A 115,343-nucleotide genomic window follows, 5' to 3' on the forward strand; every position below is an offset into this window, starting at 1 on the left:
GGCAGTTCTGCGGCGATCCGCTCGCTGTCGTGCCGGGAGGCGACGACCGTGTTCGCGCCGGCGAGGGCGAACGCCTCGACGAGGGCGCGACCGATGCCGCCGGAGGCGCCGGTCACCAGGACGGTCTTGTCCGTGAATTCAGGCATTTCTGTTCCTTTCGGGGGTTCAGCGGGCGGCAACGGCGTCGTCCGCGTCGGTGGACAGAGCGAGGTCTCTGCCGGCGATGAGGGCATCCAGCCGGCCGCGAAGCGCCGTGGTGCCGAGCTCGTACGCGTCCGAACCGAGGACGAGTCGCAGCGGCGGCGTGGGGTTATCGACGGAGGCGATGATCGCCGCGGCGATCTTCGCGGGGTCGCCCGGCGCGGGAAGCGGCGGGAGTTCGCCGGAGAGCGTCCGCCGCATCTGCCCCGGGGCCGCGTCCGCGTATTCGGGCAGAGCGTCAGTCAGATCCGCGCTCGGTCCAGCGAATCCGGTGCGGGTGACTCCCGGTTCGACCAGGGTCACGCCGATCCCGAACGACGAGATTTCGGATGCGGCGGACTCCCAGAAACCCTCGATGCCCCACTTGGTGGCGTGGTAGAGGCTCATCGCCGGGAAGGCGACCTGCCCGCCGATGCTGGAGATCTGGATGATGCGACCTCCGCCTTGGCGGCGGAGCGGAGGGATGACGGCGCGGGCGAACTGGATCGAGGCCGTGAGGTTGGTGGCGATCTGGCGATCGATCTGCGCGTCGGAGGCCTCCTCGGCGGCCCCGAACAGGGCGTATCCCGCGTTGGAGACGACGACGTCGATCGTGCCGAGCTCAGCGAACGCCTGCGCCACGACCTCTCGGAGGTGGGGGGTGTCGGTGACGTCCAGCGCGGCGCGCCACAGGCGCTCGCCGTATCGGTCGGCGAGATCGTCCAGCGATTCCGGGCGGCGAGCCGTGGCAGCGACGCGGTCGCCGCGGGCGAGGAGCTGCTCGGTGAGCTCCCGGCCGAAGCCCGAGGAGGTGCCGGTGATGAGCCATGTGCGAGGCATGATGTACCTTTCGTAACCAACTAGATGGATACCTACTGTGCCACGAATTTGCGCCGATGCGAGAACGATACGAAACACGACGCGTATGGCGCCGCCAAGCTCTTGCGGGCATTCCGTCGGATTGCTGCTCGCCTGCGTGGACGTCCCGCCGTTTCGTATGCAACCGGTTAGTTACGTAGGATGAAACCATGCCGCCCGACGCCACCGACACCAAGAGACGCATCCTCCACGCAGCCCGTGGCGAGTTCGCCCGCTTCGGGCTGGCCGGCGCACGCATGGATCGCATCGCCGAGGAAGCGACCGCGAACAAACGGTCGATCTACGTGCACTTCGGCGCGAAGGAGGAGCTCTTCGATCTGGTGGTCGGGCAGAGCCTCCTCGAACTGGCCGATGCCGTTCCGTTCGACGCGTCGCGGCTGCCGAGCTACGCCGGCGACCTCTTCGACGTCCTGCAGGAGCGTCCCGATATCGCGCGGCTCACGACGTGGGCAGCGCTGGAGCGCCCGGTTCCGATCGACGCCGAGGTGGATTCGTACCGCGCCAAGGTCGCGGAGGTCGCCGAGGCGCAGCGTCGCGGTGTGCTTCCGAGCGACCGCGACCCCGTGGTGCTCATCGCGATGGTCGTGGCGCTTGTCACGTCATGGAGTTCCGCGTCCTGGTCACTGCGTTCGCTGGAGGGGGCCGACAGTGCCGCACCCCCCGCCGGCTTCCGGCGTGAACTCACGGATGCGGTCGCCGCGCTCGTCCGGATCGACTGACGCGGACGAGAAACCGAGGGTGCGGCGGACGAGGCGGCGCCTGAAGGTTTCAGCGCCTGCGGGTGGCTCGCTGCGTTCGAGGATCGCAGCGAAGTGATCGCGAGGCGCCTTGCCGCCCCCGAGCCGAGTCATCACCGCGGGCCGAGTGCCCGTGGGGTGATCGGCGGTCTCGAACTGAAGCCCTTCGATCACCCCTGCTCGGGGGTAGCGGTCCAGCACGTGGATGAGGGTGAGCGCTACCAGCGCGACATGGTCGAGGCGGTCAGCGCCTCGGCTGAGCAACCGCGCGCACTCGGTGACGCGATGGTGGCCTTCTTCGATGCCGCGATCGGCTTCTATTGCGCGGGTTCTTCACCCGGCTGCCTGGTGTTGTGCACTGCACCCGCCGAGGCTGCCGCGGACGAGGACATCCGCGCGGCTCTGGCCGGAGTCCTGGCGGAGATCGAAAGCCATATCACCGCTCGTGTCGAGCGCGCCGCGGCGGAGGGAACCGAGGTCCCAGGTGCCCGTGCCGTCGTGACGCTGCTATCCGCGCTGCTGGTGGCCATCGCCATCCAGGCTCGCGCAGGCGTCCCAGCGCCCGAGCTGCGAGCACTCGCGCGGACCTCCGTCGGCGCGGCCCTCCGTCGCGCGTAGGGGCGTTCTCCCGGGGCGCGGGCGCGGTTCGCTCAGCGCCCCGCGCGCCAGTCCCGCGGGGTCATCCCGAACCGTTTGCGGAACGTCCGGGCGAAGGTGGTGACGTCGGAGAATCCGCAGCCCAGGGCGATCGCAGCGATGGACTCCTGCGTTGCCGGGTCGGACAGCATCCGAGCGGCTGCCTGCAGGCGTTGCTCGCGGAGGTAGGCAGACGGCGTCGTCGCGACCTGCGAGAACAGGTCGTAGAGCTTCCGCCGTGACATGTAGTGCGTGCGGGCGATGTCGTCGACGGTGAGATCGGCAGACCGTGCCTGGGCGCGCACGAAGGACTGGACGGTGTAGAGCAGTGACTCGGATGAGCCCGGGAGAACCTGGCGACCGGCGGCCGAAGACCGCAGCATGGTCGCGGCGAGGTCGGCCGTGACGCGGGCGAAGTCCGACCGGGTCTGGGAGTCGAGCCGGTCATGGGTGCCCACGACGGAGCGGAGGTAAGAGCTGAAGACGCGGCGTGCAGGAGTGTCGGCGACGGCGATCGATTCGACCGCGGAGTCGATCGTGCGGGCGGGCAGGCCGAGCTCGGCTCGGGACACCTGCACCACGATGAGGCGCTGGCCCGGCGCGGAGTAGTCGAGCTGGTAGGGATGATGCGTGGCGTAGACGGCGACAGCACCCGGGTCCACCGTGACGTTCCGGCTCCCTTGATGGATGCGCCCGGACGAGCGCACGTGGACGGAGATGTGGAGATCGTCGCTTACGGCTCGCGCGGCCAGTAGCGGGGTGCGGGTGATCACCGCGGAGTCGGACCGCACACGGCACACGGTCATCCCGGGGGTGAGTGGGATGTCTTCCAGCGACGCGCGGAACAGAGGCGAGGGCGTCTCGCACTCGAGCGGCACGAAGCTGTGACTGGCGAGTTCCTGCCACTCCTCGGCGGTGGCCGCGGTCTTCACTCCCATGTGCACCTCCGGGCGATGCGACTGGATCCGATCAGAGTAGAGCCGATCGGGCGCGGTGTCACCGGCGGCGTCCGACTCGCTCACCCGGCGCGCGGAATGCTGCACGAAATGCCGATTTCCTTGCACGCGACGCCGTTCGCTCGGCCGGCCACACGAATACTGTCGGACGCACTCGACCCGAACGACCCTGGAGGACCCATGCCGACCATCCGTGTTGCCGCAGTGCAGGCCGAACCCGTCTGGTTGGACATCGACGGCACGGTGGCCAAGACGATCTCACTGATCGAGGAGGCGGCCGACCGCGGCGCCGACCTGGTCGCCTTCCCGGAGACGTGGATCCCCGGGTATCCGGTGTTCCTGTGGACTCTCCCCGCCCCGGAGCAGATGCCCTTCGTGGCGCGGTATCACGAGAACTCGATGACGGTCACGAGCGACCACATGCGCCGGATCCGCGAGGCCGCGCGGAGATTCCGCATCACGGTCGCGATCGGCTACAGCGAGAAGGCCTACGGCACGCTGTACATGGCGCAGACGGTGATCGGCCCCGAGGGGGAGATCCTGATCCACCGCCGCAAGCTCAAGCCGACCCACGTCGAGCGAACCCTCTTCGGCGAGGGCGACGGTTCGGATCTGCAGGTCGCCGACACCCCCCTCGGTCGCATCGGCGCGCTGAACTGCTGGGAGCACCTGCAACCGCTCACGAAGTATGCGATGTATGCCCAGAACGAGCAGATCCACATCGCCGGGTGGCCCTGCTTCGGCGTGCTCGGCGCGATCCCCGCCCTCAGCCCGCTGGCCAACCTGAACGCCTCCTCCACCTATGCGCTCGAGGGCAGCTGCTTCGTGATCACCGCCACGCAGATGATGACGGACGAAGGCATCCAGACCTTCCTGCTCGCCGACGGGAGCGCCCCGCCGATCTACAACGGCGGCGGCGGTTTCGCCCGCGTGTACGGGCCCGACTCCTCGCTGCTCTCCGAGGTGCTCGACGAGTACGTCGAGGGGATCATCACCGCCGACATCGACCTGGCGATGATCGCGTACGCCAAGAACGCCGCCGACCCGGCCGGTCACTACAGCCGCCCCGACGTCACGCAGCTCCTCTTCGACAACGGCCGCAAGCGCACCGTGGTCGGCGCCGGGCGCTTCGGTACGGAGATGGAGTTCCCCGAGCTGGATGCCGTCGGACAGCGCGTCGGCGCGGACGCCTAGGCCGCTCGCCGCGCCCCGCAGGACGGGGAGCGGTCAGGCGCTGACGAGGGTCGCGAGCGTCTCCGGGGACAGCACGTGCTCGATGGCGAGCATGCTCGCACCCAGCACGGCGGCATTCTCGGCGGCGACGGACTGGACGATGGCGAGGTGCTCTGTGGCCAGCGGCGCCGAGCGGGTGTAGACGACTTCGCGGACGCCCGCGATGAGATGCTCGCCGACGCGCGCCATGGAGCCGCCCATCGCGATCACGGACGGGTTCATGAGGCTCACGCACGTGGTGAGCACCTCGCCGATGTCTCGACCGGCCTGGCGTACCGCCTGGATCGCATCGATGTTGCCGCGCTTGACGAGGTCGACGACGTCGTTGCCGTTGCCGGCCGGAACCCCCTGCGCCGTCAGCGCGCGGGCGATCGCCGGGCCCGACGCGAGGGCTTCGAGGCATCCCCGGTTGCCGCAGTGGCACGGCACGTCGGCCCCGCGCGCCACCTGCACGTGCCCGATGTCACCGGCGATCCCCTGAGCGCCGCGCTGAAGGGTGCCGCCGGAGATGACACCCGCGCCGATGCCGGTGGCGACCTTCACGAAGAGGAGGTGTTCGACGCCCGGCCACGCGGCGGCGCATTCGCCGAGCGCCGAGATGTTGACGTCGTTGTCGACCAGCACCGGGACGTCGAGGTGCTGGCGCACCCACCCCGGCACATCGAATCGGTCCCACCCGGGCATGATCGGCGGGTTCACCGGCTGACCGGTGGAGTGCTCGACCGGCCCGGGGATGCCGACACCGATCGCCGCGAGATCCTTCGTCGATCGGCCCAACTGCTCCAAGAGCGCGCCGGCGTTGTCGACCAGCCATGTGAGAACGGGAACCGGGCCGAGCGTGACGTCCAGGGGTTCGCTGTGCTCGGCGAGGGTCGAGCCGGTGAGGTCGGTCACGGCGACGGTCGCGTGCGAGGCGCCGATGTCGGCGGCCAGCACCAGGCGTGCGCGCGGATTGAGCGCGAACTGCGACGGCGGCCGGCCGCCCGTGGACACGGTCTCGGCGACGGGGGCGACCAGCCCCATGCGCATGAGCTCGTCCACACGCGCGGCGATCGTCGAGCGCGCAAGTCCGGTGGATTTCGCCAGCTCGGCGCGGGTGCGGGGGACACCGTCCCGCAGGAGTTGGAACAGTTGCGTGACGCCGGAGACCCCGCTGGAGGAATCGATGCTCATGCCCACCCTGTTCTCGTTCCCTGTCGGCGCCTGCCGGACGACGTCACCGGTGTTTCGAAGGGATGCCATGGCCCCGATGTCACCGATCGATCATAAGTCGGCGGGGCCGGGCGATCGGATCATCCCCTGCCTGTCGGCCTCGAGAAGCGCTGCTGCAGGAGCACCGCGACGACGATGATGACGCCCTTCACGACGTTCTGGACCGACGAGGACAGGTTGTTCTGCACGAACACGTTGGTGAGCGTCCCGAAGATGAGGACGCCGAAGACCGTACCGGTGATGGTGCCGCGCCCGCCGGCGAGCAGCGTGCCGCCGACGACGACCGCCGCGATGACGTCCAGTTCGAGGAGCATGCCGTGCGTGGAAGTCCCCGCGGTGGTGCGGCCGAGGATCATGACTCCTCCGATACCGGCGCACAGCCCCAGAATCGCGTACAGCCACATCGTGTGGCGCTTGACGGGGATGCCCGCCAGGCGAGCAGCCTCACGGTTGCCGCCGATCGCCACCGTGCGGCGGCCGAAAGTGGTGCGGTTCAGCAGCACCCACCCGAGGGCGGCGACGATCGCGAAGATCCAGATCAGCATGTCGACGCCCACGATGTCGAGGTTCATGAAGGTGATGAACTCGCGGTTCCCGACCTGCAGCGTCCGGCGCTCGGCGAGGATCTCCGCGAGACCGCGTGCCGCCACGAGCATCGCGAGGGTCGCCATGAAGGCCACGACCTTCCCGTAGGCGATGACGACTCCGTTGATCAGCCCCGCGCCCAGGCCCACCGCGAGGGCGATGAGCACCATGACGATCCAGTGGAGATTGTCGGCCAGGTCCTGGATGGCCGCGAGGGATGCGACGACCGAAGCCAGTCCCAGGACGGAGCCGACGGAAAGATCGATGCCCCCGGCGATGATCACGAGCGTCATGCCGATGGCGACGACGCCGATGATCGACGCCGCGCGAAGGATCGTGAGGATGTTGCTGACGCTGAGGAACGTGTCGGGTGCCGTGACCGCGCCGACGATCACGAGGAGAAGGAGCGCCACCACGAGCCCGAGGTTGCGTCCGACCGAGCCGGAAAGCACGCGACGCCAGGCGGGAACCGGCTGGGTCGCGGTCGTGCTCGTGGTGGGGGGCGGTTCGGTCGCCGTCTGCCCGGCTCCGGTCCCCGAGGGGGTCTGCTCGCTCACGCGGCGGTTCCTTTCATGACGAGGTCGAGCACGCCGTGCTCGTCGATCTCTGAGGCGGGGAGGGAGGTGAGGACGTGCCCGTCGCCGATGACCAGGACGGTGTCGGCCAGGCCCAGCACTTCCTCGATCTCGCTGGAGACGATGACCAGCGCGTTCCCGGCGGCCGCGAGGCGGCGGATGAGCTGATAGATCTCGGCGCGGGCGCCGACGTCGACGCCGCGGGTCGGTTCGTCCAGCAGCAGCACCCGGGTTCCGTGCACGAGCCACCGAGCGAGGAGGATCTTCTGCTGATTGCCGCCCGACAGCGTGGCGGCAGGGCGGTCGGGGTCGGCGGGCCGCAGCTCCAGTGCCTCGATCTGCTCGCGCGTGACCCTGCGCTCCGCCCGCTCGTCGAGGAATCCGGCCTTGGCGAACCGTGCGACCGACGACAGTGTCACGTTGACGAAGATCGGCTCGTCGAGCACGAGTCCCTGGCTCTTGCGCTCTTCGGGCGACAGCCCCACGCCGGCGCGCACCGCGGAGACGACCGAGCCGCGGCGGAGGGCTTCCCCACCGACGCGGACGGACCCCGCGGTGGATCTGCGGGCGCCGTACACCGTCTCGAGAATCTCGGAGCGGCCCGAGCCCACCAGCCCTGCGAGGCCCACGATCTCGCCGGCGCGCACGGTGAAGGTCACGTCGTCGAAGACGCCGGCAAGGCCGAGGTTCTCGACTTCGAGGATCACCGGCGCATCCGGTGGAACAGGGGTCGCGGGCGGGAAGACGTTCGCGACCTCGCGACCGGTCATGAGCCGGATGAGCTCTCGTGTCGGGGTATCGGCCACGGGAAGCCCGGTGGCCGTGGTCCTGCCGTCCTTGAGCACGGTGATCCGGTCGCCGATCTGGCGGATCTCCTCGAGCCGGTGGGTGATGTAGACCACCGCGATCCCCGCCGCGGTCAGTTCCCGCACGACGGCGAACAGGTTCTTGACCTCCTCCGAGTCCAAGACCGCGGAGGGCTCGTCCATGATCATGAGCTTGATGTCGTGCGACAGTGCGCGCGCCATGCTCACGATCTGCTTGTTGGCGGCGCTGAGGGTTCCCACCTCGGTGTGCGGCGAGAGGCTGCTGTGGCCGAGGCGCCCCAGCAGAGCGCGCGTCTGCTTCGCCGCTTCGGACCGCCTCGTGAACCCTCCCTTGGCCAGTTCGTGCCCGAGGAAGATGTTCTCGGCGACCGTCAGGCCGTCGACGACGTCGAGCTCCTGGTACATCGTGGCGATGCCCATCTCGATCGCGGCTTCCGGCGTGGGGATCCGGACCGGCTCGCCCAGCCAGCGGGTCTCCCCGTCATCAGGGCGGTGCACCCCGGCGAGCGTCTTGATCAGGGTCGATTTGCCCGCGCCGTTCTGTCCGAGCACGCAGTGCACCTCACCCGGGGCGACCTCCAGATCGACGCCGCGAAGAGCGCGAACACCGGCGAAGGTCTTCGTGACGCCTTTGACCGCGAGTAACGCCGAAGAATGGTCATCTTTAATCACCCACCGAACATAACACGACAGAACGCGGATGCCGAGGGCGCCTTCCCGGGCGAATGCGCAGCGTGCGAGGAGCCATGGCCCCGTTAGCCAGTCGAAAAACAGCCTTTGACAAGGCCAATCACTTATGACGAGCAGAAAACAAAAGATGACACGTCGAAGCGCACTTCTGTTACGGTGAGACGCGTCAGCGTGGACTCCAGAGTGCGGGCAGCTTCCCCCTCGGGTTTCGTCCTCGCGACGCAAGAGGCTGCATCACATTCAAGGAGGAAGAACATGCGCTCACACCTGAAAGCGCGGTCGCGCCTGGTGCTCACCGGTACGTCGGTCATCGCCGCTGTCGCACTACTGGCCGGCTGCACCGGCGGCGGTGCGGACGAACAGAACGTCGTCGACCAGGGCACCACGACCGAAGAGAACGCGGAATCCGGTGACACGGTTGTCATCGGCTTCTCCGGTCCCGCGGCCGACCACGGCTGGCTCGGCGCCATCAACTCCGGAGCGACCGCCGCCGCCGACAGCTTCGACGACGTCGAACTGCGCGTGGCGGAGGGCACCAACGACCCGATCGCCCAGATCGCGGCCGTCGAGACCTTCATCAATGAGGGCGTCGACGCCATCGTGCTTCTGCCGACCGACGGCGCCGCGCTCACCGAGATCGCCATCGAGGCGATGGAGGCCGGCATCCCGGTCGTCAACGTCGACCGCGAATTCTCGAGCCCGTTCGCCGCACGCACGACCGTCCTCGGCGACAACTACGGCATGGGCGTCAGCGCCGGCACCTACATCTGCGAGCAGCTCGGCGACAACCCCGACGCGGTGGTGGCGGAAATCGCCGGCATCGACGCTCTGCCCCTCACGCAGGATCGGTCGCAGGGCTTCACGGACTCGCTGGAGGACTGCGGTCTCCAGGTCTCGGCGCGCGTTGCCGCCGACTTCACCGTCGCGGGCGGCGAAACCGCCGCATCCCAGCTGCTCTCGGCCAACCCGCAGATCGACGCCATCTGGAACCACGACGATGACCAGGGGATCGGCGTGCTCGCAGCGATCGATGCGTCCGGTCGCGACGAGTTCTTCATGATGGGCGGCGCGGGGAGCCGCAGCGCGATGGAGGCCATCGACGCCGACGACACGGTGCTGAAGGCGACCGTCATCTACCCCTCGACGCAGGCCGCCGACGGCGTGGCGCTCGCCCGCCTCATCGCGCAGAGTAAGACGATGGGTGACATCGTGACGCCCAGCGTCCCGAACCGCATCGTGCTCGACGCCCCCGTCGTCACGAGGGAGAACGTCGCCGATTTCATCGACCTGTCGTTCGAGTAGACCGCACTCTCGGGGTGGGGCGTCCGTCGATCACCGACGCCGCCCCACCCTACGACCCCCGGAAGGACCTGCGTTGACGAACAAGCTCCGCATCGCCATGATCGGCCACGGCTTCATGGGTGCCGCTCATTCGCAGGGCTGGCGGGTCGCGCCGCGATTCTTCCCCTTTCCGCACGAGGTCGAGCTGGCCGTCGTCGTCGGGCGCACCGACCCCGCTGCATCCGCCGCCAAGTGGGGGTGGTCCGAAGGCGCGACCGACTGGCGGGACGTGATCGCCCGCGACGACATCGACATCGTCGACATCGTCACTCCCGGCGACACCCACGCCGAGATCGCGCTGGCCGCGCTCGAGGCGGGCAAGCACGTGCTGTGCGAGAAGCCGCTGGCCAACACCGTCGCGGAGGCGGAGGCGATGGCCGCCGCGGCAGAGCGGGCGGCCGAGCGGGGTGTCCGCTCGATGGTCGGGTTCACCTATCGCCGCGTGCCGGCGACCACCTTCGCTCGCGACCTGGTGGCGGCAGGGCGCATCGGGGAGATCCGCCAGGTGCGCGCGGAGTACCTGCAGGACTGGCTGAGCGACGCCGAGGCCCCGCTGACCTGGCGACTGAACAAGGAACTGGCCGGTTCGGGCGCGCTCGGCGACATCGGTGCCCACGCGATCGATCTCACCGAGTTCATCACGGGTCAGACGGTGACGACCGTCTCGGGCATCCTCGAGACCATCGTCGGCGAGCGTCCGCTCCTGGAGCACGGCGTCGGACTATCCGGAACGGCGTCCGCAGAACGCGGGCCCGTGACCGTGGACGACCTCGCGCTGTTCACCGGACGGCTCGACTCCGGTGCCCTGGCCTCGTTCGAGGCGACGCGCTTTCGCACCGGGCGCAAGAACGCGCTGCGGCTGGAGATCTCCGGCTCGCTCGGGGCGATCGCGTTCGACCTGGAGCGCCTCAACGAGCTGGAGTTCTACGACGCGACCCTGCCGGCGACCGAGCAGGGTTTCCGCCGCATCCTCGTCACCGAGGCCGACCACCCCTACCTGGGCGCCTGGTGGCCGACCGGTCATATGCTCGGCTACGAGCACGGATTCTCCCACCAGGCGTATGACTTCGTCGTCGCGATTTCCGACGGCCGTCAGCCGCGGCCCTCGTTCGCCGACGGACTGCACGTGCAGCGGGTGCTGGACGCGGTCGAGCGCAGCTCGGACGCCGGGAGCGCGTGGACACCCGTCGGCGGCTGACGACAGCATCCAACTCACCGGAAGGACACCCGCGATGACGCGACCGATCACCCTGTTCACCGGCCAGTGGGCCGACCTCCCCTTCGAAGAGGTGGCACGCCTGGCATCGGAGTGGGGCTACGACGGGCTGGAGATCGCCTGCTGGGGCGACCACCTCGACCCCTGGCGCTGGGACGACGACGCGTACGTCGCGGGAAAGCTCGAGGTCCTCGAGCGGTACGGGCTGAAGGTGTGGGCCATCTCCAACCACCTCAAGGGCCAGGCCGTCTGCGACGACCCGATCGACCAGCGCCACCGCGACATCCTCAGCGACCGCGTATGGGGAGACGGCGACCCGGAGGGCGTGCGTCAGCGCGCCGCCGAGGAGATGAAGCACACCGCCCGCCTTGCGGCGAAGCTCGGGGTGAAGACGGTCGTCGGCTTCACCGGCTCGTCCATCTGGAAGTACGTCGCGATGTTCCCGCCCGTCTCCCAGGACGCCGTCGACGCCGGCTACCAGGATTTCGCCGACCGGTGGAATCCGATCCTGGACGTGTTCGACGAGGTGGGCGTGCGCTTCGCCCACGAGGTGCACCCGAGCGAGATCGCCTACGACTACTGGACGACGGTCCGCACGCTCGAGGCGATCGGACACCGTGAGGCGTTCGGTCTCAACTGGGATCCGTCGCATTTCGTGTGGCAGCAGCTGAATCCGGTGGACTTCATCCTGGAGTTCCGCGACCGGATCTACCACGTGGACTGCAAGGACGTGAAGCTCAACGTCGGCAACGGACGCAACGGACGGCTCGGATCGCACCTCGCGTGGGCCGACCTCCGCCGCGGGTGGGACTTCGTCTCCACCGGCCGGGGGGACGTGCCGTGGGAGGCGTCGTTCCGCGCGCTCAACAGCATCGGGTACGACGGCCCCATCTCCGTGGAGTGGGAGGATGCCGGGATGGACCGCCTGACCGGCGCGCCCGAGGCCCTCGCCTTCGTGAAGGCGAACCTGTTTGACGCACCCACGGCCGCCTTCGACGCCGCCTTCAGCACGCGCTGACCGCAGCAGCGCCGGGTCGCCCGATCCCGCCCGCTGTACGGCTTGGGCGCGTCTGTGAGGCCGCGCGGTCGGTGGCGGGCAGGCCGGCCCGCCCGGAGTGTCCGGGTGCGGAACCAATCCGCCTAGCGAGCGGGCCCATGGCCGTGCATTCCGCTCGGCGGGCACCTCATGGGAGCGCTCCTATGCGAAACCTGTGGGCGTCTTGCGCTGGCGTTGAGGTTGTCTCGTGCTCGCTGGAATGGCCTTCAGGCAACGCTGTGCAGCCCCTGTCGCTTAGCGGGGCGGAACGTTGCGGTCACCGTCGCAGACTGATGAATGTCGGAAGGCAGCGGTCCACCGGATCGGAACACGGCCTCGACACTCACTCTCAGACCAGCGGCGGACGCCGCGGAAGGACACTCCCATGAAGAACTTCGTCAAGGCCTCGATCGCCGCCGCCGCCGGTGTCACCCTCCTCCTCGGTGGAGCCGGCACCTTCGCCAGCTGGAACGCCTCGGCCACGACGTCGGGCGCCACCGTCGCCTCCGGCAACATGGTCGTCGAAGACTCCGGGACCGCGGGAGAGTGGACCGCCAACGGCTCGCCGATCGCGCTCGCCGGCTACTCCATCGCTCCGGGCGACACGCTGACCTACACCAAGACCATGTCGGTCAGCGCAGAAGGCGACAGCATCCAGGCCACTCTGGGCCTCACCGGCGGATCGATCGTCGCGGCCGATGTCACCGACGCCGCCGACCAGGCGCTCGCCGGCTACCTCGTCTCCACCGCCACGCTGACCGCGAGCGGCGAGGGCATCACCGGCACCGGCCCGACCTACACCGTCGCACCCGCCGCGGGCGTCGTGGACGAGGACGTCACCGTCACGGTCACCATCACCTTCCCCTACGGCGACACTGTCGGCGGCAACAACAACGCCATGAACGGCGCCGTCAGCCTCAGCGACCTCACCGTCACGCTGACCCAGGCCACCGCGTAACCCACCAGCCACCCCGACGGGTGGGCCGCTGACGCCCACCTCCGATGAGGACCCACGATGAACACGCACCCCACCCGCGCCGCACGCCGCGCAGAGCAGAAGCACCGCGCATCAGCGCCGGTGCGGATGCTTCTGGCCGCGCTGGGCACGGCGGGTGCGATCGTCCTCGGAGTCATCGCCGGCGGCGGAACCTTCGCGGTGTGGGCCAGCAGCGCATCTGCTGCGGCCCCCGCAACGGTCCAGGCCGGCTCGGCCGCCCTCTCGCTCACCCCGCTCTCGCTCACGGCCGCCGACCTCTACCCCGGCAAGACCGTGTACGGCACGAGCACGGTGCGCAACGAGGGCACGACGCCTCTCGCCCTCTCGCTGCAGGCGACCACCGCATCCGGCACCCCGACGGCGTTCACCTCCGCGCTCACCGTTTCGGCGGCGTCCACCCCCTCCGCGGCGAACTGCACGGCGGGTAAAGTGACGCCCACGGCGACCACTCCTCTCGGAACCGCCGCCGCCCTCGGCACCACGCTGGCCCCGGGAGCGACGGTCACCCTCTGCATCGGTGTGGGACTGCCCGCTGCCGCCCCGGCCGCAGCGGCCGGAGCCGCGGCCACCGCCCTGTCCCTCACTGTCACCGGAACCCAGGTTCGCCCATGACCCGTCGCCGCCTTCTGGCCCCGATCATCGCCATCGCGACGTTCATCGCGTTGGCCAGCGGTGGGGCCGCTGCCGCGGTGTGGATCACGAGTGCGACGGTGTCGGCCGGCGCCTCCTCGGTCACGGTCGGCACGACGGTGGCCCAGGGCGGCAAGCTCAACACGTTCTACCGCTACGCCGGCACGACCTCCACCGCGGTGGACGGCACGCTCACCATCGTCAACACCGGACGCGCTCCGCTCACCTACGGCCTGGCCACCACGGTGACCGGCAGCGCCGCGCTCGCGCAGAAGACGGCGCTGATGCTGTGGACGGGCACCTGCAGCGCCACGCCGCCGAGCTCGGGCGTCATCACGACCACTCTTGCCGACCCCGCCCCTGCTCTGCCGCAGGCGGCCCGCACCATCCAGCCGGGTGCCACGGCGATCGTCTGCCTGGCGACCAAGGTCACCGGCGACGCGACGGCGTCGAACGCCGCCCTTCAGGGCCAGAGCGCGACGGCCACCTTCACCGTGACCGGTGCCGTCGGCACCAACTGGAAGGCGACTGCTTCGGCGCCCCCCATCACCCAGAGCGTCTGGCGCATCGCCTCATCGGGCGCCATCAGCTGCACGAAAAACTGGTTGAACAGCGGGGTCACGCTGAAATGGAGCGCGCCGTCGAACCGCTTCGCCGGATCGCCCGTGGCCTACCGCGTCATCGATACGGCCACCGGCGCAGACGTCGCCGCCGTGACCGTCGACGCGGCCTCCGCCTCCGTGAGTCTCGATGTGGGTGCGTTCGAGCGTGGCACCACACGCTCCCTCGCCGTCGAGGCGAAGGACACGTTCTCGGGCAGCACCGCCGTTCAGAGCCCGCCTGTCACTGTCAGCCGCAACAGTTCGTGGCTGCTGCCGTCGCTCAATTGCTGATGAACGTCACGCCAACGGCGAGCCCTGCCCCCTCGCGCCGCGCCCTGCGCACGGCCGAGCGCACGTCAGCACGCCAGCACAGCCTCAGGCACTACCTCGCAGTCTCGCTGAGCGCGTCGGTACTCGTGCTGCTGCTCGCGGTGGCCGCGGCCGTCATCGGGATCCCCGCGCTGGTCGGCGGCACTGCCATGACCGTGCTCACCCAGTCGATGGAGCCCCGCCTTCCCCCGGGCACCCTCGTGGTGATCCGCCCCACGCCGGCGGACGAGATCCGGGTCGGCGACGTCATCACGTACCAGATCGAATCGGGACAGGCCGCCGTCGTCAGCCACCGCGTGGTGTCGAAGACCTACGAGAACGGTGAGCTGACGTTCATCACGAAGGGCGACAACAACGACGCCCCCGACCCCAACCCCGTGCAGGCCGTGCAGATCCGCGGCACCCTCTGGTACAGCATCCCCCTGCTCGGCTGGGTCAACAACGTCTTCAACGGCCCGAACCGTACCCTGGTGATCGCGATCGTGGCGGGCGGGCTGTTCGTCTACGCCGTCGGCACGTCGATCGCGGCCGCCCGTGAGAAGCGCCGCGCCCGCGCGGAGGAGGACCGGACTTCGGCCGAGCCTGCGTGACGGATGCTGCGCCCAGCGCCGTGGGGGAGGCCCGGGCTAGCATCGGCACGGTGACCAGCAGAATCACGCGATGGGCGATCCTCGGGCCCGGGGCCATCAGCCGCGACTTCCTGGCCGGCCTCCGCGCCTCCCGGCACGGGATGCTGGCCGCGGTGGGCAGCTCCGACCCCGCGCGCGCCGCGCGCTTCGCCGCCGACGCGGGAGCGGCGTTCGCGGGAAGCTACGACGACGTGCTCGCGAGGCCGGACATCGACGCGGTGTACATCGGCACCGTGCACACGACGCACGCCGAGCTGGCGATCCGCTCCCTCGAGGCGGGCAAGGCGGTGCTGTGCGAAAAGCCCGCGAGTCCCACCGACACCGAGGTTGCGCGCATCCTCGCCGCTGCGGAGGCGGCCGATCGTCCGTTCGTGGAGGCCTTCAAGAATCGCTTCGGGCCCTGGGCGGACGCGCTGCGCGCCGTGCTGGCCGACGGCGCGGTGGGTCGGCCCCTTCAGGTCGAGGCCGCCTTCGGATTCGAGGCGGGCGACCGCACGGGCCGCCTGTTCGACCCCGCTCTCGGCGGCGGCGCGATCCTGGACGTCGGGTGCTACCCGGTGTCGCTGGCGGTGGAGGCGGCCTTCGCCACCGGCGCTGTCTCGGAGGATCGCATCGCCGTGACCCGGGCGTGGGGCGAGATCGCGCACGGGGTGGACACGAGCGCGACCGCCACGATCAGCTTCGGCGGCTGCGAAGGGCTGGTGGCGACCTCGATCGTCCGCGATCTGCCCGGGTCGGCGGTCATCCGGTGTTCCGGCGGCGCGATCGAACTCCCCGACGCGTGGGGAGGGCGGGCCCAGAGCCCCACCACGATCATCGTCCGGCCCGCGGAGGGCGAGGCGACGGTCCACGAGGTGCGGCCGGTCCAGCCGATGGCCGCCGAAGCGGACGCGGTCAGCCGGGCGCTCGCGGAGGGCCGCCGGGAGGTCCCGGAGATGCCGTGGGCGCACACCCGGGCGGTCGCGACCGCGGTCACGGCGTGGCGCGCGCAGGTGATGGCGGGCTGACCCGCCCCGGTGCGCCGCTCGGCCTTCGCCCTGCCGTTCTGTTCAAAACTCAGGAGACACGCCGTGCCGGTGTCGCTGCCGGCCGCTTCCGGGCGCGGATCTCCTGAGTTTTGAACAGGATGCGGCGGTGATGCCGGCTCTGGGCGCGAGGGGACCCGGCGGGAGTGCGGGGCTCCGGGCGCGGGGGATGCGGCGGGGTGCGCCGCTCGGCCTTCGCCCTGCCGTTCTGTTCAAAACTCAGGAGACACGCCGTGCCGGTGTCGCTGCAGGCCGCTTCCGGGCGCGGATCTCCTGAGTTTTGAACGGACGCGGCGGTGATGCCGGCTCTGGGCGCGAGGGGTGCGGCGGGAGTGCGGGGCTCCGGGCGCGACGGATGCGGCGGGGTGCGCCGCTCGGCCTTCGGCCTTCCGTTCGGTTCAAAACTCAGGAGACACGCCGTGCCGGTGTCGCTGCAGGCCCCTTCCGGGCGCGGATCTCCTGAGTTTTGAACAGGATGCGGCGGCAGTGCCGGGCTGGGGGCGGGGACGTACGCTGAAAGCGGTACCCCGGCGCATCACAGCCGATCCGATCGAAGGAGACCGCGCATGCCCGACCTCCGTTTCCGCACGAGCGAGGCGCGGCTCCGCCTCACCGATCCCGACGGCGCCCCGCTGGCCGGAGTCCCCGTGACGATCGAGCAGACCGGGCACGCCTTCGGATTCGGCAACATCGGCTTCGACCTCATCGAGTGGATCGCCGGTCCGCCCCCCACGGATGCGGTCGGTGACTCGCAGGTCTTCGGCGGAGCGCCCTCCACCGACCCGGAGGTGCTCGCCGAGGCGTACCTGGAGCTCTTCAACGCTGTGACCCTGCCGTTCTACTGGCGCGGGTTCGAGCCGGTCCGCGGGCACACCGACGCCGATCGGCTGCGGCGCACGGCGCAGTGGTTCCGCGACCGCGGCGTGAGCGTCAAGGGCCACCCGCTCGTGTGGCACACGCTCGCCCCGGCGTGGCTGCTCGAGCTCGACGACCGGGAGGTCGAGGGGGCGATCCGAGAGCGCATCCATACGGTCGTGACCGGGTTCGCCGGCACGGTCGATCTGTGGGATACCATCAACGAAGCCGTGATCCTGCCGATCTTCACCGCCGAACAGAACGCCGTGACGCGCCTCGCGCAGACCAAGGGGCGCCTCGGCATGGTGCGGATGGCCTTCGAGGAGGCACGCGCGGCGAACCCGGACGCGCGGCTCGTGCTCAACGACTTCGACTGGTCGGCGGATTACGAGCAGCTCATCGCCGAGAGCCTTGATGCGGGGGTGAGCATCGACGCGATCGGCGTGCAGACGCACATGCACCAGGGGTACCGCGGCGAGGAGAAGATCAGCGAAGTGCTCCAGCGGTTCTCGCGCTTCGGGCTTCCCATCCAGGTGACGGAGACGACGCTGCTCTCGGGGGCGCTGATGCCCCAGGACATCGACGACCTCAACGACTACGTGGTGGCGGAGTGGCCGTCCACCCCCGAGGGGGAGGCGCGGCAGGCCGAGGAGGTGGTGCGTCACTACCGGAACGTGCTCGCGCATCCGGCCGTCGAATCCCTCACGTACTGGGGAATCACCGACGCCGGCGCCTGGCTGGGGGCACCGGCGGGGCTCCTGCGGGCCGACGGCTCCCGCAAACCCTCGTACGACGCCCTGCACGACCTCATCCGGGGCGAATGGTGGACGCCACCTACGCGTGCGGTGGCGGAGGACAACGGAATCGTCGCCGTGTCGGGCTTCGCGGGCACCTACCGCGTGAGCACGGATGCTGCCGCGGCCGAGGTCGACCTTCCGGCCGGCGCATTCGCGGCCGAAGTGACGGTCGGGGAAGGGCGGAGGTGAGCGCCGTGCGCACGAACTGGGCGGGCAACCTCGTCTATTCCGCGGCCGAGACGATCGCCCCCGCGTCCCTCGCCGACATCGCCGCCGCAGTACGCGGCGCCGAGCGGGTCAAGGCGCTCGGCAGCCGCCACAGCTTCAACACCGTCGCCGACACCCAGGGCGTGGCGATCTCGGTGACCGAACTCCCCCGAGAGGTCTCGATCGACAGCGACCGCGGGATCGTCCGCGCCTCGGCCGGCCTGCGGTACGGCGACCTCGCCGCCGAACTCGAGCGCGCCGGCTGGGCGCTCACCAACCTCGCCTCGCTCCCGCACATCTCGCTCGCGGGCGCCGTGGCCACCGGCACGCACGGGTCGGGAGACGCGGTCGGCTCGCTGGCCTCGGCCGTGGCCGCCGTGGACCTGGTGCTCGCCGACGGCGAGGCGCGCACGTTCCGCCGCGGGGATGACGGGTTTCCTGGGATGGTGGTCTCCCTCGGCGCGCTGGGGATCGTGACCGCCGTCGAGCTCGACATCGTGCCGAGTTTCGAGATCGCGCAGACCGTTTACGAGCGGCTGCCGCTGGACGCGGCGCTGGAGGACTACGACGCGGTGACGGCGCTCGGGTACAGCGTGTCGATGTTCACGACATGGCGCGACCCGGACGTGGTCGACCAGTTGTGGGTCAAGCGCCGTGCAGACGGGGCGAGCCCCGCCCCGGACAGCGTCCTGGGTGCGCGGGCCGCCACGGGCAAGCGGCACCCGCTGCCCGGTGTGGACCCCGAGCACTGCACCGACCAGCTGGGGGTGCCCGGGCCCTGGCTCGCGCGCCTTCCGCACTTCAAGCTGGAGTTCACCCCGTCCAACGGCGACGAACTGCAGTCGGAGTACCTCGTCCCCCGCGAACACGCGGCCGGCGCCCTCCGCGCCATCCGGTCGCTCGCGAGTGCGATCGCACCGCTCCTGCTGGTGTCCGAGGTGCGCACGGTCGCCGCCGACGACCTGTGGCTCTCGCCCGCGGCGGGGCGTGATGTCGTGGGCATCCACTTCACATGGGAGCCGCGCCAACCGGAGGTCGAGAAGCTGCTGCCGCGGATCGAAGACGCGCTCGAGCCGTTCTCCGCGCGACCGCACTGGGGGAAGGTGTTCGACCTGGATGCTGCCGCCGGGCGCCTCCCGCAGTTGTATCCGCAGTGGGAGAGCTTCCGCTCGCTCCGCCGCTCGCTGGATCCGCACGGCACGTTCTCGAACGGCTTCCTCGAGCGCATCGGTCTGTGACGAGCACGGCTCGCACGGGTGCCTGCCCCAGTCAAGGCCCGTCGCCGTGTCGGGGGGAGCACCTACCATCGAACGCATGTCTGATGGAAACGACGAACGAGAGATGCTCGGCGCGACCGAGAACAGCAACAACCCCGTCGAGAAGGACCCCTCGACGTGGGTCACCGGTGACGAGCCGATGACCGCGCCGCAGCGCAGCTACCTCGACACCCTCGCGCGCGAGGCGGGGGAGGAGATCCCGGCCGACATCACCAAGGCCGAGGCCTCCGAGCAGATCGACCGCCTCCAGGACAAGACCGGCCGCTCGGCCGGCTGACGCCCCCGGGGCCGGCCCCTCGCGGGCCGACTCCGCCGGCGGGGCCACTCCGCTGGGGCGAAGGATGGGTGCACGGCGATGTCGCCGCAGCCAATCTGCTCATCCGCGAGGGCCGGTTGGCCGCGGTGCTGGACTTCGGCTGCGCGCGGGCGTGGGGGGATCCGGCGTGCGACACGGTGCCCCTGTGGACGTTCCTCCCCGCGTCAGCACGAGGCGTCTTCCGGCGGGAGATGGCACTGGATGACGCGACCTGGGCCCGCGGCCGGTGGTGGGCGTTGTGGACATCCGGTAACGCCCGCCTGGTCTCAAGGCGCGTGATTGTTGCATCGTATGACGAGGCGAATCGGGGGATGCGCGCGGCCGTTCTACGGTGGCGGGGCGGCAGTGACGCGGACCCGACGCGTCGCGGAGGCGGCCGCATCCCTTGCACAGCGAAAGAGGACTCCCATGCGCATTCCCCGCACTCTGCTGGCCGGAACCGCGGCCCTTGCTCTTCTGCTGACCGGATGCGCCGGTGCCTCGACGTCGCCGGGTGACGGCGCCGGCGACGCCGACAAGACCGACATCACCGTCGGATTCAACCCCGGGCCGTACCTGGAGATGTTCCAGGACGGGATCGTGCCGATCCTCGAGGACGACGGCTACACCGTCGAGACGGTGGACTTCACCGACGGCATCGTCGTGAACGTGGCCGTGGACTCGGGTGAGATCGACGCGAACATCATGCAGCACCCCGTCTATCTCGACTTCGTCAACGCCCAGGAGGGCCTCGACAACGTGGCGCTCGTCCAGATCCCCACCCCCCGGATGGGCCTGTTCGGAGGGAAGAAGACCTCCATCGACGACGTCGCCGACGGATCGACCATCAGCGTGCCCAACGCTCCCTCGAACCTCTACCGGGGGCTGCTGATCCTCCGCGACCTCGGATGGATCGACTTCGACGACGTGGAAGATCCGAACACCGCCGACCTGTCGATCATCACCGACAACCCGCACAATCTGAACATCACCGCGATCGAGAACGCGCAGCAGGTCCCCGCGCTGCAGGACGTGGACTACGCCACCATCCAGGGCAACTTCATCATCGCGGGCGGCCTCGACTACGACGACGCGCTCGCGGTGGAAGATCAGCCGGTCGAGTTCTCCAACGTCGTCACCGTGCGCGGCGCCGACGTCGAATCCGACTGGGCCCAGGCGATCAAGGCCGCCTACGAGTCGCCTGAGTTCGTCGAGTACATCACCTCGAACGCGCAGTACGACGGTTACAACCTGCCCGCATGGTTCGAGTGAGCTCCGCTGGATCGGGGACGATCGTCTTCGACGACGTATCCAAGACGTTTCCGGGAAGGGCCGCCGACACCGCGGCCCTTCGCGGCGTCTCCCTCGAGGTCGCCGAGGGGGCGATCTTCGGGGTGATCGGCTACAGCGGGGCGGGGAAATCCACCCTCATCCGGATGGTGAACGGGCTGGAGCGGCCCACCACCGGTCGCGTCGTCGTGGACGGCGTCGACATGGGGGCGCTGCGCGGCCGCGGATTGCGTGACGCGCAGAAGCACACCGGGATGATCTTCCAGCAGTTCAACCTGCTCGAGACCGTCCGCGTGCGCGACAACGTCGCGCTGCCCCTGCGGTTGGACGGTGTCGGCAAGCCCGCCGCCCGCGCCCGCGCGGAGGAGGTGCTCGACTTCGTCGGGCTCGGGGGGAAAGCCGACAGCTTCGCCGGGGAGCTCTCCGGAGGACAGAAGCAGCGCGTCGGCATCGCCCGCGCGCTGGTGCGCAATCCCCGCATCCTGCTCTCGGACGAAGCCACCAGCGCGCTGGACCCGACCACCACGGTGCAGATCATCGACCTGCTGCGCGACATCAACCGCGAGTACGGCACCACCATCCTCGTCGTCACGCACGAGATGGACGTCATCAAAGACCTCGCCCATTCGGTCGCGGTGATGGCCGAGGGGCGCGTGGTCGAACAGGGCGCGGTGCTCGACACGTTCCTGCATCCCCGCGAGGCCATCACGCGCGACTTCGTGTCCACCGTGGTCCCGCAGGACCTGCCCCGCCGGGTGGTGGACCACCTCGGCGCCGGCGGCCTGTGGCGCCTCCTGCTCCTGGACGCGGAGGTCACGCAGCCGCTGGTGTCCGATCTCATCCGCGACCTGGACGTATCGGTCAACATGCTGCACGCCGACATGACCGAGATCCAGGACCACACCGTGGGGCAGATGATCGTTCAGGTCACCGGCGACCCCGACCGCGTGCGACGAGCGCGCACCTACCTCGCCGAGCGCGTCATCCACCTCGAGGACGTGAACGCATGACCGGCGACCGCTGGACCCTCATCACGCCCGACATCTATCTGAAGGCGCTCGGCGAGACGCTGCAGATGCTCGGGGTGGCCCTCGTCCTGGGCTCGATCCTCGGGATCGTCATCGGCACGGTGTTGGCCTTGACCCGCCCCGGCGGGGTGCTGCCCCACCGGGCCGTGCACCTCGTGCTGGGAATCCTCGTCAACCTCGTCCGGTCGCTGCCCTTCATCATCCTGCTGGTGGCGATCCTCCCCTTCACGAGATTCCTCGTGGGCACCAGCATCGGCGTGTGGGCGGCCATCGTGCCGCTCACCGTGATGATCGCCCCCTACATCGGCCGGCTGGTGGAGAACTCGCTGCTCGAGGTGCCCCGCGGCGTGATCGAGGCGGCGCGCGCCATGGGTGCCTCGCCCCTGCAGATCTTCTGGCGGTTCCTCCTGCCCGAGGCTCGCGGTTCGCTCATCCTGGCGGTGACCATCGCGACGGTCGGCCTGATCGACGCGACGGCCATGGCCGGCACCGTCGGGGCGGGCGGCATCGGCGATCTGGCATTGTCGTACGGCTACCAGCGCTACGACGGCTTCGCGATGGTGGCCACCGTGATCACCCTGGTCGTGCTGGTCCAGGGCATCCAGATGGTCGGCTCCGCCGTCGCTCGGCGCGTCGGGCGGAGGTGAGCGTGGTCGACTATCGCCCCGCCGGGCGGGTGAGTGGCCTTCCGCAGAATTTCTGGGGCGGGATGGACCGGGAGATCGCGCGGCTCTCCGCCCAGCCCGGGCCGGCGATGATCGACGTGTCCAAGGGCAACCCGGATGTCCCCACCCCCGAGCACATCGTCGCGGCGATGCAGCGCGACGTGGCGGATCCGGTCAATCACCGTTATCCGTCCTACGCCGGCCGGCCGTCGTTCCGGCGCGCGATCGCCCGTCGGTACCGCCAGGACCACGGCGTCGAGGTCGACCCGGATGCGGAGATCGTGGTCTCCCACGGCTCCCACGAGGCCCTTCTGGGCGCCGTCATGGCGCTCGCCGATCCGGGGAGCACCGTCGTCCTCCCCGATCCGGGCTATCCGCTCTACACGTCGGCGACGGGCCTGGCCGGTGCGCAGCTGGTGCCGCTTCCTCTTCCCGCGCCGGCCTACCAACCGGACTTCGCCGCCTTGGCGGGGCTGAGCGACGCGTCGGTGCTGCTGCTGAACTATCCGAACAACCCCACCGGCGCGCTGGCGGTGCCGCAGACCTTCGAAGAGGCGGCCGCCTTCGCCCACCGCACGGGCGCGGCCTTCGTGCACGACTTCGCGTACTCCTCTCTCGGGTTCGACGGGCGACGGCCGCTGTCGGCCCTGGCCGTCGACCGCGCGCACGAGGTCACCGTCGAGGTGCAGACGCTCTCGAAGAGCTACAGCATGGCGGGATGGCGCGTGGGATACGCCGCGGGTAACGCGTCGATCATCGCCGCCATGTCGCGGTACCAGGCGCACGCGTTCAGCACCCTGTTCGGCGCCACTCAGGAAGCCGCCGCCGCGGCGCTGGAGGGCGACCAGTCGGCGGTCGCGGACCTCGTGGCGATGTACCAGCGTCGCCGGAACGTCGTCGTCGCGGGCCTTCGCCGGATCGGGTGGGAGGTCGCAGCTCCTGACGGGAGCTTCTTCGTGTGGGTGCGCGTCCCCGGCGGCGGGGATGCGGTGGCCTTCGCCGGGCGCCTTCGCGAGGAGCAGCGGGTCGCCGTCGCCCCCGGCGACGGTTTCGGCCCGGGCGGACGCGGCTACATCCGCATCGGTCTGGTGCGGGACGAAGAAGCGCTTGCCGAACTGATCGAGCGTCTCCATGCCTTCACCGCGAACGCCGGGACGTGAGGCCGTGACAACGCCGCGCGCTCAGGCCAGCGCGTCGCGCAGCGCGCGGGCATCGCGGACGGCGTTACCGCCCAGGTCGTTGTTGAAGTAGGCGTACACGTCGAGCCCCTCACCCAGCCACTCACGAATGCGGTCGGTCCACCACGCGATCGCGTCGGGACTGTACGACCCGTTGTAGAGGGTGTCATCCGGACCGTGCAGGCGCACGTAGACGAAGGATGCGGTGGCCCTCAGCACGCACGGGAGACCCGCGCCGCTCATCACGCAGTACGCCGCCCCGTGCCGCTCGAGCAGCTGGAACACCTCCTCATCCACCCATGACGGGTGCCGCAACTCCACGACGGGGCGGGAGTCCGGGGGAAGCCCCTCCAGAAAGGCCGCGAGGCGCGCGTCGTCGCGCTCGGCCTTGGGGGGGAGCTGGGCCAGGAACGGACCGCGCCGATCGCCCACGGCCGCCAGGCCGAGCGCGATCCGCTCCTGCCACTCCGGTGTGAGCGTGAGGCTGCGCGCGTGCGTGACCCCGCGCGGCGCTTTGACGGCCAGCTGGAACCCGGGCGGGAGCCGGTCGCGCCAGGCCGCCAGTCGCTCCGGCCGCGGCCACCGGTAGAAGCTCGTGTTCAGTTCGACGGTGTCGAACTCCCGCACGTACCGGGCGAGTTGGTCACGGGTGCCGGGCTCGTAGAGCACACCTCGCCAGTGCGGGTAGCTCCACCCCGATGTCCCGATCCATGCGCGCGGTGTGTGCATGCAGCTCCTCCCGCATCGACGATCGCCGATCGGGGCCGCGGGGCGCAGCGGGTTGACCCCGCGCCGCACGGCGCGCTATCGCCGCGAGCTATTGTGCGCGCGGTGCCTCCGACCCGACGGTTCCGCTCACCTCGTCGAGGTAATGCTCCTCGGCACGGTGCAGCTCGTCGAGGAACTCGACAACCGTGCGTCGCTCCTGAGCCCCCAGCCGGGCGGCAGCGACCGATACCGCCACTCGCCGCACGGCGAGCAGCCGGCGCGCAGGGGAACCGGCCGGCACCGTGGATCTGACGATGATGCTTCGCCGATCCTGCGGGTGCGGTTCCCGTTCGGCCCATCCGGCCTGGACCAGACGGTCTATCAGCGCCGTGGTGGCAGCGGACGATATGCCCAGCAGTGCCGAGAGGCTCCGCGGGGTGGCCTCCCCGCCGCCGGCCTCCAGCTCGATCAGGTGGCGGAGCACGCGCGCGTCATTGGGTCCGATACCCAGCGCGTGCAGAGTGACGCGATCCACCGACTTCTCCACGCCGGACAATCCGTCCAGCGCCTTCACGACGTCATCCGCCGACGCGGTCTGCCTCACGACACCCCCTTCGCGGCTATCACCTAGCGGAGCGAGATACTCCCGAACGGAGCAAATAGCCGAGCGATGCAGCACATCGTACCCCCCGGTGCCCGTGCGACGGCAAACTCCGATCGGGGTGGACGGGCGGTACATGCCCTGGCATAGGATGCCCGACGTGGAAGAAACGCGGGGCGAGTCGTCGCGCTACTGGTACGGCGGGACGGAAGAGGACCGCCGTGAGCGCGCGGTAGAGGTACTGCAGGCGTTCCGCGTGTACCGTGCGGCCGAGATCGCGATGCGCCGCCGGACGCGCGAGTCGATGTCGATGGGTGAGAACGAACTGCTCGTCCTCCGCTACCTTCTCCGCGCCTCCGGCGAGGGCCGCTCGGTGTCACCGAGCGAGCTGACGCGGTATCTCGGCGTCTCCACCGCCTCCACCACCGCGATCATCGACCGCCTCGAGAAGTCGGGTCACGTCACCCGGATTCCGCACCCCTCCGATCGCCGCAGCATCCTCGTCGTGGCGACCAAGGAGTCCGACGCGGAGGTGCGAGCCACGCTCGGCAAGATGCACGAACGGATGATGGCGGCCGTCGTCGACATGTCGCCGGAGGAGAGCGCGATCGTCGTGGAGACCCTCACTCGGCTCCAGGAGGCCGTCGACCAGGTCGACGCGCACGTCGCGGGAGACGCCCCGGAGGCGCCCATCGAACTCGCCATCGGACGAGCGCCGGGCGATCGCTAGGCAGGTGCGCTCCCCGAGCGCAGAGTATTCGCATTTGCCGGACCGCCGTGAAACGATGAGCGCATGGACGACGAGCCGGTAGACGCGACCCCGGGCGGGGGTCCGTCCGAGGGCGCCGTGCTGGAGATCGAAGGCGTCGAAGTCGCGTCGTTCACCGCCGTCGTCGAGCGTCTCTGCGTCGATTACCCCGGCGTGGCGTCGGCACGCATCGAGACCATCCTGCTGCGCGAATGGGATGCCTTCACGGCCGGGCGCCCCCTCGTGGTACCCACGGCGGTGGAAGCCGGCGTGCGCGAGATCCTCGACCTGCTCTGACCTCAGGAGGGACGCTGCTCGGGCGGTTCGCCGACGAGCATGAGTCCCCCGGACGAGTTCGCCGAGTTCGCCAGTTCCTCGATCCACGCGCGGCTGAGCATCGCCGGCTCCGGGTCGTCGAAGACGAAGCGCAGCGGGATCGAGGGATGCAGCCACACCGTGCTCCGCCCGGGTTCCTGGCCCTCGGGGTGCGTCCACGACAGCGTGAAGCTCTCGCCTCTGCGCAGCTTGGTCGCGATCACCACCTTCAGGTGAGCCAGTGCCCGGTCCTCGATCTCGATCGGTGTCGCCGAGTCGCCATAGAAGATCGTTCCCACGCCTCCACGTTACGGTGCCGCGCCGGCAGGCCGGGAGGGCTTGCGTTCCGGGGCGGGTGCCCATACCGGTCGGCAGGCGCGCGCACGTCGGGACGCTAGGCTCGGCGCATGGGCAGATTCATCTACGACACGATGCCGAACTCCGTCGACATCGATGACCGCACCCTCGCACATCTCCGCATCGTCGTGATGAATAAGCTCCGCCGCTCGGAGTCGTTCATGTTCGACGTCGAGGTCGGTGACGGCAGCGGCCGGCGCAGCTACTGGATGCACCCTGCTGTGCCCATCCAGTTCCACTTCTTCGGCAGCCGAGCCCCGCGCATCAACCGCGCGTGGGTGGAAGAGCTGATGCTCGTCGCGAGCGGCCCGAGCGGCCTCACGATCGTTCCGGAGCCCTCCGAGGACTCCTTCGTCGAAGAGGGCTGACGCCGCTCAGGACTTCTCGCTGCGCTCGGGCGCCGCGAGGTCGAAGTGCTCCGAGACGAGCATGATGCCGCCCGTCGAGTTCGCGGAGGCGGCGAGCTCCTCGATCCACTCGCGACTGAGTGTGGGGGCCACCGGGTCATCGAACACGAAACGCAGCGGGATCGAGGGGTGCAGCCACAGCGTGCTGCGTCCCGGCGGCTGATCCTGGGGGTGGCGCCAGGAGACGGTGAAGCTCTCGCCGCGGCGCAGCTTCGTCGCGATGACGACCTTCAGATGCGCCAGGGCGCGATCCTCGATCTGAATAGGTGCGCCGGATCCGCCGTAGTAGATGGTGCCCATGGCGACCACCCTAGCGTTCTCGCCCGCCTCGCACGGGATACGCCCGCCCGCGCGGGACTGTCAAGGGGATGCGCTACGCACCGGCCCTTGCGAGCCTGGAGGAGTCTGAAGGAGGAGAACCGTGAGTGCACGCCCAGGCCCTGGAGCCCCCGGCGGAGACGACGCCACAGAGGGGACCTCGAGCGCAGATGACGCATTCGCCGGGCTGACCCCCATCGACGTCGTCGACGGGGAACTCGTCCCGCGCCGCCCGCGTCGGCGCTGATCCGCTCCGCCCGCCCCTGCGAGCGGAGCGGGCAGAGCGGATGACGCCGTCATGCGTGCCGCGGGTCAGGCGAGGGTGCGGCCCGGGCCGTCCGGTAGCGGCAGGGTCGGCTCATCGGGGGTGGGGGCGAGCGGCTCGTCCGGGTACGGGGCCGGCGGTTCTGCGGGGGGACCGCCCGGGGTCGGGCTCGGCATGCCGGGGGCGGGCCCGGGCATACCGGGCGCGGAGGGGGAGCCGGGAGGGAGAGTCGGATCGCTCATCCCCCTACTCTTGCGCGGGGCGGGTGTGCGGCGAAGGGCTTGCCGGGTTCAGCCGGCGGGTGTAGCGACCGCTCTCCGCGGTGCTGCGGCGGCCGGATCGTCCAGGAGCGGTTCGAAGGCGGCTTCGGCGGCGCCGATGAGGAGGCGGTCGGCGGCCAGCGACGCCACGCGGATGTCGAGGCCTTCGGAGTTGGCAGGCATGGCTTGTGCGGCCACTGCTCCGGTCAGGGCGGGCAGGTCGAGGCCTGCGATCGTCGCGAGGAAGCCCCCCAGGACGATGACGGACGGATTGAGGACGTTGACGGCGTTGGCGAGGGCGGTGGCGAGGATGCGCCGCTGCCGGGCGATCTCGGCGGCCACGGCCGAGGATGTCGAGGCGGCGAGCACCGCACCGAGGGTCGGTTCGTCCGCCGAGGCGAGGCCGACGGCCTCGAGCAGCCGCGAACGGCTGACCTCGTCCTCCAGGACGCCACCGGGAGCGCGGCGGTCGCTGTCGGAGACGATGCCCGGGCGGTTCTGCCCGAATTCACCGGAGTACCCGCCCGCGCCGGACACGGCCATGCCCTGCACGATGAGACCGCCGCCGATGCCGCTGGCCCCGCCGTTGAGATACACGACGTCGTCGATCCCGTGTGCCGCCCCGAAGCGGTGCTCGGCCAGCACGCCGAGGCTCGCGTCGTTGCCCACGACGGCCGGCACGCCCGTGGCCTCGGCGATCATGGTGCGCAGGGGAGCGTCGGTCCACCCGAGGTGGGGGGCGGTGCGAACGACCCCGTCCGCCTCCCGGACGAGACCCGGGACGGCGACGCCCACGGCGGTCACGGCCGCGCCGGCGAGGGGGCCGGAGAGCCACGTGTCGATGTGCGCGCGCACGAGATCGGTCGTCTCCTCGGGCGAGAGGAGGTGGTCCATCTCGACGCGTTCGCGGATCGGGATCGAGCGGTCCAGGCGCACCGCGGCGATCTCGAGCGCATCCACCTCCGGGTTGACGGCGATGGCGATCACATCCGGGTGCGTCTGCACCATGGGGGAGGGCCGCCCGACGCGGCGCTCGGGGCTCGGGGCGCCCTCGCGGATGAGACCGAGGGCGACCAGCTCCGCGACGAGGTCTGCGATCGTCGAGCGGTTCAGAGCGAGTTCGGCCGTCAGGGTGGCCCGGGAGGCGGGGCCGCTGACGTGCACGCGGCGGAGGAGTCGACCGAGGTTTCCGGCACGGACCTGTTCGATTCCCGTGCGCGGCGTCGTCATCGCACCAGAGTAGCGAGCAGACGGGCCTCGCGATGACGTTTGTTGCTAGCGACCACGAAATAGCGAACCGCCTCAGTTCCTCCGGAGCCGTCGCGCGAAGGCCAGGACCAGGCCGAGCGCCAGCATCCCGGCACCGAGGGCGAGGGCGCCGAGCGGGACTGTGCCCCCGGTTCCGGCGAGGGGATCTGCGTCGCCCCGTCGCGCGGTCGCGGGGAGCGTGATCCCCCCGCTGTTGCCGTCGGTCAGCGAGCTTCCCGGCAGCGGCATCACGCTCGGCGTGTTCGGGTCCGGAGCGGGATCGGCGGGATCGGTCGGATCGGTCGGGTCTGTCGGAGCGGGACCTGCTGCGACCAGCTCGGCGACGCCCCACCGGGCGGTGTTCTGGTAGCCCGTGCCCGTCGGCTCCGCCCACGTGTGCACGGCGACTCGCACGCCGGCGCGGCCGTCGTTGACCTGGAAGTCGATGCCGTGGAACGTCCCGGCGCCGCCCAGCGGCACGTCGTTCTGCCCGCCGGACTGGCCGATCATCGCGACGGCCACCTCGACCCGGTATCCGGTGTCGGTGGTCGTCGTCGCGCTGTTCAGCACACGCGCCTGCTGCGCCGCAGCGTTGCCGGTGCCGAAGGACAGCTGGTTGTCCGCGGTGATCCGGATCTGTGTGTCGTTGGGACCGTACGCCCCGGACTTGCTGTTGCCGAGGTCGAGGAAGAGCTCCACCGAGTCACGGTTCCAGGGATCGCTGCTGGTGAGGTCCAGAGCGGGGTCGGTGACGTCGAACAGCGCGTACAGGGTGTTGCCGCGCCACGTCGCCCGCACATCGGCGGTGGCACCGGCGGCATCTCCCTCGACCGTCGTCGCGGTGGTCACCGCCGGGGCATCGGCCCATACCGGGTCCACTTCCCCGTCGACCTCCGGCGCGGTCAGCTCCGGGATGCGCAGGAACGACAGCGGCTCGAGGAAGGTCAGGCGGCCCGTGGCGCCGGGGGAGTTCCAGGCGCCTCGCACCTCCTCGTTCACGATCACGCGCACGTCGAAGTCGGCGGTGTCGCCCACGGAGATGCCGGAGTGCGGCAGATGCACGGCCACCACGTGGCGGTCGCCGACCGTCGCGGCGATGCCGGCGACCGAGTCGGGGGCGCCCTCGTCGAACGTGTACTCCGCCCCGCGGTAGGTGAACTCCAGTCGCTCGGGCACCTCCGCGGTGCGCACGAGCACCGTGAGGTGATCGGCGTTCCAGCGTGTCTGGAAGCCGCTGACGCCGCCGGTCAGGGGATTCTCCGGAAGGTTGCGCCACTCCGGAGCCTCGGCGAAGCCGTCGGCGAGGGCGACGTCTCCGCCGAACACATCCGCGGTGGTGACGAGCGGCGGGAGGTTCTCCGCGTCATCCACCGCGCCGAAGTACGCCGGCTTGGCCTGCAGCGCGCCGTCGAACAGCAGGGGCTGCTGCTCCGCGCGCCACGAGCGCGTGTCGGTGAGCCCCCAGACGGTCGCGGCGAACAGCTTCTCGTCTTCCGGTGCCGCCACATGGTAGCCACGCAGCATCGCGAACGCGTCGCGATAGAAGTGCCCCTGCCGGATGCGGTTGGCCTCGGTCGCCGGGTTGATGGTGACATCCAGCTCGGTCACCTCCTGCATCAGACCCATTCCCGCAAAGCGCGCGAGCGCATTCTCCATCGCCGCCACCGGCGTGTTCACCGACACGTGGAACTGGTGGCCGACCCCGTCGACGGGCACATCGGCGGCGACGAGCCGCTCGACGAGGGCCTCGTACTGGGCGCCCTTGACGTCCTGCTCGGTGTTGTAGTCGTTGATGAAGAGACCCACCGGACGGTCGGCGCCGGGGGCGGCGTACGTGTCGTTGAACGCCTCATCCGCGTACCGGAAAGCGAGATGGATGTACTCCTCGCCCAGGACGTCGTGCCAACGGCTCGTGCGCAGTCCGTCGGGGGTGCTCTGGTCGGAGATCACCTCGTTGACGACGTCCCACGCCACGACCGGGTTGGTGGCCGAGCCGTACGGGCCGTAGTCCTCGGCGATGGAGGCGGCTACCGCATGAATGTGGGTGCGCAGGCGCTCGCGCAGGAGCTGCTGATCCGCCGGGGAGTTCGTCAGCTCCCGTCCGGTGTCGTCCTGGAAGAACCACGCGGGCGTCTGGGAGTGCCACACCAGCACGTGTCCGTACAGGCGCAGATCGTTCGTCCGGGCGTAATCGAGCAGCGCGGTGGCCTCGGCGTGGCGGACGAAGTTCTGCGCGCCGTCGTACCAGGCTTCGACCTTCATATGGTTCTCAGGCGTGATCTGGTCGAAGTGGTGCAGCAGCAGTTCCGACGCTCCGCCGGTCGTCTCGCGGGAGTCGATGGCGACTCCGACGGGAAAGTCGAGCGTGTCCTTCAGCGGCACGAGCGATGTGTCGACCGCTGACGGCTCCGGCACCCACACCCGCAGCGAGTCGACGAGGAAGGTCGACGTGTTGCCGCTGTTGTAGCGGGCCTCGATGTAGAGCTCGGCGTTGGTGTCGTAGGTCGGGACCGTGAACTCGCCCTCGATGGTCGTCCAGACATCCGCCGAGGCGTTGTCGATCTGCAGCATGTTCGCGTAGCTTTCCGATCCGCCGGTGACCGTGCGCATCGAGACCGAGAGACCCAGGCCGACCGCGGCGCCCGGCGCGAAGCGCACCGCCGCCGACATCCGGTAGGTCTGCCCGGGGATCAGGACGTCCGCGACGTCGTGCTGGATGCCGTCGCCCTCGTGCGTGCGACCGGAGACCTGCGCCGCGAAGGCCGTGTCCGACGCGCCGCCCTCGACCACGGCGACGACCGGCGTGGACGAACCCGAGCCAGCGCGCGGCGCCCATCCGTCCAGCAGACCGTCGTCGAAGGTGGTGTCCAGCAGCACGGTGCCGGGCGGCTGTCCGCCCGGCTCCTCGCCGCCGTCGGGCGTGCCGGCGGGCAGCGTGAACGACCAGCCCGCGGCCAGGCGTTCGGTCACGACGGTGCGGGTGGCCGCCAGCGATCCGGAGCGCTCGCCGCCGCCATCGTGGACGAGCACGACCTCGCCGGGCTTCATCGCCGCGCGCAGGTTCGCCGTGAGGGTGGCTTCCTCCTGCGTCTGCCAGTCGTTGATGGTGTTCACGACCGCGAGGGGCTGCATGCCGAGCGAGACGGCCGCGGCGGGAGTGTTGCCCCACGACCCGTTGGGTGCACGGAAGAACGGCACCGGGTGGTCGGGGTCGTCGAGTGCGGTGCGGATGATCGTGAGGTTCTCGGCCATGCGCTGGGCCGCCTCGGCCTCGGACAGACCGCCCATGTCGTCATACGTGGTGGAGTGGTTGCAGAGGACGTGGCCCTCTGTGACGATCCGCCGCAGGATGTCGGTCCCACCGGGCGCGGTGATGTTCTGGCCGATCACGCAGAACACCGCGCGGATATCGCGCTCGGCCAGGAAGTCCAGCAGCGCCGGTGTGGTGCCCGGGTTCGGGCCGTCGTCGAAGGTGAGGGCCGCGACGTTCCCGCTGCCCTCGGCCGCGGACACCGGTGTGGCGGTGGGATTCACGGCCCCGCCGGGCGGAACGTCGGGCGTGCCGCCGCCGTCGTCGGCAGGATCGGCGGTCACGACGATGTCGTCGACGTAGTAGGTATAGGGGAGACCGCCCGCGATGTCCGTCGTGCCGATGTAGGCCTGCAGCTGTGAGGTGTCCCCGGCGGGGGCGGTGTACGTGCCGCTCACCGTGGTCCATGCCGAGGACGTCACGGCCGTGTTGCCGATCCAGTCGTACGCGGGCTTCATGACGAAGCGCGCTGAGCTGTCGGGTGTTCCTTCGGCCAGGCGCACGCGCATGGAGAAGCTGTACGTGGTGCCGGCTTCGTAGATCCCGGCCGGGCTCTGCAGTCCGACGAAGTCCGCAGAGCGATCCGCGACCTGCAGCACCGTGCTCCCGTCGAGGTCGACCACACTCAGCGTGTCGGTCGCCCCGCCGCTCTGGGCCCACGTGCCGATCGTGCCGTCTTCGAAATCGACGGCGCTGACGACCACAGGCGCTGCGGTAGCCGGAGGGGCGCCCGTGAGCACAAGGGCCCCCACAGCGGCCAGGGAGACGAGGGGGAGGAATCGTCGAGACACGGGCGCTCCTTTGCGCGGTCATGTTGTGCGCGCCAACATATCTCCGCACTCGCGCCGTTTCGGGCGTTCGTTACGCAAACGTGACGAAACTCCACCGAAAGTTCCGTTGGGTGCGCTCCCACGGGGTCCTGGCCTTCCCCCGGCGCGAGCGCGCCCTCCTTGTCGTCCGATCCCGGTGCCGGCGTCGCGCCGCTGAAGGGACAGCATCTGCCGGCTCTCCGGGGCGGGACCCGACAGATCCTGTCCCTCGAACCTGAGGCGAGAACCGGGCGCGTGGGTCGCCGCTTCGGGATGCGGTGCTCAGCGGGGAGGGGCGGTGCTTCCGCGCACGACGAGATGTGTCGCCAGGTCGATCCGGGGAGCGGCGGCATCCCGGTCGGCCGCGGATGCTCGCAGCACGATACGCGCCGCTTCTGCTCCCATGCGGCGAAGCGGCTGGTGCACCGTCGTCAGGGGCGGGCTGACCCACTGCGCCGGGGCGATGTCATCGAAGCCCACGACGGACAGGTCGTCGGGGACTCGCAGCCCCCGCGCGCGCGCCGCTTCGTACACGCCGAGCGCTTGCAGATCGTTCCCGGCGAAGATCGCGCTCGGAGCGTCGGCGAGCGTCAGCAGGGCGAGCGCGGCCTCGCGACCGCCCTCGACGTGGAAGGAGCCGAACCGCACCCATCCCGGGTCGACGGCGAGACCCGCGCTCGCCATCGCCGAGCGGTAACCATCAAGGCGCGCGAGGGAGCACATCATGTCGTCCGGCCCCGTGATCGCGGCGATCCGCGTGTGGCCCTGCTCGATGAGGTGGCGCGTCGCCGCGAGCCCTCCGGCCCAGTTGGCCGAGCCGACCGATGCGACATCGGCCGGGGGATCGCCGGCGGAGTCGACGATGGCGAAGGGGATGTTCTGGGATGCCAGCTGCCGGCGTTGTTCGAGGGGGATGTCCGACACCACGAGCACGATCCCCGCCGGGCGCCGGCGCAGGACGGCCTCCATCCATTCCGGCTCGAGCGAATGGCGGCTGCCACTCTCGGTCACCACGACGGACAGTCCGTGCTCCTTGGCCACTTCCTCCACACCGGCGATGATCTCCATCGACCAGCTGGCTTCGAACTCGTGGAAGACAAGGTCGATCAACTCCCCGCGGTCTCGCCCCGAGGACGCACGCCGGGTATAGCCGCGCGAGGCGAGCAGTTCCTGGATACGCGCGCGTGTGAGGGGGGAGATGTCGCTACGTCCGTTGAGCACCTTCGAGATGGTGGACAGCGATACTCCGGCCTCGGCCGCGATGTCGACGAGGCGGACACGGGACGTCTCGGTATCGGATGTCATGACCGGATTCTACGGCGAAAGCGAAACTTTCGACGCCGCGCCGTCCCGGCCATCGGCATCCCCGAAACCGGGCCGCACAGGGCCGCGCGGCCATCCCGGAGGGTGTTGACCTCGGCCGTGAGCGCCGATAGGTTGTTTAAGGCAACATTTTTCGACGAGGAAAGAAGAATCATGGCCACCCCCACCCCCAAGGACAAGTTCTCGTTCGGTCTCTGGACCGTCGGCTACAACGGCTCCGACCCCTTCGGCGGCCCGACCCGCCCCGCTCTGGACGTCGTCCACGCCGTGGAGAAGTTGGCCGAGCTCGGCGCGTACGGACTGACCTTCCACGACGACGACCTCTTCGCCTTCGGCTCCACCGATGCGGAGCGTCAGACCGAGATCGACCGCTTGAAGGGCGCGCTGAGCGACACCGGCCTGATCGTGCCGATGGTCACCACCAACCTGTTCAGCGCTCCGGTGTTCAAGGACGGCGGCTTCACCGCCAACGACCGGCAGGTGCGCCGATTCGCCCTGCGGAAGGTCTTCCGCCAGCTCGACCTGGGCGCCGAACTCGGCGCGAAGACCTTCGTCATGTGGGGTGGACGCGAGGGCGCTGAGTACGACTCGTCCAAGGACATCCGTCAGGCCCTCGAGCGCTACCGCGAGGCGGTCAACCTCCTCGGCGACTACGTCACCGACAAGGGCTACGACATCCGCTTCGCCATCGAGCCGAAGCCGAACGAGCCGCGCGGCGACATCCTGCTGCCGACGCTGGGCCACGCGATCGCCTTCATCGACTCGCTCGAGCGCCCCGAGCTGGTGGGCGTGAACCCCGAGGTCGGTCACGAGCAGATGGCGGGCCTGAACTTCGCCGCCGGCATCGCCCAGGCGCTGTACCACGGCAAGCTCTTCCACATCGACCTGAACGGGCAGCGCGGCATCAAGTACGACCAGGACCTCGTGTTCGGCCACGGCGACCTGCACAATGCCTTCGCGCTCGTCGACCTGCTGGAGAACGGCGGCCCGGGCGGCGTGCCGGCCTACGACGGCCCCCGTCACTTCGACTACAAGCCCTCGCGCACCGAGGACGAGAAGGGTGTCTGGGAGTCGGCCGCGGCGAACATGCGCACCTACCTCCTCCTCAAGGAGCGCGCCGCAGCGTTCCGCGCCGACCCCGAGGTGCAGGAGGCGCTCGCCGCCGCCAAGGTCGACGAGCTGTCCACGCCGACCCTCAACGAGGGCGAGAGCTACGACGACTTCCTCGCCGACAGCTCCGCCTACGAGGACTTCGACGCGTCGGTGTACTTCGGTGGCAAGGGCGCCGGTTTCGTCCGCCTGCAGCAGCTGGCGACCGAGCACCTCCTCGGCGCGCGCGGCTGAGCACGTCCGTTTCCTGAGTCTCCGCGACACCCGGATGCGGCACGAACGCACCCGGGTGTCGTGGACACTCCACGCCGCAGAGAGAGCGAGCATGTGATGGCGTTGGTGGCAGGAGTCGACTCGTCGACGCAGTCGTGCAAGATCGTCATCGTCGACGCCGGCACGGGCGCGATCGTCCGTGAGGGGCGCGCAGCGCACCCCGATGGCACGGAGGTCGACCCGGAGGCCTGGTGGGTCGCGCTCCAGGCCGCGATCGCGAGCGCCGGTGGCCTCGACGATGTCGCGGCCATTTCGATCGGCGGGCAGCAGCACGGGATGGTGGCGCTCGATGCCGCAGGGCGCGTCATCCGGCCCGCCCTGCTGTGGAACGACACACGCTCCGCACAGGCGGCCGCCGACCTCGTCGCCGAGGTGGGGGCCGACGCCTATGCGGCCCGCACCGGCGTCGTGCCCGTCGCATCCTTCACGGCGACCAAGCTCCGATGGCTGCGGGATGCGGAGCCGGAGAACGCCGCCCGAGTGGCCGCCGTCGCACTGCCCCATGACTGGCTCACCTGGCGGCTCCGCGGATTCGGCCCGGAGAACCCCGAGCTCGACGCCCTGACGACCGACCGCTCGGATGCCTCCGGCACCGCGTACTGGGGTCCGGACGGGTACGACCGCGAACTGCTCACGGTGGCGCTGGGGCACGACGCCGTCCTCCCGACGGTGCTGGGTCCGGGCGAGAACGCCGGGACAACGCCGGGTGGGGTCCTCGTCGGCCCGGGAGCCGGCGACAACGCGGGGGCGGCCCTCGGGCTGGATGCTGCACCCGGCGACGTCGGCGTCTCCATCGGCACCTCCGGCACCGTCTTCGCCGTGACCGATCACCCGGTGGCCGACCCGACCGGTACGGTCGCCGGATTCGCCGACGCCGCCGGCGGCTACCTCCCCCTGGTCGCCACGCTGAACGCGGCGCGGGTACTCGACGTCACAGCCCGCCTCCTCGGCGTCACCCACGACGAACTGGCAGCACTCGCGCTCGACGCCGTGCCGGGCGCCGGGGGAGTCGTGCTCGTTCCCTGGTTCGAGGGCGAGCGAACCCCCAACCTGCCGAACGCGCGCGCCTCGCTGTCGGGGCTGTCGCTGGGCAACACCACCCGCGAGAACCTCGCCCGGGCCGCCGTGGAAGGGATGCTCGCCGGACTTGCGACCGGTCTCGACGCCATCCGCAGCCTCGGGGTCACCGCCGAGCGCGTGCTCCTGGTGGGCGGCGCGGCACGCAGCGAGGCGGTCGCCCGCATCGCGGCGCAGGTCTTCGACGTTCCCGTGGCCGTACCCGCCCCGGCGGAGTATGTCGCCCTGGGCGCGGCGCGTCAGGCGGCGTGGACGCTGACGGGCGCGCGCCCCTCCTGGCCGGTCGTCCTGGAGCGCGACGCGGTATCGGATGCTCGACCCGAAGTCCGTGCGGCCTACGATGCGATAGCCACCGCCCGCGCGGCCGACGCGCGCTGAAGCCGGCGGCAGCGGGGACGGCCCTCGCGGAGGAGATCACATGAGACACGCACTCGTCGTCCGAGGTGGGTGGGACGGGCACCATCCCCGCGAGTCCACCGAGCTCTTCCTCCCCTTCCTCGAGGAGTCGGGATTCCAGGTGCGGGTGGAGGAGACGAACGACGTCTACGCCGATGCCGAGGCGATGGCCCGCACTGACCTCGTCGTGCAGTCCGTCACGATGTCCACCATTTCCGATGAGGCCCTCCGCGGCCTGCGCGCCGCGGTCGAGAACGGCACCGGACTGGCCGGCTGGCACGGCGGGATCGCGGACTCGTACCGGGCCGCATCCGACTACCTGCACCTCATCGGCGGCCAGTTCGCCACCCACCCCGGCCGACGGCCCGACGAGCGGCCGGGGGACGAGCGCGACAATTTCCTGCCGCACCGGGTGGAGATCACCGCCGCGGGCCGAGCCCACGAGATCACCGCCGGGCTCGACGACTTCGCTCTCGACACGGAGCAGTACTGGGTGCTGCACGACGACCTGATCGATGTGCTGGCGACCACGACGCATCCGGTGCGTCCCTACCACCCCTGGCATCGTCCCGTGGTGAGCCCGGCGGTGTGGACGCGGGAGTGGGGCGCCGGCCGGATCTTCGTCGCCACCCCCGGTCACAGCCCCGATGTGCTCCGCGACCCGAACGTGCGCACCATCATCGAACGGGGGATGCTGTGGGCAGCCCGCACCGCATAGGCATCGTCGGACTCGGGGTGATCTCGCGGCAGTACCTCGAGACCCTCGTCGGGAGTTCCGCGGTACAGATCACCGCGGTGGCCGACCTCGATCCGGCGCGCGCCGACCGCATCGCCGCGACCATTCCGGGCGCTCGGGCCCTCTCGGTGGCGCAGCTCATGGCCGACCCGTCGGTGCAGACCGTGCTCAATCTCACGATCCCCGCCGCGCACGCCGACATCGCGCTCCAGGCGATCGCGGCAGGCAAGGACGTGTACGGCGAAAAACCCCTCGCGGTGGATGTCGCGGAGGCCCGCGCCGTGGTGGACGCCGCCGCACGCGCGGGCCGCCGGCTCGGTGGCGCCCCCGACACGGTTCTCGGCACGGGCGTGCAGACGGCGAGGGATGCGGTCGACTCCGGGACGATCGGACGGGCCGTGGCCGCATCGGCGACCTGGGTGGCCCCCGGCCATGAGCACTGGCATCCGGCGCCCGACTTCTACTACGCCCCCGGCGGCGGCCCGCTTCTGGACATGGGGCCGTACTACCTCACGAGCCTGGTGCACCTGCTCGGGCCGGTGACCACGGTCACGGGCGCCGCGAGCCGCACGCGGTCCGAACGGACGATTCTCACCGGCCCTCGCGCCGGTGAGACCATCCCCGTGGCGGTGGACACGCACGTGACCGGCATCCTCCAGCACTCCGGCGGCGCGGTCTCCACCGTGGTGATGAGCTTCGACGGCGGCGGTACCGCCGCCCCGCCGATCGAGGTGCACGGCGAGCAGGGGTCGATCCAGGTCCCCGACCCGAACCTCTTCGACGGTGTCGCCCGGATCCGTCGTGTCGGCGACACCGACTGGAGCGACCTGGAGCCCTCCGCGGGGTACGCCGAGGCCGGGCGCGGAGTGGGCCTCATCGACTTCGTGACGACGGAGACCCCTCGCGCGGACGGCGCCATGGCCATGCACGTCCTGGAGGTGATGGAGGGCCTCCTCCGTTCGGCTGCCTCCGGCGAACGGCTCGGGATCACCTCCACCGTGCGGCCGCCCGCGCTCGTTCCGCTCACTCCGCGGGACCGATGGCGGGACGCGTCGTCCCACCCGGGGTAGGCGGACTCGGCGTTACTCGTCGGTGGCGAAACCGGTCGATTCGCGAGCGACGACGGTGAACTCCGGCTGCACGGTGCGCGGGGGTTGCCGCGGGCCCTTCTCCGCGATGCGCTCGAGGAGCAGGTCCACCGCGATCTCCGCGATGCGCTCCTTGCCCGCATCCACGCTCGACAGCGAGGGCACGGAGAAGCGCGCCTCATCGATGTTGTCGAACCCGAGGACGGCCACGTCGTCGGGGACCGCCAGGCCCTCGCCCGCGAGCGCACGGAGCGCACCGAGGCCCAGGGTGTCGTTGAGAGCGAAGACGGCGTCGACCGACACGCCGTCCGCGATCATCGCGTGGACGGCTTCGGCGCCGGCCGCACGCGTCCAGTGCAGGACGGGCCGGATCAGCGCGGGATCCTCGGCGATTCCGGCGGCGGCGAGTGCCTCGCGGTATCCGCGCAGGCGCAGGCTCGCCGAGCTCGATTCCCCGGCGGCGTCTTCGCTGCCCCCCAGAAGGGCGATCCGACGGCGCCCGATCGACAACAGGTGCTCCACGCCTGCGCGCGCGGCCTCGGTGTTGTGGATGGCGACGTGGTCGGTGGGCCCGCCGAAGATGCGGTCGCCCAGCAGGACGAGCGGGTAATCCACGTCGAGCACGGCGGCGTCGCGCTGGCCGAGGCGCACCGGACTGAGGAGCAGGCCGTCGGTGAACCGCCGTCGTCCTCCGGACACCGCCAGAAGCTCCGCCGCCCGGTCGCCGTTCGTCTGTTCGACGACGACCCCGAGTCCGCGGGCTTCTGCGGCACGGATGATGAAGTCCGACAGCTCTGCGAAGTAGTTCTCGCGCAGCGCGGGAACGGCCAGTCCGATGATTCCGGTGCGGCCGGAGCGGAGGCCCTGCGCGGAGGCGTTCGGCCGGTACGCCAGCTGCTCGATGGCCGCCTCCACGCGGCTGCGGGTGCCTGGCCGGACATGGGGGTAGTCGTTGATGACGTTCGACACCGTCTTGATGGACACCCCCGCGACACGGGCGACGTCATGCATCGTCGGCCCCATCGGTCCCCCTCCCGCCGCCGTAGATCCCCACTCTAGGGGCTGGGCCGAGCGCCCCGGATCACCGCCCTCCCGCGGATCGTCCTCCGGCGAGCACCGGATCTTGACACTCGTGAGCGGGGCGTCATAGTGTTTCTACAACGTTGCTCTACAACGTTGTAGAAACGCTCGGCTTCCCGAACGCCGGTCCTGCACGAGCGTGATCCTGCGTGACAAAGAGGTCTCAGCATCCGAAAGGAAATCCCGTGAAGACAAAGCCGGTCTTTGCTGCCAGCGCCACCGTCGTGCTCGCGGCCGCCCTCGTCTCCTGCACCGGTGGCGGAGGGGGAGGCGGCGACGCCGCCGGCGGCAACGACGCCACCAACTGCACCAACACGATCCCGAAAGAGGACCTGCCCGTCGTCACGATGTGGGCCTGGTACCCGAACATGGAGCTCGTCGTCGACAACTTCAACGAGCAGAACGACGACGTGCAGGTCTGCTGGACCAACGTCGGTCAGGGCGGCGACGAGTACGACAAGTTCCAGACCGCGATCACGGCGGAGACGGGGGCTCCGGACGTCATCATGATCGAGGCCGACCGCATCCCGACCTTCCAGATCCAGGAAGCGATCATCGACATCAGCGACTACGGCTACGAAGACGTCCAGGACGACTACAGCGAGGGTGCGTGGAAGGACGTCTCCGTCGGTGACGGCATCTACGGCGTTCCCGTCGACGGCGGTCCGATGGGCATGATCTACCGCGCCGACATCTTCGATCAGTACGGGATCACCCCGCCCACCACGTGGGCCGAGTACGAAGCGGCCGCGCAGACCGTGAAGGATGCCGGCGGACCCCTGTTCGGCGACCTGGGTGCCAACGTCCCGGCCTCCTTCATGGCGCTGCAATACCAGGCCGGCGCGCAGCCCTTCACCTATGACTCGGCTTCCCCCGAGACCATCGGCATCGACCTCAACGACGACGCGTCGAAGAAGGTGCTCGACTACTGGGCCGGGCTCGTGGAGAAGGGCCTCGTCGGCACGCAGGACCAGTTCACCCCCGAGTACATCTCCGGTGTCATCGGCGGCGACTACGCCACGTACATCTCGGCGGCCTGGGCGCCGGGATACCTCACCGGCGCGGGGGTCGGCGAGGGGCAGGACGCGGGGGTGTGGAAGACCGCCCCGCTGCCGCAGTGGGACACCAGCAATCCCGTGTCGGTCAACTGGGGTGGATCGGCGTTCTCGGTCACCAGCCAGGCCCGCAACCCCGAGCTGGCGGCGATGGCCGCGTTCGGCCTGTACGCCGACGAGGCATCCCTCGCCGACGGATGGCAGAACCAGGTCATCTTCCCGCTGAACCTCAACGCGCTCAACTCTCCCGAGTTCGTCGACTACGAGGTGCCGTTCTTCGGGGGCCAGCAGGCGAACTCGGAGGTGTACGTGCCGGCGGCCAACGCCTACGAGGGCATGACCTACACGCCGTTCGGCCAGTACTACTTCGACGCCTTCACCGAGCAGCTCGCGGCCATCAACGAGGGCTCGGTGTCGGGTTCCGAGGCCGCCGACCGGCTGCAGGAGGACGTCGTCGCCTACGCCGAGGAACAGGGCTTCACCGTCGAGTGAGCCGCTCCGCGTGGGCCGGTCCGCCTACCGGGCCGGCCTACGCGGCGTCGCGTCCATCCGCTTCCCCGGAGGAATCCCATGACCGTTGATCTGGCGCAGAGCGCCACCATCGCCGACGCCGCACCCGCCCGGCGTCCCCGGCGCCGAGGCCGGCAGTCGCTCGTCGGCTGGAGCTTCGTCGCACCGTTCGCGATCGTCTTCCTCGCGTTCCTGGTCGCGCCCCTCCTTTTCGCGCTCTACCTGAGCCTGTTCCAGAACCAGCTCATCGGGGGCACCCGGTTCGTGCTGTTCGGCAACTACGTCAAGGCGTTCACGGACGCCAGCTTCCTGGGCGGGATCTGGTTCGTCCTGCGCTTCTCGCTCGTGCTGATCCCCCTGCAGATGGCCATCTCGCTGGCCGTCGCTCTCATCCTCGACATCGTGACGGGACGATTCGCCCGGTTCTCCCGGCTCATGGTGTTCCTGCCCTACGCGATCCCCGCCGTGATCGGTGCGCTGATGTGGGGCTTCCTCTATAGCAAGAGCTTCGGTCCGCTGGCGGAGCTGTTCGGGATGTTCGGACTCGCAGGTCCTGATTTCCTCAGCCGCGATCTGATCTTCTTCGGGCTGCTGAACATCGTCATCTGGCAGTGGGCCGGTTACTACATGATCATCCTCTACGCCGCGCTCCAGGGGATCGACCCCACTCTGTACGAGGCGGCGCGCATCGACGGGGCCAGCCAGTGGCAGATCGTGCTGCGGATCAAGATCCCCCTCATCGCGCCGGCGCTGGTGCTCATCCTCGTGTTCGCGCTCATCGGCACACTGCAGTTCTTCAATGAACCGCAGATCCTCCGCTACCTGGCGGCGGGAGCCATCTCCGCCGACTTCACCCCCAACATGTACGCGTACCAGCAGGCCTTCGCCCTGGCGAACTACAACTACGGTTCCGCGATCTCGTTCGCGCTGGGCGCCGTGGTGTTCGTCTGCGTGTACCTGTTCATGTTCATCACGCGTAAGCGGGGGAGCTTCCTCTCATGACCACGGCAGTCGACCGATCACGCCGCTCGGCCACGCGGCGGCAATTCCTTCCGCTGCAACTCCTGCTCGGCTTCCTCGTGGTCTACTTCCTCATCCCGTTCTGGTGGGTGATCGTCAACAGCTCCAAGACGGCGGCCGGCCTGTTCGGCGGGGGAAGCGCGCTGTGGTTCGACGACGTCATCGACTATGCCGGGAACATCTCCCAGCTGTTCACGTTCCAGGACGGCATCTACCTGCGGTGGCTCGCGAACTCGGCTCTCTACGCCTTCGCCGGCGGTCTGGGGGCCACCGTGCTGGCCGTGGCCGCGGGATACGGGTTCGCGAAATACCGCTTCGCCGGCCGGCGGGTGAGCTTCGCCATCCTCCTCGGGTCGGTGATGGTACCCACCACCGCGCTCGTCATCCCGACCTTCATCATGTTCTCCGAGCTCGGGCTCACCAATACCATCTGGGCCGTCATCCTGCCCACCCTGCTGAACCCGTTCGGGGTGTACCTCATGCACGTGTACGCCCGCGACGCCGTGCCCGATGAGCTGCTGGACGCCGGTCGGGTGGACGGAGCGAGCGAGTTCCGCATCTTCGTCCAGGTCGCCCTGCCGATGCTGCGCCCCGCAGTGGTCACGGTGCTGCTGCTGTCGATCGTGGCGTCGTGGAACAACTACTTCCTGCCCCTGGCGATGCTGTCGGACAACCGTCTCTTCCCCGTCACCGTCGGGATCGGTCTGTGGCAGGGCATCGCATCGGCCAACAACTCCGGCGGGACCTCGCTGTGGAGCATCATCATCCTCGGCTCCCTTGTCTCCGTCATCCCGCTCGTCATCGCCTTCCTGACCCTGCAGCGCTACTGGCAGGGCGGGTTGTCGATCGGCAGCCTCAAGTGACCGTCTCCGCCCCGTCCGTTCCACCCTCTTCCGGAAAGAAAAGCATGACTTCTGCACGCGTGACCATCGACCCGCACTTCGTCGTCGGAGGCATCGACCGGCGCCTCTTCGGGTCGTTCGTGGAACATCTCGGTCGCTGCGTCTACGACGGGATCTTCGAGCCCTCGCATCCCTCGGCGGACTCGGACGGCTTCCGCTCGGACGTCCTGGAACTCGTCCGCGAACTCGGAGTCTCCACCGTCCGCTACCCGGGCGGGAACTTCGTGTCGGGATACCGCTGGGAGGACGGGGTCGGCCCTCGCGAGGACCGCCCCCGTCGCATCGACCTCGCGTGGCACTCGACCGAGACCAACGAGATCGGGCTGGACGAGTTCGCTCGCTGGTCGGCGAAGGCGGGCAGCGACGTCATGTACGCGGTCAACCTCGGCACCCGGGGCGTGCTCGAGGCGCTCGACGTGCTGGAGTACGCGAACCTGCGCTCGGGGACGTTCTGGTCGGACAAGCGGGTGCACAACGGCAGCCCCGAGCCGCACAACATCCGCATGTGGTGCCTCGGCAACGAAATGGACGGCCCGTGGCAACTCGGCCACAGCACCGCCGAAGAGTACGGGAGCCTCGCAGCGAAGACGGCCAGCGCGATGCGCCAGGTCGACCCCGACCTGCAGCTGGTGGTCTGCGGGAGCTCCGGCGCGGGGATGCCCACCTTCGGTGAGTGGGAGCGCGTCGTGCTCGAGCGGACCTACGACGACGTGGACTTCATCTCGTGCCACGCCTACTACGAGCCGAAGAACGGCGACTACGCGAGCTTCCTGGCGTCGGCCACCGACATGGATCGCTTCATCGACGCCGTCGTCGCGACCGCGGATCACGTCAAGGCGGCACGTCGGAGCGACAAGACGATCGACATCTCCTTCGACGAGTGGAACGTCTGGTACCAGTCGCGCTACAACGACGTGGAGAAGATCACCGACATCGAACAGTGGCCGGTCGCCCCGCGCCTGCTCGAGGACGCCTACTCCGTCGCGGACGCCGTCGTCGTCGGCAACCTCCTCATTTCGCTCCTCCGCCACGCCGACCGCGTGAAGTCCGCAAGCCTGGCTCAGCTGGTGAACGTCATCGCCCCGATCATGACCGAACCGGGCGGTCCGGCGTGGCGCCAGACGACGTTCTTCCCGTTCGCCGAGACGGCCCGGCTCGCGCGCGGGAACGCGCTCGAGGTGCGTCTGGAGGCACCCGAGTACGACACCGCGCTGTACGGAAAAGTCCCCGTCGTCGACGCTGTCGCCACCCACGATCCCGAGAGCGGCGAGACGACGCTGTTCGTCGTCAACCGCAGCCTCGAGGAGGAGATCACGCTCGACATCGACGCGACCATGCTGGGTGCCGTCGGGGTCGTGTCCGCGGTCGGGCTGCACGACGCCGACATCCACGCCGCCAACACCCTCGACGACCGTGAGCGGGTGGGCCTGCAGGACATCGCCACCCGGCAGGTCGACCAGCACACGGTGGCGCTCACGCTGCCGCCCGTGTCGTGGGCGGCCGTGACCCTCCGGTGAGCTCGGGTGCCACGATGACGGATACGCCCATCACCGACCGACCGACGGCGCCGCCGGTGTGGCGGAACCCCGAAGCGGACCCGGAAGCGCGCGTGGAGGCCCTCCTGGCGGAGATGTCCCGCGAGGAGAAGCTCGGTCAACTGGGGAGCCACTGGGAGGACACGCGGGACGCGTCGCAGATCATCGCCCCCATGCAGGACGTCCTGGCGCGCGGCAGGCGCCCGTTCGAGGAGGCGGCCGCCTCCGGGATCGGGCACCTCACGCGCGTCTTCGGAACCACGCCCGTCGACCCGCGCGACGGGATGGAGAAGGTGCGGGCAGCTCAGCAGTTCCTCCGCACCCGCACCCGGCTCGGCGTCCCGGCGATCGTGCACGAGGAGTGCCTGACCGGCTTCACCACCCTCGGGGCGACCGTGTATCCCACCCCGCTGGCGTGGGCCGCCACGTTCGACCGCGACCTCGTGCGTGAGATGGCCTCCGCGATCGGCGACGACATGCGCGCGGTCGGGGTGCACCAGGGGCTGTCTCCCGTGCTCGACGTCGTGACGGACTATCGGTGGGGCCGTGTGGAGGAGACACTGGGCGAAGACCCCTTCGTGGTGGCGACGCTCGCGACCGAGTACGTGCGGGGGATGCAGGGAAGCGGGGTGATCGCGACGCTCAAGCACTTCGCCGGTCACGCGTCCTCTCGCGGCGGGCGCAACCACGCGCCGGTCTCCATGGGCGAGCGCGAACTGCGCGACCTCGTGCTCCCGCCCTTCGAGATGGCGGTACGGACCGGCGCCGTCGGCAGCGTCATGAACTCCTACACCGAGACCGACCGGGTGCCCGCAGCCGCCGACCGCTGGCTGCTCACGGAGGTCCTCCGGGACGAGTGGGGTTTCCGGGGAACCGTCGTCTCGGACTACTGGGCGATCGCCTTCCTCAAGTCCCAGCATGGGGTGGCCGCGTCGATGGCCGATGCCGGTCGGCTCGCCCTCCACGCCGGCATGGATGTCGAACTGCCCGACACGTCGGCGTACACGCAGCTGGGGGTCGACGATCCGGATCCCGATCGCACGGCGGCGGAGATTGATACGGCCGTGCGGAGGGTGCTTCGGCAGAAGCTGGATCTCGGGCTCCTCGACGACGGATGGGCGCCGGCGGAACCGCAGCCGCACGACCTCGACAGCGCCCGGAACCGGAGCGTGGCGCGACGCCTCGCGGAGGAATCGGTCATCCTTCTCGACAATGCCGAACGCGTCCTGCCGCTGTCCCCGTCCACCGGCCGCGTGGCGGTCGTCGGACCCGGCGCGCGCGATCCCCGCGTCCTCCTGGGCGCGTACTCGTATCCGATCCACGTGCTGCCGCGCCATCCCGAGTTCGGGCTCGGCATCGCCGCGCGGACCATCGCGGAAGCGGTGGCCGACGCCCTCCCCGACGCCGAGGTGGTCGCCGAAGACGGCACGCCGCTCGTCGATGCGCCGGCCGCCGGAGATGTCGAGCGCGCGGTCACGGCGGCCCGCACCGCCGATGTCGCCGTCGTGGTGGTGGGGGACCGCGCCGGAATGTTCGGCCGGGGCACGTCGGGCGAGGGATCGGACGCGCCGGATCTGGATCTTCCCGGTCACCAGACGCGCCTGGTCGAGGAGGTGCTCGCCACCGGTACGCCGGTCGTTCTCGTCGTGGTGTCCGGCCGGCCCTACGCCCTCGGGCGGTTCGTCGGACGCGCCGCGGCGATCGTGCAGGCGTTCTTCCCCGGGGTGGAGGGGGCGGGGGCCATCGCGCGCGTGCTCACGGGGCAGGTCAACCCGTCGGGGCACCTCCCGGTTCAGGTTCCGCACACCGGCGGGGCCGTCCCGCACACCTACCTCGCCCCGCCGCTGGGACAGGACGGCGACCGCATCAGCAATCTGTCGATCGCCCCGTCCTTCCCGTTCGGTCATGGCCTCTCCTATACCCGGTTCAGCCTGGGCGACCTCGCGGTCGACGCCGAGGAGGTGGATGTGGCAGGGACCGTGCACGCGATCGTCGATGTGGTCAACACCGGCGATCGCGAGGGCGGCGTCGTGGTGCAGCTGTACGCGGGCGATCCGGTCGCCCAGGTCACGCGGCCGGTGGCGCAGCTGGTCGGCTACGCGCGCGTGGCTCTGGCGGCCGGCGAGGCCGCGAGGGTGACCTTTACCCTCTCCGCCGATCGCTTCTCGTTCACGGGGCTCGACCGGCGCCGCATCGTCGAGCCCGGCGCGATCGACCTCTTCGCGGGGCTTTCGCTTGCGCGGACGACGGAGCCGGTGCGGATCACGCTGACCGGCGGCGTCCGTGTCGTCGGGGATCCGGTCCTGGACACCCCCGTTCGCATCGAGAGGAAAACCGACGGATGACCGCATGGACGGCCGAGACATGGCCCATCGCCGCAGCCGCGCTGCCCTTTCCGGGGACGCTGCGCGACGGCACGGCCGTGACGGATGCCGATGCCGAGGTCTGGGCGGCAGACCTGACCGAGATCGCCGACGCGGGGTTCGACATGCTCGATGTCACGGACTCGTGGGTGAGGCTGGCCGATCTCTCGCCGGGCCGGCTTTCGGAGTTCGTCGCCACCGCGACCGCGTGCGGCGTCGAACCCGTCTCGCTCTCCGCGATCCGGCGGAGCGTGATCGACCCGGCCCATGGTGGGGAGAACCTGGCGTACAGCCATCGGGTGATCGAGGCCGCCGCATCCGCGGGCATCCGAACGGTGTCCTTCGGGTTGCATCGCCCGCTGACACCGGCGCAGTCGGCTCAGCTGTGGTTCTGGACGGTGGAGGGACCGCACGACGACCCCGCGGACTGGGACCTCGCCGTGGCGCGACTGCGAGAGCTCGGCGCGCACGCCGAGGAAGCCGGCATCCTGATGTCCCTCGAGATGTACGAAGACACCTTCCTCGGCTCGGGAGATCTGGCCGTTCGCCTGGTCGAGGAGATCGGCCTGGACAACGTCGGGCTCAACCCCGACATCGGCAACCTCATTCGCCTCCATCGCCCGGTCGAGCGCTGGGAGGAGCTGGTGGAGAAGACCCTGCCGTATGCGAACTTCTGGCACGTGAAGAACTACGTCCGCGACGAGGATGTCGCCGGGGACTTCTACTTCGCTGCCCCGTCCCCGCTGTCGACAGGGGTCATCGACTACCGGTGGGCCTTCCGATACGCCCTCGAGCAGGGGTTCCAGGGGGTCATCTGCCTGGAGAACTATGGCGGCGACGGACTGAGTGTCTGCGCCGAGAACCGCGACTACCTGCGCAGGTACGTGCTGCCCCGCCGCGAGGGCCATGCGCGCGGCACCAGTCGCGTCCGCCAACTGCAGTGACACCGCCCAGGCGAGAGACAGGGCCAATGCGAGGGAGACACCCATGACGCGTATTGCCAACAAGCCCGACGACTTCGTCGCGGAGGCGCTCGAAGGATTCGTGGCCGCGAACGCCGCCGTCGTCCGCGCGGTCGACGGTGGAGTCGTCCGTGCGGTGCCCGCCGAGGAGGGGTCGGTCGCCGTGGTCGTCGGCGGCGGCTCCGGGCACTACCCCGCGTTCGCCGGTGTCGTCGGTCCGGGGATGGCAGCGGGCGCGGTGTGCGGGAACATCTTCACGTCCCCCTCCGCCGGTCAGGCGTATCGCGTCGGCCGGGCAGCGGACGCCGGCGGGGGAGTGCTGTTCTCCTACGGCAACTACGCCGGCGACGTGATGCACTTCGGAGAGGCGCAGGATCGTCTGCGCAGCGAAGGGATCGACACGCGCACGGTGCTCGTCACCGACGACATCGCGAGCGCCCCGATCGAGGACTGGACCGCCCGTCGCGGGATCGCGGGCGACTTCGTCGTGTTCAAGATCGCGGGAGCGGCCGCCGAACGCGGCGACGACCTCGACGAGGTCGAGCGACTCGCGCAGCGGGCGAACTATCGCACGCGCTCCCTCGGGGTGGCCTTCGGTGGCTGCACCTTTCCCGGCGCCGACGCCCCACTGTTCACGGTCCCCGAGGGCATGATGTCCATCGGTCTCGGCATCCACGGTGAACCCGGCATCCGCGACGTGCCGCGGACCGGCTCGCGGGATCTCGCCCGTCAGCTGATCGAACAGCTACTCGAGGATGTGCCGGACGACCGCGCCGACCGCGTGGCCGTGCTGGTCAACGGGCTGGGGGCGGTGAAGTACGAGGAGCTCTTCGTCCTCTATCGCGATGTCGCCGCGCTGCTCGCCGATGCCGGTCTGACGATCGTGCAGCCCGAAGTGGGCGAACTCGTCACGAGCCTGGACATGGCCGGGGCCTCGGTGACGCTGGTCTGGCTGGACGACGAGCTGGAGCCGTTGTGGGCGGCGCCGGCGGAGTCGGCGGCCTATCGCAAGGGCTCGCTGGCGCCCGGGCGCGTGGTGACCGGAGCCCGCGCCGGGGCGGCAGCGGAGGAGCCGGCCGAGGTCGTGGCCGAGGCATCCCCCGCTTCGCAGGCCGCTGCCGAGGTGGCGGTGGGTCTGCTGAGCGTCGCCCGCGACGTGGTCGCGGCCCACGCCGAGGAACTGGGCCGTCTGGATGCGATCGCCGGTGACGGTGACCACGGCGTCGGGATGCGGACGGGGACCGAGGCTGCGTACGCCGCCGCCGACCCGCGTCGCGGTATCTCGCGGATGCTGTCGGACGTCGGCGACGCGTGGAGTGAGAAGGCCGGGGGTACCTCGGGGGCGCTGTGGGGCGCGATGCTCCGCGCGGTGGGAGCGGCCTTCGAGGGCGACGAGCCCGACACCCGCGACACGATCGCCACGGCGGCCACCGCGGCCCTGCGGGTGGTGCGCGCTCGGGGAGGCGCCCACGTGGGAGACAAGACCATGGTCGACGCGATCGACCCGTACGTCCGGGTCCTCGGCGATCGGCTCCGAGACGGCGCGACGATCGCCGATGCGCTCTCCGACGCCGCGGCGGCGGCCACGTCCGCCGCGGAGGGGACGGCCGCGATGCGGCCGGCCCTCGGCCGGGCTCGGCCGCTGGCGGAGAAGAGTGTCGGCCACCCGGATCCGGGTGCGACGTCGTTCGCGCTGATCGTCACGGCGATCGCCTCAGACGCAAGGGAAGGATCACGATGAACGAACCACTCCGCATCGTCGTCGGAAGCGACGACGCCGGATACGAGTACAAGACGGCGCTGAAGGCGCTGCTCGAGCAGGACGACCGCGTGGCGGAGGTCGTCGACGTCGGGGTCGGCAGCGACCAGGCCACGGCATACCCGCACGTCGCGGTGGCCGCCGCCCGGCGCGTCGCGGCCGGTCAGGCAGATCGGGCGCTGCTGGTCTGCGGCACCGGGCTGGGTGTCGCGATCTCGGCCAACAAGGTCCCCGGCATCCGCGCGGTCACCGCGCACGACTCGTACTCCGTCGAACGCAGCGTGCTCAGCAACGACGCCCAGGTGTTGACGATGGGGCAGCGGGTCATCGGCCTGGAACTGGCCAAGCGCCTGGTCTCGGAGTGGCTCGGCTACCGCTTCGACCCGACCTCGGCGTCCGCGGCGAAGGTGGCGGTCATCGACGAGTACGACTCCGCCCCCGGCGACACGACCGGTGGAACCCCATGAGCCGGGTGGCGATCATCGGAAGCGGCTACATGGGGGGAGGCATCGCCCAGGTGTGCGCGATCGCCGGGCACACCGTTGTGATCACCGACGCCACCCCGGAGATCGCCGAGGCGAACCTCGCCCGGCTCGTGGCCGAGGCCACCGACTTCGAGGGGCAGGGGCTCTTCCCCGCCGGCGCGTCCGCCCTGGTGGCGGCGAACGTCAGCGCTGCCGCCGACATCGAATCCGCCGTGGCCGACGCCGACTTCGTGGAAGAGGCGGTGCCCGAGCGCCTGGAGCTCAAGCACGAGACCCTCGCGCGCATCTCCCGCGCGACCGGGACGGCGGTGATCGGCAGCAACACCTCGACGATCTCGATCAACCGCCTGGCCTCGGCGGTCGAGCGGCCCGAGCGCTTCGTCGGGGTGCACTTCTCCAATCCCGCCCCCTTCATCCCCGGCGTGGAGATCATCCCGCATGACACCACCGGCGACGAAGCCATCCGCGTCGCGATGGAGATCGTCCGCAGCACCGGCAAGACGCCGGCGCGGGTGCGCGATGCCACCGGCTTCGTCCTCAACCGCTTGCAGTACGCCCTGTTCCACGAGGCGACGCAGCTGGTGGATGAGGGCGTGGCCTCGGTGGAGGACATCGACGCGATCGTGCGGTCGACGTTCGGCTTCCGGATGCCCTTCTTCGGCCCGTTCGCGATCGCCGATATGGCGGGTCTCGATGTGTACGCCTTCTGTTACCGGTCGCTGCAGGAGGACTTCCCCGAGCGCTTCGCCACTCCGCAGATCCTGCAGGAGAACGTGGACCAGGGCCGCCTGGGCACGAAGGCCGGGGGAGGGTTCCGCGAACTGGACGCCGACCGCATCGCGGAGCTCATCGCGTATCGCAACCGCGCGTACGTGCGGATGTCGGAGCTTCTCGCCGAATTGGGCCCCTCCCCGTTCGATCAGGATTGAGCCGCGCTCCTGCCGCGGCGGGGCACGCCGGCCGGTGATTCACAACGTTGCACAGTGGCTCTTGACCGCGCGCAGCGGCCCTGCCAGAGTGTCGCGTACGGCATTTACGACGTTGTAAATCCTCGGTGGGATGTCGCGACGTCGTCGATCCCGTTCCCCCCAAACCGGCTCGCGCGAGCTCGCCTTGTCGAGCCCGCAGGGCCGGGCAGGTCACACGAGATGAGGAATCGATGGAGATCACATCCCAGAGCCGGCCCTCGCGCCGGACTCCGAGCGCCCGGCGGGCGGTGGCGCTGCTCACGGCAGCGGTCCTCGCCCTGGCCGGGCTGGCCGCGGCGGCGCCCGCGGCGGCGGCGGAACCGTGGATCACCGTGCAGGATGACGGCTACCTTCGCATCGCCGTACCCAACGCTGCGGTGGAGGAGGCCGTCGGGCCCGTGTCGCAGGTCGTCGTCGAAGGCAACTTCGGCCCCTCGCACAACTGGGCGCAGATCGGCCTGCAGCGCAGCGGCGCGAACTGGACCGCGACCTACGGCCCGTTCGAACCGGGCCTGTACTACTACCAGGTCACCGGCGACGACAGCAAAGTACTCAAGGACACCAGCAACCCCACGAGCGTGGCATCCGAGCCGGAATGGAGCACGTTCTTCATCCCGGGTGAGTCCGCCGCCCTCCTGGCCGACGCACCGGAGGAGGCCGGCACCGTCCAGAGCCTCACCTACGACAGCTCGGTGGCCGACGAGGAGCGCGAGGCGCTCGTCTGGGTGCCGCCGACCTACAAGCCCAAGGGGAAGAAGTTCCCGGTGCTGTACCTGCAGCACGGCGGCGGCCAGAGCTACCGCGACTGGGTCGAGGTCGGGCGTGCCGAGCAGATCCTGGACAACCTGTGGCTCTCCGGGCAGCTGGAGGACATGCTCGTCGTGATGGGCAACGGCAACGTCCCCGACTTCCCGGCCGAGCTCCTCGACAACATCGTTCCCGCCGTGGAAGACGCCTACAACGTCGCGCCGGGAAAGCAGAAGCGGGCACTCGCCGGCCTGTCGATGGGCGGCGGACAGACCTTCGAGGTCTTCAGCGAGCACCCGGGCGAGTTCGCGGCGGTCGGCACCTTCGGCGCGGGTCGCTTCGGCGAGCTCGACGACATCCCCGTCAAGAAGATGAACAACCGCACCGACCTGTTCCGCGTGTACGTCGGGAACAAGACCGATGTCGCCTACAACGACGTCTTCGACTCGTTCCAGAAGTTCGACGCCGTCGGCCTGGAGTACCAGTTCGACGGGGTGAACCCCGACGCCGGGCACAACTGGAACGCGTGGCAGGAGAACCTGATCGACTTCGCGCCGCGCCTGTTCACCCGGAACCCGGGCGACCCGGGCATGAGCGAGGGACACCTCCCGCTCACGGAGCGCTTCGAGCCCCCGGCGACCGGCACGACGCCGACGCCGTGGATCTCGGAGGACGGCTATGTCACGTTCGAGACGACGACCGAGTTCGCCGACGCCGAGTATGTCTCGGTCTGGGCGAACTGGGCACCGGGCGGAAGCTGGCTGCGCGTGGAGATGACCAAGGTGGGAGACCGCTGGCGTGCCACGGTGGGGCCGCTCGAGCAGAAGTTCTACCACTATCGCTTCATCGTCGACCGGCAGTCGGTCAAAGACACCTCGAACCCGACGTCGGTGACGTCGGAGCCCGCGTGGAGCACCTTCCTCGTTCCGGGTGAAGGGTCACGCGTGCTGTCGGATGTCCCGGCCGGTTCCGGTGGCGACCTCGACGTCATGTCGTACCAGAGCAGCGTCGCCGGCGAGGAGCGCAGCGCCTACGTCTGGACGCCTCCCGGCTACGACGCCGACCGCGCCGAGCCCTATCCGCTGTTCGTGCTCAACCACGGCGGTGGGCAGAGCTGGACCGACTGGGTGGAGGTCGGGCGTGCGCGTCAGATCCTCGACAACCTGTTCCTCGACGGCAGCATCCAGCCCATGGTCGTCGTCATGCCCAACGGCAACGTCAACGACTATCCGCGGGAGCTGTTCGAGAACGTCGTCCCGGTGACCGAGGAGCGCTACAACGTCAGCGAGAACCCGCTGAAGCGTGCCCTTGCCGGCCTGTCGGCCGGTGGTGCGCGCACGGTGTCGGTGCTGAAGGCGCACCCGGGCGAGTTCGCGTACATCGGAACCTTCGCGGCCGGATTCGGCGGCACCGCCGGGGTCGACGTCGAGGCCATCAACGCCGGGACCGAATTGTTCCGGCTCTACACCGGAGACATCACCGACTTCACGTATGGCTCGGTGATGAACTCGCTGCCCGTCCTCGACCAGGCCGGGATCGATTATGAGTTCGCCGGCGTGACGGTCGGCCCGCACGGATGGGATGTGTGGCAGAAGAATCTCATCGACTTCGCGCCGCGGCTGTTCCAGAACGTGCCGGCTGACCCCACCCGTCCGCAGGCGACCTTGGTCTCGCCGACGACGGCTGGTCCGTTCGGTGCCGTCGACGTGCGGGTGGAGGCGTCCGACCTCGGTGGCCTGGAGCGCATCGTCGCGAACATCTATCAGGGCGGCACGCTGGTTCAGAGCACGCAGTCCGCGATGAACGGGGCGGAAAGCGGCACGCATTCGGCGACGGTCACGCTGCCGTCGGGTGCGTACACGGTGAAGTACAACGCGCACGACAGGGCGGGGAATATCTCGGAGACCGGCACCTTCGCATTCACGGTCGACGTGGATGCGCCGGTTGCGACGGTGAAGGACGGCGCGGAGTTCACGGTGGCCACCGGCGACACCTTCGACGTCGTCAGCTACAAGCTGCATGACGTCGGCGGCGTGGACAGGGTCGTCATCAACGGGCAGACGAAGGACCTCACGAACAACGCGTGGTCTGACGTCAACTTCCTGCGTCCCGGCACCTTCGGGGCCGTGCAGGGGGAGAACACGATGCTCGTCTACGACGTGGTGGGCAACGCCGCGACGTACACGTTCGTTCTGAACTGACCCGGACGCCGATGCCCTCTCCCACGGTTCGCGGGAGAGGGCATCGGCGCGTTCGGATCAGACGGTGCCCGCCGGAATCGGTACGGCCTCGGGATCCCCACCGCCCCCGACGACCGTCTCGGACGTCGCCGTCGCCAGCCGCCCGTCCGCGGCGGTGACGGCGTGCACGCCGCCGGTGATCTCCAGAGTTGCCTCGACATCGCGCTCCGCGCAGGACGGACCCACCCACAGCTCGACGCGGCCCGGTTCCACGACGCGCCGGCCCGACCGGTCGGTGAAGGCCAGACGGGCGGTCGGGACGCGGAAGGTGACGCGCGTGGAAGCACCCGGTTCCAGGACGACGCGCTCGTAAGCGAGCAGCTGCGCGACGGGCCGGGTCATGCTGCCCACCACGTCGTGACCGTAGAGCTGCACGACGTCGGCGCCGGCAACGGGGCCGCCGTTGCGGACCGTCACGGCGACGGTGACGTGGTCGCCGGCGACCACCGTGGCATCGGCGGTGAGATCGGTGCGCTCGAAGGTCGTGTAGCTCAGACCGTGACCGAAAGGCAGGAGCGGGGTCGGGTCGGCGCTGGTCACGCCGCTGCGGCCACCCAGCGGCGGATGCAGGTAGGTGTAGGGCTGTGCGCCGGCCGACCGCGGGAGCGACACCGGGAGCCGGCCCGAGGGGTTCACCCGGCCGGAGAGGACCGCCGCGATCGCGTCCCCTCCCTCTTCACCCGGGAAGAACGACTGCACGACCGCGGCGGTCGCGTGAGGGCCGGACAGCGCCCAGCCGATCGCGTAGGGCCGCCCCGACACGACGACGAGCACGACGGGCGTGCCGGTTTCGACGACCGCCTCGACGAGCTGGCGCTGCAGCCCCGGCAGTTCGAGGTCGTCGACGTCGTTGCCCTCGCCGACCGTCCCGCGGCCGAACAGGCCAGCGCGGTCGCCGACCACCACCACCGCGACGTCCGCCGCACGCGCGGCCTCCACGGCCGCGGCGATTCCGGACCGATCGGACCCTTCCACCTCGCATCCGGCAGCCCAGTCCACGACGGCGCCGGGGAATTCCCCGCGTACAGCATCGAGGATGGTCGGGATGTCGATGCCCAGCGGAACCCCGGGGTGGTGGGCGAGCACGTGATTGGCGAAGGAGTAACAGCCCATGAGCGCTTCGGACGAATCGGCGTTCGGGCCGAGCACGGCGATGCGCGGCACGGATGCGGCGGCCAGGGGGAGCGTGTCGTCGTTGGCGAGCAGGATCACCGACTCCGCCGCGAGGCGGCGCGCGATGTCACGATGGCGCGGCGAGTCGAGGTCGACCGCGGCCGGCGGCTCGGCGAAGGACTCGTCGAGGAGTCCGAGCCGTTCCTTCTGCTCCAGGACCCGCAAGACCGCCCGGTCGAGGAGCGCCTCATCCATACGCCCGTCGCGGATGCGCGTGAGCATCGGTTCGGCGAAGGCGTCGGCGGTCGGGAGCTCCACGTCGATGCCGGCACTCAGGGCCAGTTCGGCCGCTTCACCCGGGTCGCCGGCGACGGCGTGGGTGGAGTGGAGGAAGGCCACGGCGAAGTAGTCCGAGACCACGACGCCGTCGAACCCGAGCTCATCGCGGAGGAGCTCGTCGAGGTACGCGGGGCTGGCGGCCACCGGCTCACCGTCGATCTCGGCGTAGGAGTTCATCACCGAGCGGGCGCCGCCGTCGCGGAGCGCCATTTCGAACGGCGGCAGCAGCACGTCCGCGATCTCGCGGGGTCCGGCGTGCACGGGCGCGTGATTGCGCGCCGCCTGCGACGCGGAGTACCCGAGGAAGTGCTTCAGGGTGGCGTCCACGCCCGCCCTCTGGAGACCCTGGACGTAGGCGGTTCCGATCGTGCCGACGACATATGGATCCTCGGCGATGCATTCGTCGACGCGTCCCCAGCGGGGGTCGCGGATGACATCGAGCACGGGAGCGAGCCCCTGATGGATGCCGAGCTCCCGCATCGATCCGCCGATGACCTCGGCCATCTCGGCCACGAGCGCGGGGTCGAACGACGCCCCCCACGCCAGCGGAGTCGGGAAGGTGGCGGCCTTCCATGCCGCGAGCCCCGTGAGGCACTCCTCGTGGACGATCGCGGGAATCCCCAGGCGCGTCTCCGCAACCAGGCGGCGCTGCTCGTTCCACAGCCAGCCGGCCCGTTCGGCGGGGTCGACCGGGCGGGTCCCGTACACGCGGGTGAGGTGGCCGAGCCCGTGCGTGGTGGCGTCGGCGTATTTGGTCGACGTGGCCATCTCGTTAGCGAGCGGGGCGACGACTTCACCGCCCTGGTCGACCCAGTAGCCGACGAGCTGCGCGGCCTTCTCTTCGAGGGTCATCTGGGCCAGCAGCGCGCGCACGCGCGCCGAAGGCTCCTCCGTACCTGACGGTGACATGTCAGCCTTTCACTGCGCCGGTGAGCCCGCCCACGATCCGCCGCTCGAACAGGCTGAAGAACACCAGAGCGGGGAGCATGGACAGCGACGTGAACGCCAGGACGCGGGCGGTATCCACGGAGTACTGCGATGAGAAGGCCTGCACGCCCAGCGGGAGCGTGAACGCGGCCTCGTTGTTGAGGATGAACAGCGGCAGGAGGTACGCGTTCCAGCTGCCGATGAACGCGAGGATCCCGACCGTGATCACGCCGGGAACGGCCAGGGGTAGGACCATGCGCCAGAAGAAGCCCAGGCGGCTGCATCCGTCGATATAGGCGGCCTCCTGGATCTCATCCGGGATGGCGCGGAGGAACGGCACCAGGATGATGACGGTCGTCGGCAGGGCGAACGCGATCTGGGGGAGGATCACGCCGGGGAGGGTGTTCATCAGCCCGAGGTTGCGCACCACGATGTAGAGCGGCGTGATGGCCACGGTGATCGGGAACATGAGGCCGGCGGCGAACATGGCGTACAGGACGCCGCGGCCGCGGAAGCTGTAGCGCGCGATCACGTAGCTGGCCATGAGGCCCAGGGCGACGGCGCCGATGGTCGTCGCAAGGGCGACGATCGTCGAGTTGCCCACCTGCGTCCAGAACTGACCGCTCGTGATGACGCCGATGTAATTCTCGACGTTCCACGGGTCGGGGAATCCCGCCGGGTCGACGGTGATCGCCGAGTTGGAGCGGAAGCCCCCGATGATGATGTAGATCACCGGGCCGAGCATGAGGGCGATGACCACGAAGGCGATGAAGTACACCGCTGGGGAACCCCAGGGGAGCCTCTCGCGCTGCCGGCGGCGCCGGCCGCCCACGTCGGGGGCGGCGGTGGTGAGGGTCATGGTGCTCATTGCGCACCCTTCTCTGTGATCGCGCCGGCCGTGTCGCGGCGGAGCACGAAGCGCTGGTAGACGAGCGCCACGATGAGCGAAATGGCGAAGATGACGACGGCCACGGCGTTGCCGTACCCGAAGTTGCCGGCGTTGCGCCCCGTCACGACCATGTAGATCGCCATCGTGTTGGTGCCTGCGACCGAGGAGACGTACTGGCCCCAGATGATGTACACGAGGTCGAAGAGCTGGAGGGCGCCGATGATGGAGAGGAACGCCCAGATGCGCAGGGTGGGCGCCAGCAGGGGCAGCGCGATGCGGCGCTGGATCTGCCAGAACGACGCGCCGTCGATGGCGGCCGCTTCGTAGAGCTCGTCGGGGATCCCCTGCAGGCCCGCGAGGAAGAGGATGACGGCGAAGCCGATGTACTTCCACGTGAGGATCGCCATCAGGGTCCAGATCGCGATCGAGGGATTGGCGAGCCAGTCCTGCTGAAGGAACCCGAGGCCGATCTTTTCGAGCAGACCGTTGGCGGCCCCGTTGGTGGACAGCAGCAGGCTGAAGCCGGTGCCGACGACGACCTCGGCGATGACGTAGGGCACGAAGATCAGCACGCGGATGACCGACTGGCCCCGCATCTTGCGATTGAGCAGCAGCGCCAGCAGGATCGCGATCGGTCCCTGCAGGACGAGGGACATGATGACGATGAAGCCGTTGTGCAGGAGCGCCTGCTGGAAGTTCGGGTCGCTGAAGATCACCAGGTAGTTGCGCAGGCCCACGAACTCGGTCGCCGGACCGAAACCCGACCAGCGGAAGAACCCGTAGTACGCGGCCATGATCACCGGGAGGATGATGAAACCGACGAAGAAGATCACGGCGGGACCGGCCATGAGGAGCACCTCGAGGCGACCCGCCCAGCCCAGCCCGCGCGGACGACGGCGATCCCGCGGCACCGACGGGGGCGGCGTGCTGCCGCCCCCGTCGTGCTGCGCGAGATCAGGACCGTCCGTGGAGGACATCTCGCGAACAGACATGCTCAGCCCTGCGCGCCCGCCGCGTTGACGGCTTCGATGAGCTGCTCCGGCGAGCTGTTGCCGGCGAGCAGGTCGACGACCGCGACGTTCAGCGCGTTGCCGACGTTCTGGCCGAGGACCGTGTCGAGCCACTGCGAGACGAACGGGGCGCTGTTGTAGGCCTCGAGGATCTGCTGCAGGTAGGGCTCGGTGACGGATTCCTGCGCGACGGAGTTCACCGGCGGCGACTGGAAGGCCTCGTAGTACGCGGTCTGCTGGTCGGAGCTTGCGATGAAGTTGAGGAAGTCGGCGCACTCCTCCGGTGCCTGTGCGGCACAGGAGTATCCGTCGACGCCGCCCATCATCGATCCGGGCTCGCCGTCACCGCCGTCGATCTCCGGGAAGGGGAACCATGCCAGGTCGGGCAGCGGCTGCTCGTCGGGCGTCAGGGAGGCGATCACGCCAGGGTCCCACGCGCCCATGAGCTCCATCGCGGCCTGACGGTTCGCGACGAGTCCGGCCGAGCTACCGGCGCCCTGCTGGGCGGCGGTGGTGAGGAAGCCCTCGTTGAAGGGATCGATCGAGGCGAAGTCGCTCAGGTCCTCCGCGGCGCGCTGCCAGCATTCGTCGCTGAAGTCCTTGGAGTCGCCGGTCTCCTCGATCACCTCGGGGCTGCACTCCCGAAGGGCGAAGAAGTAGTACCAGTGCGCAGCCGGCCAGGCGTCCTTCGCGCCGAGCGCGATGGGCGCGATGCCGCTCGTCTTGAGCTGCTCGACGACGGTCTCCAGCTCCGGGATGCTGGTGGGGGTGGCCGCGACGCCGGCGTTGGTGAACGCGTCCTGGCTGTAGAAGAATCCCCCGGGCAGTACCGACAGCGGCATCGCCCAGACGCTGTCCTGGTAGGTCTCGGCCGCGAACGAGCCCTCGGACACCTCGCCTCGGATCTCGTCCGAGATGAGATCCGTGAGGTCCATCAGCTGGCCCGCGTTGACCATCGCGGCCAGCTTCCCGCCGCCGCGCTGGAGGAAGATGTCGGGCGGATCGCCCGCGTTGAGCGCCGTCTGCAGCTTGCCGTCCATGTCCTCGTTCTGGACGGACTGCATATTGATCGTGACGCCGGGGTTCTCCTCTTCGAACGCCGCGATGGCGTTCGTCCAGAACTCCTGGCCGGGGCCGGTCGTGGAGTTCTGCCAGAGGGTCATCTCGACGTCTCCGTCGCCGCCTCCGCCCGACGAACCGCCACCCGAACACGCGCTCAGAAGGAGCGCTCCCGCTGCCAGAGCCGCGGCCCCCGCAACTAGCTTTGTGGACCTCATGTGATCACCTGTCTCTTCATTGAGTGCCCCCCTCGGTCATCGAGGGGGCTGCCGATTTCCGCGCGGTGCATCGCCCGGTGCACTGTCAGTGTCCGATCGGCGCGCCATTTCGTCAAACGTTTTCGAAAATGTTTTCCGGACCCCTACGATAACGAGCATGCGGCGACGGGTGACGATCCATGACGTGGCGGCTGCGGCCGGCGTCTCCGTGGCCACGGTGTCCAAGGCGGTCAACGGGCGCTACGGCGTCGCGGATCGCACCGTGCAGCGCGTGCTCGCCGCAGTGACCGAACTCGGCTACGAGTCGAGCCTCGTCGCCAGCAGCATGCGGGCCCGACAGACCGGGGTGATCGGGGTTTTCGTGGCCGGCTTCGAGCCGTTCTCGGCCGAAGTGCTCAAGGGCGTCGGCGCGGCGCTGCGCGACTCGCGCCTGGATCTGCTCGCGTACAGCGGCTCGTCCCAGGGCTCGTCCGAGGGATGGGAGCGGCGATCGCTGAGCCGCCTGAGCGGGACGCTCGTCGACGGGGTGATCATGGTGACGCCGTCGGTCGTCAACGCCGCAGCCGAGGTGCCGGTGGTCGCCATCGACCCGCATACCGGCCCGGCGGACCTGCCGACGGTCGAATCCGACAGCTTCAGCGGGGCGCGCCAGGCCGTGGATTACCTCATCTCCCTGGGGCACCGCCGTATCGGGTTCGTCGCCGGACGCCCGGATCTCCGCTCATCGATCTTGCGCGAGGGCGGCTACCGTCGGTCGCTGGAGGATGCGCGTATCCCCTTCGACGGTTCGCTCGTCGGCGTGGGCCTCTACGCCGAAGACAGTGCCCGGCATGCCGCCACGCAGCTTCTCTCCCGGCCCGACCGGCCCACCGCGATCTTCGCCGCGAACGACATCTCCGCCATCACGGTCCTTCGCGTTGCCGCCGGCATGGGCCTGTCGGTGCCGGCGGACCTGTCGGTCGTCGGCTTCGACGACATCCCCGATGCCTCCCAGGTGTCGCCGGCCCTCACGACCGTGCGGCAGCCGATGCAGCGGCTCGGCCTGGAGGCGGTCACGATGCTCCTGGGGTTGATGGGCGGCACCGCCCCCGCCCAGACGCATCTGCGGCTTCCCACGGTGCTCGTCCCCCGCGCCACGACCGCCCCGCCCCCCGCCTGAGCTCCCCCCGCCTGAGCTCCCCCCGCCTGAGCTCCCCGCCCCCGCCTGAGCTCCCCGCCCCCGCGAGTGCACGGGTTGCTGCCGAGCGCACGACCTCACAGCGCAGGAAGGTCGTGCGCTGGGGAGGAAGCCGTGCACTGGACGCACGTCGTGCCGTCGGCGGGGCGGGGAGGGGGCGGGGTCAGCGTCCGAGCACGGCGTCGAGGAGACGATCGGCGTCGCCCTCCCCGATGGGTTCGCGGCTGAGGGCGCGCACGATGACGGCGCCGATGAGCGCCTCCGCGATCTCCTCGACCGGAGCGCCGGGTGCGAGGTTGGGGGCCGTTCCGATGGCAGATCGCAGGCGCCCGACGAGCGACTCGGATCCCGTCAGGCTGTCGCGGAGCCGCCGCCCCGCATCGGCGTTCTCCGCCGCGGCCGCCACGAGCGAGCGCAGCAGGGTCTCGCCGTGCGGCTCGGCGAGCACCGTGAACACCGCCCGCAGCCACTCCGAGAGATCACGGCGGATGTCTCCGGTGTCGGAGAACAGCAGGCGGCCCGGGAGAATCTTCCCCTCGAGAAGGCATTCGGCGATGACCGCACCCTTGGAGGGCCACCACCGGTAGATCGTCTGTTTCCCCACCCCGGCCCGCGCGGCGATCCCCTCGACCGACAGGGCGTCGTAGCCGCGTTCCATCAACAGGTCGGCGGCCGCGTGGAGGATCGCCTGCCGGGCGGCTTCGCTGCGGACGGGGCCGCTTCGCGGGAGAGGCATCGGGCTCGCAATCGGAAAGACGAGACGGTCCGTGTTATCTTAGCTCCGCTTGTCGGAGTCGAGGGCGCCACCTCCCGGCGGCCCTCGCGAGTCGAAGGAACCGCATTGGCCGAGCTTCTCCATCGCCTGGGAACATTTGCCGCACGTCGCGCCTGGGCCGTGGTCATCGCGTGGGTCGCCCTGCTCGCGATTGCCGGCGGCGGCTTCGCGCTGGGCTTCAAGGGCCTGAGCTCGAGCTTCGACATCCCGGGCACCGCATCCGGGGCCGTCATCGAGGAGCTCGAGGAATCGCTTCCCGACTTCAGCGGAGCCTCCGGCACTGTCGTGTTCGCCACCGAAGACGGCAGCGCGCTCACCGACGATCAGCGCGCCGACATCGCGGCCCTCGTGGCATCCGCCGGCGACCTCCCGGATGTCGCGGATGTCATCGACCCGTTCGCCACCGAGCAGGAACTCGCCGATTCCCGGCAGCAGATCGAAGACGGGCGTGCGCAGCTCGCCGCGGGGCGTACGCAGGCAGAGTCCGGCCAGCAGCAGCTCGACGCCGGACGCGCCCAGCTGGATGCTGCCCAGGCGCAGCTGGACGCCGGCCGTGCGCAGCTCGACGCGGGGCGCGCACGGGCCGAGGCCGCCGGCCTCCCGACCACGCAGCTCGACGCCCAGGAGGCGCAGCTGGATGCGCAGCAGGCGCAGCTGGACGCCGGCCGCGCCGCACTGGACGCGCAGCAGCAGGAGCTGACCGACGCTCTCGCGACGATCGCCCAGCAGGAGGCCGAACTCGAACGCGGCGCCGAACTGCTGTCGTTCGCCGACGAGATCCGGCTGGTGTCGGAGGACGGCGCCACCGCCCTCGTGAACGTCTCCTTCACCGAGCCGCGCCTGGAGCTTCCGGAAAGCTCCAAGCAGGCGGTCATGACGCATTTCCGCTCCGAGCCCATCGACGGCGTCGACGTCTCGTTCTCCACCGACATCTCGCAGGGAGTGCCGCAGATCCTCGGCGTCGGTGAAGCCGTCGGCGTCGTGATCGCCGGCGTCGTGCTGGTCGTGGTGCTCGGCTCGCTGCTGGCGGCGGCCTTCCCCATCGTCACGGCGTTGACCGGCGTGGGGATCGGAGCACTCGCGACGCTGTCGTTCTCGGGCGTCGTGCAGATGGCGTCGGTCACCCCCATTCTCGGCGTCATGCTGGGGCTCGCCGTCGGCATCGACTACTCGCTGTTCATCCTGTACCGCCACCGCCGCCAGCTGCTGCAGGGGGCCGAGGTCGTCGAATCCATCGGCCTGGCCAACGGCACCGCCGGTAACGCGGTCGTCTTCGCGGGCACGACGGTGATCGTCGCCCTCCTCGCCCTCAACATCACCGGCATCCCGTTCCTGGGGCTCATGGGCACCGCGGGGGCGGCCAGCGTGCTCATCGCCGTGCTCATCGCCGTGACGCTCACCCCGGCGCTCCTCGGGCTCGCCGGCAGGCGGGTGCTCGGGCGCCGGGCGCGCGCCCGGCTCGCCCACGCGGCGTCGGCCGAGGCCGGGAGCAGTCGGCAGCGGCCGCGCGGGCGTGCCGTGCAGCCGATGTCGACCGTTCGCGCCGTGACCACGACGCTCCTGGCCGTGGTGCTGCTGCTCGTGGTCGCGATCCCTGCCATCTCGATGCGCCTCGGGCTTCCCGACGGCGGATCGGAGGCGGCCGACTCGCCGGCCTACCGCGCGTACACCGCCACGGAGGAGGCGTTCGGCGAGGGGGTCAACGGCCCGCTGCTGGTCACCGCATCCCTTCCCGAGGGCCTCGACGACACCGAGGTGCAGGACGCGCAGCTCACCGTTGCACGTGAACTCGCCGCGCAGGAGGACGTCGTCGCCGTCGCCCCGGTCGCCATCGCCGAAGACTCCTCGGTCGCCGCGTTCCAGGTCGTGCCCGCCGAGGGGCCGAACAGCGCGTCGACCGAGCGCCTGGTCCGCGATCTGCGCTCGCTCCCTCCCGTCGACGGAGACATCGAGCTGGGCGTTGCCGGGCAGGCCGCGATCAACATCGACATCTCCGAGGGCCTCGCCGACGTCCTGCCGCTGTACCTCGCCGTGGTCGTGGGGCTGTCGTTCCTCATCATGGTGATGGTGTTCCGCTCGATCCTCGTGCCGCTGCTGGCGACGGGTGGGTTCGTGCTCTCCCTGTTCGCGACCTTCGGCGCGGTGACCGCGGTGTTCCAGTGGGGGTGGCTCGGCGACCTGTTCGGCATCCACAACCCGGGCCCGATCCTCAGCTTCCTGCCGGTCATCCTCGTGGGCATCCTCTTCGGCCTGGCGATGGACTACCAGCTGTTCCTGGCGACGGGGATGCGGGAGGCCTACGTGCACGGCGCTTCGGCGCGCCTCGCTGTCGCGCAGGGATTCCGCGCGGGCCGCACCGTCGTCATCGCCGCGGCGCTCATCATGATCTCCGTCTTCGGCGGGTTCGTCACGAGCGAGTCGGTGATCATCAAGTCGATGGGCTTCGGGCTGGCGCTCGGGGTGCTCCTGGACGCGATCGTCGTACGGATGCTGCTGGTGCCGGCCGTCATGCACCTCCTCGGCCGGTCGGCATGGTGGCTCCCGCGGTGGCTGGACCGCATCATCCCGAACGTCGACGTGGAGGGCGCGGCTCTCGAACGGCGGCACGCTCCGCACGCCGCGGTCTGACCCACCGCTTCACAGCGCCCTTGTAGCCGGCCGCCGTAGTGTGCCGGGCATGCCCGGATCGCTCGACGAGCAGCAGATCACCGTGTCCGGCACCGCTCTTCGAGCGATGCGCGACGAGTTCCAGCGGTTCCTCATGGAGTACCGCTTCGGCCTGGCGGAGGTGGAGACGAAGATCTCGATCCTCCGTGAGGAGTTCCAGGAGATGCACGCGTACAACCCCATCGAGCATGTCTCGAGCCGCGTGAAATCGCCCGACAGCCTGGTCGAGAAGGTCCAGCGCAAGGGCATCGACCCCGACTTCCCCTCGGTGCGCGCGGCGGTGACCGACATCGCCGGCATCCGCATCACGTGCAGTTTCGTCGGGGACGCCTACCGGTTGTTCGACCTGCTCACCCAGCAGGACGACATCACGGTGCTGAGCGTGAAGGACTACATCGCCTCGCCCAAACCCAACGGGTACAAGAGTCTGCACGCCATCGTGGAGGTGCCGGTCTTCCTGTCCACCGGTCGCGTGGCCGTCCCCGTCGAGGTGCAGTTCCGCACCATCGCGATGGACTTCTGGGCGAGCCTGGAGCACAAGATCTACTACAAGTACGACCGCCAGGTGCCCGACGAGCTGCTCGCGCACCTCAAGGAGGCTGCCGACACCGCCGCGGAACTCGACACCCGCATGGAGGGGTTGCACCGCCAGATCCGCGGTCCCGCAGCGCCCGGGGTCGTCGCGCTCTAACAGCCCCCGGCCCCCCGGCCCCGGCCCGGCCCCGGCCCGCCCGCCGCCCTGTGCGCACCCCGCCCGCCCGCCCCTCGTCGCGTGCACAACTGCGGATCTGCGGGGCGACACGCCGTCGTCGGCGCCCGCATCCGGCGTGTCGGCCAGGATCTCCGCGGTTGTGCACGCGGCGATCGGCGAAGGCTCCGGCCGCGCGCGCGAGAATGGGCGCATGACGGATGCGGCGGCGGAACTCGACGCGGCCGCCGCTGCGCTCTACGGCCTTCCACCGGCGGAGTTCACCGCCGCCCGGAACGCCCGGGCGGCCGCGGTGACCGGCGCCCTCGCCAAGAACATCAAGGCGCTGCGGAAGCCCTCGGTCGCGGCCTGGGCGGTGAACCTCCTCGTGCGCGACGGGCAGCTCGCCGAGGCCGTCGAACTGTCACAGGCACTGCACGAGGCGCAGGACGACCTGGATGCGCCGGAGCTGGCGAAGCTCGGCCGTCAGCGCCGCGCCCTCGTCGGGGGGCTCGCGCGCCGCGCCGCCGCCCTGGCCGAGGAGGCGGGCACCGCCCTCAGCCGCGCCGTGCTCGAGGAGGTCGAAGTCACCATCAACGCCGCAATCGTGGATGCTGCGGCCGGGGCCGCGATCCTCACCGGGCGGCTCGTCCGAACGGTGCACGCCGATGGTACCGATGCGGCCGACCTCGCGGACGCGGTGGCGGGGTCGGTCCCGGGAGTGCCCGACCGACCCGCGCCGGCGCGGGACGACCTCGCCGCCCGCCGCGCGCGGAAGGCCGCCGAAGCAGCCGCGCGGGACGCCGACCGTGCCGCATCCGAAGCCGACCGCGAAGCGGCGCGCCTCGAGGGGAAGCTCGCCAAGGCCCGTGAACGCGCCGATCTGCTCCACGAGCGCGTGAACGACCTCCGCGCAGAGCTCGCGCGCATCGAACGTGACGCGGATGCCGCGGACGAGAAGGTCGGGAACCTGGAGGACGAGCACACGGATGCCCGCGACCGGGCCAAGGCCGCCGCCCGCGCCGCCGAGCGCGCCCGCGCGGTGCTCGAACCGGTCGAGTGACGGCTCATCCTCGCAAGGAGTGCGGCGTCCGGGTCATCGGGACCGGCCCCGTAAAATCGGAGCGTGGACTTCTCCCTCGTCATCACGCCCGACCTGATCGCCGTCTTTCTCACCCTGTTCGTGCTGGAGGTCGTGCTGGGCGTCGACAACGTGATCTTCATCTCCATCCTCGCCTCCAAGCTCCCCGCCGCGCAGCAGGCGCGGGCGCGGAATCTCGGCCTCACGCTGGCCATGGTCATGCGGGTGGGGCTGGTGTTCCTGGCGGGCTGGATCATCACCCTCACGAACGACATCGTCCGATTCGGCGACCTCGGATTCTCCGTCAAAGACTTCATCCTGATCCTGGGCGGCCTCTTCCTCGTGTACAAGGCGGTCCACGAGATCCACCAGAAGCTCGAGGGGGCTGAGGAGCACGCGCAATCCGGCGGCGGGACGGCGACGTTCGGCTCGGTGCTCCTGCAGATCCTCGCCCTCGACCTCGTGTTCTCCCTGGACTCCGTGATCACCGCGGTCGGCATGACCACCAACATGATCGTCATCATCACCGCCGTCGTGCTCTCGTTCGGCATCATGCTCTTCGCGTCGCGCTTCATCTTCGGCTTCGTCAACAAGCACCCCACGGTGAAGATGCTCGCGCTGTCCTTCCTCCTCCTCATCGGTGTCTTCCTCATCGCAGAGGGCTTCGGGCTGCACATCGACAAGGCGCTCATCTACGGCCCCATGGCCTTCGCCGTGTTCGTGGAGGCGTTGAACCTTGCCGCGGCCGCGCGACGCGCCAAACGCGCTCCCGAGGCGCCGGTGACGCTCCGGCCGCGCTACCCCGACGTCGACGAGTCGATCGCTGTCGCGGCCGCCACCGCCCGGGGGCCCCAGGCGGGCGCGGTGGGCCTGTCGCGGCGGCCGGTGGAGGGCGACGGCCCGCACGAAGACCGGGCCGGCCTCGGCTAGGAATGCCATGACGGATGCGGCCGCCGAGGTGGAGGCGCTGCTCGCGCGCGCCCGCACCCGACTGGAGGATGCTCCCCGGGAGGCGCTGGGCGAGCTGCGGACACCCCGCCGCATCCTCGGCATCTCGCGCTCCCCGCGCATCGTGAGGGTGGGGGAGGCCTGGCACCTCGGTGTGCTCCTCCTCACAGCCGACGCGGTGCTCGCGACCGGGGAGGTCGTCCGTGCGCGTGCCGAGGCCGTCCGCGGCTTCACGGCGGAGTCGCAGCGCGCCCGTGCGGCGCTGGCTGCCGCCGCCAGCCGCGGCGGGTTCGCCGAGGGGGAGACCGCGCACGTGGGGTGGGTGCCGCTGGAGCTGTCGATGCTGTCTGAGCGCACGTCCCCGCTCGCGGTGCGCGAGGGCGTGCCGTCGGTGCGGTGGAGCGCCGCCGCCGGTTACGTCCCGCTCGCGGCCTATCTCGACGAGCGCGTCGCCCTGCTGCGTCAGCCACCCGACCGCGCATAGTGGGCGGGGGGTCCGCGGTCAACGCCCAGGCGCGCTTTTTCTGCTGCCGTATCGTTGGGCCGTGCAGGTATGGCCAGGATCCAGTTATCCCCTCGGGGCGACGTTCGACGGCAACGGAACGAACTTCGCCCTTTTCAGTGAAGGAGCAGAGCGTGTCGAGCTCTGCCTCTTCGGAGACGGCGGAGAGGAGACGCGGGTCGACCTCGTGGACGTCGACGCCTACGTGTGGCACGCGTACCTCCCGAACGTCCAGCCGGGGCAGCGCTACGGGTACCGCGTGCACGGGCCGAACGATCCCGAGAACGGGCAGCGGTTCAACCCGAACAAGCTGCTCCTGGACCCGTACGCGAAGGCCGTCGACGGCCAGGTGCAGTGGGGTCAGGCAGTGTTCGGTTACAACTTCGGCGACCCCGACTCGCGCAACGACGAGGACTCCGCCGCCGCCATGATGAAGGGCGTCGTCGTGAGCCCCTTCTTCGACTGGAGCGGTGACCGTCAGCCCAAGACGCCGTATGCCGAGTCGTTCATCTACGAGGCGCACGTGAAGGGGCTCACCGAGCTGCACCCCGCCGTGCCCGAAGAGCTCCGCGGCACCTACAGCGGCGTCGCCCACCCGGCGATCATCGAGCACCTCCAGAAGCTCGGCGTGACCGCCATCGAACTCATGCCGGTGCACCAGTTCGTCAACGACTCGACGCTGCAGGAGAAGGGGCTGTCGAACTACTGGGGCTACAACACCATCGCGTTCTTCGCCCCGCAGAACACCTACACCGCCTCGGGCGCCCACGGCCAGCAGGTGCAGGAGTTCAAGGCGATGGTCAAAGCCCTGCACGCCGCCGGCATCGAAGTGATCCTCGACGTGGTCTACAACCACACCGCCGAGGGCAACCACATGGGCCCCACCCTGTCGATGCGCGGCATCGACAACGAGGCGTACTACCGCCTCGAGCAGGACGACAAGCGGTATTACACCGACTACACCGGCACGGGAAACAGCCTGAACGCCGGCAACCCGCACACGCTGCAGCTCATCATGGACTCGCTGCGGTACTGGGTGCTCGAGATGCACGTCGACGGCTTCCGGTTCGACCTGGCCTCCACCCTCGCGCGGGAGTTCTATGAGGTCGACCGTCTCGCGACCTTCTTCGAGCTGGTGCAGCAGGACCCGGTGGTCTCACAGGTCAAGCTCATCGCCGAGCCCTGGGACGTCGGTCCCGGCGGTTACCAGGTCGGAAACTTCCCTCCGCAGTGGACGGAGTGGAACGGCAAGTACCGCGACACCGTCCGCGACTTCTGGCGCGGCGAGCCGCAGGCGCTCGGCGAATTCGCCTCCCGGCTGACCGGGTCGGCCGACCTGTACGAGCACTCCGGGCGTCGCCCCGTGGCATCCATCAACTTCGTCACCGCCCACGACGGATTCACGCTGCGCGACCTCGTGTCGTACAACGACAAGCACAATGACGCCAACGGCGAAGACAACAACGACGGTGAGTCCCACAACCGCTCCGACAACATGGGAGTGGAAGGTCCCACCGATGACCCGGGGATCCTCGGTGCCCGCGCCCGCCAGCAGCGGAACTTCATCGCGACGCTGCTCCTGAGTCAGGGCGTGCCGATGCTCCTGCACGGCGACGAGATGGGTCGCACGCAGGGCGGCAACAACAACGGCTATGCGCAGGACAACGAGATCACGTGGGTCGACTGGGAGAACGTCGATCAGCCGCTGATCGAGTTCACCGCCGCGCTGTCGCGCCTGCGCAAGGAGCACCCGACATTCCGCCGGGGGCGCTTCTTCAACGGCCGCCCGGTCAAGATGGAGGAGGGCGCGCCGATGCCCGACGTCGTCTGGCTGCGCCCGGACGGGTCGGTCATGCAGCCGGAGGACTGGGACTCGGGATTCGGGCGCGCGATCGGCGTCTTCCTCAACGGGCAGGGCATCCGCGAGCGGGACCGCCGCGGCGAGCAGATCGCCGACCGGCACTTCATCGTGCTCTTCAACGCCGGCGACGAGGCGGTGGAGTTCCACGTCCCCGATGTGAAGTTCAGCCCGGAATGGGACGTGCTCGTGGACACCGCGGGCGAGCTGGCCAACACCGAGCCGGTCGAGCCAGGTGCCGCGTTGACGCTCGCGGGCAAGTCGCTCGTGGTGCTGTGCGAACACGACCTTCCCGAGCCCGAGGTCGACCACTCCGTCGCCGCCTCGTTGACCGCGCAGGTGGCCGCCTCCACGACCGAAGACATCCCCGCGCACGCCCCCAAGCCGGAACTCTGATGACGCGCAGCCCGCTCTCCACGTACCGCCTGCAGATCCGCCGTTCGTTCGACCTGGATGCGGCGGCCGAGGTCACCGCGTATCTCCGCGACCTCGGTGTGTCGTGGGCGTACCTGTCGCCGCTGCTGCGCGCGACCCCGGGATCCGACCATGGGTACGACGTCGTCGACGTCACCGTCGTCGACCCCGAACGCGGCGGCCCGGAGGGGCTCGCTCGGTTCGCGGCATCCGCCCGCGCCCAAGACCTCGGCATCCTCGTCGATATCGTCCCCAACCACATGGGCATCTCCGAGCCGCGGGAGAACCCGTGGTGGTGGGATGTGCTGCGGCTCGGCCGCGAGTCGGTGCACGCCGAGGCGTTCGACATCGACTGGGAGTACGGCGACGGACGCGTGCGCGTGCCGATCCTGGGCGCATCGCTTGACGAGGTGCTCGCCGCGGGAGACCTCGTCATCGACACGACGCCCGCCGACGACGCCCCCTCGGGGTTGCTGCGGTACTTCGACCACGCATTCCCCCTCGCCCCCGGGTCGGTCGACGACGCGGGCCCGACGGCAGGGTCGGCGGCCGCGTGGACCGACCCCGACGTCGTACGGGCGGTGCTCGAGCGCCAGAACTTCGAACTGCGCTTCTGGCGCGACGAGGCCGCCGAGCTGAACTACCGCCGATTCTTCGCCGTCACGACCCTTGCCGGGGTTCGCGTGGAGCTGCCGGAGGTGTTCGAGGCCACCCACGCCGAGATCCTTCGCTGGGTGCGGGAGGGCCTGGCCGACGGGCTCCGGGTCGACCACCCCGACGGCCTGCTCGACCCGGGCGGCTACCTCGAGCAGCTCGCCGCCGCGAGCGGCGACGTGTACGTCCTGGTCGAGAAGATCCTCGAGCACGGCGAGGCCCTGCCGGGCTGGTGGCGCACCGACGGCACCACCGGGTACGACGCACTGAGCGAGATCGGCCGCGTGCTCACCGACCCGGTCGGCGAGCAGGGCCTCGACGCGCTGGACGCGCGCCTGCGCACGCAGACGGGACTCCCGGCCGCATCCGGCTGGCACGACCTCATCCACGACACCAAGCGCATGATCGCCGACACCATCCAGGTGGCTGAGATCCGGCGACTGATCCGCGGACTCCCCGCGCCCGTCGGGCAGCGCGACCGCGCTGAGCTGCAGGATGCGCTCGCCGAACTCCTCGCCTGCTTCCCCGTCTACCGCTCCTACCTGCCGGCCGGGCGCGAGCACCTCGACGCCGCTGCGGCCGAGGCCTCCGGTCGTCGACCCGACCTCGCCGAGGCGATCGCGGGTCTCGTGCCCGTGCTGGCCGACCCGTCGCTGGAGGTGGCGCGCCGGTTCCAGCAGACCACGGGTCCGGTGATGGCCAAGGGCGTGGAGGACACCGCGTTCTACCGCTACACGCGGCTGGGCTCGCTCACCGAGGTGGGCGGCGATCCCTCCCAGTTCGCGCTCCCGATCGCCGGCTTCCACGCCGCCCAGGCCGCGCGCCAGGCGTCGTGGCCGCACGCGATGACCACGCTCTCCACGCACGACACCAAGCGCGGTGAAGACGTGCGGGCGCGCCTGGCGGTGCTGGCGGAGATGCCCGAGCGTTGGGCCCGCGTGCTGGAGGAGTTCCGCACGGTCGCCACCACCGGGCACGGCCCCTTCGACGCGCTGCTGTGGCAGGCGATCGTGGGCGCGTGGCCGGCATCGCCGGAGCGGCTGCACGCGTACGCGGAGAAGGCGGCGCGCGAGGCGGCCGAGGCCACCGGGTGGTGGGATCCGGTCGAGGCGTTCGAATCCGCGATGCACGCGGTCGTGGATGCCGCAACCGGGCACGCCGCGGAACTGGTCGGGGGCTTCGCGGACGAGATCTCCGCGCCCGGATGGGTGAACGGCCTCTCGCAGAAGCTGCTCCAGCTGGCTGCCCCCGGCGTGCCGGACGTGTACCAGGGTTCGGAGCTGTGGGAGCTGTCGCTCGTCGACCCCGACAATCGACGGGCGGTCGACTTCGCCCAGCGCGCCGCGATGCTCGCCGAGATCGACGCCGGCTTCGCGCAGGGCGACCTGCCGGCGGTCGACGCCACGGGCGCCGCGAAGCTGCTGATCACCTCCCGTACGCTGCGGCTGCGTCGCGACCGTCCCGAGCTGTTCACGCGCTACACGCCGATGACGGTCGTCGGCGAAGCATCCCGGCATGCGATCGCGTTCGACCGCGGCGGGGCGCTCGCCGTGGCGACGCGCCTGCCGCTGGGCCTCGAGCGCCGCGGAGGATGGGGCGACACCGCGCTGCTGCGCGCCGCCGGTCCTGCGGTCGACGCCTTCACGGGTCGCCGCTACGACGCCGGGACGGTTCCCCTGGCCGAACTGCTCTCTGTCTACCCCGTGGCCCTGCTGGTTCCGGAGGGCTGACATGGCATCGTTCGCACGACATCCCGTCGAGCGAACGACCTGACAACGTTGAAACGTCGTGCACGGGGTGGGACCCCGTGCCTTCGCAGAAGGAGTGACGGATGACGATCGAGGTGTGGGCGCCCCGCGCGGAGCGCGTGCGGATGCGGCGGCTGGAGGCCGACGGGACGACGGTCGTGGGCGAGATCGAGCTGCGCCGCGACCCGGCAGGGTCGGGCCGGTGGTCCGCGGATGTCGACCTGGCCGACGGCGAGCGGTACGGGTTCGTCCTGGGCGACTCCGACGACCTGCGGCCCGATCCCCGCTCGCGGCGCCAGCCCGAGGGCGTTCATGCCGCCTCGGCGTGGTTCGAGCACCGCGGGTTCGCGTGGACCGATGACGCCTGGACGGGGCGGCAGCTGGCGGGCGGTCTCATCTACGAGCTGCACATCGGCACGTTCACGCCCGAGGGAACCCTGGACGCGGCGACCGGGAAGCTCGACCACCTCGTCGACCTCGGCGTCACGCACGTAGAACTGCTGCCGGTCAACGGTTTCAACGGCGTCTGGAACTGGGGCTACGACGGCGTGCTCTGGTACACCGTCCACGAGGCCTACGGCGGACCGGAGGCCTACCAGCGCTTCGTGGATGCCGCGCACGCGGCCGGGCTCGCCGTCATCCAGGACGTCGTCTACAACCACCTCGGCCCCAGCGGCAACTACCTGCCCGAGTTCGGAGAGTACCTGCGCAGCGGCAGCCGCAACACGTGGGGAGACTCGGTCAACCTCGACGAGGACGGCGTGCGCTCCTACATCATCGACAACGCGCTGATGTGGATGAGCGACTACCACGTCGACGGCCTGCGCCTGGACGCCGTGCACGCGCTTCACGACGAACGCCCCACCCACATCCTCCGTGAGATCGCCGAGGCCACCGACGCGCTGTCGGCGCACCTCGGCCGCCCGCTCACCACGATCGCCGAGTCGGACATGAACGATCCGAAGCTCATCCTCCCGCGCGAGGCAGGCGGCTACGGCCTCACCGCGCAGTGGAGCGATGACTGGCACCACGCCGTGCACGTCGCCGTCAGCGGCGAGACCGCCGGGTACTACGAGGACTTCGCCGATCCGGCCGCCTTCGTCAAGGTATCCACGAGCGGGTTCTTCCACGACGGAACGTACTCGTCGTTCCGCGGAGGCGACCACGGCTTCCCCATCCCGCCCGAGGTGCCCGCGTGGCGCCTGGTGACCTTCGCGCAGGACCACGACCAGATCGGCAACCGGGCGACCGGTGACCGGCTGTCGCAGAACCTCCCGTACGGCCGCCTGGCCGTGACGGCCGTTCTCACCCTCACCGCCCCGAGCACCCCGATGCTCTTCATGGGCGAGGAGTGGGGAGCGAGCACTCCGTGGCAGTTCTTCACCTCTCACCCCGAACCCGAGTTGGGCGAGGCCACCGCGAAGGGCCGCATCGAGGAGTTCGAGAAGATGGGGTGGGACGAGTCGGTCGTGCCCGACCCGCAGGATCCCGACACCTTCAGCCGATCCGCGCTGGATTGGGCCGAAGCATCCCGCGGTGACCACCGTCGCCTGCTGCAGCTGTACCGCGACCTGGCCCGCCTCCGCCGCGAGCGGCCCGAACTCACCGACCCGCAGTGGTCGGCGCGGTCGGCCGCCGTCGGCGAGGCGGGGCACGGGCGGACGTACCGCTATACCAGCGGTGGCCTGACGGTATTCGCCAACCTCACCGACACGCCCGCCGACTCGCCGGTGGCTCCGGATGCGGTCGTGCTGCTGGCCACCGACGGGGCGACGATCAGCGACACCGCCGAACCCGGGGGACGCACCGTCACCATCCCCCCGGACTCGGCCGTGGTGGTCGGCGCGGCGCTCTAAACCTCGCCGGCGTCGAGGCCGTCGCCCTGCCGGACACGTCGTTCGTCATCCAGCGGGGGATCTTCGACGACGTCGGCCGGGTCGAGCGGACGCTCGTCATCGGGGAGGACGCCGGCTCCGGGCTCGTCCGGATCGGCCGGGCGGTCCTCATCCGCCGGTTCGTGCTCCAGTGGCGCGTCGGATGCGGGAAGGCCGTTCGACATGACTGCTCCTTGCTGTCGGGGTCCGGTGGTCGACGTTAGCCGCACCGCGAGCGTCGGGCAGGGCCTTGTGCACGAGCGGCAACCCTGACCCGGCCCGCGGGCCGTCGCGCGAACACGCCGGCGGTGGTGTCAACCCGGGGACGGCCCCGAGTTCGGCCCGTACCGTCGTCCCATGCGCACCGGAACTGGGCCCACCGACCTCCTGCGACAGGTCGTGGTGATCTCGGCGGTCTCCTTCATGCTGGTGGCGGCGATGCTCGGCACGGGACTCCTGGGCGGTACGCCCATCCAGGACGTGCAGGGCGGGGCACTGGATTCGGATGCCTCGTACCTGGCACCGGCAGGACCGGCGTTCTCGATCTGGTCGGTGATCTACGTCGGCCTCATCGCCTACGGGGTGTGGCAGGCGCTTCCGCGGCAGCGCGCAGATCCGCGGCAGCGCGAGATCGGGTGGCTCATCGCGCTCACCGCCGTGCTCAACGGCCTGTGGCTGGTGGCCGCGCAGTTCTGGACGCTGCCGCTCACGGTGATCGTGATCATCCTGCTCCTGATCGCGCTCGGCATCACGTTCCGCGTCGCGGTCGCCACCCGCATCCCCGGAGGCGGCGCGCTGGATTCCGTGCTCGTCGACGGCGTCACGGGCCTCCACCTGGGGTGGGTGAGCCTTGCCACGGTCGCCAACACGTCGGCGTGGTTGACCCAGACGGTGCCGCGGGAGTGGGGCGAGTACGCGGCGGCCTTCGGCATCGCGGTGCTCGTGGTCGTCGGCATCATCGGACTCGCCGTCGCCTGGGCCAGCGAGTGGCGGGTGACCCCGGGCCTGGCGATCGGGTGGGGTGCGGTGTGGGTCGGGGTCGGGCGCCTGTCCGGCGAGCCGGAGAACAGCGCGATCGGCGTCACTGCGATCGTCGTCGCGGCCGTCGTGGTGGTGATTCCGCTCGCCGTCGCGGGCCTGCGCGTTCTCCGCCCGCAGGGCGACTGACCCGCCCGGGTCAGGCGGTCGCGGTGCGCGCGAACTGCTCGAGCAGTGCCGCGGGCTGGGTCACGGAGGCCGCGAGCACGCGGGCCGCGAGCTCCTCGAACTGGTCGGCCGGAAAGTACCCGTCGAGGCGGTAGATGGCCATCCGCTCGGTGAAGGCCTTCGGTGTCGGCTCCGGGTGGAACTGCGTCGCGTACAGGCGGTCGCCCACCCGGTAGGCCTGCACGGGACAGGCGTCGTTCTCGGCCAGCAGCACGCCGTCGGGGGGAACGGCCGCCGTCCCCTCCTTGTGCGCGGTGAGCGCGGTGAACGGGCTGGACAGCCCTCCGAACAGTGCGTCCGCACGCCCCGCGTCGGTGAGGCGGATCGTGGTGGGCCCGGTGTCTTCGGGGAACTCGCGTGAGACGTGGCCCCCCAGCATCCGCGTCACGACGCCGATGCCGTAGCACGTGAACAGGGCGGTGGTGCGGGATGCAGCGGCCTCCGCCGCGATCCGCTCGAGGCCCGATTCGACACGGCGCTGCTCCTCCGACTTCTCGGAATCCGGATCGGTGAGGTTGAACGGACTTCCCCCGACGACGAAGCCGGCGAAGCGTTCGAACACATCCGGCGGGAGGTCGTCGCGCACGAGGTCGAGGAGGGCGAGCCGGTTCCCATCGAGCTGCATGCCCTCCCGGAACGAGGCGTATTCCGCGTCGGCGGCTGCGCGCTGCGGGCGTGCGCAGACGTAGAGCAGGGGGAGAGTCACCACGCGAGTCTAGGGGCGCGCGCGCCGCCCGCATGCCGGGGTGTGCTCGGCGCCCGCACCGAGGAGAATGAGCGCATGGCAGCGCGGTCGGACCGGTACGTACGCGGATGGCTGCTCGCCGCCGACGCGGGCGCCGCCGCCGCGGTGGCCGAGGTGGCCGACCGCCTCGGCTGGGATGCGGTGACCGAGCCGCTGACCGAGGGGCCGGCAGGGACGCGCACCGCACCTCCCGAGGGTCCGCGTTTCGCCGAGCCGCTCCGGGTGGGGCTCACCGCCCGGCCAGGGAGTCGCCCCGTGGACGCGGTGGATGTCGTGCGGGCGCTCGCGGGCCGCTCTGATGTGTGGCTCGACGACCGCCGCGGGTTGCACGGCTAAGTCAGCGGGACGAGTTCGCCGTCCGCCCGCGGACGATGCCGGCGAAGGTCTGCACGTCGGGACTGTCGGCATCCCGCGGCCAGGCGAGCGCGATCGTCGATTCCGGGCCGCCGCGAAGCGGACGGTGGGTCACATCACGACGGGCATACTGGCGGGCCAGCGACATCGGCACGATCACCACGCCCACGCCGGCGGCGACGGTCTCGATCGCGTCCGCAGTCGTTTCGGGGGGCGCGAACGCGGGGGCGCGCACGCCGGGGAGGTCGGCGGACAGGACGTCGTCACGCGGAACGATGACGACCTCACCCGTCAGATCGGCCGGATCGAGCTCGTCTGCGGCGGTGAGGTGCGACTCGGCGGGAACGACCGCCACGGGCACCTCGGTGTACAGCGGGATGACATGCAGGTCATCGTCCTCGAGCGGGAGCCGCACGAGTGCCGCATCCACGCTGCGGTCGGTCAGCATCCGGTGCTGGTCGGCGACGGCGACGGGGACGAGTTCCAGGGGCACCGCGGGCATCCGTTCCGCCCACATCGCGATCCATTTCCCCGGTGTGGCTCCGGGTACCACGCCCAGCCGGAAGGTGCGGGGGTCCTCTGGCGCCGGTGGGGCCGGCGTCGCCTGCGCGCGCGACCCTGCTGCGGGGCGCGTTGACGATCCGCCCCGTGGGGCGCTCGGGCGTGCCGATCCGCCGTTCTTCGTCACTCGGCGGCCGCCGCGCGGTGCGCGGGGCGCGCGCGAACTCCCGCTTCTGGCCATGTCGTCAGCGTAGCCGCCGCGTGGTGCCCGTCGCGTGGTTGAGTCAGGCCGCCAAGCGGAGACCGCGCCGGTCGGTGGCGACGGTCTCGCCGTCGGGGACGCTCTCATCGTCGCGGATCAGCGAGCCCACGGCCACCCGCGCCTGCGTGCCGATGTGCGCGCGTACGCCGATCGTGGCACCCGCGCCGACGGCGGCACCGGATCCGATGTGCGCGTGCGGGGCGATGCGTGCCTGGGGTCCGATCACCGCGTCCGACTCGACCCACGCGCCACGACCGATCTGGGCACCCTCGGCCACCTGGGCGCCGGGCTCGATGTACGCCCCGGCTTCCACGAGCGCGCTGGGGTGGACCTTCGCTCCGTGCGCGATCAGGCCACGACCGTTGACGTGCTTGCGGTAGCGCAGCGTCTCGCCTCGGTCGTTCTCGATGTCGATGTAGTTCTTACCCACGTTCTCCTCCGGCAGCGCCACTCGGCGCCGACACTTATCGCAACGATTCGCTTCCTGCTTTCATTCCCGCGCATGGTCGTTCCAACGCATGATCGTCCCGGTCGTGCGTTCAGCCGGCCTGACAGACGGGGCACCAGAACACGTTGCGCTCGCTGGTCTCCGTGGCTCCTAGCGAACCGGCCCGGATGATCGCGCCGCATCGCCGGCAGGGCTTGCCCTCCCGGCGATAGACCCAGGTCCGCCGGCCGGGTCGCGTGTCGCCGGTGAACGTGCGGCCCGCCCGCGTGAGGTTGGCCCGGATCATCCGCACGCCGACGTCCAGAAGCGCCGGTGCGTCGACCTCGGTGGCCGGGCGGGTGGGCGGGATGCCGCGGACGAACAGCATCTCGTTGGCGTACTCGTTGCCGAAACCCGCCACGTTGCGCTGGTCGAGGAGCGCGACGTGCGTCGCCCGCGGGTCGCTCCCCAGCCGGCGTGCCGCCTCGGGCGCATCCCACTCGGGGCCGAGCGGATCGGGCCCGAGATGGCCGACGACGCGCTCCTCGTCGGCGGTGGGGAGCACCTCCACCAGCGCCAGGTCGAACCCGACGGTCGTGGCTCGAGCGGTCCCGACGATGGCCCGGGCCGAGTACGACGGGCGGTGCCAGCGATCCCCTGGCCGGTACACGTCCCACCGCCCTTCCATCTTCAGGTGGGAGTGCAGCGTCCAGGCGCCGATGCGCTCGAGGAGGTGCTTCCCCCGGGGAACGATCGATTCGACCCGTTCGCCGCGCAGATCCGCGGTGGCGCTGCGTGGCACGCGCACCTCGAAGCGCGTCACCTCCTCGCCCACCAGGGCCGCGGACAGTCGCTGGGCCGTCCGGTGGACGGTATCGCCCTCAGGCACGCGCGGCCTCCCGGAGCGCGTCACCGGCGGTGAGCCGGCGGAGCGTGAGCCCGCGAGGGGACTCGACGAACCCGGCGTCGCGCAAGGCCCGCCCGACCGCTGTCCCGTACACGAACGCACCATTGACCTGCTCGATCGTGAGGGTGTCCAGCCGTCGCTTGCGCGCGGTCGCGGCGAGGTCGCGGGTGGCGGCGGCAAGGCGCTCCTCGTCGTCGGTGAACGCCAGGGCGGTGCGGCCCCCTCGCTCGAGGTACAGCGCGATCGCGCCGTCCACCAGCACGACGAGCCCGCCGGCCTTTCGTCCGGGGCGGTGCGTCACGCCCTCGATGCCGGGCCAGGCCAGCGCGGCGCCGTACGGATTGGCGGGGTCGGTGGCCGCGAGCGTCACGGCGCCCAGCGGCGCCGGGTCGGGGAGTCCCGCGAACTCGCGCAGCCGGTCGACGGTCGTGGATGCGGCGAACTGGGCGGCGCCGAGCTTCTCGATCACGTACCCCCGGCGGCAATGGCCGGCCTCTTCGAAGCCCGACAGGATGCGGTACACCTGCGCGAATCCGCCCGGGACGCCCTCGGACTGCACGGCCCCGCGGGTGACGACGCCGTACCGGTCGAGCAGCAGGCTCGCCGTCGCGGTCGCTCGCAGCGCCCGATCCGCTTCGGAGACGGGCAGCAGCGACCAGCGCCCCCCGATGGCCGGGGGCCGAGGCGGAGCGGAGGCACGCGGCAGCGCGGCGGAGCGGTACATCCGTGCGCGGGGGGTCTTGCGCGCCACCCGGTGCGATTGCCCGCCGCCGCCGACCAGGGTGCGCACGGGGGCGAACGTGTCATTGGTCACCCGGCCCGCCCACGTGAGGGCCCACAGCGCTTCGATGACCGACTGCTCGTTCTCGGCGTCGGTGAGCGACCGCAGCTGGGCGGCGAAGTAGGCGCCGCCGGCAGCCAGCGCCTCCAGCAGCCGCGCCTCGAGTCCGCCCGGAGCGATCTCGTCCTCCGGCTCGGTCAGGGTCAGCGGGGCGGCGTCGGCGGGATGCAGCGCGATCCAGCCGTCTCGGCCCGGGAGCGTCCCCTGCCCCGACCACACCACCTCACCCGTCGCGGTGAGTTCGTCGAGCATCGCGGGGGTGTAGTCGGCCACGCGTGCCGGGAGGATGAGTGACTCCCACGCGCTCGCCGGAATCGGCACTCCCGCGAGTTGCTCGACGACGGCGGCGACTCCGTCGATGCCTTCGAGGGGCCGGGTCACGTGCTGCCAGACGGGGAGGAACCGGGCGTACGCCTCCGGCGACACCGGCTCGACGCTGCCTCGGATGGCGGCGAGGGAGCGCATGCGCAGGCGCCGCAGCACCTCGGAGTCGCACCACTCGGTGTCGTCCCCCGACGCGGTGGAGCTCGCGGAATCGGTCGAGGGAAGGAAGAAGCCGCTGGCGACCCGGCCCTGCGACTCCAGGCGCTGCAGCGTCAGCCGCGCCACGGCTACGCCGATCCCCAGTCGCTCGGCGACCGCGGCGGCGGGGAACGGGCCGTGCGTGCGGGCGTGCCGGGCGACGAGGTCGCCGAGGGGATCGGCGACCGGCTCGAGGAAGGCGTTGGGCAGCCCCACGGGAAGAGCGGCGCCGAGCGCGTCGCGCAGGCGGCCGGCGTCCTCGATCGCCGCGACGCGAGCGATTCCGGCGATGGTCACGGGGATCGCGCGGCGGTCGTCGATGAGCCGCTGGAGGTGCCCCGCCGCCTCCAGCGCCGCATCGCTCTCGCCGTCTAGTCGCTCGGCGACCTCTGCGGCATCGAGCGGTCCGAGCACGCGCAGGAGGTCGGCGACCCCCTCCACGCCGCGGGCGCGGCGCTCGGGATCGAGCCGCTGCACCTCGCGCTCGAACTGCGCGAGGACGTCGGGATCGAGGAGCTCCCGCATCTCGACCTTGCCCAGGAGCTCGCCGAGAAGGGCGGGGTCGACCGAGAGTGCGGCGGCCCGGCGCTCGGCCAGCGGAGAATCCCCCTCGTACATGAACGCGCCGACGTAGCCGAACAGCAGGTCGCGCGCATACGGCGACGGCTGGGAGGTCGTGGTCTCCACGAGGCGGATGCGGCGCTCGCCGATGCTGCGCGCGATCCGCAGGAGGGCGGGCAGGTCGTAGACGTCCTGCAGCACCTCGCGCAGCGTCTCGAGGATGATCGGGAAGGTCGGGTGCCGCCGGGCGACCTCGAGGAGCTGCGCCGACCGCTGCCGCTGCTGCCACAGCGGCGCGCGACGGTTGGGGTTCAGCCGCGGCAGCAGCAGGGCACGTGCGGCGCACTCGCGGAAGCGCGAGGCGAACAGCGCCGACCCGCCCACCTCGTCGGTGACGATCTGCTCGAGCTCGTCGGGTTCGAAGACGAAGAGGTCGGCGCCGGGCGGTTCGGCCGCCGCATCCGGTACTCGCGCGATGATGCCGTCGTCGCTGGCGACTGCCGCGCCCTCGACACCGAGCCGCTCGCGGATGCGGGCGTTCACGGCCAGCGCCCACGGCGAGTGCACCTGCATGCCGTACGGGGAATGGAGGATGATCCGCCAGTCGCCGACCTCGTCGCGGCTGCGTTCGACGGTGAGGGTGCGGTCGGTCGGGAGAGTCCCGGTCGCTTCCCGCTGCTCGGCGAGGTAGGAGAGGAGGTTGCTGACGGCGTTGTCGTCCAGGCCGGATCCGCGGAGGCGCTCCTGGGCCTTCTCCGGGGCGGCCGTCGACACGTCGCGGGAGAACTTGCCGAGCGCCTCGCCCAGTTCGGCGGGTCGTCCGATGCCGTCGCCGTGCCAGAACGGCACCTTTCCGGGCTGCCCGAACGCGGGAACGACGTTCACGCGGTCATGGGTGATCTCCACGATCCGCCAACTCGTGGTGCCGAGCGTGAACACGTCGTTGACGCGGGACTCGTAGACCATCTCCTCGTCGAGCTCGCCCACCCGGGCGTTCTGCGACTCGCCCGCGACGAACACCGCGAACAGTCCGCGGTCGGGGATGGTGCCTCCGCTGGTCACCGCCACGCGCTGCGCCCCGGGGCGGCCCGTCAGCGTGCCCGCATCGCGATCCCACACCACGCGGGGGCGCAGCTCGGCGAACTCGTCGGACGGGTAGCGCCCCGCGAGGAGGTCGAGCGTCGCCTCGAACGCCGACCGGGGGAGCGAGCGGAAGGGCGCGCTGCGTTTGACGGTGTCGAACCAGCCCTCGACGTCGATCGCCCCGAGCGCTGCCGCGGCGACCGTCTGCTGCGCGAGGATGTCGAGCGGATTCTGCGGCACGGCGATCGCCTCGATGCGACCGGCGAGCATGCGCTCGGTCACCACCGCGGTGTGCAGCACGTCGCTGCGATGCTTCGGGAAGAGTGCTGCACGACTGACTTCGCCCACCTGGTGGCCTGCGCGACCGACGCGCTGGAGGCCGGACGCGGCGCTCGGCGGCGCCTCCACCTGGATGACCAGATCGACCGCACCCATATCGATGCCGAGTTCGAGGCTGCTGGTGGCCACGACGCAGCGGAGCGTCCCCGACTTCAGCTCGTCTTCGACCTGGGCGCGCTGCTCCTTCGATACCGAGCCGTGGTGCGCTTTGGCGAGGATCGCCGGGGCTCCGGCGTTGGCGCCGGCCTGCGCCATCATGGCTGCCGGTACGGTCGGCTCGGGCAGGTCGATGCCGAGACGTTCGGCGTAGATCTCGTTGAGACGTCCGGTCAGCCGCTCGGCGAGGCGTCGCGAGTTGGAGAACACGATGGTGGAGCGATGCTGCAGGATGCGGTCGACGATCGCCTCCTCCACGTGCGGCCACACCGATCCGGTGACCTCGGTGTTCTCGGCGAACCAGTCCTCGCCGGCGTCGGCGGGGGGTGCCTGGGTGCCCGGGGGCGGGGGAGGGTTGAGCATGTCGTCGACGGGGACGATCACCTGCAGGTCGTAGGCCTTCGTCGCACGCGGGGCCACGATGTCGACCGGTTGCGCGCCCCCGAGGAACCGTGCGACCTCGTCGATGGGGCGGACCGTGGCCGACAGGCCGATGCGCTGCGCGGGGACGTGGTCGCGCCCCTCGGCGTCGGCTGCCCCTCGTCGGAGCGCGTCGAGGCGCTCGAGACTCACCGCGAGGTGGGCGCCGCGCTTGGTGGCGGCCACGGCGTGCACCTCGTCGACGATCACGGTGTGCACGTCGCGGAGGGTGTCGCCGGCCTGGCTGGTGAGCATCAGGTACAGCGACTCGGGCGTGGTGATGAGGATGTCGGGTGGTGAGGTGACGAGCTTGCGCCGGTCGGAGGAGGTCGTGTCACCGGAGCGCACCCCGACGGAGAGGGCGGGGACTTCGAGGCCGAGGCGACGCGCCGAATGCCCGATCCCCACCAGCGGCGAGCGGAGGTTCCGCTCGACGTCGACGCCGAGGGCCTTCAGCGGGGAGATGTAGAGGACGCGCGTTCCGCGTCGGGGGGCGGCCGCAGCGCGCCGTCTTCCCCGCCCGGGCGGCGGCGCCGGCTCGGCCACGGGAGTCTCCCGGAACACCCGGTCGATGGCCCACAGGAACGCCGACAGCGTCTTGCCCGATCCGGTAGGAGCCACCACCAGCGCGTGGCGGCCGGCGGAGATGGCGTCCCACGCGCCGACCTGCGCGTGGGTGGGCGCGGCGAACGCGCCACGGAACCAGTCCTGGGTGGCAGGGCTGAACCGCTCGAGCACGTCGCTCACCCCTCCATCCTCTCCCGTCCCGCCGACACCGGCTCGGGCTTGACGCGCCCGGCCCGCGCCGGTGACTCCGTCGCGTGGGGGAGGTGCGCGGCTGCTCCTCGTCATAGCGTCGGAGCATGACAGGACGCACGGGTGACCACTCGCGGGGATGGGCGTGGTTCGGCGGCATCGCCCTGGGCGCTGCGCTGGGCGTCACCTTCGGGCTGACCCAGGACAACGCGGCGCTGGGGATGGGGCTGGGCGCCTCGTTCGGGCTCACCTTCGCGCTGCTGTTCAGCGCAGCCTCGCCGGGCTCCCGTGCGGGCGGAGACGACGGCGGCGGAGCGGCGTCCGCCATCGATGGCGACGGGTCGGCCGCCTCGGCGGACTGATCTCCCGGTGCCCCGGGCACTCCGCGGCGCCGCAGTAGCAGCCCCGCTCCTCACCTCACCCGGGGATCGGCGGCTGCGCGGTGTTCATCGGGATGTCGTGTTCTCGAGCAGCGCGCGAGCCAGCGCGTCAGGGTGAGTGAGGAGTGCTTCGTGGGTACCGGGCACCATGATCGGCTCGACGCCGAGGCGGGCGGCGAGTTCGGCGCCGGGAGCGGCCAGGCCCCGGTCGCGCTCGGCAAGCAGGTAGGTGATCGGCACGCCCAGGGTGTCCAGTCCATCGACGTCCAGGGTTTCCAGGACGTAGCCGCCGGGCTGGGGCGTCAGCTGATCGAACACGAGTCTCTGCAACTCTTCCGGCTCGTCCTGCATCAGCCGGTCGCGGAACATGTCGAAATCCATGCCGATCGTGCCGTCCGGTGCCGCCTCGACCGTGGCGCGGATCCACGCGGCCAGATCGGGACCGAGCGCGTCGGCCATCGCTTCACCACGACGGGGGATGAAGGCGCTGAAGAACGCGAGGTGCGCGAGCCGGTCGGCGATGCGGGGGGCAGCGCCGGTGATCGGAATGCCGGCGAGGCTGTGACCGACGAGCACCACATCGTGGAGATCACGTCGTTCCACCTCGTGCACGATGTGGTCCACGGCATCCGCCAGGTGAAGTCCGGTCGGATCGTCGCCCATCGCGAGACCCGGCAACGTCAAGGGGTACACCGAATGACCGGCGGCCCGAACCCGCTGCCCTACGGGGTACCAGCACCATCCAGCGTGATTCACGCCGGGAACGAAGACGAAATTCATGGCGGGAGCGTACGCCATCGACCCGTGACGGAGACGTGCCGTCCCGTACAGACCCTTCCACGGCTGTAGCGGCCGCTACCACGCCCGCGGCCCCCGGACCGTCAGGGGGCAGTGTCTTCCAGGCGCTTCGTGAGGAAGGCGTGCACGTCGGCGAGCTCCTGCGCCGAAACGCTGTGCGTGAGCCCTGGATAGACGCGTCCGGTGAGCTCGGCATGGGCGGGCAGCCAGTCCACGGTATGGGCGACGAGGGGCTCGGGGATGACGTCGTCACGGGTTCCGCGTCCCCAGAAGACCGGCGGCTTGCGCGCGGCAAGGGCCGGGTCTCCCGGGAGCGCGCCGGGTGTCGCGTATCCCGACAGGTTCACTGCGAAAGCGAACCGCTCGGGATCCAGCCGCATCGCCTGCAGTGCCACCGCGGCGCCCTGCGAGAACCCGAGCAGTCCCACGCGTGCGGCACCGGCCGCAGCATCCACCCACTCGACCACTCCCGCCGCGGCCGCTGTCACCGCCGACGCGTCGCGACCGGCCAAGCCCTCGATGGGATACCAGGAGTACCCCGGCGACGGCCACGGCGGGGCCAACGGCGCCCGCACGGCGGCGAAGACGAATGCGTCGGGAAGGTGCTCCGTCAACGCGAACAGGTCGCGTTCGTCGGCCCCGTACCCGTGGAGCAGGACCAGCACGGGGCGGTCGGCGCGTTCCGCGGGTGGGGTGCTCCAGACGACGAGGTCGGCGTCGATTCGCGGCGTGTCGCTCATGCGGACCATCCTTCCAGGCTGCGCCGAAGCCGGAACATCCGTCCCGGATCAGCGCGATTTCGCGGCGGGTTGGTATACAGGGAGCATGCCTGTGCGCACCCCGGATCCCCACCCCGCCGACGGCAACGACGACGACGCGAACGGTGAGCCGCTCGGCTCGCCGTTCGACTCCGGCTCCGCGGGGGGACCGGCCGGCAATCCCGGGTGGCTGAGCGACGTCGAGCTCGTCGAGATCCGCCGGCGGATGCCGATCCTCTACGTCGAGGCGGTGCCGGTGCGCACCGACGGCATGGGTGCGGTCGTCCAGGTGGGCATCCTCCTGCGCTCGACACCGATAGGCGAGATGAGTCGCACCATCGTGTCGGGTCGCGTCAGGTACGGCGAGACGGTGCGTGACGCGCTCTTCCGCCACCTCGAGAACGACCTCGGGCCCATGGCGTTCCCGACGCTGCCGCCACAGCCGACCCCGTTCACGGTGGCGGAGTACTTCCCGCTGCCGGGGATGACCGCATTCCACGACGACCGCCAGCACGCCGTGTCGCTCGCCTTCGTGGTGCCCGTGTCCGGGACCTGCGAGCCGCGGCAGGATGCGCTCGAGGTGACGTGGCTCTCGCCCGAGGAAGCGTCCTCCGACGCGCTCGCCGGCGAGATGGAGGGCGGCCGCGGCACCCTCATCCGCCTGGCGCTCGCGAGCGTCGGCGCGCTGCGCTGATCCGCCCTGCGCCGAGTCGCCCTGCGCTGATTCGCCCTGCGCTGATCCGCCCTGCGCCGAGAAACGAAATCCCCGGCGAAACGCCCCGCAGCGCGTTGTGTCTCACCGCAAATGCCCTGTTTCGCGAGGCGGGGCGGCTGCGAGGCGGGCGGCGGCGGGGCGGGTCAGGCGACGGCGGCCGTGGTCTCGCGGCCGATGGCGGTGACGAACGCGTCGATGTCGTCTTCGGTCGTGTCGAAGCTGCACATCCACCGCACCTCGCCGAGTGTGGCATCCCAGTCGTAGAACCGGAAGCTCTCGCGGAGCCGGTCGGCGACACCGGCGGGCACGGTCGCGAACACGCCGTTGGCCTGCGTCGGCTGGGTGAAGGCGACACCGCGGATGGAGCCATCCGCCAATCCCGCCTCGATCCCGGAGCGCAGGCGCGCGGCCATCGCGTTGGCGTGCGAGGCGTTGCGCAGCCACAGGTCGCCCTCCAGCAGCGCGATCAGCTGCGCCGAGACGAACCGCATCTTGCTCGACAGCTGCATGTCGAGCTTGCGCAGGTAGGTCAGCCCCGCCGATGCCTCGGGGTCGAGCACGACGATGGCCTCCCCGATCATCGCGCCGTTCTTGGTGCCGCCGAAGCTCAGCACGTCGACGCCCACATCGCGCGTGAAGGCGCGCAACGGCAGGCCGAGGGATGCCGCGGCGTTGGCGATGCGCGCGCCGTCCATGTGCAGCCGCATCCCGCGCGCGTGGGCATGATCGGCGATGGCGCGGAGCTCGTCCACGCTGTAGAGGGTCCCGAGCTCGGTGGACTGCGTGATCGAGACCACGAGCGGCTGCGCACGGTGCTCGTCGCCCCATCCCCACGCCTCCCGGTCGATGAGCGCGGGCGTGAGCTTGCCGTCATCCGTGGGCACCGTGAGGAGCTTCATGCCGCCCACGCGCTCCGGCGCCCCGCCCTCGTCGACGTTGATGTGCGCGGTGGATGCGGTGATCACCGCGCCCCAGCGGGGGAGCATCGACTGCAGGCCCACGACGTTGGCGCCGGTGCCGTTGAACACCGGGTACGCCTCGACGCCCTCGCCCAGGTGTGCGGCGAACACCTCCTGCAACCGCTCGGTGTACACGTCTTCGCCGTAGGAGATCTGGTGCCCCTCGTTCGCGGCGGCGATGGCGGCGAGCACCTCCGGGTGCACCCCGGAGTAGTTGTCGGAGGCGAAGCCTCGGAGGGCGGCGTCATGCAGAGCGGTCACGACATCCCAGCCTAGGTGCGCCCGTCACGGACGGCGCCGGCGCCGAGGAACGACATGCGGGGCGAAACACGACGCGCCGCGCTGTTTCTCGTCCGGATCGTCGTTTCTCGCTGGGCCCAGGCGGGGGAGGCGGGGAGGCGGGGGGACGCGCGGGGCGCAGGGGCGGGGAAGCGCGGGGCGCAGGGGTCAGTCGCCGGTGCTGAGCTCCAGCACGGTGTGGTTCCACGCCTCGGCGTCGTCGTCCCAGAGCGCGATGAACGCGTCGGCGAGAGCGGCCTCCAGGCCCGCGAGGCTCTTCACGCGGAAGATCACGGCGGCCGCCGTCTGGGGCGTGCCGGCGTCGCGTGCCGCCTTGGCGTACCCCTCGCCGACGGCGCGCGTCCAGGCCTCGCTCGCGGCCTTGACCGCCGCGTAGTTCGCCCCGCCCGCCAGCGGACGGGGCACGGCGGTCGACGACACGATCGCCAGCCGTCCCGCCGCGGACGTGCGGAGGTCGGCGTCGAACGCGCGGGAGACGTGCCGCAAGGCGGTGAGCGACGCTTCGAGTGCCCGGAAGTCGGCATCGGTCTGACCGGCGAGCCCGCCGCCGCCGCGCCATCCCCCCACCAGGTGCAGCACCCCGTCGATGGGGCCGTGGGTGCTGCGCACGCGCTCGGCCAGCCCGCCCACCGACTCCTCGTCCGACAGGTCGGAGACCTCGGTCGCGGCTGCGGGAAGCTCGGCACGGATGGCGTCGAGCTTGGCCGCATCCCGACCGGCGACGATCACTCGCGCCCCGGCGGCCAGCAGCGCGCGAGCCGCCGCCACCCCCGCGCCACTCGTACCACCGGCCAGCAGGACCACGCGGTCGGCGACGAGTTCGGCGGGGATGTCCACGGGGCCAGTGTAGGGCGCGGGATCAGTGCAGGAAGGGTGGCGGGAAGAAGCGATCCACGGCTGCGGTGCGCTCCCGCTCGATCACCGCCGCCCAGCGCTGGTGCGCGGCGGTGACGGCGTCGGAGGGGCGCATGTGCAGCACGCGGCCATGACCGGGAAGCAACATCGCGGCGTGCACGTTGTCCAGCGCCTCCAGCGACCGCCGCGCGAGCGAAGGATCGGCGTGGAACATCTCCGGCAGCAGTTGCGGGCCGACGTACGCGCTGGTGGGATGCGCCGAGACGAGCGCGTCCCCGGTGACGAGGACATTCGCCTCGGGCAGCAGATACGCGGTGTGACCCGTACTGTGCCCGGGTAGCGCCAACGGCGTGACGGTGAAGCCCGCAGCCCGGACGGGGTGTGCCGGCAGTGCCCGGACGGTGGGCACCCCCACCTCGGCCAGCGCCCCGGCGCGCACGGCCCGCCATGCCCACCGGAGGACGCGGGGCTTCCACAGGTGCGGCGCGATGTCGATCAGATTGGCCTGCTGGGTGATATCGCGGCGCACGTTGGGCACTTCCTCGGCGGAGGCGTACACGGTGCCGCCGTCGCGGCGCGCGAGGTCAGCGGCTCCGCCGATGTGGTCGCTGTGGCCGTGTGTGATGAAGATCGTCCGCAGCTCGAGCCCGTCGCCGCCCGCATCGGTGATGGACTGCTCGACCAGAGCACGGTCGGCGGGATAGCCGCTGTCGATCAGGGCGACCTCGCCGCTCCCGACCAGCACCACCCAGTTCGACCCCGGCCCCTGGACGAACACGGTCCCCTCCCCGATGGCGGTGGTGGTGATCCCGCGCGTCATCACGCCTCCACGAAGGGCGCGACGGCCGGTGCGAACAGGCCGTCCGGATCCACGTCGCGGCGCACCCTCTCCACGAGCACCTCCACGTCCGTTCCGAAGGTGCGGCTGGCCTGCGTGGTGGATTCGACGAGGCTCGGCAGCGTGAAGCCGGTGTCGCGATGTGACAGTGCCGCGCGCACGCGGGCCATCATCCCGCGATGGACGTCGTCGGTGATGCCGCCGCCGAGGGCGCCGATCTGCACGAGCGCGAACCGCGCGGGGGTGCCGTCGAAGGCGCCGCCGGCGAGCGCGGGCCGCGCGAACGCACCGCCGAGCTGTCGCAGCTCGACGACGGTGAGGGCGGAGCCCGAGTCGCGGCCGACGAGCCGGACCAGAGCGGTCAGATCCTCATCGGTCACCGACGACAGCAGCATGTGATCTCCGACGAAGGGCAGCGGCTCGGTGGGATCCATGTGCGTGAGCGGCAGTTCTGCCGGGCTGCGCATGCCCCACCCGTCCAGGAGCGGCTCGGCGATCGCGCGCAGCGGCTCCAGCAGCGACAGCGCGGTGGTGGCGCCGGTGGTGAGCTTCTCGGGATCCTGGACGGCGACCGCGCCGTCCAGCGCGATCACCGTGCGCCCGGCGAGGACGGGCGGCACGCCCGGGAGGGGCGGAAGGTTCATGACCCGCAGCGACGTGGTGATCGAGTCGGGGGCGGTCTCAGTCCAGGCGCGCCACGCCCGGGCTATGTCGTCCGCGTGCTCGGCGTCCCAGAACGTGATGCCGGTGAGCACTCGCCACATCGGGTACAGGCGCACGGTGATCGACGTCACAACGCCGAAACCGCCGCCCCCGCCCCGGATAGCCCAGAACAGGTCGGGCTCGCGCTCGGGGGAGGCCGTGACGACCGACCCGTCCGCGCGCACGAGCGTGACCGACAGCACGCTGTTGGCGGCCACGCCGAGGAGGCGGCCGTAGAAGCTGATCCCCCCGCGCAGCAGGTAACCGACCGCGCTGACATTTCCGCTCGAGCCGTGCGGGGCGGCGAGGCCGTACCGGTCGGCCTCGTCCAGCACGGTCTGCCAGCGCGTGCCGGCCGGGATCGTCGCGGTGCGCGCCTCGGCGTCGATCCGCACCTGCTCGTCGAAGGCCGTGCGGATGAGGAGGGCGTCGGTCATGGGCTGGGCCGTGTGCGCGCTGTGACCGGTGGCGAGGACGGTCACCCGCAGTCCCGCCTCCCGCGCCAGCTGGATCGCTGCCTGGACGTCGGCTGTGGAACGGGCGATGACCGTCCGAGCGGGGCGTAGATCGGGATAAAGATTGTAGGAAGCTATCGCTTCGGAATAGTCGGGCGTGCCGGGTGCGGCCGCCGAGATGGTCGGGGTGATGTCCATGAGCACCAAGCTAGGAACCGCCGAGCCAGCGGGCATCCGAGAGATTACGCACGCGCCACGTAATTTCAGCTCGGGCCGAAGCGCGCTCCCCCCCGAGCGTGCCGTCGTCGCGAATGAACTCGCCGAGGGCCTGTGCCGTCCGGGCCGTGTCGTCATCCTGGCCGGAGAACCCGGGTCGGGCAAGAGCCGGGTTCTGGATGCGGCGCTCGAGACGGTGGCGGCGCGATGCCCGCAGCTCACCGTTCTGTTCGCGCGGGGGGTGCGCGCCGGCACGGCCAGCCCCTACCTCGGGCTGCAGGAGCTCTTCGCCGATGTCGACCTCGACACCCTGACTCTGCCCGGCGCCCAGGCCGGGGCGCTCGGGGTCGCTCTCGCGCGGACCGAGGCGACGGAGCAGACCTCCGCCGTCTCGGTCACGGGCGCCGCCCTCGCCGCCGTGCGTGCCCTGCTCGATGAGGGTCCGGTGGCCCTCGTCGTCGATGATCTGGACGACCTGGATGCGGAGACTGCGCAACTGGTCCGTTACCTCGCTTCCCGGCGCTACCAGGACGGACACGCGCCGTCTTTGCTGGCCACCCAGTCGGACGGGTCGGCCGCGCCGCTCACCGGAGCGGAGCTGCGCCGGCTCGCCCCCCTGAGCCGGGCGGGCGTCCACGCCGTGGTGCGCGGGCACGTCTCGACGCCCCTGTCGGCGGCCGACGTGGAGCGCGCATTCGCCGTCAGCGGCGGAAATCCGATGTGGGCGATCGAACTGGCCGCGCGCGGTGAGGTGCCTCCTGCCGATGGCCTCGGCGAGGAGATGCGCGGCCGCGTGGCGCGGGCCTCGGCGACGAGCTGCCGCGTCCTCCAGGCCGTCGCGGGGCTGGTGTCCGCCTCGTCGACGCAGGTGGCAGCGGTGCTCGGAGTATCCGCCGACGACGTCTCCGCAGCCGTCGACGAAGGGCTCGTCGTCGAACGGGCCGGGCGGCTGCAGGCAGCCCACCCCATGCTCGGCGAGACGGCGCTCTCCATGCTCTGCCACCGCGAACGCAAGCAGTTGCACGGGTCCCTCGCGAAGGTCGTGGATCACCCGCGCGCGCGCGCCGACCATCTCGACCGGTCGGTGGACGCCGGACCCGATGAGTACATAGCCGCCGTCCTGGCCGACGCTGCCGTGCACGCGCGGTCCTCGGGCGCCCTGGCGCCGGCGTTCGACCTCGCCCGGCGCGCGCTGGAGCGGACCGAGCCCAACGCCGGCGCCGCGTCCGCCCGCCGCATCCTGTTCGCCGAAATCGCCTTCCAATATGGCGACTACGAGGCGGCCTTCGACGCGATGGAAGCGGTCCCCCTGACCGACCTCCCGACGACGCAGTTGGACCGTGCGCTTCCGCTGCTGGTCAACGCCGCTGCCGCGGCGAAGGGCCATGTCGCCGCGCGCGCGACCCTACGGGTGGCGCTGTCGCCGACCGCGGACCCGGTGCGGCAGGCGATCTTCGACACCTACCTCGCCGAGTACAACGAAAATCCGTCGACCAGCGCCGACCGGGTCCGGCGCGCGTTGGAGGTGCTCCGTCGGACCGATGCCGCGCCTCTGACACGGCACCGCGCCCTCGGCGTCCTCATCCTGCGGAACGTGGATGCCGGCCGCGGGCTCGATCCCGAGCTCCTGGCGGAGAGAGAGGAGCAGGAGTCGCACATCGAGGTGCTCGCCGCGAACGACAGTGCACTGGCGGACCGCGGGCTGCACGGCTACCAGATCGGCGATCTGGCCACTTCGCGGGCCGCGCTCGAGGCGGCACGCGCGGCGGCGCTGGATAAAGGCGAGGAGATCCTGGCCGGGCTGTTCGCCGTGCACCTGGCATCGACCGAGCTGTACGCCGGTCAGCGTGCGCGCGCCGATCACCTGCTGGCGGAGTGGGAGACGGTGGATCCCTGGCCTGGCACGCCGCCGCCGGCCGTCGTCGCCGCGTACGGGCTGCGGGCCCTGCATGACGGGAACGAGGAGGAGCTGCGCCGCGTCGTCGATGCACCGCACCGACCGGGGTCGGAGGAGCGAGGGCAGATCGTGCGGCGGGCATTGACCGGCTGCTTCGCGGCGCGGGCCGGACGGTGGGAGACGTCCGTCGCCGATCTGCTGGCAGCGCGTGATCTGGCCGAAAGCGTGGGCATCCGTGAGCCCGGCCGGCGCATGTGGCTCGATTTCCCCCTGGCCCGCGGCCTGCTGGAATTGGGCGAGACGGCGGAGGCTCTGCGCATCGCCGGTCAGCTGGAGGAGCTGTCGTCCGGACGGCGACCGCTCCTGGACGGCGTGGCCGCGCGGGTGCGAGGTCTCGCGGCAGCGGGGTCCGACCCCAAGGCGGCGGTGGCTCTGCTGCGCACGTCGGCCGCGCATCTCCTGCACTCCGGGTTCCCGAGCGAGCAGGCCGCGACCCAGTTCGAGCTGGCGTTGGCCTACTCCGACCAGCGTGCGCGCCAGAAGGCGGGGCGAGCGCTGGACGCCGCCGAATCCCTCGCCCGCTCGGCGTGGGATCAGAACTCTCTGGCCGTCATCGCGGCCGCCCGGTTGGCGATCGACCGGACGAGTGTCGATGCGAGTCTGTCGGCGCGTGAGCGGTCGGTCGCGTACTCCGCCGCCCGCGGGGCGAGCAACCGGGAGATCGCCGCCGAGAACCACCTGAGTGTGCGGACAGTCGAGACGCAGTTGTCCTCGGCGTACCGGAAGCTCGGCATCCGCTCGCGTGGCGAACTCATCGCGATGCTGCGGGGCGCGGCCGGAGACTGATCCGCCGCCGTCAGCGCGGCCGGGAGGCCAGGGTCACCCCGTTCCACCGGCCGGGCTCGTCCAGTTCGCCGTAAGCGAGGTCCACCCCGGCCGGGCCGACGGATGCGGCGCACACGAGCAGTGACAGCGTCGGAATCCCGTACGGCCGGTTGTCGCGGACGATGGCACGGTCGTCGGTGGGGGGCAGCTGCGCACTGCGGTCCAGCACCGCCATCCACGCACGCCACCACGGGTCGGCGGATGCGGCCGGCGCCGCGGCGAACTCGGGGAGCCACCGGGCGATGCGCGGTGTGTCGTGGTCGTCGACGTCGTCGTGCGCGATCATGTGCACGCCGGGCGGGAGCGGCACCTCGTGCAGCGCGTCGCCGTCCCACGAGGTCACGCGGGTGCCGCGCTCGTCCACGACGACGAGGTTGAAGCCGTTGGTCCGTGGCGCGACGGGTGGTCGGCCGTCGACGGCGTCGAGCACGATGGCGCCCCGGGATTCGGTGGCCCCGGGCACCTCGCGGCGGTTGAGGATCACCGCGAACCGCGAGCGATCCGGGTCGGCGGCCAGCCACCCGCCGCCGGCACGCACGTCGCGGACACCGACGACGCCCGGATGGGTCTGCGGCCACCAGGGCCCCGGCGCATCCCACGGTCGTCCGGGATCCTCGTCCCGCACCGCCAGCACCCGCGTCGGCTCGGCCGGATCTCCCGGAACGGACACGATGACCGTGCACATCTGTTCGCTCTCCCGCCTGCGCCGGGCCCGTGGAAGGATGGGCGCGTGTTCATCGTCGTCGGCGTCACCGGTGGGATCGCCGCCTACAAGACCGTGCATCTGGTTCGACTCCTCGTGACCAACGGCCATGAGGTGCACGTGATTCCCACCGAGGATGCGCTGCGCTTCGTCGGGCTGACCACGTGGGAGGCGATCAGTCGCCACCCCGTGTCCACCAGTGTGCACGACGATGTGGCAGAGGTGCGCCACGTCGCCCTGGGCCGCCGCGCCGACCTGGTGATCATCGCGCCGGCGACGGCCAACACCCTCGCGAGCATGGCCGCCGGCCTGGCCGCCGACCTGCTGGGCACGACGCTGCTGGCGACGTCCGCGCCGGTCGTGGTCGCGCCGGCGATGCACACCGAGATGTGGAAGCATCCCGCCACCCGCGCCAACGTCGCCACGCTCCGCTCCCGCGGAGTGCAGTTCGTCGGACCCGACGACGGACCGCTCACGGGCGGGGATGCCGGGCCCGGGCGGATGAGCGAGGCGGAGGCGATCGTCGCGTCGGCCCTCGCGCTCGTGCCGTCGCGAGCCGATCTGGCCGGGCTCGCCGTCGCGGTCTCCGCCGGGGGCACGCGGGAACCGATCGACCCCGTGCGCTTCGTCGGCAACCGCTCCAGCGGACGGCAGGGAGTCGCGCTCGCGCAGGCCGCGGCCGACCGCGGGGCCGATGTCACGCTCGTGGCCGCGCACGTGGATGACGGCGTGCTGGCCGAAGCGTCGCGTCATCCGCGGATCCGCGTCGAGCGCGCCAGTACCGTCGATGAGCTGCAGGTGGCGATGGGCGCGGCCGCTGCGGTCGCCGACGTCGTCGTGATGGCCGCGGCGGTGTCGGATTACCGCGTCGCCGAGATCAGCGAGCACAAGCTCAGCAAACAGGACGCCGACGGACCGGGCCTGACGCTCGAGTTCGTCCGCACGCCCGACATCGTCGCGGGGCTCGCCGAGCGACGCCGACCGGGACAGTCCGTCGTGGCCTTCGCCGCAGAGACCGAGGAGGACGACGCCGCGCTGCAAGAGCGGGCCGTGCGCAAGGCCGCCCGCAAGGGCGTGGACCTTCTCGTCGCCAACCGCGTGGGCTGGACCTCCGGCTTCGGGGCGACTCAGAACGCCGTCCTCGTGGTGTCGGGCGCCGGCGACGTGCTCGCGCGTGCCGAGGGCAGCAAACGCGAGGTCGCCGACGCCGTGTGGGACGCCGTCCTCGTCGCTCGACGCTGACCCCCGCCCGGCGCGGGCAGACGTGCCGCGGAGGCCGGCGTCAGTCGGTGCCGCGGATGCCGGCGGTGGACTCGATCACCGCGCGCATCTTCTTCTCCAGCGCCTCGTAGAACATCGACAGCGGGAACTCGTCATCCAGCACGGCGTCGGTGTAGCCCTTCGGGGCACCCGAGAGCACCTCATCCGGGAGGCCACGCGCCCACTGCGACGCCGGATGCGGCGTGAGAACGCCGCGCACGAGCTCATATGCCGCGAGCCAGTGCGCCGTCTTCGGCCGGTCGATCGAGCGCCAGTACAGCTCGTCGATCGCGTCTCCCAGCGCCACCACCGCCGCGGGGACCTCGTCCCAGTCGAAGGCGAGTGCGGTGTCGGTCCAGTGCAGCACGCCGCGCTGGTGCAGCCACGCGAACAGCAGTTGCCCCCCGAGCCCGTCGTAGTTGCGCACGCGCGACCCGGTGATCGCGAACCGGAAGATCCGGTCGAAGATCACCGCGTACTGCACGAGGGCGGCGTGCTCGAGCATGGCGGCTTCCGCAGCATCCAGCTCGTCCACCGGCTCGCCCGCCGAGGCTGACTGGAGCCGATCCTGCAACCGCTCCTGGATCGCGACGCTCTCGCGGAACGCCGTCAGATCGCACCGCAGCTCCTCCAGCGAGTAGAGGAAGAACGGCATGCGCTGCTTGATCATGAAGGGATCGAACGGCAGGTCGCCGCGCATGTGCGTGCGGTCGTGGATGAGGTCCCACATCACGAACGTCCGCTCGGCGAGCGCCTGGTCCCCCAGCATCCGCGCGGCCGCGTCGGGCAGCTCGAGCTTGGTGATCTCCGCCGCCGCACGCACGACGCGGCGGTAGCGGGCGGCCTCGCGGTCTTGGAAGATCGCGCCCCACGTGAAGGCCGGGATCTCCCGCATCGCGACGGTCTCGGGGAACAGCACCGCGGAGTTGGTGTCGTAGCCGGGCGTGAAGTCCACCAGGCGCAGCGACACGAACAGGCCGTTGGAGTAGTCCTGCTCGAGCCGCGCGACGAACTCCGGCCAGATGACCTCGGCCAGGACGGCCTCGACGTGGCGGTCGCGCGAACCGTTCTGCGTGTACATGGGGAAGACGATCAGGTGGCGGATGCCGTCCACGCGGTGCCGCTGCGGCTGGAAGGCCACGAGGGAGTCGAGGAAATCGGGAACCCCGAAGTCCTCCGCCTTCCACCGGGCGAAGTCGGCGATGGAAGCGGCGAGGTAGTCGGCGTCGTGCGGGAAGCGCGGCTCCAGCTCCTCGACCGCCGCGATGATGGCGTCGACGAGGGATGCGGCGGAGGGGTGGTCCGCGGCATCCGGGACCGATCCGTCCTGCCCCTGCAGGGCCTGCAGCTCGATGGCCGCGCGCTTGAGCATCGCCCACGCGGGCGATCCCTCGACGCCGGCGGCCCGGCCGTCCTCGACGACCTCGGGCTCGCCGATGATCGCCTTGTGCTCACGAGAAGTGGCGGCGGAAATGGACATACGAACCTCCGATCTGCGGGGTCGGCCGGCGGGAGCGCGCGGTACCGGTCAGAATGCGGCCAGCCTACCTCCGGGGCGGTCACGCACCCCGGAGCATGCCCGCGCCCCCCGCCGGGGCGGTCACGCACCCCGGAGTCCGCGCGCGCCCGCTACGGTCGGAGCATGCCCGATCAACGCTCAACGGCGCGGCCCGACGGCGAGGGACTGTTCCTCCTCGCCAACAGCAGTGCCGGCGACTCCGTGCTGCGCGCCGACCCCCTCCCGGAGATCCGGCGCCGGTTGCCGCGCGCCCGCATCCACGAACTCGGCCCTGACGACAGCCTGGACGAGGCCGTTGCTGCCGCGATGGCCTCGGACGAGCGTCCCGCCGCGCTCGGCGTGCTCGGCGGTGACGGGTCGGTCTCGCGCATGGCGCACCTGGCCCGGGGCTTCGACGTTCCCCTCCTCGTGCTCCCCGGGGGCACCTTCAACCACTTCGCGCGGGCGGCGGGCATCGACGAGATCGACACCGGCCTCGACGCGTTCGCCGGCGGCAGCATCCGGGACATCACCGTGGCCGAGCTGGTGGTGGACGGTGGGGACCCGGTCACCGTGCTCAACGCGGTGTCGCTCGGCGCATATCCGCAGTTCCTCGCCGAACGCACGCGGCGCAGCAACCTGGGCAAGTGGCTCGGCGGCGTCGTGGCGACCTGGCGCGAACTGCACGGCTCGCGGCCGATCACCATCGTCCGCGGCGGCCGGCGCGCGGCGGTGTGGTCGGTGTTCGTCAGCGTCGGACGCAACGACCCCGACCAGCACGCGATGATGCAGCGCGTGCACCTGGATGACCCGACCCTCGACATCCGGGTGCACCACGCCCGCGGGTCGCGGGTGCGCGCGATGACCTCGCTCGCCTTCGGACGCCGCACGGTCGCGGTGCTGCGGGCGCTGCGGCTCATGCCGCCCTCGTCCGACCTCGAGCGACTGGTCGAAGCGGAATGGTCCATCGACGTGCGCCCGGGCGACGCTCCCGCGGTGTACGTGCACGACGGTGAACTCGAGGAGGCGGATCCGGCCGGATTCAGCATCCGGGTGCGCGCGGTGCCCGACGCGCTGCGCGTGTACGCCCCGTAGCCCGCTGCGGCTATATCCCCGCCGGGTGTGCGCAGAACTCAGGAGATCCCGGTGCCGTTACCGGTGACACGGCGCCCGGATCCGCGGATCTCCTGAGTTTTGAACAGCGACGGCGCCCCACCGTCGGCGCCGCGGATACATCTGCAGGCGGATGCTGCGTCCTCCCCGCCCCGCGTAACCTCGGTGACGATGTTCCGTTCGCTGCGCCGCCGCGTTCGCCGCCCTGGCGGAGTAGCCCCCCGCGAGAAACGACGATCCGGTCCAGACACAGCGCGTCGCGTGCCGTCTCGACCGGATCGTCGTTTCTCGCGTCAGCGGGCCATCCGGACCTCGTGCAGCACCTCGCCCCAGCGGGCGTCGTCGCGCAGCGCGCCGTCGAAGTCGAAACCGTGCTTGACGTAGAAAGCCTGCGCGCGGGGGTTGTCCTCCAGCACCCACAGGGTCGCCGGACGATCGCCGAGCGCGGCGTCGAGGAGGGCGGCTGCCGCGCCCGACCCATAGTGGGCGGCGAGCACGTAGATGGCGTACAGCTCGAGGTCGTCGAAGGTGCGGTCGGGGTCGCGGCAGGGACCGGATGAGGCGAAGCCGATGATCTCGTCGTCGCGGACGGCGACCCACGACCGCCCTGTGGGCTCGCCCGGGGGTCGCTGTCCGGCGAGGGTCTGCCCCCAGCGCTCGGTGTAGCGGGCCAGGTCCATCCGGTCCAGGAGCGAGGTCGGGATGCGGCCGGTGTAGGCCTCGCGCCAGCCCTGGACGTGCACGCGGGCGATGCCGGCCTCGTCGCCGAGCCTCGCCGGGCGTACGACGATCTCGCTCACCCGCCCGGCTCCGGCTCCGGGTTCTCGCCGCCGTCTGAGGGTTCCGGGTCGTGCGCCCACGACGGCGCGAGGGCGCGGATGCGGGCGCCGCGCCACTGCCACGCCGACCACAGCACGGGCCACAGGAGCGGCGCGGCCGGACCGCCGATGACCAGCCGGTCTCGCCAAAGCGTGCGGGTGGGGTCTCCCGGCGCCGGTGACACGGCCATCTGGTGGTCCCACACATCCAAGCGCGCCAGCGGACCGGTCAGCGGGATGCCACTGTCGCGGAAGATGCGCACCCGTCCGTGCGCGTCGGTGGCCTCGCGCTCACTGACGGAGATGAGCTGGCGGCCCATCGGCAATGCTCCGGCGACCGAGAGCTGCACGGGGAGCTCCGTGCCCACCTCCCATGAGGTCGGGGCGGCCGCGAGCGGCTCCATCGCCAGGAGCGGGCCGTACAGCTCGGCCACCGCGCGCGGGGAGTGCAGCGCACGCCAAGCCGCGTCGGCGTCGCAGTCGATCACCAGCTTGAGCATGATGCGCATGCCTCATCCTCTCCCATCGCGGGTGCCGCGTCGCGGGGTCCTAGGCTCGTCGGGTGCCCGACAACACCCGTGCGTTCGACCAGTCCGTCTACCAGGTGCGCCTGGACTGGGGGGTGGGCGGGCTCGCACGCCTGGCTCCCGCCGACATCGTCGTGGTCGTCGACGTGCTGCGGTTCTCCTCGAGCGTCACCGACGCCCTCGCCTCCGGCGCGGCGTACCCCCTGGATGACGCCGCGGATGCCGTCTCGCTCGGCGGTGCCGCCCTCGCCACCGCCGCCTCCGCCGGCCAGGGCACGGTCGTGCTGGGATGCCTGCGCAACGCTGCGGCGGTCGCCCGCTGGGTGCTCGGGCGCCAGGGCGAGCGCGGGGTGCGCACGAGCGTCGCGGTCATCGCGGCGGGGGAGCGGGTGCCACCGGATGCGGCGGAGCTGCGCTTCGCTGTCGAAGACCAGCTCGGCGCCGGCGCCGTCATCGCCGCGCTCGGCGACCTGGGCATCGACGCGTGCTCACCCGATGCCGCCGTCGCCGGCGAGGCGTTCCGCGCGCTCCGCGGCGCCACGCGGCACCTTCTGACCGCGAGCGGGTCGGGGCAGGAGCTCGCAGCCCTGGGCCGCCGCGACGAGGTGCTGTCGGCGGCGGTGGTGGATGCGGTACCCGTCGTGCCGGTGCTCCGTGACGGGCAGTTCGTCCCGGAGTGACGCGCGGCCCGGCCAGCCGGGTCAGCGCGGGGTCTGCGCGGCGAGACGCGTCGCGGGGGTGATGTCGCGGCGCGTCCAGGTGAAGACGTGTCTCGGGTCGAACCGGGGTGCGCACTTCGCGCACGAGGTCGGCCGGGACGCGCGCCGGTGGCGGTACGCGACATGTCCGGCCGGGCACACCCCGACCCATGGCGCGAGCTCGTTGGCCGTCTCGCCGGCGTGGGTGGTCCCGCCGACGTAGCCGAGGTCGCGCGCGATGCGCTTCCACTGCGGTCCGTGACCCGCCGCGGGGCCGGCGAGCGCGTGGGCGACCTCATGCAGCAGCGTCTGGTGGTTCGTGTCGTCGTCGTAGCGGGCGGTGAGGTACCGGGACACGCTGATGCGGCGGCTGGCGTAGTCGCACAGGCCCGCCCGGCGCTTGGCGTTGTCGAATCCGAACGACCACGTCGCATCCAGGTGGAGGGAGATCAACGCCTCCGCCCACGTGCGCACCCGCTGCAGCTCCGACATGGACAACGAGCGTAGAGGCAGCGACCGACAGTCAGCTGGCGACCGACGTGCGAGCGCGGCGCCGGTCGGCGGCATCGATCGCCATCAGGGTCGACTCGAGCTGTTCGTCGGCGGCGCCGGCGTCCTGACGAAGGAACAGGGCGCGCTTGAAGTCGGTGCGCGCGTCGTCGTAGTCCCCGGCGTCGTAGGACACCTTGCCGCGGTGCTGATACGCGAACGCGGCGATACCCGACCACCCGGCGCCGTCCGCCTCGAGGGCGCAGGTGGTCAGCTCCTGCGCCGCCGCCGGTAGTGCGTCGCGCGCCTGCAGGACCGTCGCGTGCAGGACGCGCGCCCGCAGGAGGTCTTTGCGGGTTCCGGCCATCCGGGCCACGCGCACCGACTGGTCGGAGATCGACAGCGCCTCATCCAACCGGCCCAGCACCTTCAGCAGCCACACGCGCTCGAGGAGGGCGGGCAGACTCCGCTGGGGGCCGATCTCGTCGAGGCGTGCCTGACACTCGGGGAGATCGACGATCTCGCGCAGCGTCTCCGGGTCGTATCCGCGGATGTAGCTCATCGTCGTCTCCCTTCGCCGTGCCGGTCGCCTGGCCTTCCGACTGCTTTCCCCAGTCTGCGTCAGGCGGGCCCGAGTCTCCCGGAAGGCACGCCGCCGATCACCGGTCGAACAGGGACGAGTTCGGTTTGGGAGAGGGTGTGGCATCCGCATCCGTCGCCGGAGAGGCCCCCCGGGTGAACTCGACGAGTTCGGCGCCGGAGGCCACCTTGGCCGGATGCGGCCCCGCCGCCATGAGCCGCGGCAGCCACTCCACCGGGAGAGGAGCCGGGGATGCCGCGATCACGAGGTTGCCGAATCTCCGGCCCTTGAGCACCTGCACCTCGGCGAGCACCGCGACGTGGGGGAGCACCGAGAGGACGGTGGCGACCTGCCGGCGCGCGAAGGCGAGGCCGGCGCCGTCGGCGACGTTGACCAGTAGCACGCCGTCGGGGGCGAGGATCCGCGTCGCGTCGCGGTAGAACTCCGCCGTCGTCAGGTGCGCTGGGGTCTGCGCGCCGGCGAACACGTCGCTGACGAGAAGGTCGACCGTGCCCACGATCCCGGCGGGCAGGCGTGCCAGCCCCGCCCGCGCGTCGCCGATGCGCACCCGGATCGAGGAGCCGCGCGGCAGCGGCAGGGTCGCGCGCACGAGGTCGACGAGCGGCTGCTCCAGTTCGATGACCTGCTGGCGCGAGCCCGGGCGGGTCGCCTCGACGTACCGGGGCAGGGTGAACGCGCCCGCGCCGAGGTGCACCGCGGTCAGCGGCTGCCCGGGCAGGCGCAGGCGGTCGATCACCGCGGCCATGCGCGCGACGTATTCGAAGTGCAGGTGAGTGGCGTCATCCGGGTCGACGTGAGACTGCGGTGTGCCGTCCACCTCCAGCTCATACCCCGACGCGTACGGCGAGGGCACGATCCGAGCGATGGTCCCATCGGACAGACGCGTGGAGGCGATCTCGGCGGGTTCGACGCGGGCGCGGGCCATGCCCCCACGCTAGCCGCGCACGACCAGCAGGTGCCCGGCCGGTCGAAACACGATCGATACACACGAGCAACCGGCCCTCGATCGCTTGCGGGTACGGTCGGTACATCGGTTGAACGGGATGCGGCGCGTCGATCTGGAACCGCCGGCCCTGTCCTGACCCCCACATGGAAGGTGCACAGCACATGGCACACACGATGAGACGGCGCCTGCTCAGCGGCGCCGCCGCGGTCGCGATCGGCGCGATCGTCCTCTCCGGTTGCTCCAGCCAGCGCGGCGGCGGAGCAGAAGAGACCGAATCGGGCGATGTCGACTCGACGTTCGTCTTCGGCGCATCCGGAGACCCGTCCAGCCTCGACCCGGCCTTCGCCAGCGACGGCGAGTCCTTCCGCATCTCGCGGCAGATCTTCGAGGGTCTCGTCGGCGTCGAGGCGGGAACGGCTGACCCGGCGCCGCTCCTCGCCGAGAGCTGGGAGCAGTCCGAAGACGGACTGTCGTACACCTTCCAGCTCAAAGAGGGCGTGACCTTCCACGACGGCACCGAGTTCAACGCGGATGCGGTCTGCTTCAACTTCGACCGGCAGAACAACTTCACCGGTATCGCGCAGAGCGAGAGCCTGTCGTACTACTGGGGCAAGATCATGCGCGGCTACGCCGACACCGGCAGCTCGATCTACGAGAGCTGCGAGCCCGTCAGTGACACCGAGGTCACCGTGACCCTCAACGAGCCCTTCGCCGGCTTCATCCCGGCGCTGTCGCTCCCCGCGTTCGCCATGCAGAGCCCGGCCGCGCTCGAGGAGTACAACGCCGACGACGTGGGCGGCACCTCCGAGGCCCCGACGCTGAGCGAATACGCCACCGAGCACCCCACCGGCACCGGACCCTTCATGTTCGACTCGTGGGAGCCGGGCGCCGAGGCGACCGTCACCGCGTACGAGGACTACTGGGGCGAGCAGGGCCAGGTGCAGGAAGTCATCTTCCGCGTGATCGGTGACACCACCGCCCGCCGCCAGGCTCTCGAATCCGGCTCGATCGACGGCTACGACCTCGTCGCCCCCGCCGACCTCGGCGCACTCGAGGACGCGGGTTATACGCTCGTCAACCGCGAGCCGTTCAACATCCTGTACCTCGCCATGAACCAGGCCGACCCCGCGCTCGCCGACATCCGCGTGCGCCAGGCCCTCGCCCACGCCATCGACAAGGAGCAGCTGGTCAGCCAGGTGCTGCCCGAGGGCACCGTGATCGCCGACCAGTTCATGCCGGAAAGCGTGATCGGCTTCAACGAGGACGTCACGGCGTACGAGTACGACGTCGAGGCGGCTCAGTCGCTGCTGGAGGAAGCCGGTTTCACCGAGGCGAACCCGCTGACGTTGACCTTCAACTACCCGGTCAACATCTCGCGCCCGTACATGCCGAACCCGGAGCAGATCTTCACGAACCTGCAGTCGCAGCTGGAGGCCGTGGGCGTGGTGCTCAACCCCGTCTCGAACGAATGGGCCGAGTACCTCGACCTCATCCAGGGCGGCAGCGAGCACGGCATCCACCTCCTCGGGTGGACCGGTGACTACAACGACCCCGACAACTTCGTGGGGACGTTCTTCGGTGCTCCCTCGAACGAGTGGGGCTTCGACAACGCCGAGCTGTTCTCGGCGCTGACCACCGCGCGCGGCCTCGCCACCGAGGACGAGCAGGACCCCGCCTACCAGGACATCAACGAGGAGATCGCGCAGTTCCTGCCCGGAATCCCGCTGGCAAGCCCCGTCCCGACCCTGGCGTTCGCCGAGCGAGTCACCTCGTACCCGGCGAGCCCCGTGCAGGACGAGGTCTACAACCTGATCGAACTGTCGGAGTGACGAACGGATGCTGCGACCCGGCCCGGGTCGCAGCATCCTCGTCTGCCCCACCTGTGTGAATCGGCTGCCTAGCCCGGCGCGAAGCAGCCGATTCACGCGGGTCGGGCTCCCCTTTATCCCGGAGTCTTCGTGCTACGCACCATCGGCAGGCGTCTGCTCCTGCTCATCCCCACGCTGTTCGGCCTGTCCGTGCTGCTGTTCTTCTGGGTGCGCGCGCTCCCGGGCGGACCGGCCGTCGCGCTGCTGGGCGAACGCGCCACCCCTGAGGCCGTCGAGCGCATCAACGAGCTGTACGGCTTCAACGAGCCGCTTTACGTGCAGTACTTCACGTGGCTCGGGCGCCTGATCACGGGCGACTTCGGGGCCTCGATCCAGACCGGACGCCCCGTGCTGGAGGAGTTCCTGCGGCGCTTCCCGGCCACCCTCGAGCTCTCGATCGCGGCGCTGATCATCGCCGTCGGGGTCGGTATCCCCCTCGGATACTGGGCCGCACGCAAGCACGGCAAGGCGTGGGATCACATCGCGGTCGTGCTGAGCCTCGTCGGCATCACGATCCCGGTGTTCTTCCTCGCATTCATCCTCAAGTACATCTTCGCGGTGCAGCTGGGATGGCTCCCGTCCGACGGGAGGCAGAACCCGCGGATAGACGCGACCCACTACACGAACCTGTACCTGCTCGACGGCCTCATCACGGGCGAACTCGACGCGACATGGGACGCGTTCCTGCACCTCATCCTCCCGGCGGTCGCTCTCGGCACCATCCCGCTCGCGATCATCGTGCGCATCACGCGCGCGTCGGTGCTGGACGTGCAGAACGCCGACTACGTCCGCACCGGTCGGGCCAAGGGCATCGGGCAGGGGACGCTGCGCAACCGATTCATCCTGCGCAACGCCATGCTCCCCGTGGTCACCACCGTGGGGCTGCAGGCGGGTCTGCTGATCTCCGGGGCGGTGCTCACCGAGACGGTGTTCGCCTTCCCCGGCATCGGGCAGTTCCTCGCGAGGGCCATCTTCACGCGTGACTTCCCGGTGCTCCAGGGCTTCATCATCTTCATCGCGATCCTGTACGCCCTCATCAACCTGCTCGTGGACGTGTCCTACAGCGTCATCGACCCGAGAGTGAGAGTGCAGTGAGCTCCAGCATCCTGCCCCCCGCCCCCAGCGGCGGCCCCGTCGACGACAACGCGATCGTCGATGCAGCGCTCCTCAGCGCCCAGACCCGCGGCGGGTTCTGGCGCGACGTCTTCCGGCGTCTGCGGCGCAACCCCACCGCGTGGATCGGCGCGGTGATCGTGGCGCTGTTCATCCTGGTGGCGCTCCTGGCCCCGCTCCTCACGCCGTACCCGGCCGAGTCGCTGCCGGGGCAGCGCTTCATCACCCCGACCGATATTCCGGGCCCGGGTGAGATGGCCGAGTTCCCTCTCGGCCTCGACCGTTTCGGCGGTGACGTGCTGTCGAAGCTGATCTGGGGCGCGCAGGCCTCGCTGATGATCGGCATCGTGTCCACCAGTTTCGGCCTCGTCGGCGGCATGCTGCTCGGCCTTCTGGCCGGCATGTTCGGCGGGTGGGTCGACAACGTCGTGATGCGCTTCGTCGACATCCTCCTCTCGGTGCCGAACCTGCTGCTGGCGGTGTCGATCGCGGCGATCCTCGGGCAGAGCCAGCTGGCGATCATGATCGCGATCGGAGCATCCCAGGTGCCGGTCTTCGCGCGGCTCCTCCGCGCCTCGCTCCTGCAGCAGCGCGGCGCGGACTACGTGCTCTCCGCGCAGACGCTGGGCCTCAGCCGCCGCTCGGTCACGATGAGCCACGTCCTGCCCAACAGCGTGGGGCCGGTCATCGTGCAGGGGACGCTGACGCTGGCCACCGCCGTCATCGACGCGGCGGCCCTATCGTTCCTCGGCCTCGGCGGAGGGCTCCCGCAGACGGCCGAGTGGGGCCGCATGCTCACCTACGCGCAGTCGGAACTGGCGATCGCGCCGTGGCTGGCCTTCCTCCCCGGCATCTGCATCGCGGTCACCGCGCTCGGCTTCACGCTCCTCGGCGAGTCGCTGCGCGAGTCCATGGACCCCCGCACCCGCGCCCGCTGACCGCCCGCCCCGCCCCGTCCTGGAGGACCCGCCGGACCCGCGAGACTGCACGCTGCCGACGAGACATCGACATTCTGACGCGGTCTCGTCGGCAGGCTGAACTCTCGCGGCCCCGGCCGTGTGCGCGAAGCCGGGCAGGGGCGGGTCAGCCGGCGATGTCGAGCTCGTTGCCGGGGATCGAGGCGAGCAGGCGCCGCGTGTACGGGTCGCGCGCGTTCGTGAAGATCTCTTCACTGGATGCCGCCTCCACGAGCCGGCCGTCCTTCATGACGCACACGTAGTCGCTGATGAGACGCACCACGGCGAGGTCGTGGGAGATGAAGAGGTAGCTCAAGCCGTACTCGCGCTGCAGGTCGCCGAGGAGCGTGAGGATCTGGTCCTGCACGAGCACGTCGAGGGCCGAGACCGGCTCGTCGCACACGATGAGTTCGGGGGAGAGGGCGAGTGCACGGGCGATCGCGACCCGCTGGCGCTGGCCGCCCGACAGCTCCGAGGGGTAGCGGCGCAGCATCGACTGCGGCAGCGCCACGTCGTCCATGAGCTTCCGCACGCGCTCCGAGCGCTCCTTGGCCGAGCCGCGCTTGTAGAACGACAGCGGCTCCTCGATGATCCGCTCGATCGTGAACATGGGGTTCAGGCTCGAGTAGGGGTCCTGGAAGATCGGCTGCACCTTCTGCCGGAAGTCCCGCAGCGGCGCGCCCCTGAGGGCGGTGACATCCTGACCCTCGAACCGGATGGCCCCGCTCGTGGGCTCGACGACCTTCAGCAGCATCCGCGCGGTCGTGGTCTTGCCCGATCCCGACTCCCCGACGATCGCGACCGTCTGGCCGCGCGGGATCGCCAGCGACACGTCGTCGACGGCGCGGAAGTCGTCGCCGCGCCCGCGGGTCGGGTACACCTTCGTGAGGTGCTCGATCTCGACGATGTTGTCGACCGTGGCCGTCACCGCCTCGGCCGGATCGGGGACGATAGCCAGGCGCGCCGCGCGGAACTCCTCGGGCCGCAGGCGCACGGCCGCGACCGACGGGGCGGCCGCCACGAGGGACTTCGTGTACGGATGCTGCGGCGCCTCGAGGATCTGCCGCGCCGGGCCCTGCTCGACCACACGCCCGCGGTGCATCACGATGACGCGGGCGGCGCGCTCGGCGGCGAGCCCGAGGTCGTGGGTGATGAGCAGCACCGAGGTGCCGAGCTCGGTGGTCATCCGGTCGATCTGGTCGAGGATGGTGCGCTGCACCGTCACGTCGAGGGCGCTGGTGGGCTCGTCGGCGATGAGCAGACGCGGGCTGCAGGCCATGCCGATCGCGATGAGCGCGCGCTGGCGCATCCCGCCGGAGAATTCGTGCGGGTACTGCTTGGCGCGGGCCGCCGCATCCGGGAGTCCCGCCGCCTCGAGGGTCTGGACGACCTTCCCCTGCACGTCCGACCGCGTGGCCAGGCCGTGGGCGAGGAGCGTCTCGGCCACCTGCGTGCCGATCTTGGCGACCGGATTGAGGTTCGACATCGGGTCCTGCGGCACCAGGCCGATCTGGCGGCCGCGCACCTCCCGCATCCGCGCCTCACTGAACTGCGTGAGATCCTCGCCCTCGATCAGGATGCTGCCGCGGGCGACCGACCCGCCGGAGGCGAGCAGCCCGATGATTGCCATCGCCGTGGTGGACTTCCCCGAGCCGGACTCGCCGACGATGGCGACGGTCTCTCCCGGGGCGATGTCGAAGTCGACGCCATCGACGGCGCGGACGGGACCGTCGATCGTCGAGAAGTCGACGGCCAGGTCGCGGACGGACAGCAGGGGCGCTGCGGCGGCGGAGGTCATCCGTCCATCCTGCCCCGCGCGCCGCGGCGACGCACGCGCTGGGGCGCATCGTCACGCACCCGTAACCGCGCCGCCTCGGCCCCGGGAGGGGCGGAGCCAGCACTGTCGCGGTCCCGGCACCGCGCGCCGGCGCCGGTAGCGTGTTCGCATGCGCGTGATCGACCTCAACGCCGACCTCGGCGAGACGGTCCGGGGCGTGCCGACCGCCGACGACGAGGCGATGTTCGCCGTCGTCTCCAGTGCGAGCGTCGCGTGCGGCGGCCACGCCGGGGATGCGGCATCCATGCGCGCGGCCGTGGAGCGCGCCGCGCGGTTCGATGTGGCGGTGGGTGCGCACCCCTCCTATCGCGATCCGGACAACTTCGGCCGGATCCACCGCGACCCCGCGCCCACGCAGCTGCGCGCCGAGGTCGCCGAACAGCTGCGGGCACTGGTGGCCGCCGGGGCGCACGTGCGCTACGTCAAGCCGCACGGCGCGCTGTACCACGCGGTCACGGTCGAGGCGGAGCAGGCGGATGCGGTGGTGGCGGCCGTGGCCGACGTCTCGGCGGCGCTCGGCCGCGCCCTGCCCGTGCTGGGCCTCGGCGGAGAGATCGAGCGCGCCGCACGGGCGGCCGGCCTCCCCTTCGTCCGCGAGGCGTTCCTGGACCGCGGCTACACCGCGACGGGCGGGCTCGTGCGCCGCGGTGAGCCGGGTGATCTGCTGCACGAGGCCGCCGTCGTGGCCGAGCGGGCCGTCCGTCTGGCCGTCGACGGCCTGGTCGACACCGTCGACGGACCGCCGGTGGCCGCGGACGCCGCATCCCTGTGTCTGCACGGCGACACCCCGGCTGCCGTGGCGATGGCGCGTGCGGTGCGGGCGGCCCTGGAGGCTGAGGCGATCGTCGTGCGCCCACCATGGTGAACGTGGAGCTGCGGCCCATGGGGGAGCGGGCAGTCCTCGCCGGGACGGCGTCGCTCGCCGACGTCCTGGCGCTGTCGGCCGCGCTCGCCGCATCCCGGCCCGAGGGGATCAGCGACATCGTTCCCGCTGCCCGCACCGTGCTCGTGGCGTTCGACCCGGGGGTCGTCGCGCCCTCGGGCGTGCGGGCGTGGATCCGCGCCGCCGCCGAGGAGGACGCTGCCGCGGGCGCGGCACCGTCGGGACCGCTCGTGGAGGTGCCGATCCGCTACGACGGGCCCGACCTCGCCGACACGGCCGGCCTGCTCGGGATGAGTGCCTCCGAACTCGTCGCGCGGCACCGCGCCGCCGAGTGGAGCGTCGCCTTCACCGGATTCGCCCCCGGATTCGCGTACCTGGTGAGCGACGACTGGCCCTACGACGTGCCCAGGCTCGCGTCGCCGCGCACGCGCGTGCCGGCCGGCTCAGTGGGGATCGCGGGCGCCTTCTCCGGCGCGTACCCGCGCGAGACGCCCGGCGGATGGCGGCTGATCGGCGCGACGGATGCGCCGCTGTTCGACCCGCACGCCGCTCCGCCCGCGCTCCTCCCGCCCGGCGCCCGCGTGCGCTTCGTCGAGAAACGACATGCGGGACGAGAAACGGCGCGGCGCGTGGTTTCTCGCCCGGAACGTCGTTTCTCGCAGGCCGGGGAGGCGGGGGAGGCGGGGAGCGCCGGGGAGGCGGGGATCGGGGTCGTGGAGCCGGGGTTGCTCGCTACGGTGCAGGACCTCGGCCGGGCGGGGAACGCCGCCCTCGGGATCGCGCGATCGGGTGCGCTGGACCGCGAGGCGCTGCGACGTGCGAACCGGCTCGTCGGCAATGACGAGGGCGCCGCCGGGGTGGAGATCACCCTGGGCGGATTCCGCGCCGTCGCCCACCGACCCCTGTGGGTCGCGGTGGCCGGCGCCGTCGGCCCGATGACGCTCGACGGGCACGCGATCGATCCGCATACCGCGATCCGGTGGCCCGCCGGTGCCGAGCTGTCGGTCGGCTGGTTCGCCCAGGGGACGCGCGGCTACCTCGCCGTTCGCGGCGGCATCGACGTACCGCCGGTCGCCGGATCCCGCGCCACCGACGTGCTCGCCGGCCTCGGCCCGGCACCGCTCCGCGCCGGCGACGTGGTGGCCGTGGGCGCCGACCCTGCCGCCGCCGTGCCGGTCGCCGACCTCGTGCCGTGGGGCGCGCCCGCCGACGCCGAGATCGAGGTCGAGCTGGCCCCGGGGCCACGCGCCGACTGGTTCGCCGCATCCGCGCACCGCGCCCTGTTCGAGGCGGTCTGGACCGTCTCCGACGCCGCCGACCGCGTCGGGATGCGGCTGGACGGGCCCGAGCTCGAGCGGGTGCAGGACGGTGAGGTGCCCAGCGAAGGAATGGTGCCGGGCGCGCTGCAGGTGCCGCCGTCCGGTCGCCCCACGATCCTCCTGGCCGACGGCCCGGTCACCGGTGGATACCCCGTGATCGCGGTGGCGACCGATGCCGCCCTCGACGCGCTCGCCCAGGCACGGCCGGGAACCCGCGTGCGCTTCCGCCACGCCCGCCCCCTGCCCTGACCCCGCGCAGATCCAGACCCGGCGCAGACCAGGTCGGGCCCCGGTGAGACGGGGTCGGCGGGAGCGGGATCCCCTGTTTTCCCGGGCCACGGGCCGCGGTTATACCGCACGTCGGGGAACCCGTCAAGAATCCGGCTGGACACGGCGCGTCATCCGACGTATAGTCGTCTTTTGCGCTCCCCTTTCCCCTGCCCTCATATGGTGGTCGGCTGTTCCTGCACGTCCCCGCTCTCGCGGTGTGCGTCGTGTCAGGTTTCGGGGCCGGGAGCACTCCACCCTGACGACAAGGAAATCACGAGTCCTGCCCGGGCTCTGCGGAGGTTATTCCCTTGGCTGCTGCGCGCAACGCATCCACCCCCACCACCCCTAAGAACGGCCGCGGAGCATCCCGGCTTTCGTTCGCAAAAATCTCCGACACGCTGACGGTCCCCGACCTTCTCGCGTTGCAGACCGAGTCATTCGATTGGCTCGTCGGCAACGAAGCGTGGAAGACGCGTGTCGCCGAGGCTCTGGCCGCCGGTCGCACCGACGTCCCGGAGATCAGCGGACTGGAGGAGATCTTCGAGGAGATCTCGCCGATCGAAGACCTCAGCGAGACGATGCAGCTCTCGTTCACGAACCCGTACCTCGAGCCGGAGAAGTACTCGATCGAGGAGTGCAAGGAGCGCGGCAAGACCTACGCCGCCCCGCTGTACGTCGAGGCCGAGTTCATGAACCACCAGACCGGTGAGATCAAGACCCAGACGGTCTTCATGGGCGACTTCCCCCTGCAGACGGGCAAGGGAACGTTCATCATCAACGGCACCGAGCGTGTCGTCGTGTCGCAGCTGGTCCGTTCGCCGGGCGTGTACTTCGACAGGACCCCCGACAAGACGTCCGACAAGGACATCGTGTCGGCCCGCATCATCCCCAGCCGCGGTGCGTGGCTGGAGTTCGAGATCGACAAGCGCGATCAGGTCGGCGTCCGCATCGACCGCAAGCGCAAGCAGTCGGTCACCGTTTTCCTGAAGGCCCTGGGCCTCACCAGCGAAGACATCCTCGCCGAGTTCGCCGGCTTCGACTCGATCGAAGACACGCTGTCCAAGGACACGATCCTCACCAAGGAGGACGCGCTCCGCGACATCTACCGCAAGCTCCGTCCGGGCGAGCAGGTCGCCGCCGAGGCTGCCCGCGCGCTGCTGGACAACTTCTACTTCAACTCCAAGCGCTACGACCTGGCGAAGGTCGGTCGGTACAAGATCAACCAGAAGCTGGGCCTCGACCTGCCGCTGAGCGACTCGGTCCTGACCGTCGACGACATCGTCGCGACGATCAAGTACCTCGTCCGCCTGCACCGCGGCGACGACACCTTCTCCGGCACGCGCGGCGGGAAGACCGCCGAGATCCGCCTGGACATCGACGACATCGACAACTTCGGCAACCGCCGCATCCGCGCGGTGGGCGAGCTGATCCAGAACCAGGTCCGCACGGGCCTGTCGCGCATGGAGCGTGTCGTCCGCGAGCGGATGACCACGCAGGACATCGAGGCGATCACGCCGCAGACCCTGATCAACGTGCGCCCCGTCGTCGCCGCGATCAAGGAGTTCTTCGGCACCTCGCAGCTGTCGCAGTTCATGGATCAGAACAACCCGCTCGCGGGCCTGACCCACAAGCGCCGCCTGTCCGCGCTCGGCCCCGGCGGTCTGTCGCGTGAGCGCGCCGGCGTCGAGGTCCGTGACGTGCACCCCTCGCACTACGGCCGCATGTGCCCGATCGAGACGCCGGAAGGCCCGAACATCGGCCTGATCGGCTCGCTCGCATCGTTCGCCCGCATCAACGCGTTCGGCTTCATCGAGACGCCGTACCGCCGCGTCGTGAACGGCCGGGTCACCGACCAGATCGACTACCTGACCGCCAGCGAAGAGGCCGACTTCATCGTCGCCCAGGCCAACGCGCCGCTGAAGGCCGACGGTCACTTCCAGGAGGATCGGGTCCTCGCCCGCAAGATCGGCGGCGAGGTCGACCTCATCCCCGCCGGCGAGATCGGCTACATGGACGTCTCCCCGCGCCAGATGGTGTCGGTGGCGACCTCGCTCATCCCGTTCCTCGAGCACGACGATGCCAACCGCGCCCTCATGGGTGCGAACATGCAGCGTCAGGCCGTGCCGCTGGTTCGCAGCGACTCGCCGCTGGTGGGTACCGGTATGGAGGGCTACGCCGCGGTCGACGCCGGTGACGTGATCACCGCCGAGAAGGCCGGTGTCGTCCTGGAGGTCTCGGCCGACGTCGTGACCGTGCAGCTGGATGAGGGCGGCACGCAGGACTACTTCCTGCGCAAGTTCGACCGCTCCAACCAGGGCACGTCCTACAACCAGCGGGTCGTCGTATCCGCCGGCGAGCGCATCGAGGTCGGCGAGGTCATCGCCGACGGACCCGCGACGGAGAACGGCGAGCTCGCGCTCGGCAAGAACCTGCTCGTGGCGTTCATGACGTGGGAAGGCCACAACTTCGAGGACGCGATCATCCTCAGCCAGGAGCTGGTCAAGAACGACACCCTCTCCTCGATTCACATCGAGGAGTACGAGGTGGATGCTCGCGACACCAAGCTGGGCAAGGAGGAGATCACCCGTGATCTCCCCAACGTCAGCCCCGACCTGCTGAAGGACCTCGACGAGCGCGGCATCGTCCGCATCGGCGCCGAAGTCCGCCCCGGTGACATCCTCGTCGGCAAGGTCACGCCCAAGGGTGAGACCGAGCTCAGCGCCGAGGAGCGCCTGCTCCGTGCGATCTTCAACGAGAAGAGCCGCGAGGTTCGCGACACGTCGCTGAAGGTTCCCCACGGTGAGCAGGGCACGATCATCGCGGTCAAGGAGTTCAACGCCGAGGACGGCGATGACGAGCTCGGCTCCGGCGTCAACCGCCGCGTCGTGGTCTACATCGCCCAGAAGCGCAAGATCACCGAAGGCGACAAGCTCGCCGGACGCCACGGCAACAAGGGTGTCATCGCGAAGATCCTCCCCGTCGAGGACATGCCCTTCCTCGCCGACGGCACGCCCGTCGACGTGGTGCTCAACCCGCTCGGAATCCCCGGTCGCATGAACTTCGGTCAGGTGCTGGAGCTTCACCTCGGGTGGATCGCCCAGCAGGGCTGGAAGGTCGAGGGCACCCCGGAGTGGGCCGTCCGTCTGCCGGAGCAGGCCTTCGAGGCCGCCCCCGGCACGAAGGTCGCCACCCCGGTGTTCGACGGTGCGAGCGAGGAGGAGATCGCGGGTCTGCTGGACTCGACGTTCCCCACGCGCGACGGCGACCGGCTCATCGGCTCCTCGGGCAAGACGCTGCTGTTCGACGGTCGCTCCGGCGATCCGTTCCCGGCTCCCGTCTCGGTCGGCTACATGTACATCTTGAAGCTGCACCACCTCGTCGACGACAAGATCCACGCCCGCTCGACCGGTCCGTACTCGATGATCACCCAGCAGCCGCTCGGTGGTAAGGCGCAGTTCGGTGGCCAGCGCTTCGGTGAGATGGAGGTGTGGGCACTCGAGGCCTACGGCGCCGCATACGCGCTCCAGGAGCTCCTCACGATCAAGTCCGACGACATCCTCGGCCGCGTCAAGGTGTACGAGGCGATCGTCAAGGGCGAGAACATCCAGGAGCCCGGCATCCCTGAGTCCTTCAAGGTGCTGATGAAGGAGATGCAGTCGCTCTGCCTGAACGTCGAGGTCCTCTCGGCCGACGGCACCGCGGTCAACCTCCGCGACACCGATGATGACGCCTTCCGTGCTGCCGAAGAACTCGGCATCAACATCTCCAGCCGCTTCGAGTCCTCGTCCATCGACGAGATCTGACCCGGCCCCTTCGACAAGCTCAGGGACCGCGTCCCAAAATTTCCGACACAGGAGAAGTAGTGCTCGAATCAAACACTTTCGATCAGCTTCGAATCGGTCTGGCCACCGCTGACGACATCCGTCGTTGGTCGTTCGGCGAGGTCAAGAAGCCCGAAACCATCAATTACCGCACGCTCAAGCCCGAGAAGGACGGCCTCTTCGGGGAGCAGATCTTCGGTCCCTCACGGGACTGGGAGTGCGCGTGCGGCAAGTACAAGCGCGTCCGCTTCAAGGGCATCGTCTGCGAGCGCTGCGGCGTGGAGGTCACCAAGTCCTCCGTCCGCCGCGAGCGGATGGGCCACATCGAGCTGGCCGCTCCCGTCACCCACATCTGGTACTTCAAGGGCGTCCCGTCGCGCCTGGGGTACCTCCTGGACATGGCGCCGAAGGACCTCGAGAAGGTCATCTACTTCGCCGCCTACATGGTCATCTCCGTCGACGAGGAGGCGCGTCACCGCGACCTCCCCACGCAGGAGAACAACATCCGTCTCGAGCTGAAGACCCTCGGCGACCGTCGCGATGCCCGCATCGCCGCTCGCATGGCCAAGCTGGAGGAGGAGCTCGCCGCCCTGGAGGCGGAGGGTGCCAAGGCCGACCAGAAGAAGAAGGTCAAGGACGCCGCCGAGAAGGACATGTCGCAGGCCCGCAAGGCCGCCGACGAGCAGATCGCCAAGCTCGAGCGCGTGTGGGAAGACTTCCGCTCGCTCGAGGTCGGCACGCTCAAGCCCGAGGACGACGTCTTCCACGAGCTGCAGGACCGGTTCGGTCAGTACTTCGAGGCCCACATGGGCGCGGAGTCGATCAAGCGCCGCCTGGAGGCCTTCGACCTGGCCGCCGAGTCGGAGAACCTGCACCTGCAGATCTCCGAGGGCAAGGGCCAGCGCAAGATCCGCGCGATCAAGCGACTGAAGGTCGTCAACTCGTTCCTGCAGACGGGCAT

Annotated in this window: 100 protein-coding genes (2 of these 100 running past the window's edge); 60 read left to right on the plus strand and 40 right to left on the minus strand. The window is 70.5% G+C overall.

Annotated elements, in window-relative coordinates; genetic code table 11:
- Together AC2DFQ_RS08365 and AC2DFQ_RS08370 are read right to left on the minus strand one after the other, a co-directional pair.
- Positions 1-146: the 5' portion of an SDR family NAD(P)-dependent oxidoreductase gene (locus tag AC2DFQ_RS08365; protein ID WP_484510279.1), read on the minus strand. Its footprint begins 592 nt before the window's first position; the window shows 146 of its 738 coding nt (coding positions 1-146); its start codon is at positions 144-146; its stop codon lies off the left edge, out of view.
- Between the two features lie 19 nt (positions 147-165).
- Positions 166-1,020 carry an SDR family oxidoreductase gene (locus AC2DFQ_RS08370; RefSeq protein ID WP_484510280.1) on the minus strand — a complete coding sequence of 285 codons (855 nt, stop codon included), beginning with the start codon at positions 1,018-1,020 and terminating at the stop codon, positions 166-168.
- Positions 1,021-1,208: 188 nt separating this feature from the next.
- Between AC2DFQ_RS08370 and AC2DFQ_RS08375 the strand changes: the two genes are divergently transcribed.
- Both AC2DFQ_RS08375 and AC2DFQ_RS08380 read left to right on the plus strand, forming a co-directional pair.
- Entirely contained in the window at positions 1,209-1,778 is a 570-nt protein-coding gene (locus AC2DFQ_RS08375; RefSeq protein ID WP_484533576.1) for a TetR/AcrR family transcriptional regulator, read from the plus strand.
- A 93-nt stretch (positions 1,779-1,871) separates the two neighbouring features.
- On the plus strand, positions 1,872-2,414 hold the full coding sequence (locus AC2DFQ_RS08380) for a hypothetical protein (RefSeq protein WP_484533577.1): 543 nt from the start codon (positions 1,872-1,874) through the stop codon (positions 2,412-2,414).
- Between the two features lie 32 nt (positions 2,415-2,446).
- On the opposite strand, the gene AC2DFQ_RS08385 is transcribed toward AC2DFQ_RS08380, so the two are convergent.
- On the minus strand, positions 2,447-3,475 hold the full coding sequence (locus tag AC2DFQ_RS08385) for a helix-turn-helix transcriptional regulator (protein WP_484533578.1): 1,029 nt from the start codon (positions 3,473-3,475) through the stop codon (positions 2,447-2,449).
- A 93-nt stretch (positions 3,476-3,568) separates the two neighbouring features.
- Between AC2DFQ_RS08385 and AC2DFQ_RS08390 the strand changes: the two genes are divergently transcribed.
- Positions 3,569-4,582 carry a carbon-nitrogen hydrolase family protein gene (locus AC2DFQ_RS08390; RefSeq protein ID WP_484510284.1) on the plus strand — a complete coding sequence of 338 codons (1,014 nt, stop codon included), beginning with the start codon at positions 3,569-3,571 and terminating at the stop codon, positions 4,580-4,582.
- A 33-nt stretch (positions 4,583-4,615) separates the two neighbouring features.
- Here the strand turns inward: AC2DFQ_RS08390 and AC2DFQ_RS08395 are convergent, their stop codons facing one another.
- The 3 genes from AC2DFQ_RS08395 to AC2DFQ_RS08405 all read right to left on the minus strand — a co-directional run bounded on the left by AC2DFQ_RS08395 (position 4,616) and on the right by AC2DFQ_RS08405 (position 8,492).
- Positions 4,616-5,794 (minus strand): ROK family transcriptional regulator, encoded by a 1,179-nt coding sequence (locus AC2DFQ_RS08395; RefSeq protein WP_484510285.1) that lies wholly within the window; start codon positions 5,792-5,794, stop codon positions 4,616-4,618.
- A 119-nt stretch (positions 5,795-5,913) separates the two neighbouring features.
- Positions 5,914-6,975 carry an ABC transporter permease gene (locus AC2DFQ_RS08400; RefSeq protein WP_484533579.1) on the minus strand — a complete coding sequence of 354 codons (1,062 nt, stop codon included), beginning with the start codon at positions 6,973-6,975 and terminating at the stop codon, positions 5,914-5,916.
- Positions 6,972-8,492 carry a sugar ABC transporter ATP-binding protein gene (locus AC2DFQ_RS08405; protein ID WP_484533580.1) on the minus strand — a complete coding sequence of 507 codons (1,521 nt, stop codon included), beginning with the start codon at positions 8,490-8,492 and terminating at the stop codon, positions 6,972-6,974. The genes AC2DFQ_RS08400 and AC2DFQ_RS08405 overlap by 4 nt, the downstream gene beginning before the upstream one ends.
- Positions 8,493-8,765: 273 nt before the next feature.
- On the opposite strand from AC2DFQ_RS08405, the gene AC2DFQ_RS08410 reads away from it, so the two are divergent.
- From AC2DFQ_RS08410 to AC2DFQ_RS08485, 16 genes are all read left to right on the plus strand, one after another.
- Positions 8,766-9,812, plus strand: a complete 1,047-nt coding sequence (locus AC2DFQ_RS08410; RefSeq protein ID WP_484533581.1) for a substrate-binding domain-containing protein — start codon at positions 8,766-8,768, stop codon at positions 9,810-9,812.
- A gap of 97 nt (positions 9,813-9,909) precedes the next feature.
- Entirely contained in the window at positions 9,910-11,049 is a 1,140-nt protein-coding gene (locus AC2DFQ_RS08415; RefSeq protein ID WP_484533838.1) for a Gfo/Idh/MocA family protein, read from the plus strand.
- Between the two features lie 34 nt (positions 11,050-11,083).
- Entirely contained in the window at positions 11,084-12,085 is a 1,002-nt protein-coding gene (locus AC2DFQ_RS08420; RefSeq protein ID WP_484510289.1) for a sugar phosphate isomerase/epimerase family protein, read from the plus strand.
- A gap of 403 nt (positions 12,086-12,488) precedes the next feature.
- A complete protein-coding gene (locus AC2DFQ_RS08425; RefSeq protein ID WP_484533582.1) occupies positions 12,489-13,061 on the plus strand; it encodes an alternate-type signal peptide domain-containing protein in 573 nt (190 codons plus the stop codon).
- Positions 13,062-13,118: 57 nt separating this feature from the next.
- Positions 13,119-13,712 (plus strand): hypothetical protein, encoded by a 594-nt coding sequence (locus AC2DFQ_RS08430; protein WP_484533583.1) that lies wholly within the window; start codon positions 13,119-13,121, stop codon positions 13,710-13,712.
- Positions 13,709-14,623 carry a hypothetical protein gene (locus AC2DFQ_RS08435; RefSeq protein ID WP_484533584.1) on the plus strand — a complete coding sequence of 305 codons (915 nt, stop codon included), beginning with the start codon at positions 13,709-13,711 and terminating at the stop codon, positions 14,621-14,623. Before AC2DFQ_RS08430 ends, AC2DFQ_RS08435 begins: the two co-directional genes overlap by 4 nt.
- Positions 14,623-15,252 carry a signal peptidase I gene (locus tag AC2DFQ_RS08440; protein WP_484533585.1) on the plus strand — a complete coding sequence of 210 codons (630 nt, stop codon included), beginning with the start codon at positions 14,623-14,625 and terminating at the stop codon, positions 15,250-15,252. Before AC2DFQ_RS08435 ends, AC2DFQ_RS08440 begins: the two co-directional genes overlap by 1 nt.
- A gap of 50 nt (positions 15,253-15,302) precedes the next feature.
- Positions 15,303-16,298, plus strand: coding sequence for a Gfo/Idh/MocA family protein (locus AC2DFQ_RS08445; protein WP_484510294.1), 996 nt, complete (start codon positions 15,303-15,305; stop codon positions 16,296-16,298).
- A gap of 584 nt (positions 16,299-16,882) precedes the next feature.
- The gene (locus tag AC2DFQ_RS08450) at positions 16,883-18,157 is read left to right on the plus strand and encodes an endo-1,4-beta-xylanase (RefSeq protein WP_484533586.1); all 1,275 of its coding nucleotides are present in this window, start codon (positions 16,883-16,885) and stop codon (positions 18,155-18,157) included.
- A gap of 5 nt (positions 18,158-18,162) precedes the next feature.
- The gene (locus AC2DFQ_RS08455; RefSeq protein WP_484533587.1) at positions 18,163-19,413 is read left to right on the plus strand and encodes a D-arabinono-1,4-lactone oxidase; all 1,251 of its coding nucleotides are present in this window, start codon (positions 18,163-18,165) and stop codon (positions 19,411-19,413) included.
- A gap of 76 nt (positions 19,414-19,489) precedes the next feature.
- Positions 19,490-19,729: a DUF3072 domain-containing protein gene (locus AC2DFQ_RS08460; RefSeq protein WP_484510297.1), complete on the plus strand. Its 240-nt coding sequence runs from the start codon at positions 19,490-19,492 to the stop codon at positions 19,727-19,729.
- Positions 19,726-20,265: a phosphotransferase gene (locus AC2DFQ_RS08465; RefSeq protein ID WP_484533839.1), complete on the plus strand. Its 540-nt coding sequence runs from the start codon at positions 19,726-19,728 to the stop codon at positions 20,263-20,265. Before AC2DFQ_RS08460 ends, AC2DFQ_RS08465 begins: the two co-directional genes overlap by 4 nt.
- Positions 20,177-21,019: a MetQ/NlpA family ABC transporter substrate-binding protein gene (locus AC2DFQ_RS08470; RefSeq protein WP_484533588.1), complete on the plus strand. Its 843-nt coding sequence runs from the start codon at positions 20,177-20,179 to the stop codon at positions 21,017-21,019. Before AC2DFQ_RS08465 ends, AC2DFQ_RS08470 begins: the two co-directional genes overlap by 89 nt.
- Entirely contained in the window at positions 21,007-22,047 is a 1,041-nt protein-coding gene (locus AC2DFQ_RS08475) for a methionine ABC transporter ATP-binding protein (protein WP_484510299.1), read from the plus strand. The genes AC2DFQ_RS08470 and AC2DFQ_RS08475 overlap by 13 nt, the downstream gene beginning before the upstream one ends.
- Positions 22,044-22,712, plus strand: a complete 669-nt coding sequence (locus AC2DFQ_RS08480) for a methionine ABC transporter permease (RefSeq protein WP_484510300.1) — start codon at positions 22,044-22,046, stop codon at positions 22,710-22,712. The genes AC2DFQ_RS08475 and AC2DFQ_RS08480 overlap by 4 nt, the downstream gene beginning before the upstream one ends.
- A 2-nt stretch (positions 22,713-22,714) precedes the next feature.
- Positions 22,715-23,890, plus strand: coding sequence for an aminotransferase class I/II-fold pyridoxal phosphate-dependent enzyme (locus tag AC2DFQ_RS08485; RefSeq protein ID WP_484533589.1), 1,176 nt, complete (start codon positions 22,715-22,717; stop codon positions 23,888-23,890).
- A 21-nt stretch (positions 23,891-23,911) separates the two neighbouring features.
- Here the strand turns inward: AC2DFQ_RS08485 and AC2DFQ_RS08490 are convergent, their stop codons facing one another.
- Together AC2DFQ_RS08490 and AC2DFQ_RS08495 are read right to left on the minus strand one after the other, a co-directional pair.
- The gene (locus tag AC2DFQ_RS08490) at positions 23,912-24,637 is read right to left on the minus strand and encodes a DUF72 domain-containing protein (protein ID WP_484510302.1); all 726 of its coding nucleotides are present in this window, start codon (positions 24,635-24,637) and stop codon (positions 23,912-23,914) included.
- An 88-nt stretch (positions 24,638-24,725) separates the two neighbouring features.
- Positions 24,726-25,220, minus strand: a complete 495-nt coding sequence (locus tag AC2DFQ_RS08495; RefSeq protein ID WP_484533590.1) for a MarR family winged helix-turn-helix transcriptional regulator — start codon at positions 25,218-25,220, stop codon at positions 24,726-24,728.
- 157 nt (positions 25,221-25,377) lie between these two features.
- On the opposite strand from AC2DFQ_RS08495, the gene AC2DFQ_RS08500 reads away from it, so the two are divergent.
- Positions 25,378-25,947 carry a MarR family winged helix-turn-helix transcriptional regulator gene (locus AC2DFQ_RS08500; RefSeq protein WP_484533591.1) on the plus strand — a complete coding sequence of 190 codons (570 nt, stop codon included), beginning with the start codon at positions 25,378-25,380 and terminating at the stop codon, positions 25,945-25,947.
- 63 nt (positions 25,948-26,010) lie between these two features.
- On the plus strand, positions 26,011-26,262 hold the full coding sequence (locus AC2DFQ_RS08505; RefSeq protein ID WP_484533592.1) for a hypothetical protein: 252 nt from the start codon (positions 26,011-26,013) through the stop codon (positions 26,260-26,262).
- A 2-nt stretch (positions 26,263-26,264) separates the two neighbouring features.
- Here AC2DFQ_RS08505 and AC2DFQ_RS08510 read toward each other — a convergent pair whose 3' ends face one another.
- Positions 26,265-26,579 carry a DUF7882 family protein gene (locus AC2DFQ_RS08510; RefSeq protein WP_484533593.1) on the minus strand — a complete coding sequence of 105 codons (315 nt, stop codon included), beginning with the start codon at positions 26,577-26,579 and terminating at the stop codon, positions 26,265-26,267.
- Positions 26,580-26,687: 108 nt separating this feature from the next.
- Here AC2DFQ_RS08510 and AC2DFQ_RS08515 point away from each other — a divergent pair, with 108 nt between their 5' ends.
- Positions 26,688-27,005 (plus strand): DUF7882 family protein, encoded by a 318-nt coding sequence (locus tag AC2DFQ_RS08515; RefSeq protein ID WP_484510307.1) that lies wholly within the window; start codon positions 26,688-26,690, stop codon positions 27,003-27,005.
- A gap of 6 nt (positions 27,006-27,011) precedes the next feature.
- Here AC2DFQ_RS08515 and AC2DFQ_RS08520 read toward each other — a convergent pair whose 3' ends face one another.
- The 5 genes from AC2DFQ_RS08520 to AC2DFQ_RS08540 form a co-directional block, all read right to left on the minus strand.
- Entirely contained in the window at positions 27,012-27,344 is a 333-nt protein-coding gene (locus tag AC2DFQ_RS08520; RefSeq protein WP_484533594.1) for a DUF7882 family protein, read from the minus strand.
- A 330-nt stretch (positions 27,345-27,674) separates the two neighbouring features.
- Complete coding sequence (locus AC2DFQ_RS08525) at positions 27,675-27,869, minus strand: hypothetical protein (RefSeq protein ID WP_484510310.1); 195 nt, start codon at positions 27,867-27,869, stop codon at positions 27,675-27,677.
- 48 nt (positions 27,870-27,917) lie between these two features.
- On the minus strand, positions 27,918-29,117 hold the full coding sequence (locus AC2DFQ_RS08530) for an ROK family protein (protein ID WP_484510311.1): 1,200 nt from the start codon (positions 29,115-29,117) through the stop codon (positions 27,918-27,920).
- 72 nt (positions 29,118-29,189) lie between these two features.
- A complete protein-coding gene (locus AC2DFQ_RS08535; protein WP_484533595.1) occupies positions 29,190-33,236 on the minus strand; it encodes an endo-1,4-beta-xylanase in 4,047 nt (1,348 codons plus the stop codon).
- Positions 33,237-33,536: 300 nt separating this feature from the next.
- Positions 33,537-34,559: a LacI family DNA-binding transcriptional regulator gene (locus AC2DFQ_RS08540; RefSeq protein WP_484533596.1), complete on the minus strand. Its 1,023-nt coding sequence runs from the start codon at positions 34,557-34,559 to the stop codon at positions 33,537-33,539.
- 171 nt (positions 34,560-34,730) lie between these two features.
- Between AC2DFQ_RS08540 and xylA the strand changes: the two genes are divergently transcribed.
- The 4 genes from xylA to AC2DFQ_RS08560 all read left to right on the plus strand — a co-directional run bounded on the left by xylA (position 34,731) and on the right by AC2DFQ_RS08560 (position 39,239).
- Positions 34,731-35,921, plus strand: coding sequence for a xylose isomerase (gene xylA, locus AC2DFQ_RS08545; RefSeq protein WP_484533597.1), 1,191 nt, complete (start codon positions 34,731-34,733; stop codon positions 35,919-35,921).
- A 96-nt stretch (positions 35,922-36,017) separates the two neighbouring features.
- Positions 36,018-37,415, plus strand: a complete 1,398-nt coding sequence (xylB, locus tag AC2DFQ_RS08550; protein WP_484510315.1) for a xylulokinase — start codon at positions 36,018-36,020, stop codon at positions 37,413-37,415.
- Between the two features lie 40 nt (positions 37,416-37,455).
- On the plus strand, positions 37,456-38,151 hold the full coding sequence (locus AC2DFQ_RS08555) for a ThuA domain-containing protein (RefSeq protein ID WP_484510316.1): 696 nt from the start codon (positions 37,456-37,458) through the stop codon (positions 38,149-38,151).
- Positions 38,130-39,239, plus strand: a complete 1,110-nt coding sequence (locus AC2DFQ_RS08560; RefSeq protein ID WP_484533598.1) for a Gfo/Idh/MocA family protein — start codon at positions 38,130-38,132, stop codon at positions 39,237-39,239. Before AC2DFQ_RS08555 ends, AC2DFQ_RS08560 begins: the two co-directional genes overlap by 22 nt.
- A 12-nt stretch (positions 39,240-39,251) precedes the next feature.
- Here the strand turns inward: AC2DFQ_RS08560 and AC2DFQ_RS08565 are convergent, their stop codons facing one another.
- Positions 39,252-40,268, minus strand: coding sequence for a LacI family DNA-binding transcriptional regulator (locus tag AC2DFQ_RS08565; protein WP_484533599.1), 1,017 nt, complete (start codon positions 40,266-40,268; stop codon positions 39,252-39,254).
- 254 nt (positions 40,269-40,522) lie between these two features.
- On the opposite strand from AC2DFQ_RS08565, the gene AC2DFQ_RS08570 reads away from it, so the two are divergent.
- From AC2DFQ_RS08570 to AC2DFQ_RS08615, 10 genes are all read left to right on the plus strand, one after another.
- Positions 40,523-41,884 carry an ABC transporter substrate-binding protein gene (locus tag AC2DFQ_RS08570; RefSeq protein WP_484533600.1) on the plus strand — a complete coding sequence of 454 codons (1,362 nt, stop codon included), beginning with the start codon at positions 40,523-40,525 and terminating at the stop codon, positions 41,882-41,884.
- 78 nt (positions 41,885-41,962) lie between these two features.
- Positions 41,963-42,904, plus strand: a complete 942-nt coding sequence (locus tag AC2DFQ_RS08575; RefSeq protein WP_484510320.1) for a carbohydrate ABC transporter permease — start codon at positions 41,963-41,965, stop codon at positions 42,902-42,904.
- Positions 42,901-43,785, plus strand: coding sequence for a carbohydrate ABC transporter permease (locus AC2DFQ_RS08580; protein ID WP_484533601.1), 885 nt, complete (start codon positions 42,901-42,903; stop codon positions 43,783-43,785). The genes AC2DFQ_RS08575 and AC2DFQ_RS08580 overlap by 4 nt, the downstream gene beginning before the upstream one ends.
- A 44-nt stretch (positions 43,786-43,829) precedes the next feature.
- On the plus strand, positions 43,830-45,341 hold the full coding sequence (arfA, locus tag AC2DFQ_RS08585) for an arabinosylfuranosidase ArfA (protein WP_484533602.1): 1,512 nt from the start codon (positions 43,830-43,832) through the stop codon (positions 45,339-45,341).
- A gap of 14 nt (positions 45,342-45,355) precedes the next feature.
- Complete coding sequence (locus tag AC2DFQ_RS08590) at positions 45,356-47,704, plus strand: glycoside hydrolase family 3 N-terminal domain-containing protein (RefSeq protein WP_484533603.1); 2,349 nt, start codon at positions 45,356-45,358, stop codon at positions 47,702-47,704.
- Positions 47,701-48,666, plus strand: coding sequence for a sugar phosphate isomerase/epimerase family protein (locus AC2DFQ_RS08595; RefSeq protein WP_484510324.1), 966 nt, complete (start codon positions 47,701-47,703; stop codon positions 48,664-48,666). Before AC2DFQ_RS08590 ends, AC2DFQ_RS08595 begins: the two co-directional genes overlap by 4 nt.
- A 43-nt stretch (positions 48,667-48,709) precedes the next feature.
- Complete coding sequence (locus AC2DFQ_RS08600; RefSeq protein WP_484533604.1) at positions 48,710-50,425, plus strand: dihydroxyacetone kinase family protein; 1,716 nt, start codon at positions 48,710-48,712, stop codon at positions 50,423-50,425.
- On the plus strand, positions 50,422-50,910 hold the full coding sequence (locus tag AC2DFQ_RS08605; protein WP_484510326.1) for a ribose-5-phosphate isomerase: 489 nt from the start codon (positions 50,422-50,424) through the stop codon (positions 50,908-50,910). Before AC2DFQ_RS08600 ends, AC2DFQ_RS08605 begins: the two co-directional genes overlap by 4 nt.
- Positions 50,907-51,857, plus strand: coding sequence for a 3-hydroxyacyl-CoA dehydrogenase family protein (locus tag AC2DFQ_RS08610; protein ID WP_484533605.1), 951 nt, complete (start codon positions 50,907-50,909; stop codon positions 51,855-51,857). The genes AC2DFQ_RS08605 and AC2DFQ_RS08610 overlap by 4 nt, the downstream gene beginning before the upstream one ends.
- Before the next feature lie 230 nt (positions 51,858-52,087).
- Positions 52,088-54,844: an alpha/beta hydrolase gene (locus AC2DFQ_RS08615; protein WP_484533606.1), complete on the plus strand. Its 2,757-nt coding sequence runs from the start codon at positions 52,088-52,090 to the stop codon at positions 54,842-54,844.
- A 57-nt stretch (positions 54,845-54,901) separates the two neighbouring features.
- Here the strand turns inward: AC2DFQ_RS08615 and AC2DFQ_RS08620 are convergent, their stop codons facing one another.
- The 4 genes from AC2DFQ_RS08620 to AC2DFQ_RS08635 are packed head-to-tail and all read right to left on the minus strand — an operon-like array spanning position 54,902 to position 60,438.
- Positions 54,902-57,244 carry a beta-xylosidase/alpha-l-arabinosidase gene (locus AC2DFQ_RS08620; RefSeq protein ID WP_484533607.1) on the minus strand — a complete coding sequence of 781 codons (2,343 nt, stop codon included), beginning with the start codon at positions 57,242-57,244 and terminating at the stop codon, positions 54,902-54,904.
- A gap of 1 nt (position 57,245) precedes the next feature.
- Entirely contained in the window at positions 57,246-58,121 is an 876-nt protein-coding gene (locus AC2DFQ_RS08625) for a carbohydrate ABC transporter permease (protein WP_484533840.1), read from the minus strand.
- 5 nt (positions 58,122-58,126) lie between these two features.
- Positions 58,127-59,143 carry a carbohydrate ABC transporter permease gene (locus AC2DFQ_RS08630; protein WP_484510331.1) on the minus strand — a complete coding sequence of 339 codons (1,017 nt, stop codon included), beginning with the start codon at positions 59,141-59,143 and terminating at the stop codon, positions 58,127-58,129.
- Between the two features lie 2 nt (positions 59,144-59,145).
- Positions 59,146-60,438 (minus strand): ABC transporter substrate-binding protein, encoded by a 1,293-nt coding sequence (locus AC2DFQ_RS08635; RefSeq protein ID WP_484510332.1) that lies wholly within the window; start codon positions 60,436-60,438, stop codon positions 59,146-59,148.
- A 157-nt stretch (positions 60,439-60,595) separates the two neighbouring features.
- On the opposite strand from AC2DFQ_RS08635, the gene AC2DFQ_RS08640 reads away from it, so the two are divergent.
- Entirely contained in the window at positions 60,596-61,597 is a 1,002-nt protein-coding gene (locus tag AC2DFQ_RS08640; RefSeq protein ID WP_484510333.1) for a LacI family DNA-binding transcriptional regulator, read from the plus strand.
- A 181-nt stretch (positions 61,598-61,778) separates the two neighbouring features.
- On the opposite strand, the gene AC2DFQ_RS08645 is transcribed toward AC2DFQ_RS08640, so the two are convergent.
- The gene (locus AC2DFQ_RS08645; protein WP_484533608.1) at positions 61,779-62,351 is read right to left on the minus strand and encodes a TetR/AcrR family transcriptional regulator; all 573 of its coding nucleotides are present in this window, start codon (positions 62,349-62,351) and stop codon (positions 61,779-61,781) included.
- Between the two features lie 105 nt (positions 62,352-62,456).
- Between AC2DFQ_RS08645 and AC2DFQ_RS08650 the strand changes: the two genes are divergently transcribed.
- The 8 genes from AC2DFQ_RS08650 to treZ all read left to right on the plus strand — a co-directional run bounded on the left by AC2DFQ_RS08650 (position 62,457) and on the right by treZ (position 74,806).
- Positions 62,457-65,018: an MMPL family transporter gene (locus AC2DFQ_RS08650; protein WP_484533609.1), complete on the plus strand. Its 2,562-nt coding sequence runs from the start codon at positions 62,457-62,459 to the stop codon at positions 65,016-65,018.
- 49 nt (positions 65,019-65,067) lie between these two features.
- On the plus strand, positions 65,068-65,748 hold the full coding sequence (locus tag AC2DFQ_RS08655; protein ID WP_484510336.1) for a GTP pyrophosphokinase: 681 nt from the start codon (positions 65,068-65,070) through the stop codon (positions 65,746-65,748).
- 211 nt (positions 65,749-65,959) lie between these two features.
- Positions 65,960-66,808, plus strand: coding sequence for a transposase (locus AC2DFQ_RS08660; RefSeq protein WP_484533610.1), 849 nt, complete (start codon positions 65,960-65,962; stop codon positions 66,806-66,808).
- Positions 66,809-66,871: 63 nt separating this feature from the next.
- Positions 66,872-67,756 carry a TerC family protein gene (locus AC2DFQ_RS08665; protein ID WP_484510338.1) on the plus strand — a complete coding sequence of 295 codons (885 nt, stop codon included), beginning with the start codon at positions 66,872-66,874 and terminating at the stop codon, positions 67,754-67,756.
- A 7-nt stretch (positions 67,757-67,763) separates the two neighbouring features.
- Entirely contained in the window at positions 67,764-68,258 is a 495-nt protein-coding gene (locus AC2DFQ_RS08670; RefSeq protein WP_484533611.1) for a glutaminase, read from the plus strand.
- Between the two features lie 61 nt (positions 68,259-68,319).
- Complete coding sequence (gene glgX, locus AC2DFQ_RS08675; RefSeq protein ID WP_484533612.1) at positions 68,320-70,530, plus strand: glycogen debranching protein GlgX; 2,211 nt, start codon at positions 68,320-68,322, stop codon at positions 70,528-70,530.
- Positions 70,530-72,932, plus strand: coding sequence for a malto-oligosyltrehalose synthase (gene treY, locus AC2DFQ_RS08680; RefSeq protein ID WP_484533613.1), 2,403 nt, complete (start codon positions 70,530-70,532; stop codon positions 72,930-72,932). The genes glgX and treY overlap by 1 nt, the downstream gene beginning before the upstream one ends.
- A 101-nt stretch (positions 72,933-73,033) precedes the next feature.
- Complete coding sequence (gene treZ, locus AC2DFQ_RS08685) at positions 73,034-74,806, plus strand: malto-oligosyltrehalose trehalohydrolase (protein ID WP_484533614.1); 1,773 nt, start codon at positions 73,034-73,036, stop codon at positions 74,804-74,806.
- Here treZ and AC2DFQ_RS08690 read toward each other — a convergent pair.
- A complete protein-coding gene (locus tag AC2DFQ_RS08690; RefSeq protein WP_484533615.1) occupies positions 74,803-75,009 on the minus strand; it encodes a hypothetical protein in 207 nt (68 codons plus the stop codon). The genes treZ and AC2DFQ_RS08690 overlap by 4 nt on opposite strands.
- Positions 75,010-75,181: 172 nt before the next feature.
- Here AC2DFQ_RS08690 and AC2DFQ_RS08695 point away from each other — a divergent pair, with 172 nt between their 5' ends.
- Entirely contained in the window at positions 75,182-75,991 is an 810-nt protein-coding gene (locus AC2DFQ_RS08695; protein WP_484533616.1) for a tryptophan-rich sensory protein, read from the plus strand.
- 10 nt (positions 75,992-76,001) lie between these two features.
- Here the strand turns inward: AC2DFQ_RS08695 and AC2DFQ_RS08700 are convergent, their stop codons facing one another.
- Positions 76,002-76,739, minus strand: coding sequence for a glutamine amidotransferase-related protein (locus tag AC2DFQ_RS08700; RefSeq protein WP_484533617.1), 738 nt, complete (start codon positions 76,737-76,739; stop codon positions 76,002-76,004).
- Positions 76,740-76,811: 72 nt separating this feature from the next.
- On the opposite strand from AC2DFQ_RS08700, the gene AC2DFQ_RS08705 reads away from it, so the two are divergent.
- Entirely contained in the window at positions 76,812-77,111 is a 300-nt protein-coding gene (locus AC2DFQ_RS08705; RefSeq protein ID WP_484510346.1) for a hypothetical protein, read from the plus strand.
- 1 nt (position 77,112) lies between these two features.
- Here the strand turns inward: AC2DFQ_RS08705 and AC2DFQ_RS08710 are convergent, their stop codons facing one another.
- From AC2DFQ_RS08710 to AC2DFQ_RS08725, 4 genes are all read right to left on the minus strand, one after another.
- Positions 77,113-77,688 carry a LysR substrate-binding domain-containing protein gene (locus AC2DFQ_RS08710; RefSeq protein ID WP_484533841.1) on the minus strand — a complete coding sequence of 192 codons (576 nt, stop codon included), beginning with the start codon at positions 77,686-77,688 and terminating at the stop codon, positions 77,113-77,115.
- A 226-nt stretch (positions 77,689-77,914) separates the two neighbouring features.
- On the minus strand, positions 77,915-78,322 hold the full coding sequence (locus tag AC2DFQ_RS08715; protein WP_484510618.1) for an LbetaH domain-containing protein: 408 nt from the start codon (positions 78,320-78,322) through the stop codon (positions 77,915-77,917).
- Positions 78,323-78,431: 109 nt separating this feature from the next.
- Complete coding sequence (locus AC2DFQ_RS08720; protein WP_484533618.1) at positions 78,432-79,208, minus strand: DNA-formamidopyrimidine glycosylase family protein; 777 nt, start codon at positions 79,206-79,208, stop codon at positions 78,432-78,434.
- Positions 79,201-83,895 (minus strand): ATP-dependent helicase, encoded by a 4,695-nt coding sequence (locus AC2DFQ_RS08725; protein ID WP_484533619.1) that lies wholly within the window; start codon positions 83,893-83,895, stop codon positions 79,201-79,203. The genes AC2DFQ_RS08720 and AC2DFQ_RS08725 overlap by 8 nt, the downstream gene beginning before the upstream one ends.
- Before the next feature lie 116 nt (positions 83,896-84,011).
- On the opposite strand from AC2DFQ_RS08725, the gene AC2DFQ_RS08730 reads away from it, so the two are divergent.
- Positions 84,012-84,266 carry a hypothetical protein gene (locus AC2DFQ_RS08730; protein WP_484533620.1) on the plus strand — a complete coding sequence of 85 codons (255 nt, stop codon included), beginning with the start codon at positions 84,012-84,014 and terminating at the stop codon, positions 84,264-84,266.
- Positions 84,267-84,350: 84 nt separating this feature from the next.
- Here AC2DFQ_RS08730 and AC2DFQ_RS08735 read toward each other — a convergent pair whose 3' ends face one another.
- Together AC2DFQ_RS08735 and AC2DFQ_RS08740 are read right to left on the minus strand one after the other, a co-directional pair.
- Entirely contained in the window at positions 84,351-85,064 is a 714-nt protein-coding gene (locus tag AC2DFQ_RS08735) for an alpha/beta hydrolase family protein (protein ID WP_484510350.1), read from the minus strand.
- Positions 85,065-85,165: 101 nt separating this feature from the next.
- Complete coding sequence (locus tag AC2DFQ_RS08740; protein ID WP_484533621.1) at positions 85,166-85,822, minus strand: alpha/beta hydrolase; 657 nt, start codon at positions 85,820-85,822, stop codon at positions 85,166-85,168.
- Positions 85,823-85,907: 85 nt separating this feature from the next.
- On the opposite strand from AC2DFQ_RS08740, the gene AC2DFQ_RS08745 reads away from it, so the two are divergent.
- On the plus strand, positions 85,908-86,534 hold the full coding sequence (locus tag AC2DFQ_RS08745) for an NUDIX hydrolase family protein (RefSeq protein ID WP_484533622.1): 627 nt from the start codon (positions 85,908-85,910) through the stop codon (positions 86,532-86,534).
- A gap of 164 nt (positions 86,535-86,698) precedes the next feature.
- On the opposite strand, the gene AC2DFQ_RS08750 is transcribed toward AC2DFQ_RS08745, so the two are convergent.
- The 4 genes from AC2DFQ_RS08750 to AC2DFQ_RS08765 all read right to left on the minus strand — a co-directional run bounded on the left by AC2DFQ_RS08750 (position 86,699) and on the right by AC2DFQ_RS08765 (position 90,862).
- A complete protein-coding gene (locus AC2DFQ_RS08750) occupies positions 86,699-87,775 on the minus strand; it encodes a threonine aldolase family protein (protein ID WP_484533623.1) in 1,077 nt (358 codons plus the stop codon).
- Between the two features lie 186 nt (positions 87,776-87,961).
- Positions 87,962-88,651, minus strand: a complete 690-nt coding sequence (locus AC2DFQ_RS08755) for an SDR family NAD(P)-dependent oxidoreductase (protein WP_484533624.1) — start codon at positions 88,649-88,651, stop codon at positions 87,962-87,964.
- A gap of 22 nt (positions 88,652-88,673) precedes the next feature.
- Complete coding sequence (locus AC2DFQ_RS08760) at positions 88,674-89,489, minus strand: MBL fold metallo-hydrolase (RefSeq protein ID WP_484510355.1); 816 nt, start codon at positions 89,487-89,489, stop codon at positions 88,674-88,676.
- Entirely contained in the window at positions 89,489-90,862 is a 1,374-nt protein-coding gene (locus tag AC2DFQ_RS08765) for an FAD-binding oxidoreductase (RefSeq protein ID WP_484533625.1), read from the minus strand. Before AC2DFQ_RS08765 ends, AC2DFQ_RS08760 begins: the two co-directional genes overlap by 1 nt.
- On the opposite strand from AC2DFQ_RS08765, the gene AC2DFQ_RS08770 reads away from it, so the two are divergent.
- Positions 90,861-93,623 carry a helix-turn-helix transcriptional regulator gene (locus AC2DFQ_RS08770; RefSeq protein WP_484533626.1) on the plus strand — a complete coding sequence of 921 codons (2,763 nt, stop codon included), beginning with the start codon at positions 90,861-90,863 and terminating at the stop codon, positions 93,621-93,623. The two genes, AC2DFQ_RS08765 and AC2DFQ_RS08770, sit on opposite strands and share 2 nt — an antisense overlap.
- 10 nt (positions 93,624-93,633) lie before the next feature.
- On the opposite strand, the gene AC2DFQ_RS08775 is transcribed toward AC2DFQ_RS08770, so the two are convergent.
- Positions 93,634-94,347, minus strand: coding sequence for an NRDE family protein (locus AC2DFQ_RS08775; protein ID WP_484533627.1), 714 nt, complete (start codon positions 94,345-94,347; stop codon positions 93,634-93,636).
- 45 nt (positions 94,348-94,392) lie between these two features.
- On the opposite strand from AC2DFQ_RS08775, the gene coaBC reads away from it, so the two are divergent.
- Entirely contained in the window at positions 94,393-95,607 is a 1,215-nt protein-coding gene (coaBC, locus tag AC2DFQ_RS08780) for a bifunctional phosphopantothenoylcysteine decarboxylase/phosphopantothenate--cysteine ligase CoaBC (protein WP_484533628.1), read from the plus strand.
- 40 nt (positions 95,608-95,647) lie between these two features.
- Here the strand turns inward: coaBC and AC2DFQ_RS08785 are convergent, their stop codons facing one another.
- Positions 95,648-97,105, minus strand: coding sequence for a DUF6421 family protein (locus tag AC2DFQ_RS08785; protein WP_484533629.1), 1,458 nt, complete (start codon positions 97,103-97,105; stop codon positions 95,648-95,650).
- A 162-nt stretch (positions 97,106-97,267) separates the two neighbouring features.
- Between AC2DFQ_RS08785 and AC2DFQ_RS08790 the strand changes: the two genes are divergently transcribed.
- The gene (locus tag AC2DFQ_RS08790; protein ID WP_484533630.1) at positions 97,268-98,218 is read left to right on the plus strand and encodes a diacylglycerol/lipid kinase family protein; all 951 of its coding nucleotides are present in this window, start codon (positions 97,268-97,270) and stop codon (positions 98,216-98,218) included.
- A 311-nt stretch (positions 98,219-98,529) separates the two neighbouring features.
- Here AC2DFQ_RS08790 and AC2DFQ_RS08795 read toward each other — a convergent pair whose 3' ends face one another.
- Positions 98,530-99,036, minus strand: a complete 507-nt coding sequence (locus tag AC2DFQ_RS08795) for a GNAT family N-acetyltransferase (protein ID WP_484533631.1) — start codon at positions 99,034-99,036, stop codon at positions 98,530-98,532.
- Complete coding sequence (locus AC2DFQ_RS08800) at positions 99,033-99,563, minus strand: hypothetical protein (RefSeq protein ID WP_484510363.1); 531 nt, start codon at positions 99,561-99,563, stop codon at positions 99,033-99,035. The genes AC2DFQ_RS08795 and AC2DFQ_RS08800 overlap by 4 nt, the downstream gene beginning before the upstream one ends.
- Positions 99,564-99,616: 53 nt before the next feature.
- Here AC2DFQ_RS08800 and AC2DFQ_RS08805 point away from each other — a divergent pair, with 53 nt between their 5' ends.
- Complete coding sequence (locus tag AC2DFQ_RS08805; RefSeq protein WP_484533632.1) at positions 99,617-100,261, plus strand: 2-phosphosulfolactate phosphatase; 645 nt, start codon at positions 99,617-99,619, stop codon at positions 100,259-100,261.
- A 21-nt stretch (positions 100,262-100,282) separates the two neighbouring features.
- Here AC2DFQ_RS08805 and AC2DFQ_RS08810 read toward each other — a convergent pair whose 3' ends face one another.
- The 3 genes from AC2DFQ_RS08810 to AC2DFQ_RS08820 all read right to left on the minus strand — a co-directional run bounded on the left by AC2DFQ_RS08810 (position 100,283) and on the right by AC2DFQ_RS08820 (position 102,294).
- The gene (locus tag AC2DFQ_RS08810) at positions 100,283-100,771 is read right to left on the minus strand and encodes a SprT-like domain-containing protein (RefSeq protein WP_484533633.1); all 489 of its coding nucleotides are present in this window, start codon (positions 100,769-100,771) and stop codon (positions 100,283-100,285) included.
- Between the two features lie 31 nt (positions 100,772-100,802).
- Positions 100,803-101,330 (minus strand): hypothetical protein, encoded by a 528-nt coding sequence (locus tag AC2DFQ_RS08815; RefSeq protein ID WP_484510366.1) that lies wholly within the window; start codon positions 101,328-101,330, stop codon positions 100,803-100,805.
- Positions 101,331-101,427: 97 nt separating this feature from the next.
- Entirely contained in the window at positions 101,428-102,294 is an 867-nt protein-coding gene (locus AC2DFQ_RS08820; RefSeq protein ID WP_484533634.1) for a spermidine synthase, read from the minus strand.
- Positions 102,295-102,476: 182 nt separating this feature from the next.
- Here AC2DFQ_RS08820 and AC2DFQ_RS08825 point away from each other — a divergent pair, with 182 nt between their 5' ends.
- The 3 genes from AC2DFQ_RS08825 (at position 102,477) to AC2DFQ_RS08835 (ending at position 106,234) form a co-directional block, all read left to right on the plus strand.
- Positions 102,477-104,144 carry an ABC transporter substrate-binding protein gene (locus AC2DFQ_RS08825; RefSeq protein ID WP_484533635.1) on the plus strand — a complete coding sequence of 556 codons (1,668 nt, stop codon included), beginning with the start codon at positions 102,477-102,479 and terminating at the stop codon, positions 104,142-104,144.
- Between the two features lie 129 nt (positions 104,145-104,273).
- Positions 104,274-105,278 carry an ABC transporter permease gene (locus AC2DFQ_RS08830; protein WP_484510369.1) on the plus strand — a complete coding sequence of 335 codons (1,005 nt, stop codon included), beginning with the start codon at positions 104,274-104,276 and terminating at the stop codon, positions 105,276-105,278.
- Complete coding sequence (locus AC2DFQ_RS08835; RefSeq protein WP_484510370.1) at positions 105,275-106,234, plus strand: ABC transporter permease; 960 nt, start codon at positions 105,275-105,277, stop codon at positions 106,232-106,234. The genes AC2DFQ_RS08830 and AC2DFQ_RS08835 overlap by 4 nt, the downstream gene beginning before the upstream one ends.
- 145 nt (positions 106,235-106,379) lie before the next feature.
- On the opposite strand, the gene AC2DFQ_RS08840 is transcribed toward AC2DFQ_RS08835, so the two are convergent.
- Positions 106,380-108,050, minus strand: coding sequence for an ABC transporter ATP-binding protein (locus tag AC2DFQ_RS08840; protein WP_484533636.1), 1,671 nt, complete (start codon positions 108,048-108,050; stop codon positions 106,380-106,382).
- A 148-nt stretch (positions 108,051-108,198) separates the two neighbouring features.
- Between AC2DFQ_RS08840 and AC2DFQ_RS08845 the strand changes: the two genes are divergently transcribed.
- From AC2DFQ_RS08845 to rpoC, 4 genes are all read left to right on the plus strand, one after another.
- Positions 108,199-108,954, plus strand: a complete 756-nt coding sequence (locus AC2DFQ_RS08845) for a 5-oxoprolinase subunit PxpA (protein ID WP_484533637.1) — start codon at positions 108,199-108,201, stop codon at positions 108,952-108,954.
- Positions 108,948-110,540 carry a 5-oxoprolinase subunit B/C family protein gene (locus tag AC2DFQ_RS08850; RefSeq protein ID WP_484533638.1) on the plus strand — a complete coding sequence of 531 codons (1,593 nt, stop codon included), beginning with the start codon at positions 108,948-108,950 and terminating at the stop codon, positions 110,538-110,540. The genes AC2DFQ_RS08845 and AC2DFQ_RS08850 overlap by 7 nt, the downstream gene beginning before the upstream one ends.
- A 329-nt stretch (positions 110,541-110,869) precedes the next feature.
- On the plus strand, positions 110,870-114,364 hold the full coding sequence (rpoB, locus tag AC2DFQ_RS08855) for a DNA-directed RNA polymerase subunit beta (RefSeq protein ID WP_484533639.1): 3,495 nt from the start codon (positions 110,870-110,872) through the stop codon (positions 114,362-114,364).
- Between the two features lie 59 nt (positions 114,365-114,423).
- Positions 114,424-115,343 carry the 5' end (the start) of a DNA-directed RNA polymerase subunit beta' gene (rpoC, locus tag AC2DFQ_RS08860; protein WP_484510375.1) on the plus strand. 2,956 nt of this gene lie beyond the right edge of the window, so 920 of the gene's 3,876 nt are visible here — the first part of the coding sequence; its start codon is at positions 114,424-114,426; its stop codon lies beyond the right edge, outside the window.

The sequence above is a fragment of the Microbacterium sp. Z11_20 genome, assembly GCF_057197605.1.

Coding starts and splice junctions, on each gene's coding strand:
- AC2DFQ_RS08370 (WP_484510280.1), bottom strand. CDS start 1,020: ATGCCTCGCACATGGCTCATCACCGGCACCTCCTCGGGCTTCGGCCGG.
- AC2DFQ_RS08375 (WP_484533576.1), top strand. CDS start 1,209: ATGCCGCCCGACGCCACCGACACCAAGAGACGCATCCTCCACGCAGCC.
- AC2DFQ_RS08390 (WP_484510284.1), top strand. CDS start 3,569: ATGCCGACCATCCGTGTTGCCGCAGTGCAGGCCGAACCCGTCTGGTTG.
- AC2DFQ_RS08395 (WP_484510285.1), bottom strand. CDS start 5,794: ATGAGCATCGATTCCTCCAGCGGGGTCTCCGGCGTCACGCAACTGTTC.
- AC2DFQ_RS08410 (WP_484533581.1), top strand. CDS start 8,766: ATGCGCTCACACCTGAAAGCGCGGTCGCGCCTGGTGCTCACCGGTACG.
- AC2DFQ_RS08415 (WP_484533838.1), top strand. CDS start 9,910: ATGATCGGCCACGGCTTCATGGGTGCCGCTCATTCGCAGGGCTGGCGG.
- AC2DFQ_RS08420 (WP_484510289.1), top strand. CDS start 11,084: ATGACGCGACCGATCACCCTGTTCACCGGCCAGTGGGCCGACCTCCCC.
- AC2DFQ_RS08425 (WP_484533582.1), top strand. CDS start 12,489: ATGAAGAACTTCGTCAAGGCCTCGATCGCCGCCGCCGCCGGTGTCACC.
- AC2DFQ_RS08430 (WP_484533583.1), top strand. CDS start 13,119: ATGAACACGCACCCCACCCGCGCCGCACGCCGCGCAGAGCAGAAGCAC.
- AC2DFQ_RS08435 (WP_484533584.1), top strand. CDS start 13,709: ATGACCCGTCGCCGCCTTCTGGCCCCGATCATCGCCATCGCGACGTTC.
- AC2DFQ_RS08440 (WP_484533585.1), top strand. CDS start 14,623: ATGAACGTCACGCCAACGGCGAGCCCTGCCCCCTCGCGCCGCGCCCTG.
- AC2DFQ_RS08450 (WP_484533586.1), top strand. CDS start 16,883: ATGCCCGACCTCCGTTTCCGCACGAGCGAGGCGCGGCTCCGCCTCACC.
- AC2DFQ_RS08460 (WP_484510297.1), top strand. CDS start 19,490: ATGTCTGATGGAAACGACGAACGAGAGATGCTCGGCGCGACCGAGAAC.
- AC2DFQ_RS08470 (WP_484533588.1), top strand. CDS start 20,177: ATGCGCATTCCCCGCACTCTGCTGGCCGGAACCGCGGCCCTTGCTCTT.
- AC2DFQ_RS08475 (WP_484510299.1), top strand. CDS start 21,007: ATGGTTCGAGTGAGCTCCGCTGGATCGGGGACGATCGTCTTCGACGAC.
- AC2DFQ_RS08480 (WP_484510300.1), top strand. CDS start 22,044: ATGACCGGCGACCGCTGGACCCTCATCACGCCCGACATCTATCTGAAG.
- AC2DFQ_RS08490 (WP_484510302.1), bottom strand. CDS start 24,637: ATGCACACACCGCGCGCATGGATCGGGACATCGGGGTGGAGCTACCCG.
- AC2DFQ_RS08505 (WP_484533592.1), top strand. CDS start 26,011: ATGGACGACGAGCCGGTAGACGCGACCCCGGGCGGGGGTCCGTCCGAG.
- AC2DFQ_RS08515 (WP_484510307.1), top strand. CDS start 26,688: ATGGGCAGATTCATCTACGACACGATGCCGAACTCCGTCGACATCGAT.
- AC2DFQ_RS08520 (WP_484533594.1), bottom strand. CDS start 27,344: ATGGGCACCATCTACTACGGCGGATCCGGCGCACCTATTCAGATCGAG.
- AC2DFQ_RS08525 (WP_484510310.1), bottom strand. CDS start 27,869: ATGAGCGATCCGACTCTCCCTCCCGGCTCCCCCTCCGCGCCCGGTATG.
- AC2DFQ_RS08530 (WP_484510311.1), bottom strand. CDS start 29,117: ATGACGACGCCGCGCACGGGAATCGAACAGGTCCGTGCCGGAAACCTC.
- AC2DFQ_RS08540 (WP_484533596.1), bottom strand. CDS start 34,559: ATGACATCCGATACCGAGACGTCCCGTGTCCGCCTCGTCGACATCGCG.
- xylA (WP_484533597.1), top strand. CDS start 34,731: ATGGCCACCCCCACCCCCAAGGACAAGTTCTCGTTCGGTCTCTGGACC.
- xylB (WP_484510315.1), top strand. CDS start 36,018: ATGGCGTTGGTGGCAGGAGTCGACTCGTCGACGCAGTCGTGCAAGATC.
- AC2DFQ_RS08555 (WP_484510316.1), top strand. CDS start 37,456: ATGAGACACGCACTCGTCGTCCGAGGTGGGTGGGACGGGCACCATCCC.
- AC2DFQ_RS08565 (WP_484533599.1), bottom strand. CDS start 40,268: ATGCATGACGTCGCCCGTGTCGCGGGGGTGTCCATCAAGACGGTGTCG.
- AC2DFQ_RS08575 (WP_484510320.1), top strand. CDS start 41,963: ATGACCGTTGATCTGGCGCAGAGCGCCACCATCGCCGACGCCGCACCC.
- AC2DFQ_RS08580 (WP_484533601.1), top strand. CDS start 42,901: ATGACCACGGCAGTCGACCGATCACGCCGCTCGGCCACGCGGCGGCAA.
- arfA (WP_484533602.1), top strand. CDS start 43,830: ATGACTTCTGCACGCGTGACCATCGACCCGCACTTCGTCGTCGGAGGC.
- AC2DFQ_RS08590 (WP_484533603.1), top strand. CDS start 45,356: ATGACGGATACGCCCATCACCGACCGACCGACGGCGCCGCCGGTGTGG.
- AC2DFQ_RS08595 (WP_484510324.1), top strand. CDS start 47,701: ATGACCGCATGGACGGCCGAGACATGGCCCATCGCCGCAGCCGCGCTG.
- AC2DFQ_RS08600 (WP_484533604.1), top strand. CDS start 48,710: ATGACGCGTATTGCCAACAAGCCCGACGACTTCGTCGCGGAGGCGCTC.
- AC2DFQ_RS08605 (WP_484510326.1), top strand. CDS start 50,422: ATGAACGAACCACTCCGCATCGTCGTCGGAAGCGACGACGCCGGATAC.
- AC2DFQ_RS08610 (WP_484533605.1), top strand. CDS start 50,907: ATGAGCCGGGTGGCGATCATCGGAAGCGGCTACATGGGGGGAGGCATC.
- AC2DFQ_RS08615 (WP_484533606.1), top strand. CDS start 52,088: ATGGAGATCACATCCCAGAGCCGGCCCTCGCGCCGGACTCCGAGCGCC.
- AC2DFQ_RS08620 (WP_484533607.1), bottom strand. CDS start 57,244: ATGTCACCGTCAGGTACGGAGGAGCCTTCGGCGCGCGTGCGCGCGCTG.
- AC2DFQ_RS08625 (WP_484533840.1), bottom strand. CDS start 58,121: ATGACCCTCACCACCGCCGCCCCCGACGTGGGCGGCCGGCGCCGCCGG.
- AC2DFQ_RS08630 (WP_484510331.1), bottom strand. CDS start 59,143: ATGTCTGTTCGCGAGATGTCCTCCACGGACGGTCCTGATCTCGCGCAG.
- AC2DFQ_RS08635 (WP_484510332.1), bottom strand. CDS start 60,438: ATGAGGTCCACAAAGCTAGTTGCGGGGGCCGCGGCTCTGGCAGCGGGA.
- AC2DFQ_RS08640 (WP_484510333.1), top strand. CDS start 60,596: ATGCGGCGACGGGTGACGATCCATGACGTGGCGGCTGCGGCCGGCGTC.
- AC2DFQ_RS08645 (WP_484533608.1), bottom strand. CDS start 62,351: ATGCCTCTCCCGCGAAGCGGCCCCGTCCGCAGCGAAGCCGCCCGGCAG.
- AC2DFQ_RS08655 (WP_484510336.1), top strand. CDS start 65,068: ATGCCCGGATCGCTCGACGAGCAGCAGATCACCGTGTCCGGCACCGCT.
- AC2DFQ_RS08660 (WP_484533610.1), top strand. CDS start 65,960: ATGACGGATGCGGCGGCGGAACTCGACGCGGCCGCCGCTGCGCTCTAC.
- AC2DFQ_RS08670 (WP_484533611.1), top strand. CDS start 67,764: ATGACGGATGCGGCCGCCGAGGTGGAGGCGCTGCTCGCGCGCGCCCGC.
- treY (WP_484533613.1), top strand. CDS start 70,530: ATGACGCGCAGCCCGCTCTCCACGTACCGCCTGCAGATCCGCCGTTCG.
- treZ (WP_484533614.1), top strand. CDS start 73,034: ATGACGATCGAGGTGTGGGCGCCCCGCGCGGAGCGCGTGCGGATGCGG.
- AC2DFQ_RS08690 (WP_484533615.1), bottom strand. CDS start 75,009: ATGTCGAACGGCCTTCCCGCATCCGACGCGCCACTGGAGCACGAACCG.
- AC2DFQ_RS08695 (WP_484533616.1), top strand. CDS start 75,182: ATGCGCACCGGAACTGGGCCCACCGACCTCCTGCGACAGGTCGTGGTG.
- AC2DFQ_RS08705 (WP_484510346.1), top strand. CDS start 76,812: ATGGCAGCGCGGTCGGACCGGTACGTACGCGGATGGCTGCTCGCCGCC.
- AC2DFQ_RS08730 (WP_484533620.1), top strand. CDS start 84,012: ATGACAGGACGCACGGGTGACCACTCGCGGGGATGGGCGTGGTTCGGC.
- AC2DFQ_RS08735 (WP_484510350.1), bottom strand. CDS start 85,064: ATGAATTTCGTCTTCGTTCCCGGCGTGAATCACGCTGGATGGTGCTGG.
- AC2DFQ_RS08740 (WP_484533621.1), bottom strand. CDS start 85,822: ATGAGCGACACGCCGCGAATCGACGCCGACCTCGTCGTCTGGAGCACC.
- AC2DFQ_RS08745 (WP_484533622.1), top strand. CDS start 85,908: ATGCCTGTGCGCACCCCGGATCCCCACCCCGCCGACGGCAACGACGAC.
- AC2DFQ_RS08760 (WP_484510355.1), bottom strand. CDS start 89,489: ATGACGCGCGGGATCACCACCACCGCCATCGGGGAGGGGACCGTGTTC.
- AC2DFQ_RS08770 (WP_484533626.1), top strand. CDS start 90,861: ATGAGCACCAAGCTAGGAACCGCCGAGCCAGCGGGCATCCGAGAGATT.
- AC2DFQ_RS08765 (WP_484533625.1), bottom strand. CDS start 90,862: ATGGACATCACCCCGACCATCTCGGCGGCCGCACCCGGCACGCCCGAC.
- AC2DFQ_RS08775 (WP_484533627.1), bottom strand. CDS start 94,347: ATGTGCACGGTCATCGTGTCCGTTCCGGGAGATCCGGCCGAGCCGACG.
- AC2DFQ_RS08785 (WP_484533629.1), bottom strand. CDS start 97,105: ATGTCCATTTCCGCCGCCACTTCTCGTGAGCACAAGGCGATCATCGGC.
- AC2DFQ_RS08790 (WP_484533630.1), top strand. CDS start 97,268: ATGCCCGATCAACGCTCAACGGCGCGGCCCGACGGCGAGGGACTGTTC.
- AC2DFQ_RS08800 (WP_484510363.1), bottom strand. CDS start 99,563: ATGCGCATCATGCTCAAGCTGGTGATCGACTGCGACGCCGACGCGGCT.
- AC2DFQ_RS08810 (WP_484533633.1), bottom strand. CDS start 100,771: ATGTCGGAGCTGCAGCGGGTGCGCACGTGGGCGGAGGCGTTGATCTCC.
- AC2DFQ_RS08815 (WP_484510366.1), bottom strand. CDS start 101,330: ATGAGCTACATCCGCGGATACGACCCGGAGACGCTGCGCGAGATCGTC.
- AC2DFQ_RS08820 (WP_484533634.1), bottom strand. CDS start 102,294: ATGGCCCGCGCCCGCGTCGAACCCGCCGAGATCGCCTCCACGCGTCTG.
- AC2DFQ_RS08825 (WP_484533635.1), top strand. CDS start 102,477: ATGGCACACACGATGAGACGGCGCCTGCTCAGCGGCGCCGCCGCGGTC.
- AC2DFQ_RS08840 (WP_484533636.1), bottom strand. CDS start 108,050: ATGACCTCCGCCGCCGCAGCGCCCCTGCTGTCCGTCCGCGACCTGGCC.
- AC2DFQ_RS08845 (WP_484533637.1), top strand. CDS start 108,199: ATGCGCGTGATCGACCTCAACGCCGACCTCGGCGAGACGGTCCGGGGC.
- AC2DFQ_RS08850 (WP_484533638.1), top strand. CDS start 108,948: ATGGTGAACGTGGAGCTGCGGCCCATGGGGGAGCGGGCAGTCCTCGCC.